This window comes from Roseomonas sp. E05 (assembly GCF_030063475.1).
GTDB lineage: Bacteria > Pseudomonadota > Alphaproteobacteria > Acetobacterales > Acetobacteraceae > Pseudoroseomonas.
Map to the genome: position 1 here is coordinate 110,905 of NZ_JASIRT010000003.1, position 111,946 is coordinate 222,850.

Annotated in this window: 103 protein-coding genes, 1 other RNA gene and 1 pseudogene (2 of these 105 running past the window's edge); 37 read left to right on the top strand and 68 right to left on the bottom strand. The window is 70.4% G+C overall.

Going from position 1 to position 111,946, the window contains the following annotated elements; translation table 11 throughout:
- The 7 genes from QMO56_RS04785 to ssrA all read right to left on the bottom strand — a co-directional run.
- A protein-coding gene (locus QMO56_RS04785; protein WP_283523896.1) for a lyase family protein crosses the window boundary here: on the bottom strand, positions 1-361 show its 5' end (the start). 1,052 nt of this gene lie to the left of the window's left edge; 361 of the gene's 1,413 nt are visible here — the first part of the coding sequence; the start codon lies at positions 359-361; the stop codon falls past the left edge of the window.
- 103 nt (positions 362-464) lie between these two features.
- On the bottom strand, positions 465-791 hold the full coding sequence (locus tag QMO56_RS04790; protein ID WP_408906505.1) for a hypothetical protein: 327 nt from the start codon (positions 789-791) through the stop codon (positions 465-467).
- An 84-nt stretch (positions 792-875) separates the two neighbouring features.
- Complete coding sequence (locus tag QMO56_RS04795) at positions 876-1,280, bottom strand: VOC family protein (RefSeq protein ID WP_283523897.1); 405 nt, start codon at positions 1,278-1,280, stop codon at positions 876-878.
- 3 nt (positions 1,281-1,283) lie between these two features.
- Positions 1,284-1,676, bottom strand: coding sequence for a RidA family protein (locus QMO56_RS04800; RefSeq protein WP_283523898.1), 393 nt, complete (start codon positions 1,674-1,676; stop codon positions 1,284-1,286).
- Positions 1,677-1,791: 115 nt separating this feature from the next.
- The gene (locus QMO56_RS04805; protein WP_283524106.1) at positions 1,792-3,435 is read right to left on the bottom strand and encodes a fumarate hydratase; all 1,644 of its coding nucleotides are present in this window, start codon (positions 3,433-3,435) and stop codon (positions 1,792-1,794) included.
- A gap of 202 nt (positions 3,436-3,637) precedes the next feature.
- The gene (locus tag QMO56_RS04810; protein ID WP_283523899.1) at positions 3,638-4,180 is read right to left on the bottom strand and encodes an SspB family protein; all 543 of its coding nucleotides are present in this window, start codon (positions 4,178-4,180) and stop codon (positions 3,638-3,640) included.
- A gap of 86 nt (positions 4,181-4,266) precedes the next feature.
- Positions 4,267-4,608, bottom strand: a transfer-messenger RNA (tmRNA) gene (gene ssrA / locus QMO56_RS04815).
- Between the two features lie 148 nt (positions 4,609-4,756).
- On the opposite strand from ssrA, the gene thyX reads away from it, so the two are divergent.
- From thyX to QMO56_RS04830, 3 genes are read left to right on the top strand one after another with little or no spacing between them, the layout of a single operon-like run.
- Entirely contained in the window at positions 4,757-5,695 is a 939-nt protein-coding gene (gene thyX / locus QMO56_RS04820; protein WP_283523900.1) for an FAD-dependent thymidylate synthase, read from the top strand.
- Positions 5,696-5,706: 11 nt separating this feature from the next.
- Positions 5,707-6,021: a hypothetical protein gene (locus tag QMO56_RS04825; protein WP_283523901.1), complete on the top strand. Its 315-nt coding sequence runs from the start codon at positions 5,707-5,709 to the stop codon at positions 6,019-6,021.
- A 22-nt stretch (positions 6,022-6,043) separates the two neighbouring features.
- The gene (locus tag QMO56_RS04830) at positions 6,044-6,280 is read left to right on the top strand and encodes a hypothetical protein (RefSeq protein WP_283523902.1); all 237 of its coding nucleotides are present in this window, start codon (positions 6,044-6,046) and stop codon (positions 6,278-6,280) included.
- 59 nt (positions 6,281-6,339) lie between these two features.
- On the opposite strand, the gene QMO56_RS04835 is transcribed toward QMO56_RS04830, so the two are convergent.
- Positions 6,340-7,518 carry an Mrp/NBP35 family ATP-binding protein gene (locus tag QMO56_RS04835; protein ID WP_283523903.1) on the bottom strand — a complete coding sequence of 393 codons (1,179 nt, stop codon included), beginning with the start codon at positions 7,516-7,518 and terminating at the stop codon, positions 6,340-6,342.
- A 189-nt stretch (positions 7,519-7,707) separates the two neighbouring features.
- On the opposite strand from QMO56_RS04835, the gene hflK reads away from it, so the two are divergent.
- From hflK to QMO56_RS04855, 4 genes are all read left to right on the top strand, one after another.
- Complete coding sequence (gene hflK, locus QMO56_RS04840) at positions 7,708-8,931, top strand: FtsH protease activity modulator HflK (RefSeq protein WP_283523904.1); 1,224 nt, start codon at positions 7,708-7,710, stop codon at positions 8,929-8,931.
- Positions 8,928-9,914 (top strand): protease modulator HflC, encoded by a 987-nt coding sequence (gene hflC, locus QMO56_RS04845; protein ID WP_283523905.1) that lies wholly within the window; start codon positions 8,928-8,930, stop codon positions 9,912-9,914. The genes hflK and hflC overlap by 4 nt, the downstream gene beginning before the upstream one ends.
- Before the next feature lie 7 nt (positions 9,915-9,921).
- Positions 9,922-10,116 (top strand): DUF2065 domain-containing protein, encoded by a 195-nt coding sequence (locus QMO56_RS04850; RefSeq protein ID WP_283523906.1) that lies wholly within the window; start codon positions 9,922-9,924, stop codon positions 10,114-10,116.
- A gap of 112 nt (positions 10,117-10,228) precedes the next feature.
- A complete protein-coding gene (locus QMO56_RS04855; protein ID WP_283523907.1) occupies positions 10,229-11,758 on the top strand; it encodes a DegQ family serine endoprotease in 1,530 nt (509 codons plus the stop codon).
- Between the two features lie 197 nt (positions 11,759-11,955).
- Here QMO56_RS04855 and serB read toward each other — a convergent pair whose 3' ends face one another.
- Positions 11,956-12,846: a phosphoserine phosphatase SerB gene (serB, locus tag QMO56_RS04860; RefSeq protein ID WP_283523908.1), complete on the bottom strand. Its 891-nt coding sequence runs from the start codon at positions 12,844-12,846 to the stop codon at positions 11,956-11,958.
- 26 nt (positions 12,847-12,872) lie between these two features.
- On the opposite strand from serB, the gene miaA reads away from it, so the two are divergent.
- The 11 genes from miaA (at position 12,873) to QMO56_RS04915 (ending at position 26,373) form a co-directional block, all read left to right on the top strand.
- A complete protein-coding gene (gene miaA, locus QMO56_RS04865; RefSeq protein ID WP_283523909.1) occupies positions 12,873-13,871 on the top strand; it encodes a tRNA (adenosine(37)-N6)-dimethylallyltransferase MiaA in 999 nt (332 codons plus the stop codon).
- 60 nt (positions 13,872-13,931) lie between these two features.
- The gene (locus tag QMO56_RS04870; RefSeq protein WP_283523910.1) at positions 13,932-15,728 is read left to right on the top strand and encodes an acetolactate synthase 3 large subunit; all 1,797 of its coding nucleotides are present in this window, start codon (positions 13,932-13,934) and stop codon (positions 15,726-15,728) included.
- 40 nt (positions 15,729-15,768) lie between these two features.
- Complete coding sequence (ilvN, locus tag QMO56_RS04875) at positions 15,769-16,293, top strand: acetolactate synthase small subunit (protein ID WP_283523911.1); 525 nt, start codon at positions 15,769-15,771, stop codon at positions 16,291-16,293.
- Between the two features lie 188 nt (positions 16,294-16,481).
- The gene (ilvC, locus tag QMO56_RS04880) at positions 16,482-17,498 is read left to right on the top strand and encodes a ketol-acid reductoisomerase (RefSeq protein ID WP_283523912.1); all 1,017 of its coding nucleotides are present in this window, start codon (positions 16,482-16,484) and stop codon (positions 17,496-17,498) included.
- Between the two features lie 128 nt (positions 17,499-17,626).
- Entirely contained in the window at positions 17,627-18,850 is a 1,224-nt protein-coding gene (locus tag QMO56_RS04885; RefSeq protein ID WP_283523913.1) for a putative zinc-binding metallopeptidase, read from the top strand.
- Between the two features lie 36 nt (positions 18,851-18,886).
- Positions 18,887-19,813 (top strand): allantoinase PuuE, encoded by a 927-nt coding sequence (gene puuE, locus QMO56_RS04890; RefSeq protein WP_283523914.1) that lies wholly within the window; start codon positions 18,887-18,889, stop codon positions 19,811-19,813.
- A gap of 63 nt (positions 19,814-19,876) precedes the next feature.
- Positions 19,877-22,192, top strand: a complete 2,316-nt coding sequence (locus QMO56_RS04895) for a methyl-accepting chemotaxis protein (protein WP_283523915.1) — start codon at positions 19,877-19,879, stop codon at positions 22,190-22,192.
- Positions 22,193-22,446: 254 nt separating this feature from the next.
- Positions 22,447-24,030 carry a 2-isopropylmalate synthase gene (locus QMO56_RS04900; protein WP_283523916.1) on the top strand — a complete coding sequence of 528 codons (1,584 nt, stop codon included), beginning with the start codon at positions 22,447-22,449 and terminating at the stop codon, positions 24,028-24,030.
- Positions 24,031-24,505: 475 nt separating this feature from the next.
- Positions 24,506-25,378, top strand: coding sequence for a manganese catalase family protein (locus QMO56_RS04905; RefSeq protein WP_283523917.1), 873 nt, complete (start codon positions 24,506-24,508; stop codon positions 25,376-25,378).
- 101 nt (positions 25,379-25,479) lie between these two features.
- Positions 25,480-25,929 (top strand): ferritin-like domain-containing protein, encoded by a 450-nt coding sequence (locus tag QMO56_RS04910; RefSeq protein WP_283523918.1) that lies wholly within the window; start codon positions 25,480-25,482, stop codon positions 25,927-25,929.
- A 225-nt stretch (positions 25,930-26,154) separates the two neighbouring features.
- Complete coding sequence (locus QMO56_RS04915) at positions 26,155-26,373, top strand: hypothetical protein (RefSeq protein WP_283523919.1); 219 nt, start codon at positions 26,155-26,157, stop codon at positions 26,371-26,373.
- Between the two features lie 15 nt (positions 26,374-26,388).
- Here the strand turns inward: QMO56_RS04915 and QMO56_RS04920 are convergent, their stop codons facing one another.
- From QMO56_RS04920 to QMO56_RS04955, 8 genes are all read right to left on the bottom strand, one after another.
- The gene (locus QMO56_RS04920) at positions 26,389-28,572 is read right to left on the bottom strand and encodes a response regulator (protein ID WP_283523920.1); all 2,184 of its coding nucleotides are present in this window, start codon (positions 28,570-28,572) and stop codon (positions 26,389-26,391) included.
- Between the two features lie 165 nt (positions 28,573-28,737).
- Complete coding sequence (locus QMO56_RS04925; RefSeq protein WP_283523921.1) at positions 28,738-29,181, bottom strand: DUF4112 domain-containing protein; 444 nt, start codon at positions 29,179-29,181, stop codon at positions 28,738-28,740.
- Positions 29,182-29,256: 75 nt separating this feature from the next.
- Entirely contained in the window at positions 29,257-30,237 is a 981-nt protein-coding gene (locus tag QMO56_RS04930) for an ABC transporter substrate-binding protein (protein WP_283523922.1), read from the bottom strand.
- Positions 30,238-30,242: 5 nt separating this feature from the next.
- Entirely contained in the window at positions 30,243-32,384 is a 2,142-nt protein-coding gene (locus QMO56_RS04935; protein ID WP_283523923.1) for a molybdopterin cofactor-binding domain-containing protein, read from the bottom strand.
- Positions 32,381-32,854 (bottom strand): (2Fe-2S)-binding protein, encoded by a 474-nt coding sequence (locus tag QMO56_RS04940; protein ID WP_283523924.1) that lies wholly within the window; start codon positions 32,852-32,854, stop codon positions 32,381-32,383. Before QMO56_RS04940 ends, QMO56_RS04935 begins: the two co-directional genes overlap by 4 nt.
- On the bottom strand, positions 32,851-33,831 hold the full coding sequence (locus QMO56_RS04945) for a tripartite tricarboxylate transporter substrate binding protein (protein WP_283523925.1): 981 nt from the start codon (positions 33,829-33,831) through the stop codon (positions 32,851-32,853). The genes QMO56_RS04940 and QMO56_RS04945 overlap by 4 nt, the downstream gene beginning before the upstream one ends.
- Before the next feature lie 63 nt (positions 33,832-33,894).
- Positions 33,895-34,875 (bottom strand): tripartite tricarboxylate transporter substrate binding protein, encoded by a 981-nt coding sequence (locus QMO56_RS04950; protein ID WP_283523926.1) that lies wholly within the window; start codon positions 34,873-34,875, stop codon positions 33,895-33,897.
- A 90-nt stretch (positions 34,876-34,965) separates the two neighbouring features.
- Complete coding sequence (locus QMO56_RS04955) at positions 34,966-35,889, bottom strand: fumarylacetoacetate hydrolase family protein (RefSeq protein ID WP_283523927.1); 924 nt, start codon at positions 35,887-35,889, stop codon at positions 34,966-34,968.
- A 105-nt stretch (positions 35,890-35,994) separates the two neighbouring features.
- On the opposite strand from QMO56_RS04955, the gene QMO56_RS04960 reads away from it, so the two are divergent.
- From QMO56_RS04960 to QMO56_RS04970, 3 genes are all read left to right on the top strand, one after another.
- Positions 35,995-36,729 (top strand): FadR/GntR family transcriptional regulator, encoded by a 735-nt coding sequence (locus QMO56_RS04960; RefSeq protein ID WP_283523928.1) that lies wholly within the window; start codon positions 35,995-35,997, stop codon positions 36,727-36,729.
- A 255-nt stretch (positions 36,730-36,984) separates the two neighbouring features.
- Positions 36,985-37,563: a hypothetical protein gene (locus QMO56_RS04965; RefSeq protein ID WP_283523929.1), complete on the top strand. Its 579-nt coding sequence runs from the start codon at positions 36,985-36,987 to the stop codon at positions 37,561-37,563.
- Positions 37,564-37,637: 74 nt separating this feature from the next.
- Complete coding sequence (locus QMO56_RS04970) at positions 37,638-37,832, top strand: CsbD family protein (RefSeq protein ID WP_283523930.1); 195 nt, start codon at positions 37,638-37,640, stop codon at positions 37,830-37,832.
- Positions 37,833-37,893: 61 nt separating this feature from the next.
- Here QMO56_RS04970 and QMO56_RS04975 read toward each other — a convergent pair whose 3' ends face one another.
- On the bottom strand, positions 37,894-39,369 hold the full coding sequence (locus tag QMO56_RS04975; RefSeq protein ID WP_283523931.1) for an MDR family MFS transporter: 1,476 nt from the start codon (positions 39,367-39,369) through the stop codon (positions 37,894-37,896).
- Between the two features lie 172 nt (positions 39,370-39,541).
- Positions 39,542-40,039 (bottom strand): annotated as a pseudogene (locus QMO56_RS26975) (AraC family transcriptional regulator); the annotation flags it as partial.
- On the opposite strand from QMO56_RS26975, the gene QMO56_RS04980 reads away from it, so the two are divergent.
- Positions 40,038-40,292 (top strand): hypothetical protein, encoded by a 255-nt coding sequence (locus QMO56_RS04980; protein ID WP_283523932.1) that lies wholly within the window; start codon positions 40,038-40,040, stop codon positions 40,290-40,292. The pseudogene QMO56_RS26975 and the gene QMO56_RS04980 overlap by 2 nt on opposite strands.
- 83 nt (positions 40,293-40,375) lie before the next feature.
- Here QMO56_RS04980 and QMO56_RS04985 read toward each other — a convergent pair whose 3' ends face one another.
- The 4 genes from QMO56_RS04985 to QMO56_RS05000 are packed head-to-tail and all read right to left on the bottom strand — an operon-like array spanning position 40,376 to position 44,522.
- Positions 40,376-41,185: a carbohydrate ABC transporter permease gene (locus QMO56_RS04985; RefSeq protein WP_283524107.1), complete on the bottom strand. Its 810-nt coding sequence runs from the start codon at positions 41,183-41,185 to the stop codon at positions 40,376-40,378.
- A 41-nt stretch (positions 41,186-41,226) separates the two neighbouring features.
- Positions 41,227-42,102 carry a carbohydrate ABC transporter permease gene (locus tag QMO56_RS04990; protein WP_283523933.1) on the bottom strand — a complete coding sequence of 292 codons (876 nt, stop codon included), beginning with the start codon at positions 42,100-42,102 and terminating at the stop codon, positions 41,227-41,229.
- Positions 42,103-42,121: 19 nt separating this feature from the next.
- A complete protein-coding gene (locus QMO56_RS04995) occupies positions 42,122-43,408 on the bottom strand; it encodes an ABC transporter substrate-binding protein (protein ID WP_283523934.1) in 1,287 nt (428 codons plus the stop codon).
- 16 nt (positions 43,409-43,424) lie between these two features.
- On the bottom strand, positions 43,425-44,522 hold the full coding sequence (locus tag QMO56_RS05000; protein WP_283523936.1) for an ABC transporter ATP-binding protein: 1,098 nt from the start codon (positions 44,520-44,522) through the stop codon (positions 43,425-43,427).
- A gap of 176 nt (positions 44,523-44,698) precedes the next feature.
- Here QMO56_RS05000 and QMO56_RS05005 point away from each other — a divergent pair, with 176 nt between their 5' ends.
- Positions 44,699-45,700, top strand: coding sequence for an endonuclease/exonuclease/phosphatase family protein (locus QMO56_RS05005; protein ID WP_283523937.1), 1,002 nt, complete (start codon positions 44,699-44,701; stop codon positions 45,698-45,700).
- A gap of 21 nt (positions 45,701-45,721) precedes the next feature.
- On the opposite strand, the gene QMO56_RS05010 is transcribed toward QMO56_RS05005, so the two are convergent.
- From QMO56_RS05010 to QMO56_RS05050, 9 genes are all read right to left on the bottom strand, one after another.
- Positions 45,722-46,621: an MBL fold metallo-hydrolase gene (locus QMO56_RS05010; protein WP_283523938.1), complete on the bottom strand. Its 900-nt coding sequence runs from the start codon at positions 46,619-46,621 to the stop codon at positions 45,722-45,724.
- Positions 46,622-46,735: 114 nt separating this feature from the next.
- Positions 46,736-47,671 carry an SMP-30/gluconolactonase/LRE family protein gene (locus tag QMO56_RS05015; protein ID WP_283523939.1) on the bottom strand — a complete coding sequence of 312 codons (936 nt, stop codon included), beginning with the start codon at positions 47,669-47,671 and terminating at the stop codon, positions 46,736-46,738.
- Between the two features lie 23 nt (positions 47,672-47,694).
- On the bottom strand, positions 47,695-47,970 hold the full coding sequence (catC, locus tag QMO56_RS05020; protein ID WP_283523940.1) for a muconolactone Delta-isomerase: 276 nt from the start codon (positions 47,968-47,970) through the stop codon (positions 47,695-47,697).
- Positions 47,971-47,986: 16 nt separating this feature from the next.
- Positions 47,987-48,451 carry a nuclear transport factor 2 family protein gene (locus QMO56_RS05025; RefSeq protein ID WP_283523941.1) on the bottom strand — a complete coding sequence of 155 codons (465 nt, stop codon included), beginning with the start codon at positions 48,449-48,451 and terminating at the stop codon, positions 47,987-47,989.
- Positions 48,451-49,203 (bottom strand): ABC transporter ATP-binding protein, encoded by a 753-nt coding sequence (locus tag QMO56_RS05030; RefSeq protein WP_283523942.1) that lies wholly within the window; start codon positions 49,201-49,203, stop codon positions 48,451-48,453. Before QMO56_RS05030 ends, QMO56_RS05025 begins: the two co-directional genes overlap by 1 nt.
- A complete protein-coding gene (locus tag QMO56_RS05035; RefSeq protein WP_283523943.1) occupies positions 49,203-49,949 on the bottom strand; it encodes an ABC transporter ATP-binding protein in 747 nt (248 codons plus the stop codon). The genes QMO56_RS05030 and QMO56_RS05035 overlap by 1 nt, the downstream gene beginning before the upstream one ends.
- The gene (locus tag QMO56_RS05040; protein WP_283523944.1) at positions 49,949-50,827 is read right to left on the bottom strand and encodes a branched-chain amino acid ABC transporter permease; all 879 of its coding nucleotides are present in this window, start codon (positions 50,825-50,827) and stop codon (positions 49,949-49,951) included. The genes QMO56_RS05035 and QMO56_RS05040 overlap by 1 nt, the downstream gene beginning before the upstream one ends.
- Entirely contained in the window at positions 50,824-51,693 is an 870-nt protein-coding gene (locus QMO56_RS05045; RefSeq protein ID WP_283523945.1) for a branched-chain amino acid ABC transporter permease, read from the bottom strand. The genes QMO56_RS05040 and QMO56_RS05045 overlap by 4 nt, the downstream gene beginning before the upstream one ends.
- Before the next feature lie 4 nt (positions 51,694-51,697).
- Complete coding sequence (locus tag QMO56_RS05050) at positions 51,698-52,816, bottom strand: ABC transporter substrate-binding protein (RefSeq protein WP_283523946.1); 1,119 nt, start codon at positions 52,814-52,816, stop codon at positions 51,698-51,700.
- 512 nt (positions 52,817-53,328) lie between these two features.
- Between QMO56_RS05050 and QMO56_RS05055 the strand changes: the two genes are divergently transcribed.
- Positions 53,329-54,126, top strand: a complete 798-nt coding sequence (locus QMO56_RS05055) for an IclR family transcriptional regulator C-terminal domain-containing protein (protein WP_283523947.1) — start codon at positions 53,329-53,331, stop codon at positions 54,124-54,126.
- Positions 54,127-54,430: 304 nt separating this feature from the next.
- On the opposite strand, the gene QMO56_RS05060 is transcribed toward QMO56_RS05055, so the two are convergent.
- From QMO56_RS05060 to QMO56_RS05070, 3 genes are all read right to left on the bottom strand, one after another.
- On the bottom strand, positions 54,431-55,585 hold the full coding sequence (locus tag QMO56_RS05060) for a PQQ-dependent sugar dehydrogenase (protein WP_283523948.1): 1,155 nt from the start codon (positions 55,583-55,585) through the stop codon (positions 54,431-54,433).
- A 184-nt stretch (positions 55,586-55,769) separates the two neighbouring features.
- Positions 55,770-56,570 (bottom strand): enoyl-CoA hydratase, encoded by an 801-nt coding sequence (locus QMO56_RS05065; protein WP_283523949.1) that lies wholly within the window; start codon positions 56,568-56,570, stop codon positions 55,770-55,772.
- An 86-nt stretch (positions 56,571-56,656) separates the two neighbouring features.
- Positions 56,657-57,883, bottom strand: coding sequence for a CaiB/BaiF CoA-transferase family protein (locus tag QMO56_RS05070; RefSeq protein WP_283523950.1), 1,227 nt, complete (start codon positions 57,881-57,883; stop codon positions 56,657-56,659).
- Positions 57,884-57,968: 85 nt separating this feature from the next.
- On the opposite strand from QMO56_RS05070, the gene QMO56_RS05075 reads away from it, so the two are divergent.
- The 4 genes from QMO56_RS05075 to QMO56_RS05090 are packed head-to-tail and all read left to right on the top strand — an operon-like array spanning position 57,969 to position 61,632.
- Positions 57,969-58,745, top strand: coding sequence for a GntR family transcriptional regulator (locus QMO56_RS05075; protein WP_283523951.1), 777 nt, complete (start codon positions 57,969-57,971; stop codon positions 58,743-58,745).
- Positions 58,684-59,676, top strand: coding sequence for a tripartite tricarboxylate transporter substrate binding protein (locus QMO56_RS05080; RefSeq protein ID WP_283523952.1), 993 nt, complete (start codon positions 58,684-58,686; stop codon positions 59,674-59,676). Before QMO56_RS05075 ends, QMO56_RS05080 begins: the two co-directional genes overlap by 62 nt.
- Positions 59,673-60,128, top strand: a complete 456-nt coding sequence (locus QMO56_RS05085; RefSeq protein WP_283523953.1) for a tripartite tricarboxylate transporter TctB family protein — start codon at positions 59,673-59,675, stop codon at positions 60,126-60,128. The genes QMO56_RS05080 and QMO56_RS05085 overlap by 4 nt, the downstream gene beginning before the upstream one ends.
- Before the next feature lie 10 nt (positions 60,129-60,138).
- Positions 60,139-61,632 (top strand): tripartite tricarboxylate transporter permease, encoded by a 1,494-nt coding sequence (locus tag QMO56_RS05090; protein ID WP_283523954.1) that lies wholly within the window; start codon positions 60,139-60,141, stop codon positions 61,630-61,632.
- 55 nt (positions 61,633-61,687) lie between these two features.
- On the opposite strand, the gene mntR is transcribed toward QMO56_RS05090, so the two are convergent.
- On the bottom strand, positions 61,688-62,185 hold the full coding sequence (gene mntR, locus QMO56_RS05095; protein ID WP_283523955.1) for a manganese-binding transcriptional regulator MntR: 498 nt from the start codon (positions 62,183-62,185) through the stop codon (positions 61,688-61,690).
- A gap of 135 nt (positions 62,186-62,320) precedes the next feature.
- Between mntR and QMO56_RS05100 the strand changes: the two genes are divergently transcribed.
- Genes QMO56_RS05100 through QMO56_RS05115 form a run of 4 tightly spaced genes read left to right on the top strand, consistent with a single transcriptional unit; the run spans position 62,321 to position 65,940 of the window.
- Positions 62,321-63,238 (top strand): metal ABC transporter substrate-binding protein, encoded by a 918-nt coding sequence (locus QMO56_RS05100; protein WP_283523956.1) that lies wholly within the window; start codon positions 62,321-62,323, stop codon positions 63,236-63,238.
- A gap of 7 nt (positions 63,239-63,245) precedes the next feature.
- A complete protein-coding gene (locus tag QMO56_RS05105; protein WP_283523957.1) occupies positions 63,246-64,205 on the top strand; it encodes a metal ABC transporter ATP-binding protein in 960 nt (319 codons plus the stop codon).
- An 11-nt stretch (positions 64,206-64,216) separates the two neighbouring features.
- Positions 64,217-65,086: a metal ABC transporter permease gene (locus tag QMO56_RS05110; protein WP_283523958.1), complete on the top strand. Its 870-nt coding sequence runs from the start codon at positions 64,217-64,219 to the stop codon at positions 65,084-65,086.
- Entirely contained in the window at positions 65,083-65,940 is an 858-nt protein-coding gene (locus QMO56_RS05115; protein WP_283523959.1) for a metal ABC transporter permease, read from the top strand. The genes QMO56_RS05110 and QMO56_RS05115 overlap by 4 nt, the downstream gene beginning before the upstream one ends.
- Positions 65,941-65,987: 47 nt before the next feature.
- Here QMO56_RS05115 and QMO56_RS05120 read toward each other — a convergent pair whose 3' ends face one another.
- From QMO56_RS05120 to QMO56_RS05185, 14 genes are all read right to left on the bottom strand, one after another.
- Positions 65,988-67,235 (bottom strand): cytochrome c, encoded by a 1,248-nt coding sequence (locus tag QMO56_RS05120; protein WP_283523960.1) that lies wholly within the window; start codon positions 67,233-67,235, stop codon positions 65,988-65,990.
- A complete protein-coding gene (locus tag QMO56_RS05125; RefSeq protein ID WP_283523961.1) occupies positions 67,232-69,001 on the bottom strand; it encodes a GMC family oxidoreductase in 1,770 nt (589 codons plus the stop codon). The genes QMO56_RS05120 and QMO56_RS05125 overlap by 4 nt, the downstream gene beginning before the upstream one ends.
- Positions 68,998-69,747: a gluconate 2-dehydrogenase subunit 3 family protein gene (locus QMO56_RS05130; RefSeq protein ID WP_283523962.1), complete on the bottom strand. Its 750-nt coding sequence runs from the start codon at positions 69,745-69,747 to the stop codon at positions 68,998-69,000. Before QMO56_RS05130 ends, QMO56_RS05125 begins: the two co-directional genes overlap by 4 nt.
- Before the next feature lie 496 nt (positions 69,748-70,243).
- The gene (locus QMO56_RS05135) at positions 70,244-71,485 is read right to left on the bottom strand and encodes an aminotransferase class III-fold pyridoxal phosphate-dependent enzyme (RefSeq protein ID WP_283523963.1); all 1,242 of its coding nucleotides are present in this window, start codon (positions 71,483-71,485) and stop codon (positions 70,244-70,246) included.
- 72 nt (positions 71,486-71,557) lie between these two features.
- Positions 71,558-73,726, bottom strand: a complete 2,169-nt coding sequence (locus QMO56_RS05140) for a thiamine pyrophosphate-dependent enzyme (RefSeq protein ID WP_283523964.1) — start codon at positions 73,724-73,726, stop codon at positions 71,558-71,560.
- A gap of 105 nt (positions 73,727-73,831) precedes the next feature.
- Positions 73,832-76,084, bottom strand: coding sequence for a N,N-dimethylformamidase beta subunit family domain-containing protein (locus QMO56_RS05145; protein ID WP_283523965.1), 2,253 nt, complete (start codon positions 76,082-76,084; stop codon positions 73,832-73,834).
- Positions 76,081-76,425, bottom strand: a complete 345-nt coding sequence (locus QMO56_RS05150) for a hypothetical protein (protein ID WP_283523966.1) — start codon at positions 76,423-76,425, stop codon at positions 76,081-76,083. The genes QMO56_RS05145 and QMO56_RS05150 overlap by 4 nt, the downstream gene beginning before the upstream one ends.
- 7 nt (positions 76,426-76,432) lie before the next feature.
- Positions 76,433-77,488: an extracellular solute-binding protein gene (locus QMO56_RS05155; RefSeq protein ID WP_283523967.1), complete on the bottom strand. Its 1,056-nt coding sequence runs from the start codon at positions 77,486-77,488 to the stop codon at positions 76,433-76,435.
- Positions 77,489-77,588: 100 nt separating this feature from the next.
- A complete protein-coding gene (locus tag QMO56_RS05160; RefSeq protein ID WP_283523968.1) occupies positions 77,589-78,281 on the bottom strand; it encodes a GntR family transcriptional regulator in 693 nt (230 codons plus the stop codon).
- 4 nt (positions 78,282-78,285) lie between these two features.
- Positions 78,286-79,110, bottom strand: a complete 825-nt coding sequence (locus QMO56_RS05165) for an ABC transporter permease (protein WP_283523969.1) — start codon at positions 79,108-79,110, stop codon at positions 78,286-78,288.
- Complete coding sequence (locus QMO56_RS05170) at positions 79,110-79,979, bottom strand: ABC transporter permease (RefSeq protein WP_283523970.1); 870 nt, start codon at positions 79,977-79,979, stop codon at positions 79,110-79,112. Before QMO56_RS05170 ends, QMO56_RS05165 begins: the two co-directional genes overlap by 1 nt.
- Entirely contained in the window at positions 79,976-81,079 is a 1,104-nt protein-coding gene (locus QMO56_RS05175) for an ABC transporter ATP-binding protein (RefSeq protein WP_283523971.1), read from the bottom strand. Before QMO56_RS05175 ends, QMO56_RS05170 begins: the two co-directional genes overlap by 4 nt.
- Positions 81,080-81,189: 110 nt before the next feature.
- Positions 81,190-83,529 carry a penicillin acylase family protein gene (locus QMO56_RS05180; protein ID WP_283523972.1) on the bottom strand — a complete coding sequence of 780 codons (2,340 nt, stop codon included), beginning with the start codon at positions 83,527-83,529 and terminating at the stop codon, positions 81,190-81,192.
- A gap of 165 nt (positions 83,530-83,694) precedes the next feature.
- On the bottom strand, positions 83,695-85,272 hold the full coding sequence (locus QMO56_RS05185) for an ABC transporter substrate-binding protein (protein ID WP_283523973.1): 1,578 nt from the start codon (positions 85,270-85,272) through the stop codon (positions 83,695-83,697).
- 211 nt (positions 85,273-85,483) lie between these two features.
- On the opposite strand from QMO56_RS05185, the gene QMO56_RS05190 reads away from it, so the two are divergent.
- Positions 85,484-86,926 (top strand): amidase, encoded by a 1,443-nt coding sequence (locus QMO56_RS05190; RefSeq protein ID WP_283523974.1) that lies wholly within the window; start codon positions 85,484-85,486, stop codon positions 86,924-86,926.
- Between the two features lie 27 nt (positions 86,927-86,953).
- Here QMO56_RS05190 and QMO56_RS05195 read toward each other — a convergent pair whose 3' ends face one another.
- From QMO56_RS05195 to QMO56_RS05235, 9 genes are all read right to left on the bottom strand, one after another.
- Entirely contained in the window at positions 86,954-87,760 is an 807-nt protein-coding gene (locus QMO56_RS05195) for an ABC transporter permease (RefSeq protein ID WP_283523975.1), read from the bottom strand.
- Positions 87,757-88,599 (bottom strand): ABC transporter permease, encoded by an 843-nt coding sequence (locus QMO56_RS05200; RefSeq protein WP_283523976.1) that lies wholly within the window; start codon positions 88,597-88,599, stop codon positions 87,757-87,759. Before QMO56_RS05200 ends, QMO56_RS05195 begins: the two co-directional genes overlap by 4 nt.
- Positions 88,600-88,603: 4 nt before the next feature.
- Entirely contained in the window at positions 88,604-89,674 is a 1,071-nt protein-coding gene (locus tag QMO56_RS05205; protein WP_283523977.1) for an ABC transporter ATP-binding protein, read from the bottom strand.
- Entirely contained in the window at positions 89,671-90,747 is a 1,077-nt protein-coding gene (locus tag QMO56_RS05210; RefSeq protein WP_283523978.1) for an ABC transporter substrate-binding protein, read from the bottom strand. Before QMO56_RS05210 ends, QMO56_RS05205 begins: the two co-directional genes overlap by 4 nt.
- 70 nt (positions 90,748-90,817) lie before the next feature.
- The gene (locus QMO56_RS05215) at positions 90,818-92,080 is read right to left on the bottom strand and encodes an FAD-binding oxidoreductase (protein WP_283523979.1); all 1,263 of its coding nucleotides are present in this window, start codon (positions 92,078-92,080) and stop codon (positions 90,818-90,820) included.
- 1 nt (position 92,081) lies between these two features.
- Positions 92,082-92,465: a RidA family protein gene (locus QMO56_RS05220; RefSeq protein WP_283523980.1), complete on the bottom strand. Its 384-nt coding sequence runs from the start codon at positions 92,463-92,465 to the stop codon at positions 92,082-92,084.
- A 2-nt stretch (positions 92,466-92,467) separates the two neighbouring features.
- The gene (locus tag QMO56_RS05225; RefSeq protein WP_283523981.1) at positions 92,468-93,613 is read right to left on the bottom strand and encodes a Xaa-Pro peptidase family protein; all 1,146 of its coding nucleotides are present in this window, start codon (positions 93,611-93,613) and stop codon (positions 92,468-92,470) included.
- Positions 93,610-94,953, bottom strand: a complete 1,344-nt coding sequence (locus QMO56_RS05230; RefSeq protein ID WP_283523982.1) for an FAD-binding oxidoreductase — start codon at positions 94,951-94,953, stop codon at positions 93,610-93,612. Before QMO56_RS05230 ends, QMO56_RS05225 begins: the two co-directional genes overlap by 4 nt.
- Before the next feature lie 67 nt (positions 94,954-95,020).
- Positions 95,021-95,959: a LysR substrate-binding domain-containing protein gene (locus QMO56_RS05235; RefSeq protein ID WP_283523983.1), complete on the bottom strand. Its 939-nt coding sequence runs from the start codon at positions 95,957-95,959 to the stop codon at positions 95,021-95,023.
- Positions 95,960-96,096: 137 nt separating this feature from the next.
- On the opposite strand from QMO56_RS05235, the gene QMO56_RS05240 reads away from it, so the two are divergent.
- Positions 96,097-98,040 (top strand): elongation factor G, encoded by a 1,944-nt coding sequence (locus QMO56_RS05240; RefSeq protein WP_283523984.1) that lies wholly within the window; start codon positions 96,097-96,099, stop codon positions 98,038-98,040.
- Positions 98,041-98,059: 19 nt separating this feature from the next.
- Here the strand turns inward: QMO56_RS05240 and QMO56_RS05245 are convergent, their stop codons facing one another.
- The 4 genes from QMO56_RS05245 to trxB all read right to left on the bottom strand — a co-directional run bounded on the left by QMO56_RS05245 (position 98,060) and on the right by trxB (position 102,824).
- Positions 98,060-99,310: an MFS transporter gene (locus tag QMO56_RS05245; RefSeq protein WP_283523985.1), complete on the bottom strand. Its 1,251-nt coding sequence runs from the start codon at positions 99,308-99,310 to the stop codon at positions 98,060-98,062.
- Positions 99,311-99,447: 137 nt separating this feature from the next.
- A complete protein-coding gene (locus tag QMO56_RS05250) occupies positions 99,448-99,954 on the bottom strand; it encodes a CinA family protein (protein WP_283523986.1) in 507 nt (168 codons plus the stop codon).
- A 996-nt stretch (positions 99,955-100,950) separates the two neighbouring features.
- The gene (locus tag QMO56_RS05255; protein ID WP_283523987.1) at positions 100,951-101,844 is read right to left on the bottom strand and encodes a LysR family transcriptional regulator; all 894 of its coding nucleotides are present in this window, start codon (positions 101,842-101,844) and stop codon (positions 100,951-100,953) included.
- Positions 101,845-101,849: 5 nt separating this feature from the next.
- Complete coding sequence (gene trxB / locus QMO56_RS05260) at positions 101,850-102,824, bottom strand: thioredoxin-disulfide reductase (protein WP_283523988.1); 975 nt, start codon at positions 102,822-102,824, stop codon at positions 101,850-101,852.
- A 116-nt stretch (positions 102,825-102,940) separates the two neighbouring features.
- Between trxB and QMO56_RS05265 the strand changes: the two genes are divergently transcribed.
- A complete protein-coding gene (locus QMO56_RS05265; RefSeq protein WP_235913591.1) occupies positions 102,941-103,435 on the top strand; it encodes an Lrp/AsnC family transcriptional regulator in 495 nt (164 codons plus the stop codon).
- A gap of 80 nt (positions 103,436-103,515) precedes the next feature.
- On the opposite strand, the gene QMO56_RS05270 is transcribed toward QMO56_RS05265, so the two are convergent.
- The 5 genes from QMO56_RS05270 to carA all read right to left on the bottom strand — a co-directional run bounded on the left by QMO56_RS05270 (position 103,516) and on the right by carA (position 110,873).
- Positions 103,516-104,766, bottom strand: coding sequence for a threonine ammonia-lyase (locus QMO56_RS05270; RefSeq protein ID WP_283523989.1), 1,251 nt, complete (start codon positions 104,764-104,766; stop codon positions 103,516-103,518).
- A gap of 2 nt (positions 104,767-104,768) precedes the next feature.
- Entirely contained in the window at positions 104,769-105,242 is a 474-nt protein-coding gene (gene greA / locus QMO56_RS05275; RefSeq protein ID WP_283523990.1) for a transcription elongation factor GreA, read from the bottom strand.
- A 134-nt stretch (positions 105,243-105,376) separates the two neighbouring features.
- The gene (gene carB / locus QMO56_RS05280; protein ID WP_283523991.1) at positions 105,377-108,622 is read right to left on the bottom strand and encodes a carbamoyl-phosphate synthase large subunit; all 3,246 of its coding nucleotides are present in this window, start codon (positions 108,620-108,622) and stop codon (positions 105,377-105,379) included.
- 48 nt (positions 108,623-108,670) lie between these two features.
- Positions 108,671-109,429, bottom strand: a complete 759-nt coding sequence (locus QMO56_RS05285; protein ID WP_283523992.1) for an SDR family NAD(P)-dependent oxidoreductase — start codon at positions 109,427-109,429, stop codon at positions 108,671-108,673.
- A gap of 34 nt (positions 109,430-109,463) precedes the next feature.
- Positions 109,464-110,873: a glutamine-hydrolyzing carbamoyl-phosphate synthase small subunit gene (gene carA, locus QMO56_RS05290; protein ID WP_408906506.1), complete on the bottom strand. Its 1,410-nt coding sequence runs from the start codon at positions 110,871-110,873 to the stop codon at positions 109,464-109,466.
- 168 nt (positions 110,874-111,041) lie between these two features.
- Here carA and QMO56_RS05295 point away from each other — a divergent pair, with 168 nt between their 5' ends.
- Positions 111,042-111,500 (top strand): GatB/YqeY domain-containing protein, encoded by a 459-nt coding sequence (locus tag QMO56_RS05295; protein WP_283523993.1) that lies wholly within the window; start codon positions 111,042-111,044, stop codon positions 111,498-111,500.
- 186 nt (positions 111,501-111,686) lie between these two features.
- Positions 111,687-111,946, top strand: partial view of a DNA primase gene (gene dnaG / locus QMO56_RS05300; protein WP_283523994.1) — the start only. It continues 1,588 nt past the right edge of the window; 260 of the gene's 1,848 nt are visible here — the first part of the coding sequence; the start codon lies at positions 111,687-111,689; its stop codon lies beyond the right edge, outside the window.

Here is a 111,946-nt window from a genome sequence, read left to right on the forward strand (position 1 = left end):
GGGAGCCGAGCATCTCGTTGGCGCGGTTCGAGATGACCTCGTTGGCGTTCATGTTGGTCTGGGTGCCGGAGCCGGTCTGCCAGACGGGCAGCGGGAAGTCGGCATCCCGCTTGCCCTCGGCGATCTCGGCGGCGGCGGCGATGATGGGGTCCGCCAATTCGGCCGGCAACTCGCCGAGCTGCTTGTTGGCCTCGGCGGCCGCCTGCTTCTGCAGCCCGACGGCGCGGATCAGGCCGCGCGGGAAATGCTCCGAGCCGATGCGGAAGAGACGCCGGGCGCGCTCGGTCTGCGGGCCCCAGTAGCGGCCGCCCTCGATCTCGATCGTGCCGAGGCTGTCGGTTTCAGTGCGGGTTTCGGGCATATCCGGACCTCCTGCCTGTGGTATTGCTCAGGTAAGAAGCCGGATGGCCCGGGAATAGGTTGCGTGCGCAGCCCTGGCCTGCCCGGAAGGCAGGCCAGGGCTCTCACCAGTGCCGGTAGCGCGGCGCCGGCTCGTAGTAGACGACCGGCGGAGGCGCGTAATAGGCCACCGGCGGCGGCGCGTAATAATAGGCCACGGGCGGCGGCGGGGGTGGGGGCGGCGCATAGTAGGCCACCGGTGGCGGCGCGGCCTGGGCCGCCGCGCTGCCGAGCAGCGCCCCGACGGCGAGGCCCCCGATGACGCCGGCGGCAACGGCGCCGCCGCCACCGCCATGGTGGCGCCAGCCCCCGGCCTGGGCGGCGGGGCTGGCCAGCATCAGCGCGGCGCCGGCCGCACTGGCGAGGAACAGCGAACGGATCGGTTTCATCATAGCGCCCTCCGGGCTTGATCCTGCCATCATACCACCGATCGGCGCGAGATTATGGCGAAGCCAGGGTATGATGATGGCCGCTGCTCAGGCGGCCGCACCATAAGTGGCGATTTCGATGAGGTTTTCATCGGGGTCGCGGCAATAGACCGAAGTGATCGGGCCGAGCGCCCCGGCCTTCGGCACCGGTCCCTTCTCGACGGTCACGCCGCATTCGTGCAGGTGGGCGATGACATCCTCGGCGGTGACCGCGACAACGAAGCAGAGGTCCTGCGTGCCGGGCGCGGCGGCGGCGCCGGTGAACCATTCCTCCTGCGTCGCCGTCTGCGGGCGCAGGTTGATCTTCTGGCCGCCGAAGCGCAGCGCGTTGCGCCGCTGCTCGCCGAAGGCCTCCCGCTCCATGCCCAGCACCCGCTGGTACCAGGAGGCACTGACCTCCACGTCCCGGCAGGTGATCACCAGGTGGTCGAGCCGGTCTACCGCGAAGCGCATGCCTTACCTCTCCCTGGCGCCGATGCGCGCCGTGACCTCGATTTCGATCCGCATCGCCTCGGCCTGCAGCCCGGCATGCAGCAGCGTGGCCGCCGGGCGTGCCTGGCCGAGCCACTTGCGCGTCACCGGCCAGCAGGGCTCCCAATCCTCCCGCTGCGGCACGATGAAGGTGACGCGCACCACATCCTCCATGCTGGCGCCTGCTTCGGCCAGGGCGGCGGCGATGTTGCGGAAGGCCTGCTCGCACTGCTCCACCACCCCTTCGGCGATGGTCATGCGGGCATAGTCGTAGCCGGTGGTGCCGGAGACATGGACGGTGTCGCCCGCCACCACGGCGCGGGAATAGCCGATCTGCTCCTCGAAAGGGCTGCCGGAGGAGATCAGGCGGCGGGTCATGCCGCCGCTCCGCCGGCGCGGCGGCGGGCGCCACCTGTGCAGTTGGACCTCAGCGCCGGCATGGCTGCCCTCCTGGAAAGGGCGCGACCCGGCCAGCACCGAGTCGCGCCGCGATTCACTCCAGGCCGTCGTAGAAGTCGTTGCCCTTGTCGTCCACGACGATGAAGGCCGGGAAGTCCTCGACCTCGACCTTCCAGACCGCCTCCATGCCGAGTTCGGGGTATTCCAGCACCTCGACCTTCTTGATGCAGTCCTGCGCCAGCCGGGCGGCGGGACCGCCGACCGAGCCCAGATAGAAGCCGCCATAGGTCCTGCAGGCGTCCCGCACCGCCTTGGAGCGGTTGCCCTTGGCCAGCATGACCAGCGAGCCGCCGGCGGCCTGGAAGCCGGCCACGTAGCTGTCCATGCGCCCGGCGGTGGTGGGGCCGAAGGAGCCGGTCGGCAGGCCTTCCGGCGTCTTGGCCGGGCCGGCGTAATAGACCGGGTGGTCCTTGATGTACTGCGGCAGGCCCTCGCCGCGGTCCAGCCGCTCCTGCAGCTTGGCATGGGCGATGTCGCGCGCCACCACGATGGTGCCGGTCAGCGAGACGCGGGTCTTCACCGGGTGCTTCGACAGCTCGGCGCGGATCGCGTCCATCGGGCGGTTGAGGTCGATCTTCACCACCTCGCCGCCCAGGATCTCGTCGGTCGTCTCGGGCAGGAAGCGGGCCGGATCGTGCTCCAGCGCCTCGATGAAGACGCCGTCCCTGGTGATCTTGGCCTTGATCTGCCGGTCGGCCGAGCAGGAGACGCCGATGCCGATCGGCAGCGAGGCGCCGTGGCGGGGCAGGCGGATCACCCGCACGTCATGGCAGAAATACTTGCCGCCGAACTGCGCGCCGATGCCCAGGTTCTGCGTCAGCTTGTGGATCTCGCGCTCCAGCTCGGGGTCGCGCAGGCCGTGGCCCGACTTGTCGCCCTCGGTCGGCAGTTCGTCGAGATAGCGGGTGGAGGCGAGCTTCACCGTCTTGAGCGTGGTCTCGGCCGAGGTGCCGCCGATGACGATGGCCAGGTGGTAGGGCGGGCAGGCGCTGGTGCCCAGCGTCTTGATCTTCTCCTCCAGGAACTTCAGCAGCTTGTCCTTGTTCAGGACGGCGCGCGTCTGCTGATAGAGGAAGGTCTTGTTGGCCGAGCCGCCGCCCTTCAGCACGAACATCAGGTGGAACTCGTCCGCGTGGTGGTCGCCGGGCGCGGCATAGATGTCGAACTGTACCGGCAGGTTGTTGCCGGTGTTGACCTCCTCGAAGGTCGAGAGCGGCGCCATCTGCGAGTAGCGCAGGTTGGTCTCGGTATAGGTGCGGTGGACGCCGTAGGAGAGCGCCTCCTCCTCATCCCCCTCGACCCAGACGCGCTGGCCCTTCTTGCCGAAGACGATGGCGGTGCCGGTGTCCTGGCACATCGGCAGCACGCCGCCGGCGGCGATCGAGGCGTTCTTCAGCAGGTCGAGCGCCACGAAGCGGTCGTTGGCGCTGGCCTCCGGGTCCTTCAGGATGTTCGCAAGCTGCTGCAGGTGGCCGGGGCGCAGGAAGTGGGAGACCTCCCTGCAGGCGGCGAAGGCCAGCTCCTCCAGCGCGCGCGGCGGCACCTTCAGCACGGTGCGGCCCTCCACCTCGATCGCCCTCACGCCCTCGATGGGCAGGCGGCGATAGGGCGTCTTGTCCGCGCCGAGCGGCAGCATCGGGCTGTAGCGGAAGTTCTCCGGCCGCTGCGAGACCGGCATCCCGGCGTCGGTCTCGTTGACCGGGGTGTCGGCGAGGGGGGCGGCGGGGGGGATGTTGTCGTCAGGGGACATCGAACGCTCCGGCATGACGGGCAGGGCAGGCGTCGCCTGGGCGGCGGCGTCGGGCGGGGCAGTGGTAGCGCAGCCGCCGCGGCAAACCAACCGGGCGCGGGGCCAGGCCGGGGAATGGCAGGACCGCGGTTCAGTCGCGCGTGGGGCGGCGGCGGAAGGCGTCCAGGCTGACCACCTGGGCGGGGCCTTCCTCGGCTGCCGGCTTGGGCTCGCCGTCCTCGCCCTGTTCGGCCATCGGCGCCGGCGCCGCGTCCTCGGCCGGCAGGGCCTCCTCGGCCGGCTTGGCAGCCGCCTCGGCGGAGGGGAAGCGCAGCCCGACCCGGACATGAGGGTCCCAGAAGGCGGTCAGGGCACTGATGGGAATGGTCAGGGTGGCCGGCATGCCGCCGAAGGACAGCCCGGCGGTGACGAAGCCCGCGTCGCGATCCACCTTCAGATCCCAGAACTGGTGCTGAAGGACGATGGTCATTTCCTCGGGGTAACGTGCCTTCAGGTGGTTCGGCATCGCCACGCCGGGATGATCGGTGCGGAAGGTGAGATAGAAATGATGTTCGCCCGGCAGACCATGGACGCCGACATGTTCCAGAGCCTTCAGCGCCACCTCGCGCATCGCTTCCTCAGTCCAGCGATCGTAGGGGAGCAGGCTCTCCGCCTGTTTGTTGTCTTCGGTCATGCACTCCACCCCAGCGGCAGCCAGAACAATGGAAGACCCATAGCGGTGCCGGCAACCAGCGGAAAGTAGGCGCAGCCGGAAAACGAAGTGGGGGGATTCTGTTGCCCGGTTCCCCCCGGACCGCGCTTACCTATTTAGGCAGCGAGCGCCACAGCCTCGCGGCTGTTATCGTTGGCACTTGTGATATAGCCCGATAACGGCGGTACAATGCCGGGCAAAAGACGGGTCTTTACCGCGCGCGTCGAGCCTGTTTCGTCCCCATGCTGGCAACAGGCCCCGAACCGGTCGGGACGCCTGCGCCGGAAGTGGTGGAGACGCCGGGCACTGCCCCCGGGTCCGCAACGCTTATTCCACACGCCGTTTATCGCCATAGCCGCCCGAAGGCGAGCAAGGCCGATATAATCCTCCCCCCGGCCGATTGCGAGGGGGGCGCGAAACTTTCTGCGCCCCGCCCGGCGGCCCCGCAGACCGGCCAAGGTCCCGGTTGCCGGCGGCCGTCCCCCCCGGCTACACCGCCCCCTCGGCGGCGGCGCTGGCCGCCCTGGACTGCGACGAATCCCGGGGGGACTTTTCGGCATGGCACTCACCGCAGCGCAGCTTCAGGAGCTCGCGGAGGCGAAGGCGGCGCGGGCGGAAACCCGGCGCCCGACCGTGCCGGCGCTGGAGGCCATGCTGTTCGAGCCGGTTCCGGTGCTCGATCACGGCTTCGTCCGGGTGGTGGACTACATGGGCGACGACGCCGCCGTGGTGCAGGCCGCCCGCGTCTCCTACGGGCGCGGCACCAAGGCGGTGATGGAGGACCGGGGGCTGATCCGCTACCTAATGCGGCACCGGCACTCGACCCCCTTCGAGATGTGCGAGATCAAGTACCACGTGAAGCTGCCGATCTTCGTGGCGCGGCAGTGGATCCGTCACCGCACGGCGAACGTGAACGAATATTCCGCGCGCTATTCGATCATGGACCGCGAGTTCTACCTGCCTGCTCCGGAGCATCTCGCGGCGCAGTCGGCCAGCAACCGGCAGGGGCGGGGCGAGGTGCTGCAGGGCGCCGAGGCCGCGCATGTGCTGCAGTTGCTGCGCGAGGACTCCCTCCGCAACTACGACCACTACCAGGAGATGCTGAACGCGGACGAGGAGGGCAAGGTCCTCGACCCTTCCCGCCAGGGCCTCGCGCGTGAGCTGGCGCGGATGAACCTGACGCTGAACGCCTATACGCAGTGGTACTGGAAGACCGACCTGCACAACCTGCTGCACTTCCTCAGCCTGCGCGCCGACGCCCACGCGCAGTACGAGATCCGCGCCTATGCCGAGGTGATGATGGCTTCCCTGGAAGCCTGGGTGCCGGCGGTGGCCGAGGCCTTCCGCGATTACCGTCTGGGTGCCGTGACGCTCTCGGCGCAGATGCTGGACGTGGTGAAGCGCCTGCTGGCCGGCGAGGCGGTGGCGCAGCCCGCGAGTGGCCTTTCCAAGCGCGAATGGCGGGAGCTGATGGACCAGCTCGGCCGCCCGGCCTGAGCTCCGCCGCCATGGCCGCCCCTCCGCGCTCCGCCCGCGGTGCCGGCGGGTCCGCGCCGGCCCGGCGGAAGCCCGCAGCCGGGCGCGCCGGGGCGAGCGGCGGCCTGCGGCGCTGGCTGAAGGATTTCCCCTGGCGCCGGTGGCTTGCCGTCATCATCTGTGTGGCGGTGCTGCTGATCGGCGTGCCGCTGGCGCATGCGATGCTGGGCGACCTCGGTGCCCTGCTGCTGCTGACCGGCACCGGGGGCTTTGCCCTTGGCCGCGCCACCGCGCCGCGGCCGGTGGCCGGGCCGGCACCGCGCAAGGGCCGCGCGCGCCAGGGTTGAGCGGCCGGGAAGGGGAATTTCAATGGTCTGGCTGCTGCTTGCTGCGTTGCTGCTCCTGGGCTTCCCGGCGATGCTGGTCATCGCCTCGCTGTCCTTCGGCCTCTGGCTGGTCTGGCTGGTTCTGGCACTGGTCTGGGGTGTGATCGCCTTCGTGCTGCATGATGTGCCGCTGGCGCTGCTGGTGGTCGGGGCCCTGTATGTCGGCTACCGCTATGGCCGGAAGCGGCAGCAGGAGGACGAAGCCCTGCGCCTGCGCTGAATGCCCGCAGAAAAAAGAAGGGGGTCCGGGGGAATTCATTCCCCCGGCCTTTTTTTGTCTTACTCGACCACGATCTTCGGCGCTGCCGGCCGTGCGGCCAGCTTCTCGCGCAGCCGCCGGGCCATGCCGCGGTAGCGCCCGGCTTCCTCGCTTTCCGGCTTCGCCATCACGATCGGCGTGCCGGCATCGGCCAGTTCGCGGATCTCCAGCTTCAGCGGCAGCTCGCCGAGGAACTCCACGCCCATCCGCTCGGCCTCGGCGCGGGCGCCGCCATGGCCGAAGATATTGGCCGTGTGGCCGCAGTTCGGACAGCAGTAATAGGACATGTTCTCGATCAGCCCGAGCACGGGGACGTTCACCTTCTCGAACATCCTGACCCCGCGCCGGGCGTCGATCAGCGCCACGTCCTGCGGCGTGGAGACGATGACGGCACCGGCCAGCGGCACGCGCTGGCTCATGGTGAGCTGCGCGTCGCCGGTGCCGGGCGGCATGTCCACCACCATCACGTCCAGCGCGCCCCATTCCACCTGGCCCAGCATCTGCTCCAGCGCGCCCATCACCATCGGCCCGCGCCAGATCATCGGCGTCTCCTCCTCGACCAGGAAGCCGATCGACATCGCCTTCAGCCCCCAGCGGGAGAGCGGGATGATGCGCCCGCCGGTGGCGCGCGGCTTCTCCCGCGTGCCGAGCATCTGGGGCAGGGAGGGGCCGTAGATGTCGGCATCCAGCAGCCCGACCTGCAGCCCCTCGGCGGCCAGCGCCACCGCCAGGTTCACCGCCGTGGTGGATTTGCCGACCCCGCCCTTGCCGGAGGCGATGGCGATGATGGCGCCCACATCCGGCAGCAGCATCGGCCCCTGCCCCGGGGCGGGGCGGGTGGCGCGCGCGGCACCGGGCGGCGGCCCGCCGGCGGGCGGCATGCCCGGCGCGGCGGCGGGGCGGTGGGCATGTCCGTGGGCGTGCCCCTGCGCCGGCGGCGCCTGCACATCGCGATGCGCCGTCAGCACGCAGGTGGCGGAAAGCACGCCGGGCACCGCCGCCGCCGCGCGCTCCGCCGCTGCGCGCAGCGGCTCCAGGGCGCGGGCCTGCTCGCGCGGCACGGCCAGCGCGAACTGCACCAGCCCGTCCCGCGCGGAGAGTCCCTGCAGCATGCCGGCGGTCACCACGTCCTGCCCCGTCTGCGGATCGCGCACCGCGCGCAACGCGGTGCGCACCGCCTCGGTCAGTGTCTCCGACATCGCTTGAAAACCCCTCGCTCACGGACAATATCGGCCAAGCCCCCGTCGGAGCGCGATGCGTCGTAATGTGTCGCGCATTGCGTCCGGCCCGGACAGGGCGACATATGGTTCGACCCTGTCGCGCATGCACCGCCTTCGCGCAAGCGTCCGCGGCCGGGAACGAGTGAAAGAGGGGAGACCAGCCAGCCTATGCCCTGGAACAATCAAGGCGGATCCGGCCCGGGAGGCAGCCCGTGGGGCAATCCGCGCCCCGGCGGACCCTGGGGGCAACCGCCTCAGGGCGGCGGCGGCGGGCGCGGCCCGGGCGGCGGCCCTGACCTCGACGAGGCGATCCGCCAGGCGCAGGAAGCGCTGCGCCGCTTCCTGCCGGGTGGCGGCGGCGGCATGGGCAAGTGGATCGGCCTCGGCGCCGTCGTGGTGCTGGGCCTCTGGGCGGCCAGCGGCATCTACCGCGTGCAGCCGGACGAGCAGGGCGTGGTGATGCGCTTCGGCGCCTTCGACCGCACCACATCGCCGGGTCTGAACTACCACATTCCCTGGCCCGTCGAGACCGTCACCACGCCGCGGGTGACGCGCATCAACCGCATCGACATCGGCTTCCGCGCGCCTGCCGACGTGCCGCTGACCCGCCCCGTGCCGGCGCGGGACGTGGTCGAGGAAAGCCTGATGCTGACCGGCGACGAGAACATCATCGACATCGACTTCGCGGTGTTCTGGCGCATCCGGGATGCCGGCGAGTACCTGTTCAACACCCGCAACCCCGACGAAACGGTGAAGTCCGCGGCCGAAAGCGTGATGCGCGAGGTGGTGGGCCAGACGCCGATCCAGCCGGCGCTGACCGAGGCGCGCGCCGAGATCGAGCAGCGCGTCCTCACCGGCGTGCAGTTCATCCTCGACCAGTACAAGTCGGGCGTCGAGATCACCCAGGTGCAGCTGCTGAAGGTCGACCCGCCGGCCGAGGTGATCGACACCTTCCGCGACGTGCAGCGCGCCAATGCGGACCGCGAGCGGCTGCGCAACGAGGCCGAGACCTACCGCAACGACATCATCCCGCGCGCCCGCGGCGAAGGGCAGCGGCTGATCCAGGAGGCGGAGGGCTACAAGGAAAGCCAGGTCGCGCGTGCCCGTGGTGAGGCGGCGCGCTTCCTGAGCATCCTCTCGGCCTACCAGAACGCGAAGGACGTGACGGTCCGCCGCCTCTACATGGAGACGATGGAGGAGATCCTGCGCCGCAACCCGAAACTGCTGGTGGATGACCGCCTGCAGGGCATCGTGCCTTACCTGCCGCTGGACGGCGCGAGCCGCCCCGCCGGCGCGACCGGACAGCAGCAGCAGCAGCGCCCGCCCGTGCCGCCCGCGGCGCTGGAGCGCACGCCGGCGCCACCGCAGGCCGCGCAGGGAGGCAGCCGATGAACCGCATGCTGCTGCTGGCGGGTGTCGCCATCCTGGTGCTGGTGACGGCCCTTTCGGCGCTGTTCACCGTGCGCGAGACCGAGCAGGTGCTGGTGACGCAGCTCGGCCAGCCGATCCGGGTGATCAAGGAGCCCGGCCTGCACGTGAAGATCCCCTTCATCCAGACGGTGAGCAGCTTCGACAGCCGCCTGCTGGACTATGACACGCCGGGCGAGGAGGTCATCCTCGGCGACCAGCGCCGGCTGATCGTGGACACCTTCACCCGCTTCCGCATCACCGACCCGCTGCTCTACTTCCAGACGGCCGGCACGCAGGAGAGCGGCATCCGTGCGCGCCTTTCCTCCATCGTGGCCTCCTCGATGCGCCGGGTGCTGGGCAGCGAGACACTGATGGCCGTGCTCTCCAACGAGCGCGCGCGGATCATGAACCAGATCCAGCAGCAGGTGAACGCGGAGGCGCGCAGCTTCGGCGTCGCCATCGAGGACGTGCGCATCCGCCGCACCGACCTGCCGGACGAGAACACCCAGGCGATCCTGAACCGCATGCAGTCCGAGCGCGAGCGCGTGGCGCGCGAGGCGCGGGCGGAGGGCGCGGAGGTGGCGGCGCGCGTCCGTGCCCAGGCCGACCGCGAACGCACCGTGCTGCTGGCCGAGAGCCAGGCCCAGGCCGACACGCTGCGCGGCCAGGGCGACGAGGAGGCGATCCGGCTGATGGCGGAGGTGGCCCAGCGCGATGCTCCCTTCTGGAGTTTCTACCGCTCCATGCAGGCCTACCGGGATGCACTGTCGGAGGGCGACACCCGGCTGGTGCTGACGCCGGATTCGGAGTTCTTCCGCTACTTCCGGCAGAGCCGGCCGGAGGGATCCGGCCTGGGGGCGGAGAGCACGGCGAGCGCGTCTGCCCCGCAGCCGCAGCCGCAGCCGCAGCCGCAGCCGCAGCCGCAGCCGCAGCCGCAGGGCGCCGCGCCGGCCCCGGCCCCGTGAGCGCAGATTGACCGTCCTGCAACTCGTCGCCGGCGGGGCGGTTGTGCTGGCGCTGGAAGGGCTGCTCTACGCGGCCTTTCCGGCAGCCATGCAGCGTGCCCTCGCCGGCATCACCGGCCTGTCGCCGGAGCGGCTCCGCCTGGCCGGGCTGGCCATGGCGGTGGCCGGTGTGGCGCTGGCCACGCTGCTGGTGCGCGGCTGAGGCCGCTTTTCCGCCCGGCCGGGGCGCGGCGCCCTTCCGCTTCCGCCCGGGCTGCCCCATCTTCACGTCTGTCGGGCTGCGGCCCGGATCGTCTCCCAAGCGAGGTTTGCCGATGCGTGTCGCCACCCTGATCCTGAGTGCCACGGTCGCCGCGGCGCCGCTCGCCCTGTCGCTGCCCACCCTGGCCCAGCCGGCGCAGGTGCCGCAGGCGCTGACGGAACGGCTGCCGGACAGCTTCGCGCCGCTGGCGCGCCACCTGCTGCCCTCGGTGGTCAACATCCAGACCAGCCAGACCCTGCAGACGAGCGGCAGCCGCCCGGATGCGCCGGAGATGCCGCAGTTCCCGCCCGGCAGCCCCTTCGAGGAGCTGTTCCGCGACTTCATGGAGCGCATGCGCCCGCCCGGCAGCCGCCCCGGCCAGCCGCCGCGCCGCCAGCAGAGCCAGGGCTCCGGCTTCATCATCGACGCCTCCGGCATCATCGTCACCAACAACCACGTCATCGACGGTGCCGACGAGATCAACGTCGTGCTGCACGACAACTCCACGCTCAAGGCCGAGCTGGTCGGCGTGGACCAGCGCACCGACCTCGCCGTGCTGCGGGTGAAGACCGACAAGCCGCTGCCCGTGGTCGCCTTCGGCGACTCCGACAGCGCCGAGGTGGGCGACTGGGTGCTGGCCATCGGCAATCCGCTGGGCTTCGGCGGCAGCGTCACCTCGGGCATCGTCTCGGCGCGCGGGCGCAACATCAATGCCGGCCCCTATGACGACTTCATCCAGACCGACGCCGCCATCAACCGCGGCAACTCGGGCGGGCCGCTGTTTAACACCAAGGGCGAGGTGATCGGCATCAACACCGCCATCGTCTCGCCTTCCGGCGGCTCGATCGGCATCGGCTTCGCCATTCCTTCCAATCTGGCCAAGAACATCGTCGCGCAGCTGCGCGATGACGGCCGGGTGCGGCGCGGCTGGCTGGGCGTGAACATCCAGCAGGTGACGGACGAGATCGCCGAGAGCCTCGGCCTGCAGGGCCAGGCGCGCGGTGCCCTGGTGGCGCGGGCGCAGGAGGGCGGCCCCGCCGCCCAGGCCGGCATCCAGAACGGCGACGTGATCCTGAGCTTCAACGGCCACGAGGTGCAGGAGATGCGCAGCCTGCCCCGCATCGTCGCCGAGACGAAGGTGGGCAGCACGGTGCCGGTGACGGTCTGGCGCAATGGCAAGCAGGAGACGGTGCAGGTCACCGTCGCCGAGCTGCCGGCCGAGCAGCAGCAGGCCGCCGCCCAGGCGGCGCCGCAGCAGCCCCGCCCGGGTGCGGCGATGGACCTTTCCGGCCTCGGCATGAAGGTGGCGCCGCTCTCGCCCGAGACGCGGGACCGGTTCAGCCTGAAGGAGGATGCGCGGGGCGTCGTCGTCACCGAGGTCGAGCCGGGCAGCAGCGCGGCCGAGCGTGGCCTCAGTGCCGGCGACCTGATCGTCGAGGTGCAGCAGAACCGCGTTACCACCCCCCAGGAGGTGCAGGAGCAGCTCGCCCGGCTGCGCCGGCAGAACCGCCCGACGGCGCTGCTGCTGATCGAGAACGGCCAGGGCCAGCGCTTCGTGCCGCTGCGCCTGGCGCCGGAAGGCAAGAACGGCAGCCCGGGTTGACCCCCGGGGGAGAATGAATTCTCCCCCGGACCCCCTCTTCTTCCTTCTGTCAGTTTGGCCGCGCGGGTGATGGGCGTGGCCCAGAACGGACAGAAAAAGGAGGGGGCTTGGGGGAGTTCGCTCCCCCAAGCTTTTCACCACTCCGTCGGAAAGCAGGCCCGGATTTTCCGCCGGGCCTTTTTCATGGGCTTACGGGCTTACGTGACGAACTCGGCTGCGCGATATCCTTGCGCGAACAGCAGGGCCCGCAGATCCGTATGATCCACCCGCACGCGCGCCGCGGCAGCGACCACCGGCTTGGCATGGTAGGCCACGCCCAGCCCTGCGGCCGCCAGCATCTCCAGGTCGTTCGCGCCGTCGCCCACGGCCAGCGTATCGGCGAGGGGCAGGCCCAGCTCGGCCGCGAGCCGCTTCAGCGTGGTGAGCTTGGCGTGGCGGTCGAATATCGGCTCCGCCACGGTGCCGGTCAGGGTGGCGCCGTCATCCTCCAGGAGGTTGGCATGGTGGCTGGTGAAGCCGACCTTCTCGGCCACGCGGCCGGTGAAGAAGGTGAAGCCCCCCGAGGCGAGGGCGCAGTGTGCGCCATTCGCCGCCATGGTGCGGACCAGCGCCTTGGCGCCCGGCATCACACGGGTCTCCGCCCAGGTGGCCTCCAGCGCCGAGAGGGCGAGGCCCTTCAGCATGGCCACGCGCTCGCGCAGGGCGGTGGCGAAATCGATCTCGCCGTTCATGCTGCGGCGGGTGATCTCGGCCACGCGCTCCTTCAGCCCGGCATAGGCGGCCAGTTCATCCAGCGTCTCGCTGGTGACGATGGTGCTGTCCATGTCGGCGATCAGCAGCCGCTTGCGGCGGCCCTCGGCCGGCTGGGCGACGCTGTCCACCGGCGCCCCCTCGAAGGCGGCGGCGGCGGCGGCCTGGGCCTGCTCGGCCGCCAGCCCATCGAAGGGCAGGTCCACGGCCTCCGCCTCGGCCAGCCAATCCGGGCTGCCGGCATTGGCGCCGAGGGTGACCAGCGCGGAGCGGACCCGCGCGATGAGAGGCGCCGGCAGTTGGCCTGCGGGCGCGATCAGGGTGAGCACATGCTGCATGGGGGGCGGACCATGCCCGCGCGCGCATGAGCAGGCAACCATTTGCGCTGCTGGTGGCCGGCCCGACCGCCAGCGGCAAGTCGGCGCTCGCGCTCGGTCTGGCCGAGCGGCTGGGCGGGACGGTCATCAACACCGACAGCATGCAGATCTATGCCGGGCTGGAAGTGCTGACGGCGCAGCCCTCGCCAGGGGAGCGGGCGCGGGCGCCGCACCGCCTCTACGGGCTGCGCGACCCGGCCGAGGCCGCCAGCGTGGCCTGGTGGCGCGAGCAGGCCCTGGCCGAGCTGGCAACGGCCCATGCGGCGGGGCGGCTGCCGGTCCTCTGCGGCGGGACCGGCCTTTATTTCCGCTCCCTCACCGAAGGCATTGCCCCCGTGCCGGAGATCCCGCCGGCCGCGCGGGAGGAAGCCCGCACCCTGCTGGCGGAGGAGGGGCCGGCGGCGCTGCATGCCCGCCTCGCCGCCGCTGACCCGGAGACGGCCGCCCGCCTGCGCCCCAGCGACAGCCAACGCCTTGCCCGCGCCTACGAGGTCTGGCGCGGCACCGGGCAGGGGCTGGCCTCCTGGCAGCGGGAGACGGGCACCGGCCCGGCGCGGCTCGACGGCGTCCCCTGGCGCTTCGCCGTGCTGCGGCTGGACCCGCCGCGCGAGGCGCTGAGGGTGGCGATCCGGCGCCGCTGGGAGGCGATGCTGCAGGCCGGGGCGGTGGAGGAGGTGCGGGCGCTGGTGGCACGCGGCCTCGACCCCGCCCTGCCGGCCATGCGCGCGCATGGCGTGCCGGAGCTTTCCGCCATGCTGGCCGGGCGGCTCACGCCGGAAGAGGCGGGGGAGCGGGCCTGCCTCGCCATCGGCCAGTACACCAAGCGGCAGGCCACCTGGTTCCGCCACCAGCAACTGGCTGCTCCCAGCGAAACGCATACGATCCATGCGCGGGTGGCAGGCATGGAGCAATTTTCAGAAAGAGAAAAGGGAGAAATTTTCTCGTTTGTTTGTTCCCGCGTTGACGCGGGCAGGGAGGGGGCGTAGATCGAGGGCCCGGACAGCAATGCCCGGCAACACCGCATCGCAGGAAAGCCAGAAGCCATCATGTCTGCTGCCAACCTTCCCGCCGCATCCGACACCCAGAGCATGACGGGTGCCGAGATTGTCCTGCGCGCGCTGAAGGAGCAGGGCGTAGAGGTTATCTTCGGCTATCCCGGCGGCGCGGTATTGCCGATCTACGACGCCATCTTTCAGCAGAACGCCATCCGCCACATCCTGGTGCGGCACGAGCAGGCGGCGGTGCACGCCGCCGAGGGCTATGCCCGCTCCACCGGCAAGGTGGGCTGCGTGCTGGTCACCTCCGGCCCCGGCGCCACCAATGCCGTGACCGGGCTGGTGGACGCGCTGATGGACAGCATCCCCATCGTCTGCCTGACCGGCCAGGTGCCGACGCATCTGATCGGCAATGACGCCTTCCAGGAGGCCGACACCACCGGCATCACCCGCCCCGCCACCAAGCACAACTACCTGGTGAAGCGGATGGGCGACCTCGCCCAGACGGTGCACGACGCCTTCTACGTGGCGCGCTCCGGCCGCCCCGGCCCGGTGGTGATCGACCTGCCGAAGGACATCCTGATCGGCAAGGGCCAGTACACCCCGCCACCGACGCAGGAGCACCGCTCCTACCGCCCGCAGACCGAGCCGGACATGGCGCAGATCCGCAAGGCGGTGCGGCTGCTGAAGGAGGCCAAGCGCCCGGTGGTCTATTCCGGCGGCGGCGTGATCAATGCCGGCCCCGAGGCTGCCGAACTGCTGACGAAGTTCGTCCGCATGGCAGGCCTGCCCTGCACCAACACGCTGATGAGCCTCGGCGCCTTCCCGGCCAGCGACCCGCAGTTCCTGGGCATGCTGGGCATGCACGGCACCTACGAGGCGAACCTCGCCATGCACGGGTGCGATGTGATGTTCAACATCGGCGCCCGCTTCGATGACCGCGTGACCGGCCGCCTCAACGCCTTCGCCCCGGATTCGGTGAAGATCCACGCCGACATCGACCCCTCCTCGATCAACAAGAACGTCAAGGTCGAGGTCCCCATCGTCGGGGATGCGGCCTCGGTGCTGCGCGCGCTGATCGCCGCCTGGGAGGCGGACGAGGCCCGGCAGGACCGCGAGGCGATGGCCGCCTGGTGGCGCCAGATCGATGCGTGGCGCGGCACGAACTGCCTGCGCTACGTGCAGGAAGGCACGCTGATCAAGCCGCAGCACGCGGTGAAGCGGCTCTACGAGCTGACACGGGAAACGGGCCGGGACACCTTCATCACCACCGAGGTCGGCCAGCACCAGATGTGGGCGGCGCAGTATTTCGGCTTCGAGAAGCCGAACCGCTGGATGACCTCGGGCGGCCTCGGCACCATGGGCTACGGCCTGCCGGCGGCGATGGGCGTGCAGGTCGCGCACCCCGATGCGCTGGTGATCGACATCGCCGGCGAGGCCTCGATCCTGATGAACATCCAGGAGATGGCGACCCTGGCGCAGTATCGCCTGCCGGTGAAGGTGTTCATCCTGAACAACCAGTACATGGGCATGGTGCGCCAGTGGCAGGAGCTGCTGCATGGCGGCCGCTACTCCGAGAGCTACAGCGCCGCGCTGCCCGACTTCGTGAAGCTGGCCGAGAGCTTCCACGGCGTCGGCATGCGGGCGGAGAGCGCGGACGACCTCGACCGCGTCATCCGCGAGATGATCGCCATCGACCGGCCGGTGATCGTGGACGTCGCCGTGGACCCGAAGGAGAACGTCTTCCCGATGATCCCCTCGGGCGCGGCGCATAACGAGATGCTGCTGGCCTCCGGGCAGATCTCCGGCGGCGCGGGCGTGACGGATGAGGGGACGGCGCTGGTCTGAGCCGGCGCCGACCTGACCCCGCGATCGAACGGACAGAAGAATGCCCGACCCCAACGACATGTCCCAGCGCGCCGCGACCATCGCGGTGCTGGTGGAGAACGAGGCCGGCGTGCTGGCCCGCGTCATCGGCCTGTTCTCCGGCCGTGGCTACAACATCGACAGCCTGACCGTGGCACCGGTGGACGCGGAGGGTCGCCTCTCGCGCATCACCGTCGTCACCTCGGGCACCGAGATGGTCATCGAGCAGATCAAGGCACAGCTCGACCGCCTCGTGCCCGTCCACAAGGTGGCCGACCTGACGCTGGAAGGTCCGCACCTCAACCGCGAACTGGCGCTGATCAAGGTGGTGGGCTCCGGCTCGGCGCGGCAGGAGGCGCTGCGCCTGGCTGATGCCTTCCGCGCCCGCGTGGTGGATGCCACCATCGAGAGCTTCGTCTTCGAGATGACCGGCAGCAGCGAGAAGCTCGATGCCTTCATCAACCTGATGCGGCCGATCGGCCTCGTGGAGGTCTCGCGCACCGGCGCGGTGGCCATCGCACGCGGCACGGCCAGCCTTTCGGTCTGATCTTCGCCAGGGGGGCGCTGCCCCCCATTGGTTTCTTTGGGACCCCCGCCGGGGGGATCGTATCCCCCCCGGACCCCGCCATCAGAGGGGAAGTCCAGAAACCTCAGGTTTCTGGCGGGGAGAGCGCGAGAGGGGCGGCGCCCCTCTCGCAAGGGTTTTGGTTCTTCAATCGGGGGAGTGCGCCAGAGATGCGCGTCTACTACGACCGTGATGCCGATGTGGGTCTGATCAAGGGCAAGAAGGTCGCCGTCATCGGCTTCGGCAGCCAGGGCCATGCGCATGCGATGAACATGCGCGATTCCGGCGTTGCCGAGGTGGTGATCGGCCTGCGTCCGGGCGGTTCCGCCAAGAAGGCCGAGGCCGCCGGCTTCAAGGTCATGAGCCCCGCCGAGGCCGCCAAGTGGGCCGATGTGGTGATGGTGCTGACCCCGGACGAGGGCCAGGGCGACCTCTATCGCGAGCAACTGCACGAGAACATGCGCGAGGGCGCCGCGCTGGCCTTCGCGCACGGCCTGAACGTGCACTTCAACCTGATCGAGCCGCGCCCGGACATCGACGTGTTCATGATCGCGCCGAAGGGCCCCGGCCATACGGTGCGCGGCGAGTACCAGAAGGGCGGTGGCGTGCCCTGCCTCGTGGCCGTTCACCAGAACCCCTCCGGCAATGCGCTGGAGATCGCGCTCTCCTATGCCTGCGCCGTCGGCGGTGGCCGCTCGGGCATCATCGAGACGACCTTCAAGGAGGAGTGCGAGACCGACCTGTTCGGCGAGCAGGTCGTGCTCTGCGGCGGCCTCGTGGAGCTGATCAAGGCGGGCTTCGAGACCCTGGTCGAGGCCGGCTATGCGCCGGAGATGGCCTATTTCGAGTGCCTGCACGAGGTGAAGCTGATCGTCGACCTCATCTATGAGGGCGGCATCGCCAACATGAACTACTCCATCTCCAACACCGCGGAGTATGGCGAGTACGTCACCGGCCCGCGCATCATCACCGCCGAGACCAAGGCCGAGATGAAGCGCGTGCTGAACGATATCCAGAGCGGCAAGTTCACCCGCGACTGGATGCTGGAGAACAAGGTCAACCAGGCCAGCTTCAAGGCCACCCGCCGCCGCATGGCCGAGCACCCAATCGAGGAGGTCGGCGCCAAGCTGCGTGGCATGATGCCCTGGATCACCAAGGGCGCCCTGGTGGACAAGAGCCGGAACTGAAGCCGGCGAAAAGGGGCGCTTCGGCGCCCCTTTTTGCGTTTCCGCAGCCGTGCGCGCAGAATGCGCCGGGGCAACCGATCGGGCCACGGGCCGTTGCAGCCTCGCCCTCTCGGGAAGGACGGCGTGGCATGCGGTTATTCGAGTGCGAAGTCTGCGGACAGCTTCTCTACTTCGAGAACACGCGCTGCATGCGCTGCGGCGCGACCCTCGGCTACCTGCCCGAGGCGAACCGGCTCTCGGCGCTCGATCCGGCCGAGGGCGAGCGCGGCGTGCCGCAGGGCAGCGAAGACCAGCCGCAGGTCGGCCGTCCCGCCGAGGACCAGCAGATGGTCGGCCAGGAGGGGGCGGGCCAGCCGGAGGTCGGGCGGCGCGCCGTCGGCCAGCTCTGGCGCCCGCGCGCCGACCACGACCGGCTCTACCGCTTCTGCAGCAATGCCCATCACGAGGCCTGCAACTGGCTGGTGCCGGAGGACGCGCCCGGCGTGTTCTGCCTGGCCTGCCGCCACAACCGCACCATCCCCGACCTGTCCGACCCGACGAACCTGCTGCACTGGCGCAAGATCGAGGAAGCCAAGCGGCGCGCCTTCTACAGCTTCATCCGGCTCGGTCTGCCGCTGACCAACCGGGTGGAGGACCCCGAGAACGGCCTTGCCTTCGATTTCCTGGCCGATCCGCCGGCGGAGGGGGCGCCGAAGGTAATGACGGGCCATGACAACGGCCTGATCACCCTTTCGCTCGCCGAGGCCGACGATGCCGAGCGCAACCGCCGCCGCACCGAGATGGGCGAGCCCTACCGCACGCTGCTCGGCCACTTCCGTCATGAGTCCGGCCATTATTTCTGGGACCGGCTGGTGCGCGACGGCGGCCAGCTCGAAGCCTGCCGCGCCGTCTTTGGCGACGACAGCCAGGATTACGGCGCCGCCCTGCAGCGCCACTACCAGGAGGGTCCTCCCGCCGACTGGCAGGAGAACTTCGTCAGCACCTATGCCACCGCCCATCCCTGGGAAGACTTTGCGGAGACCTGGGCGCACTACCTGCATATCGTGGACACGCTGGAAATGGCGCGCGCCTTCGGCCTCGGCATCGCACCGCGGGTGCGGCATGGTGAGGAGCTGGCGGCGGAGGTGGACTTCAGGCCCTATGAAGCCACTGAGATCGCGCCGGTCATGGAGGCCTGGGTGCCGCTGATGGCGGCGGTGAACAGCCTGAACCGCTGCATGGGCACGCCGGATCTTTACCCCTTCGTGCTCTCGCCTTCCGTGGTGAGGAAGCTCGCCTTCATCCAGGCGCTGGTGCACGGCACCCTGCCCAGGACGGCGCCGGCTCCCGCGGACAGCAGTCGAGGGAGTTGACGCCGGCCGCCGCGCCGCCGCACCCTCGCCGGCGCCATGACAAAGCTCGCCCCCGACAGCTGCTACCCGCGCGACTTCCTGGGCTATGGCCCCAACCCGCCGGACCCGCAATGGCCCGGCGGCGCCCGGCTCGCCCTTTCCTTCGTGCTGAACTACGAGGAAGGCGGCGAGAACACCGTGCTGAACGGCGATCCGGGCGGCGAGATCTACCTGAACGAGACGCCGGGCGGCAGCCCGGTGCTGGGCGCGCGGGACATCGGCAAGGAGAGCCAGTTCGACTATGGCGCCCGCGCCGGCGTCTGGCGCGTGCTGCGGCTCTTCGCGGAGCGCAACCTGAAGCTCACGGTCTATGGCGTCGGCCGCGCGCTGGAACTGAACCCCAAGGTGGGCCGCGCCTTCGCCGAGGCGGGGCACGAGGTGGCCAGCCACGGCTGGCGCTGGATCAACTACCAGGAGGTGGACGAGGCCACCGAGCGCCAGCACATCGCGCAGAGCGTCGAGACCATCGAGCGGGTGGTCGGGCGCCGGCCGGTCGGCTGGTACACCGGGCGCATCAGTCCGCAGACCCGGCGGCTGGTCGCCGAGCATGGCGGCTTCCTCTACGACAGCGATGCCTATGACGACGACCTGCCCTACTACGTCACCGTTGCCGGCAAGCCGCTGCTGGTCATCCCCTATACGCTCGACAACAACGACATGAAGTTCGCCGTGCCGCCCGGCTTCACGGCGAATGACGGCTTCACCCAGCACCTGCGCGACGCCTTCGACTTCCTGCGGGAGGAAGGCCGCGCCACGCCGAAGATGATGAGCGTCGGGCTGCATTGCCGGCTGGTCGGACGTCCCGCGCGGGCGGCGGCGCTGGCGCGCTTCCTCGACCATGTCGTGGCCTGCCCGGATGTCTGGGTGGCCACGCGGGAGGAGATCGCGCGGCACTGGCTGAAAGTCCATCCGCCCACCGGTTGAGGCCGCGCCTTTACCGCTTCTTCATGTCCCCTTTGCAAAAACAGGGCAGGACATGGAGGCAAAATGCGCGCCCTTCCCTTCGCCCTGACCGTCGGCCGCAAGCTCGTCCTTGGGGCATTGGTGCCGCTTCTGCTGCTCGGTCTCATGATCGCCGGTGTCTGGCACAACCTCGACCTGATCCACCATGAAAGCGCGGCGGAGCGGGCGGCCGGAAAGGTGGAGCTCCAGCTGGAGCAATCCGATAACGCCATTCAGGCCGCCCGGGTGCAATTGCGCGACGTGATCACGGCGCAGAACCTGAAGGCTCTGGAAGAGGCGCAGCGCCTGGGTGCCCTGGACCTGGCGCGGGCGCGGCGCCATGCCCTTGAGGCAGCATCGAGCGCCGGAAGCGCGGCCGCACGGGAGACGCTGCGCGAGGCGCTGGCGCAGTTCGACGAATACGGCGGGGTGCGCGACGCGCTGACCGCCCTGCGGCGCCGGATGCTGGAGACGCGCGACCGCCTCGGCACGGCCGGCCGCGACTATGACCGCATGTTCGAGATGGTGATGGGCGGCATCGACTCCTCCCTGTCAGCAGGCAGGCAGGAGGAAATCCGCCAGAACCTGCTCACGCTCCACAGGGCCGTCATGGAGGCCCGCATCGGCCTGCAGGACTACATGTTGACCGGCGAGCCCATGCCGGCGCGCCGCGCGCGCAGCGCCATCCAGCAGTCGCGCGTCTATCTGCGGAGCCTGACGGAGGGCGAGGGTGCCGTCTCCAGTCTCCCGGCCTGGGCCGCCCTGGCCATGCAGATCGGGAAGGACGCCGCCGCCGTGCTGGAGGCGTCGGACGAGATCGGCCGCCTCCGGCGCGACGCGCTGGTGCCCAACCGCGAGCGGATCGAGGCGACCCTGCAGGATGCGAACGCCCTGCTGACGGCGGAAAGCGAGCAGGGGCGCCTGCGGCTGGAGGGCGCCATCGGCGGGGCGCGCCAGAGCATGCTGGTGCTGGGCCTCGCGGTGGCGCTGCTGCTCGGGGCGCTGGGTGTGCTGAATGCCCGCTCCATCAGCCGGCCCCTTCACAGGGTGGCCCGGGCGGTGGCGGAACTGGCGGCCGGCCGGGTGCCCGAGCGGATTCCCGGCCTGGGCCGCCGGGACGAGATCGGCACCATCGCGCAGGCCATGCAGGACCTGCAGGCCACCGTCAGCCGTGCCTTCGCGCAGAGCCAGATGCTGGAGCAGCTACCGGTCGGCGTCATGACGGCCGATCCGCGGGGCGAGTTCCGCATCGCCTACATGAACGAGGCCAGCCGCCAGGGGCTGCGCCCGCTGGAGCGCCTCCTGCCCTGTCCGGTGGATGAGTTGCTCGGCCAGAGCATCGACATCTTCCACCCGCCGGCGCAGCGCCAGCGCATCCGCGACCTTCTCGCCAGCCCCGACAGGCTCCCGCATGCCGCGAAGATCCGGCTGGGGAACGAGGTGCTGTCCCTTCGCGTCACGGCCATCCGCGACGCCCGCGGGAACTATGTGGGGCCGATGCTGAACTGGTCGCGGGTCACTGCGCAGTCCCGCCTGGCGGAGGGCTTCGAGGCGGAGGTGGGGGCGGTGGTGAATGCAGTGACGCGCTCGGCCGATGCGCTGCAGGAGGCCGCCCGGGACATGAGCGCCAGTGCCGCACGCTCGGGCGAGGAAGCCGGCCTGGTGGCGGAGGAGAGCCAGCGCGCCGGCGCCAGCGTGCAGGCGGTGGCGGCCAGTGCCGAGCAGCTCGCCGCCAGTGTGGCCGAGGTGACGCGGCAGGTGCAGAGCGGGGCGGGGGTCGCCCAGGAGGCGGCGGGCGAGACCCGCCGCGCCGACGCCACCATCCGCGCCCTTGCCGACGCCGCCGCCCGGATCGGTGATGTGGTGCAGCTGATCCAGGACATCGCCGGACAGACCAACCTGCTGGCGCTGAATGCCACGATCGAGGCGGCGCGCGCCGGCGAGGCGGGCAAGGGCTTCGCCGTGGTGGCTTCGGAGGTCAAGAACCTGGCCGGACAGACCGCCAGGGCCACGGACGAGATCGGCCAGCAGATCCAGGCCATCCAGGGCAGCACCGCCCAGGCGGTGGCGGTGCTGCGCGGCATTGGCACCACGGTGGAGCGGATGAACGAGGTCACCGCCGCCATCGCCGCGGCGGTGGAACAGCAGGCCGCGGCCACGAAGGACATCGCCCGGAGTGCCGCGCAGGTCTCGGACAGCACGGGCGCCGTCAGCCGCCGCATCCGTGATGTCAGCGGCGCGGCGGCGGCAACGCGGCAGGCGGCGGGCAGCGTGCTCGACGCCGCGGCGGAGCTGAGCGGGCAGGCGGTGGCGCTGCGCCGCAAGTCCGATGCCTTCCTCCAGGCCGTGCAGACGGCATGACCGCGCCAGAAAGGGCTTGCGGCAGGGCGCAGCCCTGCCTATCGTCCGGCTCATGAACGCCCGCGCGCGCACTCCTGGCCTGACGAACGGCTCCGCCGTCGCTGCCACGCGCGCGCTTTCCGGCCTCCTTCTCCTTCGACTTAGCCGCCCCTGGGCGTGACGCCCGGCTGACCTGCCGGCATCGCTCAGGGGGACCCTGAGGCGCAGCGCGCGCCTCCGACGACCCGGCTTACGGCAGAACGAAGGAACGCCCCATGACCATCAGTCATCCCAGCTTCGGCACCCTGGACGACACGCGCGTCATCGTCTTCGACACCACCCTGCGCGATGGCGAGCAGTCGCCCGGCTTCTCCATGAATCTCGAGGAGAAGCTGCGCATGGCCGAGGCCCTGGCCGAACTGGGCGTGGACGTCATGGAGGCCGGCTTCCCGATCGCCAGCCAGGGCGATTTCGAGAGCGTGCTCTCCATCGCCCAGCGCTTCGCCAAGGACGGGCCGGTGGTCTGCGGCCTGTCGCGCTCCGCGCCCGGCGATATCCTGCGCGCCGTCGAGGCGGTGAAGCCCGCTGCCCGCCAGCGCATCCACACCTTCCTCTCCACCTCCGACCTGCACATGCGCGTCAAGCTGCGCATGAGCCGCGAGGAGGTGCTGGAGGCGATCACCAAGTCCGTCTCCCTGGCACGCAACCATGTGGCCGATGTCGAGTGGTCGGCCGAGGACGGTTCGCGCACCGACCCGGACTTCCTGTGCCGCTGCGTCGAGGCCGCCATCAAGGCCGGCGCCACCACCATCAACATCCCGGACACCGTGGGCTACGCGGTTCCCGATGACCTGAAGCGCATCTTCACCATGCTGCGCGAGCGGGTGCCGGGCGCCGAAGGCGTCATCTTCTCCACCCACAACCATGACGACCTGGGCCTGGCGGTGGCCAATACCCTGGCCGCCATCGAGGCCGGCGCGCGGCAGGTGGAGGCGACGATCAACGGCATCGGCGAGCGCGCCGGCAATGCCAGCCTGGAGGAAGTGGCGATGGCGCTGCGCACCCGCGCGGACGTCATGCCCTACAGCACCGGCATCGTCACCCAGAACATCCTGAAGACCAGCCGCCTGCTGGCCACCATCACCAGCTTCGACGTGCAGCCGAACAAGGCCATCGTCGGCCGCAACGCCTTCGCGCATGAGAGCGGCATCCACCAGGATGGCGTGCTGAAGGACAAGACGACCTACGAGATCATGACGCCGGAGAGCGTCGGCTGGTCGACCAACTCGCTGGTGATGGGCAAGCATTCCGGCCGCGCCGCCTTCCGCGACAAGCTGGCGACCCTGGGCTACACGCTGGGCGACAACCAGCTGAACGATGCCTTCCGCCGCTTCAAGGATCTCGCCGACCGCAAGAAGGTCGTCTACGACGAGGATATCGTCGCGCTCGTCGATGACGAGGTGATGCGCGCGCATGACCGCGTGAAGCTGCAGGCGCTGACGGTCGCAACGGGCATGGGCACGCGCCCCACGGCCTCGCTGGCGCTGGATGTGGATGGCGAGAAGGTCGAGGCCGTGGCCGGCGGCGACGGCGCGGTGGACGCCACCTTCAACGCGCTGCGCCAGGCCGTGCCGCACGAGGCCAACCTGAAGCTCTATGCCGTGCAGTCCGTCACCGGCGGCACCGACGCGCAAGCGCGCGTCACCGTGCGGCTTGAGGAGGAGGGCAAGCTGGTGGACGGGCAGGGCGCCGATACCGACACCATCATCGCCTCCGCCCGCGCCTATGTGCATGCGCTGAACAAGCTGCTTGCCAAGCGCGCCCGCACCGCGCCGCCGGAGATGATGCGCTCCGCCTGAGGCGCCGGCTTTCCAGGGGAAGCACAGCTCTCCCTGGGCCCCTCAGTCTCTGCCAGGAAAAGATGGGAGCCCGGGCGAATTCCTTCCGGGCTCTTCCCATCAGGCCAATGGTGTCACTTCGCGGCGTGGATGTTTTCCTGCGGCGTGACCTTCAATGCGTCGCGGATGATGCAGGGCAGATCGGCTGGCCGCCGATATTCGCTGCATGCGGGCCATCGGGCGCGTTCCTGCAAATCCCTCGCGGATTCGGTCTGCGCGCCTCAGCAGGGGGGAGGGCCAGCCGGCACGGCTTTGCTCCGGCCGGCCATAACGGTTTGAGAACATGGCCGGCTGCCCCGGGCGGAGGACTCATCCTGGCCAAAGCTGCGAACAATTCTTACCGCCACCTGGAACCTCCTGTCCGACCGCGTGGTTTGCTGCTGTGAAGGTGCGGAACGCATTCCTGCGGCGCACCCCGGACAGACAGGAGAAGCCCATGTATTATCATGACAAGCGGCTGCAGTATCCCGTTCGTGTCGAGACGCCGGACCCGCTGTTCGCCCGCCAGTTGCAGCAGGCAATCGGCGGCATCGAAGGCGAGATCCGCGTCTGCCTGCAGTATTTCTTCCAGGCCTGGGGCGCGCGCGGCCCGAACACCAAGTATCGCGACATGCTGCTGCACACCGCCACGGAGGAGATCGGCCATATCGAGATGCTGGCCACCGCAGTGGCGCTGAATCTCGAGAACGCGCCGCTCAGCCTGCAGGAGAGCTCGGCGGCCGCGAGCCCGGTGGTCAATGCGGTGATGGGCGGCGAGCGGCCCCGCCACATGGTGGAAGGCATGCTGCAGCGGCACATCCTCTCCACCGGCATGGCGGCCTTCCCCGCCAATGCCGACGGCGTGCCCTTCGACTGCTCGCATGTCTATGCCAGCGGCAATCTCGCCGCCGACATGTTCGCCAATGTCACCGCCGAGGCAACCGGCCGCACCCTGGCCGTGCGGCTCTACAATGCCGCGCATGACCCGGGCATGAAGGACATGCTGAGCTTCCTGATCGCGCGCGACACCATGCACCAGCAGCAATGGCTGGCGGCGATCGAGGAGATGGGCGGTGCCAAGGTTCTGCCGATCCCGAACAGCTTCGACCAGTCCAAGGAGAAGCAGGAGTTCAGCTACGTCTTCCTCGGCACCGACCGCGATGGCGTGGCGCCGCCGGAAGGCCGCTTCACCAATGGGCCGTCGCTGGATGGCAAGGGCCAGTTCAGCGTGATGCAGAACACGCCGCTCGGCGACGAGCCGGTGCTCGGCCCGGCACGTGACGGCTCCGGCGCACAGGCGGAGCAGATCGGCAAGCCGGCCTCCGGCTGAGGCGCGGAGGGGCACGGACGAAACCGTGCGGCGCCCCGGTGGTTGATCCGAGGAGACAACCGCCGGGGCCCTGGCCCCGGCCAAAGGAGAGAAGCTCCATCATGGTCACCACGGTCGGCACCGAAAGCACTTTTCCGAAGCTGGTCCGCAACCTGCTCCTGCTGGAGCACGACGCGATCGCGGCCTATGAGCAGACCATCGAGCGGCTGGAGAACCCGGCCTACAAGCAGCAGATCGCCGCGTTCAAGAGCGATCATGACCGCCATGTGACGGAGTTGACGCGCCTGGCCGACAGCCTCGGCACGGACGCGCCGACAGAAGGCGATGCCAAGCAGATGCTGACCACCGGCAAGGTTGCGCTCGCCAGCATCATGGGCGATGCCGCCATCCTCCGCGCCATGAAGTCGAACGAGGAAGACACCGTCTCGGCCTATGAACGCGCCTGCGAGCATACCGAGGTGCCGGCGGAAGCGCGCCGCATCTTTGAGCAGGCGGCGCAGGACGAGCGCCGCCACCGCAGCTGGATGCAGGAAACCTCCGGCATGGCCTGAGGCCCGCCGCGGGGCGCCTTACCGGCGCATCCCGGTCTATGGCTGCCGTCTCCGTGCTGCCGGCGCGGCGCGGAGCAGGGATCTGGCCGGAGCCGGCCGACAGGCTTCCGCTCCGGCGGAAGGATGGGTTCACGCAGACGCGTATTGCGATCCAGGTGGGGAAAATGGTCTGCTGGGGTCGGCACATCTTCGGCCGCCCCGGCCGTCTGTCCCTGGAGGGAGCCGATGCCCCTTGCCTGGATTGCGAAACCGGCCGACCTGACCCTTTGCCTCAGTGGTTATCCTGTCCGGATCCGGCTGCACACCGGGCGGGAACATCCCTATACGCTGGAAGTGGATGGGAAGCCGCCGCGCGTCTATTCGTCGCTTACCCGTGCGAAAGCGGATGCGGTCCGCAGTGCCCGGGAATGGGAGGCGGAGATGGCGCGCATCCTCGCCGACTGAGCTTCGCGTGCCGCCTCACGCGCCAGAGGAGCCGCGCGAGACCGCCGGGGGTGCCGTGTGCCCGGCATGCAGCAGGGTGGCGATCCGGTCGGTGAGTTCCTCAGGCGTGACCGGCTTGCGCAGGAGCAGCAACGGCCCTTGTCCGGCGGCCTCGGCGAACCGTCCGGCGTTCACGTCGCCTGCATAGCCGGTGACCAGCAGCGCCGGCAGGCCCGGCCGGCTTCGCCGCGCCCGCCGCAGCAGTTCCAGCCCGTCCATGCCCGGCATCGCCAGGTCGCTCACCAGGACATCGAAGGCGGCTGGGCCGGCAAGCAGCGCCAGCGCGGCGTGGCCGTTCTCCGCCTCTTCGACCGCATGCCCACGGTCACGCAGATTCGCCGCCAGGACCGAGCGCACCTGCGGTGCGTCGTCCACGAGGAGGATGCGCCCGGCGCGATGGGGCGCGGCGGCGCTGGGGGCGGGCTGCGGCCCGGTGGCGTTGTCCTCGGCCCGGGGCAGCCAGAGCAGCACGGTGGTGCCACGGCCGGGTTGGCTGCGGATGCGCAGGGCGCCGCCCGACTGCTCGGCGAAGCCCTTGGCCATGGCGAGACCCAGCCCGGTGCCCTTGCCCTTCGGCTTGGTGGTGAAGAACGGCTCGGCGGCACGCGCCAGCACCGCCGGGTCCATGCCGGTGCCGGTATCCGTGACGCCCAGGCGGAGATAGGTGCCAGCTGCCAGGCCACGGTTGCTTTCGTCACCGGCCGGAACCTCCTCGACGGCCGCTGACAGCGTCAACATGCCACCGCCGCGGAGCGCCATCGCGTCGCGGCCGTTGATGGCAAGGTTCACCAGCACGGTTTCGAGCTGGCCGCGATCGGCCAGCAGTCGGGGCAGCGCCGGGGGCGCCTCGATCCGAACCTGGGTGTTGGCGCCGAGCGTATAGGTGAGCACCTCGCGCAGGCTGGCGAACAGTGCGCCTACATCCACCGCCTCGGCCCGCAGCTCGCCGCGTCGGGCAAAGGCGAGCAGCCGGCGGGTGACCGAGGCGCCGCGCTCGGCGGCCTCCACCACGATGCCGGCCATGCGCTGCACCGCCTTGGCGTCCTCCGCGCGGCGCTGGATGGCCTTGGCGCCCCCGAGGACCGCCTGCAGCACGTTGTTGAAGTCATGCGCCACGCCGCCGGCCAGCCGCCCGAGGGCCTCCATGCGCTGGGACTGCGCCAGGCGCTCCAGCATGGCCTCCCGCTCGCGCCGTGCCAGTTCCAGATCCGCCTGCGTGCGCTGCCGCTCCAGCCACAGCAGGACCAGCGCCGCCAGCGCCAGCCCCAGCAGGGAGATGGCCGCAGCCGCGGCGCGGAGCGCCGGCCGCGCGAAGGCGGTCGGCGCCAGCTCCCTCTGGGCGTCCAGCGCGACGGCGACAAGGAGCGGCGCCTCCGCCAGCAGGCGGTAGCCGGCCAGCTTGGGGCGCCCGTCAAAGGCGCCTTGCTCCACCCGCAGCCGGCCGCTGTGGGAGGTGCCGAGCTGGTTGATCAGCGGCATCTCCAGCTTGATCACCTGACCCAGCGTGTGCCGCATGTCGCTGCTGCGCGCGAGAATGATGCCATCCTTGCGCAGGACGGTGGCGCTGCTGCCGGCGCCGAACTGAAGGTTGGCCAGGTCCCGCCCCAGCTCCAGCGGGTTGATGGAGACGACCGCCACGCCCGCGAAGGCCCCGCTGCTGTCGCGGAGCGGGCGGGTGAGCTGCACGCTCCACAGGTCGGAGGCGCGGCCGATCAGCGGCGCGCTGACGAACAGGCCCTCATAGCCTTCCCGATGGATGCGGAAATGCTCACGGTCGCTGAGATCGAGCGGCCGCCACTGTGGCAGGGAGGACCAGGTGAGCAGACCGTCCCGCCCGATGATGCCAACCTGAAGCACCCCGAAGCGGCCACGCCGGGCGACCAGGGCAAGCTGTGCCTCGATGGCCTCCGCGCCGCCGGTGTCGCTGCTCTCCAGGAGCCGTTGACGGGACTGCGCCAGGTCGTGCAGGCTTTCCACAGCCTCCAGCGTGCGCAGGAGGTTCTGCTCGATGGCCTCCGCGGCCACATCGGCACGGGCCAGCGCGGCCATCTCCGCCTGGTACTCCAGGCGCGCCGCCTGCCGCTCGGCGACGAACCAGGCGCCGCCCGAGCAGGCCACCCAAGCCGATAGCACTGCAATGGCGCGCATGCGGTGGGACAAGGCGACGGGGACCTTCCAGCCCTTTCTCTGTGGGAGCAGCACGGTCAGCCGATGCGTCGCCTGGGTGATGGTGGGCGGCAGTATAGGCCCGCGATGGCAGCCGGGTGTATCTGCCGGCTGGATAAAGGTGCGTAAATAGATAGAGCCGGCGGCGGGAAGCGCAAGCTATGGCGTCCGGGAGGCCTGCCGTTCCAGATGGGCGCGCAGCAGCGCCATGTTCCGCAGGTTGGCGCGGTAGAAGATGTCCCCCGCCCATCCCAGCACCGGCACGGCACTGATCAGGGCGTCCAGCCCCAGATGGCCGAGCATGCGCAGCAGGGTGCGGCCGGGCACGCCGATGCGCCACGCCTCCCAGAGCAGGTAGGCGGAGACGCCCTTCGAGGCCAGCAGGCCGATGCCGGGCAGCAGGTTCAGCACCGGGTCGGCCCCGAAGCGGATGCCCGTGCCGGGGATGCGCCAGCGGCTGTCGAGCAGGCGGGCGATGGCATCGAGGCGCCAGTACAGGCCGCCATCGCGGCCGCCGGGTGCGTCCGGCCGGGAGTTCGCCTGGAGGCTCCGGCCGCCGGCCTGCCGTCGGCCGCCGAATCTCGTTGCGGTTCCGTTTGTCATGGCGGGAGAACGCATGGCGGGGCGGAAAGTATGGCGGCTTCCCGCGGTTCCGCCGCCTGCGGGGGCAGCGGGCCGTTACAGGGTGCTGCCATGGAACAGCGCCTCGGGCGGGATGGCTTCGGCCGCCAGCCCGTCCTGCACGGCGTAGCGGATCATGGCGGCGATCTCGTCCCGGTTGCGGCGGAAGCCATAGGGCCAGGGGTCGCCCCCCATCGTCGCCGCCTGGGCCTCGTATTCCGCCGCGATCCAGGGCAGCGAGACGCGCAGTACATTCACCCGCGACAGCTCCTCCAGCGACATCTCCTTCGCCCGGCTGAAGGCGCGGAACAGTTCCAGCGGCAGCCAGGGATGCTCGGCGGCGACGTCCTTGCGCACCGCAAGGCAGTGCATGATCGGGAAGAAGCCGGTGGCGCGGTGATAGGCCTCCTCCTCGCGCCGGTAGTCCGGATAGAGCCGGTCCACCGGGGCGCTGCGCCCGGCAAAGCAGGAGGGCGGGCGCGGCGCGACGATGGCGTCCAGCTCGCCGGCGGCCAGCAGGCCGTTCAGCGTCTCCTGCGGCCCGATCGGGCGAACGTCCAGCTCGGCCGGCAGCTTGAGCGCCACGCGCTCGCTGCCGCCGGCCTCTTCCAGGCCGCCGGTGCGCCAGGCGATGCCGCTGGTGTCCACGCCGTAGTGCTCGCGCAACATGCCGCGCACCCAGAGGGCGGCGGTCTGCTGGTATTCCGGCAGGCCGATGCGCCGCCCGGCGAGGTCGGCGGCGCTGCGGATGCCGCGGTCCGTTCGCACATAGATCGCCGAGTGCCGGAAGGCGCGGGAGAGAAAGACCGGCACCCCGACATAAGGTGAATCGCCCCGCGCCGTGGTGACGATGTGGCTGCCCATCGAGAGTTCCGTGACCTGGAAGGCCTTGTCGCGCAGGGCGCGGCGGAAGATGTCCTCCGGCTCGCCGGGCAGGGCGAGGAACGTCACGCCGGGCACCGGCACGCGCCCGTCCAGCACCGGGCGGGTGCGGTCGGAGAGGGTGCAGGCCAGCGACAGGGTCAGCGTTTCGGTCACGGCGTTCAAAGCTCCATCGCGGCGGCGAGGTTCTCGGGGGTGAAGGGCAGGGCGCGCGGACGGACGCCCAGCGCAGCATGGATGGCGGCGGCGATGGCGGCGATGGTCGGCCCCATGCTGCATTCGCCGGCGCCGAGCGGCGGCTCCTCGGGCCGGGAGAGCAGCCGCGCCTCGACCTGGGGCACCTCGGAGAAGCGCAGCACGGGATAGCGTTCCCAGGCATCGCTGGTGACGGTGCGGCGGTCGAAGGCCACCGCCTCCTTCAGCGCGATGGAGGTGGCCTGGATGGCGCCGCCCTCGATCTGGTTGAGCGCCCCGTCGGGGTTGATGACCTGCCCGACATCGGCGGCGATCCAGAGGCGGCGGACGCGCACCACCTCGGCCGCCTCGACCTCGGCGGCGACGGCGCACCAGGCGCCGCTGCCCTTGTAGCGGGCGGCGGCGAGGCCATGGCCGATGCCCTCGGCCTCCCCGAGGCGCGGCCAGCCGCACATGCCGGCCACCTCGCGCAGCACGGCGGCGGTGCGCGGGTCCTCCAGGTGGCGCAGGCGGAAGGCCAGCGGATCCTCCCCGAGATGCTCCGCCAGCTCGTCCATGACGGACTCGTTGGCCCAGACATTGACCAGCGCGCCCAGCCCGCGCAGGGCCGAGCTGCGCAGCGGCATCTCGGTCAGGCGGCGCAGGGTGATGTGCAGCGCCGGGATGGCATAGCCCGGCTCCGCATTGCGCTGCGCCCCGCCGCCCGCCTTCATCGGGGCATTGACCGCGACGGGGTGCGGGAAGGGCTCCTCCAGATACTGCGCCGCCAGCAGGGTGGGCGAGGCGGCGCGGCCGGGGCGGGAGGAATGCCCGTTGCCGATGATCTCCGAGCGCCAGTGCCGCAGCCGGCCTTCGCCATCCAGGCTGGCCTCGACGCGCACCAGCGTGGCCGGGGAATGCGGCGACCAGGCCAGCTCCTGCGCCCGGCTCCAGCGCAGCCGCACCGGGCGGCCCGGAGAGGTGCGGGCGGCGAGGGCGGCATCCAGCGCGACGTCGTCGGCGCCGTTGTGGCCGTAGCAGCCGGCGCCCTCCACATGGCGGACGGTGATGCGCTCCGGCAGCAGGCGCAGGGCCAGCGCGAGGTCGGCGCGCAGGTTGTAGACGCCCTGGCTATGGGTCCAGACCTCCAGCGCCGCCTCCGTCCAGAGCGCGACGGCGCAGGAAGGGCCGATCGAGGCATGCGCCAGGAAGGGGCGGAAGAACTGCGTGCTCACCCGATGCGCCGCCGGCGGCAGCTCCGCCTCCCGCAGGGTGACGGTGCTTTCCTCGGCGGGCGCGCCGGCCAGCCAGTCGGACAGGGCGGCCATGTCCGGCAGGCTGTCCTCCGCCTGCCACTCGGCGCGGCTCGCGAGACGGGCGGCGGCGGCATCGGCCCCGGTCTCGCTTTCCGCCAGCACGGCCAGGAAGCTGCCATCCCGCACCACCTGCACGCCGGGCGGCAAGGCACCTTCGCGGAGGCCCAGCAGCCGGGCGCGGCGCGCCGGCGGGCGGATGACGCGCGCATGCAGCATCCCCGGCAGGCGCAGGTCGTGCAGGAAGCGCGGCGCGCCGGTCAGCTTGTCCATCAGGTCGAGGCGCGGCACCGGGCGGCCGACGACGCGGTGCGCGGCAGGCGGCTTGGGCGCGGCCTGCCCGGTGGCCTCCGCCTCCAGCAGGTCCTGCCCGGCCAGTTCCCAATAGGAGCCGAGCCGGCCCTCCGGCCCGAGGAAGTCGCCATCCTCGACGCGGATGGCCTCCAGCGGCACACCGCTTTTCTGCGCGATGACGGAGAGAAAGATGGCGCGCGCCTCGGCGCAGGCCTGGCGCAGCGCCATGCCGCATTCCTGCACGGAGAGACTGCCTGACGTGACGCCCTCATCCGGGCTGTCCGGCGTCGCGGCCGCGCGCAGGCGGATGCGCTCCAGCGCCACGTCCAGCTCCTCGGCGGCGATCTGGGCGAGCGCGGTCAGGATGCCCTGGCCCAGCTCCACCTTGCCGGGGGTGAGCGTCACCGTGCCCTGCTCCCCGATGCGCAGCCAGCGCGAGAGCCGCGGCTGCACCGCGAGGCTGCCGGGCAGGGGGCGGCCGGCGGCGGCGCCGCCGGTGGCGAGCGAATAGGCGAGGTTCATGCGGCGCGCTCCTCCGCCGCGCGCAGCACGGCACGGATGATGCGGTTCTGCGCGCCGCAGCGGCAGAAATGCGGCTCCAGCGCCGCGCGCACCGCGGCTTCGTCGGGGGTGGGGTCCGCCTCCAGCAGGGCGGCGGCGCTCACCAGGATGCCGGAGAGGCAGTAGCCGCATTGCCCCGCCTGCTCCGCGGCGAAGGCGCGCTGCAGCGGATGGGGATGTGTGGCATCCCCCAGCCCCTCGACGCTCTGCACCGCCCGGCCGGCGACGGCCTCGGCGGGCAGCGCGCAGCAGGGGCGGGACTCCCCGTCGATCCGCACATGGCAGGCGCCGCAGGCCTCCTCGCCGCAGCCGAAGCGGGGGCCGGAGAGGCCGAGCGGCCCGCGCAGCGCCTCCAGCAGGGTCATGCCCGGCAGCGCCTCCACCTGCACGGGCTGCCCGTTGAGGATGAAGCCGATCCGGGCATCGTTCATTGCGGCTGGATCTTCGCCAGGGTGATGTATTCGCGCTGCGTGGCGATGTCCTTCTCCAGAAAGGCGCCGAACTCCCCGACGCCCATCGGCATGGGCTGCGAGCCCTGCTGCGCCATGGCCTTCACGGTGTCGGGCGACCGCAGGACCTGGTTCACCGCCGCGTGCAGCTTCTCGACCACCGGGCGCGGCGTACCCTTAGGCGCCATCAGCCCGAGCCAGATCGAGGCCTCGTAGCCGGGCAGGCCGCTCTCGGCCACGGTCGGGACGTCCGGCAGCAGCGGGTCGCGCTGCGGGCCCGTGGTGGCCAGCGCGCGCACGCCGCCGGACTCGATCAGCGGCCGCATGGTCGGGATGGCGTCGAACATCATCGGCACCTGGTTGCCCAGCACGGCGTTGCGCGCCTCGCCGCTGCCGCGGAAGGGGACGTGCTGCACCTCGATGCCGGCCATCGCGCAGAACACCGCGCCAGCGATGTGGTAGGGCGTGCCGGGGCCGGAGGAGGCGAAATCCAGGCCACCCGGCTTCGCCTTGGCGAGCGCGATCAGCTCCCGCACGTTCTTCGCCGGCAGCGCGGCGCTCACCACCAGCACGTGATGGGCGATGTTGATCGCCGCCACTGGCTCCAGGTCCCGCATCAACCGGTAGGGACGGTTGGGCAGCAGCGTCTCGTTGGCCGTGTGGGTGTTGGACATCACCAGCAGCGTGTAGCCATCGGGCTCTGCCTTGGCGACGGCGTCGGTGCCGATCACCGCGCCGGCGCCCGGCCGGTTCTCGATGACGAAGGCCTGGCCCATCGCCTCGCTGAGCCGCTCGGCCAGCAGGCGGCCATAGATGTCGGCCGAGCCGCCGGCGCCGAACGGCACCACGATCCGCACCGTGCGCGAGGGCCAGCCGCCCTGCGCCCGCGCGACCGGCGGCAGCCCGGCGGCCATCAGCCCGAGGCCGGCGCCGGCGAGACCCCTTCGTGTCAGCTTCATCGTGTTGATCCTCCCCCTGGGTTATTCATTCTTGCCGGTCTGACGCGATCGGCCGGCGATGGCTCAGTCCAGCCGCCCGATGCGGCGCACGGCGCGGATCAGCCGCGCGCTGTCCTCGGCGAAGAAGCGGTCGAAGGCCTCGCCATCCTGGTAGGCCACGGGGCTGCCGGCAGTCGCCAGCGTCTGGCGCAGCGCGTCCGAATGGCAGGCCTCGCGCAGCGCCGCGCGCAGCCGCGCCTGGATCGGCGCCGGCGTGCCGGCGGGCAGGAAAAGGCCGGTCCAGATGTAGAACTCGACCTCGGGATAGCCGAGCTCGATGAAGGTGGGCACACCGTCGAAGTCGGCGATGCGCTCCGAGCCCCAGCCGGCCAGCGCCCGCAGCCGCCCCTCGCGCAGATGCGGCAGCACCGGGCCGGGTCCCGAGGCCATCGCATTGACGGTGCCGGAGAGCAGCGCCGTCAGCGCCGGGCCACCGCCCTGGAAGGGCACGTGCAGCAGGTCGATGTCGGCGGCGTTGGTGAACATCGCCATGGCGACATGCAGGGTGGAGTAGTTGCCCGCCGAGCCGTAGCTGATGGCGCCGGGCCGCTGCTTCGCGTCCGCCACCAGCTCGGCCACGTTCGTCCAGGGCGCCGAGGCCGGCACCACCAGCAGGGTCGGGTCCGCCGTGATGCGGGCGATTGGCGCAAATTGGTCCACCGTATAGGCCGGCGTGCGGCCCTGGATGCGCTCGGCCTCCGGCAGCACCGCGAGCGAGGAGAGGGCGAGCAGCGCCGTATAGCCGTCCGGCTCGGCGCGGGCGACGCTGGCGCTGCCGACGATGCCGCCGGCGCCCGCGCGGTTCACCACCGGCACGGGCTGGTGCAGCAGCTTCTCCAGCGCGGCGGCGGTGGGGCGCGCCGTCACATCGGCCTGCCCGCCGGGCGGAAAGGCCACCACCATCTGGATGGCGCGGCTGGGATAGGTCTCCTGTGCCCGTGCGGCGCCGGCCGGCGGCATGGCCGCCAGGGCGCCGCCAGCCATGAGAAGCTGTCGTCGCAACATGCCTTGGTTCCTCCCGGTCTCTTGCCGGTTCGCTTGCCTTGGACGTCAGGGGTGCGGCGGGCGCGGCGCTGGGGCGCCCGCCGCGATCGGTCAGGCGGCAGCCTGACGGGCGGGCGCCAGGCGGCGCACCGTGTTGCGGATGCTGCCGATGCCGCTGATGGCGCATTCCACCACGTCGCCGTCGCGCAGGAAGCGGGGCGGCTTGGAGCCGATGCCCACGCCCTCCGGCGTGCCGGTGGCGATGACGTCGCCCGGCAGCAGCGCGGTGCTGAGGGAGATGGTCTCGATCAGCGTCGGGATGTCGAAGATCAGGTCGGCCGTGCTGGCATCCTGCCGCGCCTCGCCATTGACCGTGCAGGTGACGCGCATGGCGGCGGCGTCCACCTCGTCGGCCGTGACGATCCAGGGGCCCATCGGGCAGAAGCCGTCGATGCCTTTCCCCAGCAGCCACTGCTTGTGCTTCTGCTGCAGGTCGCGCGCGGTGACGTCGTTCACCACGGTGTAGCCGAAGACATGCGCCATGGCGTCCGCCTTGGCGATGGCGCGGCCACCCTTGCCGATCACCACGGCCAGTTCCGCCTCGTAGTCCACGCCGGCATCCAGGCCGGGCACCAGCGGGATGTCGGCCGCCGGGCCGGAGATGCTGGTGAAGGGCTTGGAGAAGATGATCGGGCTGGAGGGGATGGCGTCCGCCGCGCCGGCGGCGCTGGAATCATAGCCGCTGCCGGCGAATTCCCGCGCATGGGCGTGATAGTTCTTGCCGACGCAGAAGATGTTGCGCGGTGGCTTCGGCAGCGGCGCGAGCAGCATGGCGGGATCAAGCGGGCGGCCTTCGCCGGGCATCGCGGGCAGCGTGCCGGCACCCGCCAGATGCGCGATGGCCGCCGTCATGTCGCTCGCGGCGGCCTCCGGCAGGCCCGGCAGCAGCTCCGCCAGCGGATGGAAGCGGTCGCCCTGCGCCGTGACCAGCGCGACAGTGGGACGACCCTCGACTAGGATGGTGGCGAGCCGCATCGGGAACCCTTCTCTGGAAATGGACCAACTTTACCGCTATTCTGATCCAATTATGAGCCATGATGATTGGACCAATCCGGCGCGTCAAGCAGCGAGGCTGCCGGCATGACCGCGCTCCCGCCCACCCCGCCGCGCGAGCGGGGAGATGCGGAGCGGCTGCGGCAGCGCCTGGCGCAGGATCTGCAGTCCGGCCGCTGGCAGCCCGGGGAGAAGCTGCCCACCGAGCGCAGCCTCGGCGAGCGCTACGGCATGGCGCGCAACACCGTCCGCCGCGCGCTCGACGCCCTGGCGGCGGAGGGGCTGATCGAGCGGCATGTCGGGCGCGGCACCTTCCGCACCGGCGCCATGGGGCAGGGCGCGGCCGGCGCGGCGGCACCGGCTGAGCTGGACGCCCTGCCGGATGCGGAAGCCTTCGGTCCCGCCGAGGTGGTGGAGTGCCGGCTGGCCTTCGAGCCGGAGCTGGTGGCCCTGGCGGTCTCGCGCGCCAGCCCGGCCGACCTCGCCCGCATGGAGGAGTGCCTGCGCCATGCCGACGCGGCGGCGGACCTGCCGGAATTCGAGCGCTGGGACGGCGCGCTGCATGACGCCATCGCGGTGGCGACCCACAACAGCGCCGCCATCGCACTCTCCCGCTCGCTCGCGCGGGTGCGGCTGCAGGCGGAGTGGGGCGCCCTGAAGGCGCGGGGGGCGACGCCGGTGCGGCGCGCGGCCCTGCAGCGGCAACACCGCGCCATCATCGCGGCGCTGCGCCAGCGTGACCGAAGCGCCGCCCGGCGCGCCATGCGCGAGCATATCCTCTACGTGCAGGCCTATATGTTCGGCGAGGAAGACGGCGGCTGAACCGGAGGCCGCCGCAGCAGCGGAGGAGGTCAGCCGCCCGGGCTCCCGAGACTGTTTGTGACGAAAGTCGGGCGGGCCGCATGGAACCATACGGCCCGTGATGCACTTTTTCCATGCGCCGTCCATCGCACGGCGCGCCCCGGGCCCCGGCGACACGCCGTGCGGGCAAAGGGGCGGCGCCAGCATGCGGCTGGCCATCCGGGACAGGCGGCAACCGCGGCCCGGACTCCAGAGAAGCTTCGAAGGAGACACGGCATGACTGTGAACAGGATTGTTGCGACCACCGCGCTGGCGACGACGCTGGCTCTTGGTGGCTTTGGACTCGCCCATGCGCAGGCCGTGAACCCGGACCAGCCCGGCAGCGCCAGCGGTGGGCTGCGGGCGAGTGCCAACCCGAGCGGCACCGGCACTGGCGCCGCGCTTCCGGGCAATGCCAAGAACACCGGCGCGCCGGCGGCTGGCGGCAAGGCGCAGCACGCCAACGCGGCAATGAGCAAGGATCAGGTCCGCAACGCGCTGCACGCCCGTGGCTATTCCGACATCAGCGGCCTGGAGCGCGAGGGTGACAGCTTCAAGCTTGACGAGGCCAGGCGCTTCGGTGCCGAGGTCGAGGATCTGCGCGTCGATGCGAGCACCGGGAAGGTGCGCGACGAGAAGCGGCTGAGCGAGGACCAGGCCCGCAACCTGCTCAAGCAGCGCGGCTACTCGGATGTGAGCGAGGTGAAGCGCGAGGGTGACACCATCAGCGCCAAGGCCAGGCGCAATGACCGTCAGGTGCAGCTGCGGATCGATGCGCGCTCCGGCGATGTCACGCAGCAGCAGGCGAGCAACTGACCGGCGCCGGCAAGGCGTCCGGCGGGAGGGAATTCCCCTCCCGCGTGAAGCAACCGCAGGACAGGGAGATCATCATGGTCGACAAGGATCGCGTCGAGGGTTCCGCCGAGCAGGCGAAGGGCAGCATGAAGGAAGGCGCCGGCAAGCTGACCGGCGACGAGAAGATGCAAGCCGAGGGAAAGGCCGAGAAGGCCGGCGGCAAGGTGCAGAACGCTGCCGGCAGCGCCAAGGACAGCGCCCGCGACGCCCTCGGCAAGGGGCAGGGCTGACCCGCGCTCCCTTTGAAGCCCGGCACCAGCGCACCCCGGGTCCCGGACCCGGGGTGCGGCCTCATTCTCCCGGCACCTTCCGCGGCGCCGGACCCTGGGTATCCTTCGGCACCAGCGTGGCGGCCAGCAACGTCAGCGCCGCGATCGCGAACACCGCCCAGAAGGTGAGATGAAGCGCATGGCTGAGCGCCGCGCGCACCGCCGCCTCGCCGGCGACGGTGCCGGAATGCTCAAGCAGTTGGCGGATCTGCTCGGAGTTCGCGGGCGAGAGGCCGTCGCCGCCGCGCGCCAGGCTGAAGTTCAGCACCGCACCCAGCACCGTGGCCCCCAGCGTGCTGCCCAGGTTCCGCGAGAAGATGTTCGAGGCGGTTGCCGCTCCGCGCTCGGCCCATTCGACGCAGGTCTGGATGAGGACGATGGAGGCGTTGCTGAGAAAGCCCATCCCGAAGCCCATGACGAGCGAGCCGAGCCCCGCCACGACAGGGGAGCTGCCCGGCCCGAGCGTCAGGAAGGCCAGCGCGCCGAGGGGCAGCAGCGCCGCGCCGAACAGCAGGATGTTGCGCAGGCCGAAGCGGGTGAAGTTCTTGGCGGCGATGGTGGCGCCGACCGGCCAGCCCAGCACCATCATGGTCAGCGCGAAGCCGGCCACCAGGGCGGACTGGCCGAGCACGCCCTGGACATACATCGGCAGGAAGGTCGTCAGCCCGATGACGGTCATGCCGCTCAGCAGCGTGGCGGCGTTGGCCGTCGCGATCGGGCGGCGGGACCAGAGGCTGAAGGCCATCATCGGCTCGCGCGCGCGCCGCTCCTGAAGCACGAACAGGACCGCGCTGACAGCACAGATCGCCGCCGCCGTCAGCGCGGTTCCGCCGCCATCGGCGCCGGCTTCGGTGAGCGCCACCATGAGGGAGGCCACCGCCACCGTGAACAGCGCCGCGCCGGAGACGTCCAGGCTGCGCTGTTTCTGCTCGACCCGCTCCCGCAGGAAGACGAGGAAGCCGGCCGCGGCCAGGACCCCGATCGGCAGGTTGATCCAGAAGATCCAGGCCCAGCTCAGATGCTGGATGATCAGCCCGCCGGCGAGCGGTCCCATGACCGAGGAAATGCCCCAGACGCTGGCCAGATAGCCCTGGATCTTGGCGCGCTCCTGCACGGAGTAGAGGTCGCCGATGACGGTGATCCCGACGGGCTGGATGGCCCCCGCGCCAACGCCCTGCAGCAGCCGGAAGGCGATCAGCGAGGGCATGGACCAGGCCGCGCCGCAAAGGAAGGACCCCACCAGGAAGACCGCGATGCCGGCGAGCAGCACCGGCTTGCGGCCATAGAGGTCGGCCAGCTTGCCGAACACCACGGTGGTGGCGGTCTGGCTGAGCAGGAAGGAGGAGAACACCCAGGAATAGAGGTGCAGGTCGCCGAGCTGGCTCGCGATCTGCGGCATCGCGGTCGAGACGATGGTGGCCTCGATGGCGATCATGAACATGGCGGCCATGACGGAGGCCAGCACCAGCGGACGCCGGAGAATCGGAGGCTTTGACATGCAACCCTGGTAAGGCCTTTGGCCAGGGCCGAGAACCTGGAGCGCGCCGGAAGCTGCCGTGCCTTTCCGGCAGGGCAATCTCGTCCGGGCAGCCGGCTCCGCGCGGGCCGCGATGCGGAAGCCGCCCCGCGGCCGGGGACATGCCCGCGGAAGCGTGGATGCGGCGCCAGGCGGCCGGCGACACGCCGACGACTTTGTGAAAGGCGCGGCTGAAGGCCGCCTCGGAATCGTAGTCCACCTGCCCGGCGATCCGTGCGACGGGCTGGCCGCTGTCGGCCAGCATTCCGGCCTTCAGCTGCAGCCGCCATCGGGCGAGGCATCGCATCGTTGGCTGCCCGACCAGCCGGGTGAACCGCTCAGCGAGGGAGGGGCGCGACAGCCCTGCTTCGCGCGCCAGGCGCTCCAGCGTCCAGCAGGCCGCCGCTTCGCCGTGCAGCAGGTTCAGCGCGCGGCCGACATGGGGGGGCGCGCAGGCCGGCGAGCAGCCGGTCTCCTCGGCCGGTGCGGCCTGCAGGTGGCGGCGCACCAGCTCGATGAACATCAGCCCGCTCAGCCGCGCCAGGATGCACGCCCCGCCGATGCGCTGGCGTGCGCTCTCCCCGACCGCCGCATCGACCAGATGCCTGAACCAGCTGCCCCCGGCCTCCGCCCGGCTGCGCAGATGCAGCATGCGCCGCAGGGCGTTCAGCAGCGGGTTGAAGGGCCGGGCGGAGGCGATGGTCGCCCTGCTGGAAGGCGTGCTGGGCGATCGGCCCGGCGCGCCGGTGCGGCCGATGCCGGAGCATTTCGGCGCCATCCACCTCTACGTCCATGCCGTCGAGATCTCCGGCGGCCGCAGCGGGCGGCGCCCCATGCGGCGCGGCTGCTGCGCGCCGCCGCGGCGCAGGGCAATGCGGCCCTCGCCAGGGAAGCGCGCGCGATGATGGAGCGGAACTGGTTCGGCGGCGAGGCGCCGGCGCCGGAGCAGCTTTAGAAAGATCCGGGGGAATTCTTCCCCCGGCCTTTTTCAGCGGATGCCCGCGCGCATGAAGGACTGCACGAACTGCCGCTGGAACAGCAGGAAGGCGAGCAGCAGCGGTGCCGCGCTCAGCAGCGTGGCGGCGCTGATGATGGCCCAGTCGATGCCCTGGTCGGTGGAGGCGAAGACGGCGAGCCCGACCGTCACCGGCCGCACCTCCACCGTGTTGGTGATGACCAGCGGCCAGAGGAAGTTGTTCCAGTGGTAGGAGACGGAGGTCAGGCCGTAGGCCAGGTAGGTCGGCCGGGCCAGCGGCACGTAGACGCGCAGCAGGATGGCCAGCGTGCCGCAGCCCTCGACGCGCGCGGCCTCCTCCAGCTCACGCGGCACCTGCCGGAAGGCTTGGCGCAGCAGGAAGATGCCGAAGCCCGAGGCGACATAGGGCAGGCCGATTCCGAGGATGCTGTCCACCAGCCCCAGGGCGCGCATGGTGCGGTAGTTCTCGACGATCAGCATGTCCGGCATGATCATGAGCTGCACCAGCACCAGCGCGAAGAGCAGGCCCATCAGCCGCGAGGCGCTGCGGGCGAAGACGAAGGCCGCCAGCGTGCAGAGCACGAACTGCCCGGCCAGCACGAAGCTGACCAGCAGCACCGTGTTGAGGAAGTACTGCGCGAAGGGCGCTGCATTCCAGGCGGCGACGAAATTGGCGAGCGTCAGCGGCGCCGTGAGATCGAAGCGCGTGGCATAGCCGGTCGGGTGGAAGGCGGCCCAGACGGCATAGAGCAGCGGCGCCACCCAGACCAGGCCGAGCAGCCAGGCGGCCGCCGTTTCCAGTACGGTGCCGAGGCGGGGCATCGCGCGGGTCTCGGCGGGGAGGGCGGGGGCGATGGCGGCGCTCACCGGTAGTGCGTCCGGCGGCCGAGCAGCAGGAACTGGACGGCGGCGAGCAGGCCCAGCAGCAGCAGCAGGACCACCGTGGCGGCGGAGGCGAGCGCCGTATCCCAGAAGCGGAAGCCCGCGTCGTAGATGTAGGTCAGCAGCAGGGCGGTGGCGTTGTCCGGCCCGCCATGCGTCATGACGATGATGTGGTCCACCAGCCGGAAGCTGTTGATGACGGCATTGACCACGATGAACAGCGTGGTCGGCCCGAGCAGCGGCAACGTCACGCGCCAGAACACGCGGGCGCGGGAGGCGCCCTCGACCGCCGCCGCCTCGTGCAGCACTGGCGGGATGGCCTGCAGCGCGGCGAGATAGAAGATCATGAAGAAGCCGGCCTCCTTCCAGACCGCGATCGCCATCATCGCGCCAAGCGCGGTCTCGCGCGAGCCGATCCAGTTGGTCGGGCCCCAGCCGAGCAGCGCGCCGGTGATGCGGTCGAGAAGGCCGTAATCGGGCGTGTAGAAGAACAGCCAGAGATTGGCGACCGCGATCATCGGCAGCACGGTGGGGGTGAAATAGGCCATGCGCAGCGCCGCGCGGCCGCGCAGCTTGCCGTTCACCCAGAGCGCCATGGCCAGCGCCAGCCCGACGGAGAGCGGCACGGTGCCGAGCGCATAGATCAGGTTGTTCCACATGGCCTGCCAGAAGACCGGGTCCTCGGCCAGGGCGGCGTAGTTGGCGGCGCCGACGAAGCGCGACGGCCGCGCGCCCCGCGGCGTCGAGAAGAAGGAGTGCCAGAGGGTCGCCACCGCCGGATAGTGGGTGAAGGCGACCAACAGCAGCATGGCCGGGGCCAGCATCAGCCAGGCGTGCAGTCTCGCGCGTCCCTGCATCGCTGCGCCCCGCGCCGGATCAGCCGCGATAGCTGCGCAGGATGCGCTCGGCCTCGGCCTGGGCGTCGGCCATGGCCGGGCCGGCCTGCTTGCGGCCGGTCAGCGCCGCCTGCAGCCCGTCGTTCAGCGCCTTGGTGACGCGCTGGTTCTCATGCGTGGAAAGCTCGGCCACGGCATGGGGAAGCTGGTCGCGCGCCACGGCGGCGGCGGGGAAGCCGGCGACGTAGTCCTTCATCTTCGGCGTCTCCCAGGCGGCAGGGCTGACGGCGACATAGCCGGTGTCGATGCCCCACTGCGCCGCGCGCTCCGGCGCGGTCAGGAAGCGGGCGAACTTCAGCGCGGCCTCGCGCTGCGCCGGAGAGGCCGACTTGAAGACGTAGAGGTTGCCGCCGCCGGTCGGGCTGCCCGGGCGCTTGTGCGCCGGCAGCATGGCCACGCCGAAGGGGAAGGGCGCGTTGGCCTTGACGTTGGTCAGGTTGCCGGTGGTGGTCCACATCATCGCCACCTTGCGCTCGAAGAAGTCGCGCGGCGTGGTGCCCCATTCGACGATGCCCGGCGGGTGCACCTTGTGCTTGGTGGCGAGGTCCATCCAGTACTGCAGCGCCTCGGCCACCTTCGGGTCGGCGAAGTAGGTCGTGTCGCCCGCCTCGTTCATCAGGCGCACGTCATTCTGCGTGGTCAGCGCCTGGAACAGCCAATAGGGGAAGCCGGAGGAGGGGATCTGGATGCCCCATTGCGTCACCTGGTCGCCCTGGCGCTTCGTCAGCTTCTGCGCGAAGGCGAGCTGCTCCTCCCAGGTCTTCGGCGGCGTTTCCGGGTCAAGCCCGGCCGCCTTGAAGGCTTCCTTGTTGTAGTACATGACGATGGTGGAGCGCTGGAACGGGATGCCCCAGGTCTTGCCGCCGGTGCGGCTGTTCTCCAGGAAGGCGGGATAGAAGCCGTCCAGCCAGGCGCGGTCCACGCCCTCGACCTCGTCCCAGGGGGCGACCACGCCCTCGTCGATCAGGGTGAACATGTCGGTGGAAAGCAGGCAGGCGACCTGCGGCGCATCGCCGCCCTTCGCGGCCGTCAGCGCCTTGGTGATCGAGTCCTGGTAAGAGCCGGTATAGACCGGGCGCACGCGGATGCCGGGATTGGCCGTCTCGAAATCGGCGCAGTAGCCGTCGATAATCCTGGTGATCGGACCGCCGACGGCGACCGGATAGTTGAAGGAGATCTCGACCGGCGTCTGCGCGCGCAGCGCGGGGGCGGCGAGCATCGGGGAGGCGGCGAGCGCGCCGAGCGCGGCGCGGCGGGTGATCGGCATGGCGTCCTTCCTGCGGTCAGGCATGCGCCGGCTGGCGCACGGCTTGGGGGATGCGGCGGCCGGTGGCCGCGTCGAACAGGTGGCGGCAGGGCGGCAGGCGCAGCCGCAGCGGCGTGCCCGCGGCCAGCGCGTGATGCCCGGGGATGCGCGCCTGCAGCACCTCGCCCGCCGTGCCGACGGCGCAGGCGAGCACCGTCTCGGCGCCGAGGAACTCGGCGGCGGTCACTGTCACCGGCAGGCCGGCGCCATCGGTCGGCACCACCTCCTCCGGGCGGATGCCGAGCAGCGCCCCCGCCGTGCCGGGCGGCGCCACGACATGGCCGGGCGTGCCGGCCACCGCCGCGCCGCCCTCGCCGGGCACCAGCCGCAGCAGCGACATCGGCGGCGTGCCGATGAAGCCGGCGACGAAGGTGCTGGCAGGGCGGGCATAGATCTCGGCGGGGCTGGCGTCCTGCTCGACGCAGCCCTCGCGCATCAGCACGACCTGGTCGGCCATGCTCATCGCCTCGGCCTGGTCGTGCGTCACATAGACCATGGTGAGGCCGAGCCGCTGCTGCAGGGCGCGGATCTCGCGCCGCATCTCGGCGCGCAGCTTGGCGTCGAGGTTGGAGAGCGGCTCGTCCATCAGGCAGATCGGCGCCTCGGCGACGATGGCTCGGGCCAGCGCCACGCGCTGCTGCTGGCCGCCCGAGAGCTGGCTGGGACGGCGGGCGAGCAGCGCCTCCAGCCCCAGCATCGCCGCCGCGCGGGCCAGCCGCGCCGCCCGCTCGGCGCGCGGCGTGCCCCGGGCGCGCAGGCCGAAGACGATGTTCTCCGCCACGCTGAGGTGCGGGAACAGCGCGTAGGACTGGAACACCATGGAGATGCCACGCGCCGCCGGCGGCAGCCCGGCGACGTCCCGCCCGGAGAGGCGCACCGTGCCCGCGGTGGCGCCTTCCAGCCCGGCGATCACGCGCAGCAGGGTGGACTTGCCGCAGCCGGAAGGCCCGAGCAGAACCAGGAAGGTGCCGGGTGCCGCCGAGAGCGTCACGCCAGAGAGCGCCCGCGCCGTGCCGAATTCCTTGCTGACGCCTTCGAGGCGGATGGCGTGCGGTTGCGCTGGGGCCGAGGTCATGGCGGCGCGTGCTAACGCTTCCGTGTGGAGGTCGGATGACGGTTGCGTTTCAGAACCGTGAAGCTGCGCCGTATCCGCCCATCCCGTGACATGAAAGCATTATGCAAACGCCATCCGGCTGTCAGACGGAGGGCCTAGAGCATCGCGCCTTTACGGCCGCCGACAGGGTCATCGCCATGCCTCTCCCCATCTTCCGCGACACGGTTCCCGCCATGACGCCGGTGCCGGCCTCCCGCCGCGCCGAATACGCAGCCTCGACGGGCGGCCAGGAGGTGCATGCCGAGGCGCTGGCCTCCATGCCGGCTTTCCGCGAGATCGAAACCGGCGGCACGGCGAGCGCGGCGCCGCCGTCCAGCCCGCTGCGCATCGCCGCCTGGAACCTGGAGCGCTGCCTCTTCCCGGCGGAGAGCGCCGCGCTGCTGCGGCAGGAGGGCGCCGGCCTCGTGCTGTTGAGCGAGGTGGACAATGGCTGCCACCGCACGGGCCAGCGCCACACCACGCGCGCGGTGGCGGAGGCGCTGGGCCATCGCTACGCCTTCGGCCTGGAGTTCCTGGAACTGGCCACCATGCCGGCGCCGGTGGACTTCCCCGGCAACCCGCCGGAGAACACGCTCGGCTTCCACGGCAACGCCTTCACCACCGCGCTGCCCTTCCGTGACCCCGTGCTGATCCGGCTGGACGAGGTGGCCGACTGGTTCGTGGAGCCGAAGGGCGGCCAGAAGCGCATCGGCACCCGCATGGCGCTGGCCGCCATCTTCCGGCATGAGGGGCAGGAGTTCGTCGGCTGCAGCGTGCATCTGGAGAGCCGCTCCGACTTCGAAGGGCGCAACCGCCAGATGGCGACCCTGCTGGCCGCGCTGGACGAACTCGCGGGTTCGCTGCCGGTGGTGATCGGCGGCGACCTCAACACGCATGTCGGTGCCGGGGGCTATGACGACCCGCGCGAGCTGCTTTTCGAGACGGCGCGCCGGCAGGGCTATGACTGGCGCGCGGCCAACCTCGCCTCGCCCAGCACGCGGCCGAGCCGCTGGAGCCCGGGCGCGGAGCAGCGGCAGCTCGACTGGTTCTGCACCCGCGGCTGCCATGTGAGCGACCCGCACATGGTGTCCGCCCTGGCGCCGGACGGCACCGTGCTGACCGACCATGACCTGATCAGCCTCGCCGTCCGCTTCGGCTGAAGCGGGCGCGGGCGGGCCGCGTTACAGCGCGGTCCGCCAGACCTCGGGGTAGAGGTGATAGCCGTCCACCCGGCGGGCCATGTGCGCGAAGGCGGGGAAGTGGGTGTGCATGCCGGCGATCAGCTGGCGGTCGGTGGCCACCATGTCGAAGACCCGCCGCCGCGTTTCGGCCGCCAGCGCCGGGTCCACGTCGAACTGCATGGTGACCTCGGGATGCGGCACCTGCACCTCCGGCACATGCACGATGTCGCCCCAGATCAGCAGGGATTCGTCGCCGGAGGCGATGCGGTAGCCGGTGTGCCCGGGGGTATGGCCGGGCAGGGGTACGGCGGTGACGCCGGGGAAGACCTCGCCGCCGAGGAAGGGCCGCAGCCGGTCCTGATAGGGCGCCATCTGCGCCTGTGCCACGGCGAAGTAGGGCACGCCCTGGCCACGTGCCTTGACCTGCTCAGGGGCGGCCGGGTCCTGCCAGTAGGCCAGCTCGGCCTCGTGCAGGGCCAGCTCGGCATTCGGGAAGACTGCCGCGCCGGCGGCGTCCGTCAAGGCGTTCGAGTGGTCGGGGTGCAGGTGCGTCAGCATCACCGTGTCCACCGCCGCCGGCGCCAGGCCGAGCGCGGCGAGGTTGCCGAGCAGCTTGCCGGCCGAGGCCTGCAGGTTCGGTCCGCAGCCGGTGTCGATCAGCGCCACGCGGCCGCCGGCATGGATCAGGAAGGTGTTCACCGAGGTCCGTCGCGGCGAGGGACGGAAGGCACCGATGAGCAGTTCGGCGATCTCCTCTTGCGGCAGGTTCTGCAGGATGGCGTTGGAGCCGTCGAGATGACCGTCGCTGACGGCGGTGACGACGATGTCGCCGATCCGGCGGTGATAGAGCGAGGGAACCTGGGCCTGCGGCGGCTGATGCATCGGGGATTCCTGGGACATGGAGCGCATCCTAGGGCAGAACTTCGCCCGGCGGGACCATGCCGGGCGGAGCTGCCGCGCGGGCGAAGCGACGGAGCCATCCGCGCGGCGGTGGAGGATGGCTCCGGGGGGGCGTCAGCTGTGGGCGAGGCGCAGGCCGGGCTCATCCCAGGGCAGCTCCACCAGCTTTCCGGTGGTGGACAGCGTCACATAGGCGGTGCGCAGGTCCGGGCCGCCGAAGCAGATGTTGGTCGGCATCAGATCGGGCATCGGCACCACGCGCAGGATCTCGCCCGAAGGGGCGACGGTGGTGATCTCGCCGCTCACCAGCGTGGCGACGCAGATATTGCCGGCCGCCGTCACGGCGAGGCTGTCCAGCCGGCGGAAGCCGGGGAACTGGCAGACCAGCCGTCCGCCATGCGGGCTCGGCCAGGGATGCTTGCGCAGCCTGCCCGGTCCCTCGATGTCCCAGGCCCAGAGGCGGCCGGTCTCGGTCTCGGCGGCGTAGAGCACCTTGCCGTCCGGCGAGAGGCCGATGCCGTTGGCGCCGCCGGGGACGGGCAGGGCGGCCTCGACGATGCGCGAGCCATCGGCGGCGGCCCAGAAGACCGCGCCATGGTCACGGTCGCGCGGGCGCACCTTGCCGAGGTCGGAGAACCAGAAGCCGCCCTCGTTGTCGAAGACGATGTCGTTCGGGCCGCGCAGCTTCACCCCGTCGCATTCGGTGTAGAGCGTCTCGACCGTGCCGGTCGCGAGGTCCACGCGCTGGATGCTGCCGCCGGCATAGTCCTGCGCCTGGCCATGCGGGCGCAGCAGGCCGCCGGCCTCGGTCCAGTCGAAGCCGCCGTTGTTGCAGACATAAAGCTTGCCGCGCGGCCCCATGGCCAGGCCGTTCGGCCCGCCCCCGGGGCGCGCGGCGAGGCTGCGCTGCCCGTCCGGCCCGATGCGGCTGATGACGCCGGCCGCGATCTCGACCAGCAGCACCGAGCCATCCGGCATGGCCACGGGGCCTTCCGGGAAGCGCAGCCCCTCCGCCAGAATGCGCAGCGGCGGATCGTTTGTTTCCGACATGACGTTTCCTCCTGATCCCGGCGTCAGATCGCGGAGGGATGCCGGGCCAGCGGCGTCACATGGATGTCCATGTAGGGAAAGAGCGGCAGGGAGGAGAGCAGCGCGTGCAGCTCGTCCGCGTCGGCCACGTCGATGATGGAGATGTTGGCGTACCGGCCGGCGACGCGCCAGAGATGCGGCCACTTGCCCTGGCGCTGCAACTCCTGCGCGTGCGCCTTCTCGCGTGCCTTGATATCATTGGCCTGCTCGGCCGGCATGTCGGGCGGCAGGCGGACTTCCATGCGGACGTGAAACAGCATTGCGTGGTCTTTCCTGTCAGGAAGCGGCGCGGCGACCGGGGAAGGGCCGACCGGCCCAGCCCTCGCTCAGCGGCGTCAGGAAGTAGAAGGTGATGTGGCGGGAGCGGAAGCGCCAGCGCCCGTCCACCCGCACCATCACGTCGTCGTAGTGGCCCGCGGAGACGTAGGAGACGCCGCCGGTGGCGGAGAGATATTCGAGCGAGATGCGGCCGCGTGCCGTGTCGCCCTCGATCTCCACCGTGCCATTGGTGCAGAAGTGCCAGAAGTCCTCCGTCGTCTGCGAGAACGCCTGGAAGAAGCGCAGCAGCTCGGCGCGGCCCTGCACCTCCTTCAGGCCGGAGAACAGGCCGTCCCCGGTGAAGAGGTCCACGAACTCCGGCCATTTGCGGTCGTCGAGCAGATGGCAGTAGCGTGCACGAAGCTGGCCGATCTCCAGCTCGTCCTCGATGCGGCGGAGGCGCCGCGCCAGGGCCTCATCCATCAGAACATCTCCATCAGCTTCGCATGGTCGGCCAGGTCGGCCGGCACCCCGCGGAAGATGACCTGGCCGGACTTCATCACCACCACCCGGTCGGAGACCGCGAAGGCCTCGCCGACATTCTGCTCGACCAGCAGGATCGACATGCCGAGCTGCTGCTGCAGCGCGCGGATCGGCGTCATCAGGTCCTGGAAGGTCTTGGGCGCGAGGCCGATGGAGGGCTCGTCCAGCAGCAGGATGGAGGGGCGCGAAAGCAGCGCGCGCCCGACCGAAACCATCTGCTGCTGGCCGCCGGAAAGCTGCCCGGCGCGGCGTGTCCAGAACTCGCGGATGCGCGGCAGCACCTGCAGCACCTCCTCGGTGCGCGCCTCGCCCTCCGCCTTCTCCAGCCCGGCGGACCAGAGGGCGAGGGCGAAGTTCTCCCGCACGCTGAGGCCCGGGAAGACGCCGCGTCCCTCCGGCACATAGGCCACGCCCTCGCGCGCCATGGCGTCGGGGCGCGGCTGGATCGCCTTGCCGCGCAGGTGGATGCTGCCGCCATCCGGCTGGTGCAGGCCGAAGAGCAGCTTCATCAGCGTGGACTTGCCGGCGCCGTTATGGCCGACGAGGCAGAGCACCTCGCCCTGCGGCAGGGCGAGGTCGAGGCCACTCAGCACTTCGCGCCCGCCATAGCCGGCGGTGAGGCCGCGCACCTCCAGGGCGGGCGGGGCGGCGGCGCCGGAGGCTGCCGTGCTCGCGGCGGTCAGGACAGTCATCACCGCGGCTCCCCGAAATAGATGCTGATGAGCTGCGGATTGCTCAGGATTTCCTGCGGCTCGCCCTCCGCCAGCTTGGCGCCACGGTCGAGAAAGGCGATGCGGTCCGCCAGCTCGGTGACGATGTCGAGGTTGTGCTCGATCAGGCAGATCGTCACGCCTTCCGAGACCGCCTGCCGCACCAGATTGACGAAGCGCGCGCGCGAGTTGGGGTCGAGGCCGGAGGCCGGCTCGTCGAGCAGCCAGATTCGCGCGCCGGTCGCCAGGATGCGGGCAAGGGAGAGGAATTTCCGCTCGGCATAGGCGAGGTCCATGGCGCGGGCATCGGCCTGGGCAGTGAGGCCGGTGCGCTCCAGCGCCGCCTCCACCGCCTTCTCCCGTGCCCGCCGCGCGCCGCCGCCGCCGGGCTGCCAGAGCCAGGAGGCGGGTTCCAGTGCCGCAAGCACATTGTCCCGCACGGACATGCGGCCGAACAGCCGCAGGTCCTGGAAGCTGCGGGCCACGCCGCGCCGGGCGATCTCATAGGGCCGCAGCCCGCGCACCGAGGCGCCGTCCAGCAGCACATCGCCGGAATCCGCCACGATGTTGCCGGTGATCAGGTTGAACAGTGTGGTCTTGCCGGCGCCGTTCGGCCCGACCAGGGCGGTGGTGACGCCAGGCCGCAGGTCGAGGTCCACGCGCTGCACCGCGGCGAGGCCGCCGAAATGCTTGTCCAGCCCACGGACGGAGAGAGGGATCGCGCTCATCAGCGCTGCCCCGTAGACTGCCCGGCCAGCCCGGCGGGCCGGAAAATCATCAGGAGCGCCATGGCCAGGCCGTAGATGAGCTGCTGCACGGAACCGATCTCCGTCGGCGGGATGAAGGGCAGGAAGGAGAGGCCGGCCGGCAGCAGCAGCAGCAGGAGCACGCCGACCAGCGGGCCGATCAGCGTTGCGGTGCCGCCGATGATGACCATCGCCATCACCAGGATGGACTGCTCCAAGGTGAAGCTCTCGACGTTCACGAAGGCCATGTAGAAGGCGAAGAGCACGCCGGCGACGCCGGCCATGGCGCAGCCCAGCACCACCGCGAGGGTCTTCAGCCGGGCCACGTTCTTGCCGAAGGCCTCGGCGGCGGATTCACTGTCGCGGATCGCCATCAGGCCGCGGCCGAAGCTGCCGCGCATCAGCAGGCGGATGACGAGCAGCATCAGCGCCAGCACGACGAGGCAGACCATCAGGAAGGTGGCGGGCGCCGAGATGTCGAAGCCCAGCAGCGAGGCCAGCGGGATGCCGACCAGCCCGCCATGGCCGCCGGTGACGGCATGCGCCTCGGAAAAGACCGTCACGGCCATCATCTGCAATCCTAGGCTGGCGGCGACGAAATACTCGCCGCGCACGCGCAGCGCCGGCAGCGCGAGGCAGAGCGACAGCGCCCCCGCCACCAGCCCGCCGGCGAGGCAGGCGAGCAGCAGGTCCGGCACCAGCAGCATGGCGAGCTGTGCCCCGGCATAGGCGCCGAGCCCGAAGAACACGGCATGGGCGATGCTGAAGATGCCGGCATAGCCGATCAGCAGGTTCAGGCTCGCCGCCAGGATACCGAAGATGGTCGCCAGCGTCGCGAGGTTGGTCAGATAGGCGATCATCGGGTCACCGCCTGGCCGAACAGGCCGCTGGGACGGAACAGGATGAAGGCGAAGAGGACGACGAAGCCCGCCGCGCTGCTCCATTGCGTGTCCACGGCGGAAATGACGAGGTTTTCCACCACGCCGAGCAGCAGCCCGGCCAGGGCGGCGCCGCGCAGGCTGCCGATGCCGCCCACCACCGCGGCGGCGAGGCTGATCAGCATGACCTGGGCGGAGATCGCCGGCTGAAGGCCGGAGGTGGCGGCCGTCAGCACCGCGCCGGGCACCGCCAGCGCCGAGCCGAGGCCGAAGGCGAGGGCGGAAAGCCGGCGCGAGGACAGGCCATAGGCGCGCAGCAGCTCCGGATTCTCGGAGAGGGCGCGCAGGCCGATGCCGGCCCGCGTGCGTTCCAGGAACAGCGTGACGAGGATGAAGAGCACCAACGCGACGCCGGTCGCCACCCAGAAGATGTCGGCGAGATAGAGGCCGGGCACCACGGCGCGCGCCATGGTCAGGGGGGTGTCCACCACCGCGAAGCCGCGGCCGAAGCCGATCTCGATCAGGCTCTGCACCGCGATCGTCATGCCGAAGGCGGCGACGAAGACGGTGAAGAAGGAGCCCTCATGCCGCTGGATCGGGCGGTAGATGAAGGCGTCCATCGCCAGGCCGAAACCGACGGCGATCAGCAACGCGGCAAGGCAACCCACGAACCAGGGCAGGCCCGCCTGGCTGCAGGCCAGGAAGGCGTAGCCCGCCAGAGCGAAGGTGGCGCCATGGGCGACATGGAAGATGCGGGTCGCGCCGAAGATCAGCGCGAAACCCGCCGCCGTCAGCGCGTAGATCGCCCCCGTCTGGATGCCGCTGAGCAGAAGCTGCAGGAACAGCATGACGTCATGCGATCTTCTGCGCGCGGCCGTCGTGGATCTGGTTGATCTGCATGGGCAACTCCAGCGTGCCATTATCCTGGAAGGTGCCCTCGCCGCCCACGAAGGTGAACTGGCGCACCTTCAGCAGGGTCTGAAGCAGGTTTTCGCCATTCACCGGCGTGCCCGCCTTCTCCAGCTCCTGCGCGAGCAGACCGAACAGGCGCATCGCGTTGTAGTAGTTCTGGTGATAGATCGACGGATCGGAATTGTACTTGGCGCGCCAGTCCTTCACGAAGCGCTGGGTCACCGGGTCCTGCGCCGAGGACCAGTCGGCCGCCTGGCTGGTATAGACCAGCCCCTCACTCTCCGGCAGGCTCAGGACCGAGGGAATGCTCCCGGCGGAATAGGTCAGAAGCTGCTGCCTGATGCCGTTGTCGCGCAGTTGCTTGATGATCTGCGATTGCTGCGCGCCGTAGCTGGCGAAGTACACGGCGTCCGGATTGGCGCTCCGCACCTTGGCGGCGACGGCGGCGAACTGCTGCGCGGCAGGCGGCACGCTGTAGGTGTCAACGAGTTCGCCGCCGACCCCGGGGAGGCCCTTGCGAAGCTGCTCCAGGACTGAGTTGCCCAGCGGATCGTCGACATAGATCAGCGCGACCCGCTTCAGGCTCTTCTGCTGCAGCCATGGCAGCAGTGCCTTCACTTCCTGGTTCACCAGCGGGATGACGTTCCAGAAATAGGGCGACAGTCCCGCGAGATCCGGGCCGACGCCACCGCCATTGACCATCATCACCTTGCTGCGCGTGCCGATCGGCGCAGCGGCCTTGGAGACGCCGGTGAAGCCGAGCATCACATAGGGCGCGCCATCAACGCTGGCGAGCTTCTGCATGCCCACCGCGCCGCCCTGCGGCGTGGCGAGGCTGTCCTGCGCGCGCAGGTCGATCGGCCGCTTCAGCATGCCGTCGGCCTTGATGTGCTCGAAGGCAAGCTGCACGGCGTTGGTGAAGAGCATGCCGTATTCGGCGTTGGGGCCCGACATCGGGAACAGCGTGCCGACGACATAGGGGCTGCCCTGCGCACGGAGGATGCCAGGCGCGGCGAGGCCGGCGGCGGTCGCCAGCAGGAATATGCGGCGTTGCAGCATAGTGTCTCTCTCCCAGTGGTTCGTTGTTCTTCGCTGAAGGGATAGTTGGCCCGCAGGCCCTGCGGCTTCAACGTGCGGCGGCGCTCTGGCGGCCCCGGATCAGGCCAGGGGCGGGTGCAGGCGAAGGCGCGGGAGGAATGCGGCCATCGGAGGGCCGGTTCGAACGGCGATGAGTGCCGCGAATCTCCAGAACCATCTCGTCCCTTCCCCTCGGCATTCCTTCCTCCCCGGGGGAGGCGGGCCGTTCCATTGCTTTCCGGGCGGCTTGCGCCCCGCGCGGGCTTGTCCGTCTGGCGGACAAGTGTCCGTTTCCGTGCGGCAGGGTCGAGCCGAGGTCGCTGCTCTGTCAAGCGGAAAATCCATCGCCCGCTTCCGGTGATTGCGTCTTGCCGCTGCCGATCGAGAGGCGGTAATGCCGCAACGAAGCCGTGTCCGGATGCCGGGGGAGGGAGAGTTTGCAGCCAGGACCGAAGCAGGCTTCGGCGGCGCAGGGGCGCGTTGTGGCTGCGGAGGTGTCGCAGCCGCGCGCAACGCAGGCGGATGCGGGGCGGCAGGGCCGCGAGTTCGTCAACGCGCTGGAGCGCGGCCTGGCCGTGCTCGCAACCTTCGGGCGTGGCCGCGAACGCATGACGCTGTCGCATGTGGCGCAGATGACCGGCCTCAGCCGCGGAACGGCGCGCCGGCTGCTGCTGACACTTTCCGAGCTGAACTACGTCGCCAGCGACGGCAAGCTGTTCTGGCTGACGCCGAAGGTGCTGCACCTCGGTCAGGGCTATCTCGCCTCCTTCGGCCGCGGCGAGGTGGCGACGGCAATCATCAAAGGCGTCAGCGAAAAGCTCGGCGAATCCTGCTCGATGGCGGTGCTCGACGGGCCGGACATCGTCTATGTCGCCCGCGTGGAGACGCAGCGCGTCTTCTCCTCGCGCATCGACATCGGCACGCGGTTGCCGGCGCATTGCTCATCGCTCGGGCGGGTCCTGCTCGCCGGTCTCGGTGAGGCGGATCTCGAAACCTGGATGGCCCGCCACCCGCTTCACGCCTGGACGGAAAAAACCCTGGTGGATCCGGAGAAGTTCCGCGCCCGCATCCACGAGGTGCGGCGCCTGCGCTACGCCATCATCGATGGCGAACTGGAGGTCGGCAGCCGCTCCATTGCCGTTCCGGTCCTTGACCGCAGCGACAGGACCTGCGCCGCGTTGAACATCGGCACATCGAGCGCGCGCGCCTCGCTGGAGCTGATGCGGCGCCGCTTTCTCCCTGTCCTGCGCGAGGCGGCACAGCAGATCGGCAGTGCCATCGAGGGGTGGTAGCAGTCCGCGCAACGACGTGGCAGAGGGAAATGCGGCACAACTGTGTCAGTTGGTGACGCATTTATGCTCCAATTCCTCAACCCCTTCTGCCGGGCAGCGTTAGAGCAGATCCCGTTCCGATGGCATCATCGGAACGGGTAAAGATGCTCGTCAAAACAAACGGCCAGCGCGTTTTCCGTGAGCCAGAGCGAACGGAAAACGCGCTGGCCTCCGAGCTCACGGCGATTTCCGAACGGTGAGCCTTTGGGCGGAGGAGAAGCCATGAAGTTACTGCTCACAGGCACTGGCGGCAGCGCGCCGGCCCTCAGCGCCCTGCGCCAGCCGCGGGCGTGAGGCGCAGGATCTCTCCCTGATCCTTGTCGGTGAGGGCATAGACCGCCCCGTCCGGCCCCTGCTCGACATCCCGGATGCGCTGGCCCAGGGCGATGCGGTGCTCCTGCGTGACCTTGTCGCCGTCCAGCTCCAGCCGGACGATCCCCTGCGCGGTGAGGCCGCCGATCAACAGGTTGCCCCGCCAGCCCGGAAAGGCGCCTCCGGTGTAGAAGGTCATGCCGGAAGGTGAGATCACCGGTGTCCAGTGGCGCACCGAGCCAGCGAGGTCCGGCCGCGTCGAGGGATCGGGGATGGGCTCGCCATTGTAGTGCCGGCCCCAGCTCACCACCGGCCAGCCGTAGTTGCGCCCGGCCTGCGGGATGTTCAGCTCGTCGCCACCACGCGGGCCCATCTCATGCGTCCAGAGCACGCCGGTCGCCGGGTTGATGGCCGCGCCCTGCACGTTGCGGTGCCCATAGGACCAGATCTCCGGTCGGGCATCCGAGCGGCCCACGAAGGGGTTGTCCCGGGGAATGCTGCCGTCCGGGTTGAGGCGCGCGATCTTGCCGAGGCCGCTGGAGAGATCCTGCGCCGGCTGGAACTTGAAGCGCTCGCCCATGGTGACGAAGAGCTGCCCCTGCGGCGAGAAGGCGAGCCGCGAGCCGAAATGGTTGCCGCCGCTCACCTTGGGCTCCTGCCGGAAGATGACCTCCAGCCCCTGCAACTGCGTGGCCGCCGCGTCCAGCCGCCCGCGCGCCACGGCGGTGGAGGCGGTGCCGCTCGGTCCGGGCTCGGCAAAGGAGAGGTAGATCTGGCGATTGCTGGCGAAGTCCGGGGCCAGCGCCACGTCGAGCAGTCCGCCCTGGCCCTGGGCGAAGACCTCAGGCACCCCTTGGACGGGCTCCGAGACCTGCCCTTCGCGGGTGACGACGCGCAGCCGGCCCGGCCGTTCCGTGACCAGCATGCGCCCGTCCGGCAGGAAGGCGAGACCCCAGGGATGGTCCAGGCCGCCGGCCACCACCGCCACCTGCACCGGCCCGGCCTGGGTCTGTCCCTGGCGCGGCGCCTGCGCTGCCGCGCCGCCCTGCGGCTGCGCCAAGGCCGGCGCCGACGCGGCCAGGGCTGCGAAGACGAGGGTCCATTTCATGGGCTGTCCCTTTCATGCCGCGGGGCCTGCGCGGCTCGCTGCCCCAAGCAACACGGCCGGGCGCCCTCTGGTTCCCGGCGGGTGAGAAAGGATTCGCGCCGCAACCCCGGTGGGCGGCATGGCGGAAGGGCCGGGAAAGCGGCTCCCCGGCCCCGTGGCCTTTCCCCGGCCCGTTGCGGAAGGCTCAGCGGCCCTGGAAAGCCGGCTTGCGCTTCTCGAGGAAGGCGCGGCGGCCCTCGATATAGTCCTGGCTGCCGAAGCATTCCGCCACCAGCTGGTCGCAGAGGGCGGTGTCGCGCGTTGCCTCGTCCTTCAGCGCCTCGCCGACGATGCGCTTGATCGAGGTGACGGTGAGCGGCGCATTGGCCGCGATTTCCTGCGCCATGGTGGCGACGAAGTCCTGCACCTCGCCCCGGGGCAGCACGCGGTTGACCAGCCCCATCCGCTCCGCCTCGGCGGCGGTGAAGCGGCGGGCGGTGAAGAACAGCTCCTTGGTGTAGGAGGGGCCGATCAGGCTCATCAGGCGCGAGACGCCCTTCAGCCCATAGCCCAGGCCGAGCCTGGCGGCGGGAATGCCGAAGCTCGAGTTCTCGCTGCAGATGCGGATGTCGCAGCAGGTGGCCAGCGCCACGCCGCCGCCGATGCAGTGGCCCTCGATCATGGCGATGACCGGCTTGGCCAGCCGGTAGAGTCCGCCATAGACGCGCTCGGTCTGCGCGTTGTAGGCGGCGACCGCCTCCGCCGAGGAGCGCTCGCTCTCGAATTTCGAGATGTCGGCGCCGGAGACGAAGGCCTTGCCGCCCGCGCCGGAGAGCACGATGACGCGCACCTCGGGGTCCTCGGCGAAGTCGGCCAGGATGCTTTCGGCCGCCTGCCACATCTCCATGCTGACGGCGTTGTGGCGCTCGGGGTTGTTGAAGGTCATCCAGCCGATGCCGGCGTCCTTGCGCGCCTGCATCTTGGGGGTGGTGGTGGCCAGTTCCATCGCGGTCTCCTTGACGCCGCCCGGCCCGCCCGGGGCCTGGCGAAGGGGAGGGGGCGGTCGGGTCCTTCCCGCCGCCCCCGGAAGCCTCAGACCACGCGGCGGCTGCGCAACTCGGCGATGGTCGTCGCATCGAGGCCGAGCTGGTGCAGCACCGCCTCCGTATGCTCGCCGATGGCGGGCGGATGCGCCACCACCTCGCTCGGCGTGCGCGAGAGGCGGACGGGCTGGCCGACATAGCGGACCGGCTCGCCGTCGCGCGGCAACTCGCGCGCGACGCCGAGATGCCGCACCTGCGGGTCGGCGAAGGCCTGGTCGATGGAGTAGATCGGGCCGCAGGGCACGCCGGCCTGGTTCAATGCCTCCACCCACTCCGCGCTGGTACGCGTCGCCGTCACCTTGGCGATCTCGGCGTTCAGCGTGTCGCGGTTCTGGCTGCGCGCCTGGCCGGTGGCGTAGTCCGGGTTCTCCAGCCAGTCCTTGCGGCCGAGCGCCTCGGCGGCGCGCTCCCAGATGCGCTGGCCGGAGGCGGCGATGTTGATATGGCCGTCGCTGGTCGGAAAGACGCCGGTGGGGATGCTGGTCGGGTGGTTGTTGCCGGCCTGCTTCGGCACCTCGCCGGCCATCAGCCAGCGGGCGGCCTGGAAGTCCAGCATGAAGAGCTGCGCCTCCAGCAGGCTGGTGGAGACCCACTGGCCGCGGCCGCTCTTCTCGCGCTCCAGCAGCGCCACCAGGATGCCCTGGGCGGCGAAGATGCCGGCGCAGAGGTCGGCGATGGGGATGCCGACGCGCACCGGCCCCTGGCCGGGCAGGCCGGTGATGGACATCAGCCCGCCCATGCCCTGGGCGATCTGGTCGAAGCCCGGCCGCCCGGCATAGGGCCCGTCCTGCCCGAAGCCGGAGATCGAGGCGAGGATGATGCGCGGATTGACCTTCTCCAGCTCGGCATAGCTGATGCCGAGCCGGTCCTTCACGTCGGGCCGGAAGTTCTCGACCACGACATCCGCCTTCTCGACCAGCCGCTTGAACAGCGCCAGGCCGTCCTTGTCCTTCAGGTTCAGCGTCATGCCCCGCTTGTTGCGGTGCAGGTTCTGGAAGTCCGGCCCGTTGCGCGGGCCGCCCATCGGATCGCCGGCGTCGATGCCCTCGGGCATCTCGATCTTGATGACCTCGGCGCCCCAGTCCGCCAGCTGGCGCACACAGGTCGGGCCGGAGCGCACGCGGGTGAGGTCCAGCACCACGGTGCCGGCGAGGGCCGAGGATGCCGCGGTGCCTGGCGCCGCAGCAGTGGTGGGAGCGGTGACGATGTCGTTCATGCTGTTCCTCCGTGCCGAGGCGTAGCATGTTCCGGAGGCGGTGCAAACTGTTGACGATTTGCACTTCACGGGATTTGATACGGCCATGACAGGCGAAGCGCCCAGCGAGATCACCCTGCTGCGAACCCGCTCCCTCACCTCCGTGGTGCGGCAGGAGATCGAACGGCTGATCCTCACGGGCGCCATCGAGGCGGGCAGCCGGCTCAACGAGCAGGCCCTCGCGCTGCGCCTCGGCGTCAGCCGCGGGCCGGTGCGCGAGGCGATCCGCGGGCTGGAGCGCCAGGGCCTGGTGGTCACCGTGGTCAACCAGGGCAGCTATGTCCGCAAGGTCAGCATCGAGGAGGCGCTGGAACTCTACGACCTGCGCGCGCTGCTGACCGCCCGCGCCTGCGAGGTCATCGCCGCCGCCCCGCCGCCGGGCGCCGAGGACCGCCTCGCCGCGCTGGTCGCGGAGATGGAGCGCGCCGCCGATGCCGATGACGCGCCGCGCTACTACGCCCTCAACCTCGAGTTCCACGAGGCCGTGATGGAGCTCGGCAGCGGTCCGCGCGCGCAGCGCATCTACGCCGACCTGGGCAACGAGCTGCATCTGTTCCGCCGCCGCGCCCTCGTGCAGCCGGAGAAGATGCGCGAGAGCAACGCCGAGCACGCCACGCTGCTGGCGGCCATCCGCGCGCGCGACCCGGCGGCCGCCCACGCGGCCGGCGAGGCGCATATCCGGGGCGGCAAGCGGCGCTTCGCCGCCAGCAGCCCCGGCGCAAGTTCCACCAAGCCGCGACAGACGGCGCGAGGAGGACACGATGACCAAGAGCCACCCACCCAGCACGACCCGCCGGAGCCTGCTCGGCGCCGGCGCCGCTAGCCTCGGCCTGCTCGCCGCGCCCGGCCTGCTGTGCGCCGAGGAGGAGAAGTTCCCCTCCAAGATCATCGAGGTGGTGACGCATGCCGGCGTCGGCGGCGGCACCGACATCACCGCGCGCATGATGATGGTGCAGGCGCCGGCCGTCCTCGGCACCGAGTTCACCGTGGTCAACCGTACCGCCGGCAGTGGTGCCGCGGCGCTGCAATACGCCGCCTCCCGCCCGCGCGACGGGCACACCATCCTGCTGATCACGCAGACCCATCTGCTGACCATGCTGCGCAACAAGAGCCTGCCGCAGTTCGACGAGCTGGTGGGCGTCGCGCGGGCCACCGAGGACCCGCAGATGATCATGGTGAAGGCCGGCAGCCCACTGGCCGATCCGCGCGCCTTCATCGAGGCCTCGAAGGAGCGCGGGCTGAAATACGGCGGCACGCATGTCGGCAGCGTGGACCATGTGGCGATCTTCTCCTTCGCCCGCGCCGGCGGCTTCAAGGCGCCGACGCTGGTGCCCTTCCGCGGCGGCGGCGACATCGTCATCAACCTGGTCGGCGGCAATATCGACGTCGCGCTGCTCAACCCGGCGGAGGCCGAGGCGCAGATCGGCGCGGGCGAGGTGAAGCCCGTGCTGGTGCTCTCCCGCCAGCGACTGGCGACCATGCCCGATGTGCCGACCGCTCAGGAGCTCGGCATCCGCGCCACGGCGGCCACCACGCGCGGCTTCGTGGTGCTGAAGGGCACGCCGGAGGACCGCGTGGCGAAGCTCGAATCCGGGCTGGTCAAGGCGATGTCCGGCCAGGTCTTCCAGTCCTACCTGAAGTCCTCCGGCCAGGCCTCGGACAGCGTCACCGGGCAGAAGGAGTGGCAGGAGCAGCTCGTCGAGTTCAACGGGCAGGCGCGCGAGGCCCTGACCTCGCTGGGCCTGCTGCGATGAGGGCGCAGCCCGACCGGCTCTGCGCGGCGGCGGTGGCGGCGGTGGCCATCGCCGCCTTCGCCGCCACCTACGGCTTCGACGAGGTGCCCCCGGGCCTCGCCCAGGGCCTCGGCGCGGCCGAGTTCCCGCGCCTCGTCTGCCTCGTCCTGCTTGGCCTTGCCGTGCTGCTCGCCCTCAATCCGGCGTCGCGCAAGCCGCCGCCGCGCGTTCCGGCGGCCGGCTGGGGCACCATGGGGCTCGCTATCGGTTTCCTGCCGCTGATGATGGTGGTCGGCATGCTGCCGGCGATGCTGGTCTTCCTCATCGCGCTGGGCTGGCTCTGGGGCGAGCGGCGGCGCGGGCTGCTGCTGGGCTCGGCGGTCGGGCTGGTGGCCGGCATCTGGCTGGTCTTCGTGCGGCTGTTCGCGCTGAGCCTGCCGGGTGGCTGGCTGGGCGACCGGTTCTTCTCCTGAGGAGCGGGGCATGGACGCTTTCCTGGCCGGCATGGCCACGCTGACCGATCCGCTCATCCTCGGCATGATCCTGGCGGGCACGGTGCTCGGCATTGTCGTCGGCGCCCTGCCGGGGATTTCCGGCAGCACCACCATCGCGCTGCTGCTGCCGCTGACCATCGGGGTCAGCCCGATCGCCGCGCTCGCCTTCATGGGCTCGGTCTATTGCGCCGCCAATTTCGGCGGCTCGATCACCGCCATCCTGGTCAATGCCCCCGGCGACCCTTCCTCCTCGGCCACCGCCATCGAGGGCTACAGGCTCGCCGAGCGCGGCCAGGCCGGGCTGGCGCTGGGCATGTCGGCCGTGGCCTCGGCGATCGGCGGCATCTTCAGCGTGGTGATGCTGATCTTTGCCGCCCCCCTGCTGGCCCGCGCCGCCTACAGCTTCGGGCCGCCGGAATATTTCGCGCTGGCGGTCTTCGGCCTCTCCATGTGCGCCGCCATCGGTGGCGACGGCCGGGTCAAGAACCTGATCACCGCCGCGCTCGGCGTGCTGCTGGCCACCGTCGGCATCGACCTGACCAGCGGCGTGGAGCGCTACAGCTTCGGCATCATGGAGCTTTCCGACGGCATCAACTTCGTGCCCGTGCTGATCGGCCTTTTCGCCGTGTCGGAGATGCTCGACCAGTCCACCCGCCGCGCCGAGGAGCCGAAGCTGATCTCCATGGACGCGGCCAAGCTGCCGACCGGCGCCGATTTCCGCAAATGCGGCCGCGCCATCGGCATCGGCAGCGTCATCGGCGCCTTCATCGGCGCGCTGCCGGCGCTCGGCGCCACCACGGCGGCGCTGGTGGGCTATAACGAGACGCAGCGCTGGTCGAAGCACAAGCACGAGTTCGGCCATGGCGCGCTGGAGGGCGTGGCGGGGCCGGAGGCGGCGAACAACGCGGCGGTTGGCGGCTCGATGGTGCCGACCCTCGCTCTCGGCATCCCCGGCAGCGCCACCACGGCGATCATCCTGGCCGGGCTGATCGTGCAGGGCGTGCGGCCCGGCCCGCATCTCTTCAACGAGCAGCCGGTGCTGCTCTACGCGGTCTTCGCCTCGATGCTGGCGGCCAACCTTCTCTATCTCGTGCTCGGCCTGGGCATGGCGAAGCTGTTCGCGCGCATCAGCCTGATCCCGCCCACCCTCCTCTGGCCGGCGGTCTTCGTGCTCTCGGTCATCGGCGCCTACGGGCCGAACCAGTCCATGGGCGATGTGGTGATCATGCTGGTGGCGGGCGGCGTCGGCTTCCTGTTCCGCCGCCACGGCTTCTCGCCGGCACCGCTGATCATGGGGCTGGTGCTCGGCGGCATGCTGGAAGAGGCGCTGAAGCAGTCGATGATCATCTTCGACCAGAACCCGCTGGGTTTCGCCCACCGCCCGATCGCGCTGCTGCTGCTGGCGGTGACGCTCTCCGGGCTGCTGGGGCCGCTCCTGCTGCGGATGCTGCGGGTGGTGCGGCCGCAGAAGGAAGCAGTGTAGCCGGGGCCGCGCCAGGCCTGGGGGAAGGAATTTCCCCAGGCCCCTGTCCTTTTCTTCAGGTTTTCCCGCCGGTGCGGCGCAGGAAGGCCGCAAAGGCCTCCAGCGTCACCTCGCTGACATGGTGCTCCAGCCCCTCGGCGTCGCTCTCCGCCACGTCGTCGGGCACCCCCACTGCCTTCAGCAGGTCCACCACCACGCGATGCCGGGCGCGCACCTTGCGGGCCAGCGCATGCCCCTCCTCGGTCAGGAAGATGCTGCGATAGGGCCTGGAATAGGCCAGCCCCAGCGCCTTCAACCGCGCGATGCTCTTGATGGCGGTGGCATGCGAGACGCCCAGGCGCCGGGCCAGGTCGGTCGGCCGCGCCTCGCCCTCCTCGGTCAGCAGGTCATCGATCAGCTCGACATAGTCTTCCAGCACGGCCGAGGCGCGGCCGGCCCGCGCTGAGGCGTGGCGCGCCGCCTGCGTGCCTTCCGCGGGCATCTCGGCCGGCTCCGGCACGGCGGCCGCCTTCCGCGCGGGAGGGGCACTAGGCTTGGGGTCTTGGGTGGTCATGGCGGCGGCAAAATGCCGCAGGGAGCAAGGTGTGGCAACTTCACTCAAGATGCAGCATGTGCCCTTGATTGTAGCCTGTGCTACATGCTCCATATTGGACATGAGATGAACGACGCATGCACAGGAGGAGCAAGAATGAACCCCCGTCTCCGGCGAAGCCTCGCCGCGCTGGCCCTGCTGGCCGCCGCCCTGCCCGGCGCCCCGGCGGCGGCGCAGGAGCCGCGTGAGCGGCCGCTCCGCGCCGTGACCACCTTCACCATCCTGCAGGACATGGCGCAGAACGTGGCCGGCGAGGCGGCGATCGTGGAGTCGATCACCCGCCCCGGAGCCGAGATCCATGACTACGAGCCGACGCCCCTGGACATCGTGAAGACCCAGGCCGCCGACCTGGTGCTGTGGAACGGCCTGGGGCTGGAGCGCTGGTTCGAGCGCTTCTTCCAGCGGGTGAAGGACGTGCCCTCCGCCGTGCTGACCGAGGGCATCCGGCCGATGGCGATTGCCGAGGGGCCCTATGCCGGGCGGCCCAACCCGCATGCCTGGATGTCGCCGGCCAATGCGGTGATCTATGTCGAGAACATCCGCAAGGCGCTGGCTGCCGCCGACCCGCGCAACGCCGCAACCTACAACGCCAATGCGGCGCGCTACACGGCGCAGCTCCGGGCGCTGGACGCGCCGATCCGCGAGCGGCTCGCCCGCATTCCCGAGGGGCGCCGCTGGCTGGTGAGCTGCGAGGGCGCCTTCTCCTACCTGACCGACAACTACGGCCTGAAGGAACTCTACCTCTGGCCGGTCAACGCGGAGGAGCAGGGAACGCCGCGGCAGGTCAGGCAGGTGGTCGATACCGTCCGCGAGCACCGCATTCCCGCGCTGTTCTGCGAGAGCACGGTGAGCGACCGGGCGATGCGGCAGGTGGCGCGCGAGGCCGGCTCCCGCTTCGCCGGCGTGCTCTACGTGGACAGCCTGACCGAGGAAGGTGGTGCGGCGCCGACTTTCGCCAGCCTCCTGGAATACAATGCCAAGGCCATCGTCAGCGCCTTCCAGGAGGCGAAGTGAGATGTGGATGGGCGGCGCAGGCCTGACTGCGGAGCGGCGCATCCCGCACCGCTCCACCCTCCGGCGGCTTGGCGGCTGGCTGCTGGGCGGCGCGATGCGTGATACCGTGCCGCCGTCGCCCGGCTGCCCCGGCCTGGCCGTCGAAGGCGCCACCGTCGCCTATGCCAATGGGCATGTGGCGCTGCGCGACGCCTCGCTGCGGCTGGAGCGGCCCACCATCTGCGGCCTGCTCGGGGTGAATGGCGCCGGCAAGTCCACGCTGTTCAAGGCGATCATGGGGATGGTGGTGCCGGCCTCCGGCAGCGTGCGCATTGGCGGCCAGCCGGTGCGGGTGGCGCAGCGGCGCAACTGGGTGGCCTATGTGCCGCAGAACGAGGAGGTGGACTGGGCCTTCCCGGTCAGCGTCCGCGATGTGGTGATGATGGGCCGCTACGGCTACATGAACGGGCTTCGCATCCCCGGCGCCGCCGATCGCCGCGCGGTGGCGGAGGCGCTGCGCCGCGTCGGCATGGCGGAGTTCGCGGAGCGGCAGATCGGCCAGCTCTCGGGCGGGCAGAAGAAGCGGGTCTTCCTGGCGCGCGCCCTGGCGCAGGACGGCCGCATCATCCTGCTGGACGAGCCCTTCGGCGGCGTGGACGTCACCACCCAGGAGCAGATCACCGCGCTGCTGCGCGAGCTGCGGGACGAGGGGCGGATCATCCTGGTCTCGACGCATGACCTCGCCAGCGTGCCCGCCTTCTGCGACCAGGTGGCGCTGGTCAAGGGCACGGTGCTGGCCGCCGGGCCGACGGCCGAGGTCTTCAGGCCGGAGCTGCTCGCCCGCGCCTTCGGCGGCAGCGCGCGGCGGCATGGCATGGCCTTCCCGGCGGCGGGCGGGGCGGTGACGCTTCTGCCGGGGCCGGATGGACGGCAACTGGTGATCGGCGCCGACGGCCAGGTGCTCGGCCGGCTGCAGCCGGCGGGCTGAAGGGGGGAGCCATGGCCGAGACCCTGCTGATCCCCTTCGCCTATGAGTACATGCGCAATGCCATGCTGGTCAGCGCGGCGATCGGCGCCATCTGCGGCATGCTCTCCTGCTTCGTGGCGCTGAAGGGCTGGTCGCTGCTGGGCGACGCGCTCTCGCATGCCGTGGTACCGGGGGTGGCGCTGGCCTGGATCCTGGGCCTGCCCTTCGCCCTCGGCGCCTTCGCCTCCGGCCTGCTGGCGGCCTGGCTCATGGGCTTCATCCGCCGCAACAGCCGCATCCGCGAGGATGCCGCGATCGGCGTGGTGTTCACCGCCTTCTTCGGTGCCGGGCTGGTGCTGCTGACCCTCTTCCCCAGCAATCTCCGCCTGCAGACCATCGTCTTCGGCAATGTGCTGGGCATCGCCCCGGCCGATGCGGCGCAGATGCTGATCGTCGCCGGCGGCGTGCTCGTGGTCATGGCGCTGCGGGGGCGGGACCTGATGCTCTGGGCCTTCGACGCCACCCATGCCCGCGCCATCGGGCTCAATACGCGGTTGCTGCAGACGCTGCTGCTCGGCTGTGTCGCGGCCGTGGCGGTGGCGGCGATGGTGGCGGTCGGCGCGGTGCTCGTCATCGCCATGCTGGTGGCGCCCGGCGCCGCCGCCCATCTGCTGACCGACCGCTTCGGACGGATGATGGCCGGCGCCACCGCCATGGGCGCCGCCACGGCCTTTGCCGGCGCCTATCTCAGCTACTTCCTGGATGGCTCGACGGGAGGCGTCATCGTCAGCCTGCAGGCGCTGGTCTTCCTGCTCGTGCTGCTCCTGGCGCCGCGCCATGGCCTGCTGGCCGGCCGCCGCGCCCGGCGACGCATGACCCTGGCTGCGGGAGGCGCGGCATGAGCGGCGGTTTCCTGGCGCCCTTCACCTATCCCTTCATGCTGGAGGCGATGGGTATCGGCACGCTGGTCGCGGCGGTCTGCGCCATGCTCTCCTGCTATATCGTGCTGAAGGGCTGGTCGCTGCTCGGCGATGCGATTTCCCATGCGGTGCTCCCCGGCGTGGTGATCGCCTCCGCCGCCGGGCTGCCGCTGGCGCTGGGTGCCTTCGCGGCCGGCATGGCCTGCGCGCTGGGGGCGGGATTCATCCAGGCGCATAGCCGGGTGAAGGAGGATGCGGCGCTGGGCGTCGTCTTCACCGGCATGTTCGCCGCCGGGCTGGTGCTGCTCGCCTTCCTGACCACCGAGGCGCATGTCACGCATATCCTGTTCGGCAATATCCTCGGCATCGAGCCGCAGGACCTCTGGCAGACGCTGGCGGTCGGCACGGTGGCGCTGGCGGTGCTGGCGGTGAAGGGGCGGGATCTGGCGCTGTTCTGCTTCGACGCCGCGCATGCCCAGGGCATCGGGCTGAACACCACCGCGCTGCGCTACCTCTTTCTGGCGCTGCTCTCGGCGGCCGTGGTGGCGGGGGTGCAGGCGGTGGGCGTCATCCTGGTGGTGGCGCTGCTGATCACGCCGGGCTGCATCGGCTACCTGCTCAGCGACCGGCTCAGCCATATGACGGCCATCGCGGTGGCAGCGGCCGTGGGGGCCAATCTGCTCGGCCTCCTGCTGAGCTTCCATCTCGATGTCTCGCCGGCCGGCAGCATCGTGCTGGCGCTCTCGCTCGGCTTCGGCCTGGCGCTGGTGCTGGCGCCGCGCCACGGGCTGCTGGCCGCCGCGCGGTCCAGGCGCGCCGCCCGGCTGCGCGGCTGAACGGCCGGTTCCCCGCGCCCGGGCTCCGGGCGCGGGGAAGGCCAGGGTCAATTGCCCTGCGACATGGCGATACCCGCCGTGGCGTCACGCATCGTCTTCACCTGGTCGGTCGTGACGGCCGCCGCGGCATTGCCCCAGCTGTTGCGGATGAAGGTCGCGACATCCGCCACCTGCTGGTCGGACAGCCGCCAGCGCAGCGATGGCATGGCGGGGGCGGTGACCGCCTGCGGCGCCGCAACGGAGCGCGAGCCCTGCAGCACCACATGCAGGATGCCCGATGGGTCGGTCTGCTGCACCAGCTGGTTGTCGGCCAGCCGCGGGAACATGCCGGCCACGCCCTGGCCATCGCGGGCATGGCAGGCCGCGCAGCTGTCCTCATAGATCGCGGCACCGGCCTGCATGTGCGGATCGGTGGAGGCGACCGGCTGCGGCGCCGGCGCCCCCACCGCGCTGCGCTCGCGCAGATAGGTGGCGATGGCCTTCAGGTCGGCATCGGTCATCTGGCTGGTCGAATAGGCGACGACCTCGCTCATCGGTCCGCTGGCGGCGGTGCGGGCGGTATGGCCGGTGCGGAGATAGTCCACGATCTCCGCCTCCGACCAGGCGCCGATGCCGAGATGCTTGTCGGCGGTGATATTGGGTGCGAACCAGCCCTGCAGCGCCCCGCCCTTCAGCTCATCGCTGGCCGCGTCGCCGCCCATGAAGTTGCGCGGCGTGTGGCACAGGCCGCAATGGCCCGGACCCTCCACCAGATAGGCGCCCCGGTTGTAGGCCTCGGACCTCTGCGGGTCCGGCTTGAACTCGCCAGGCGTGAAGTTCAGCCGGTTCCAGGCCCACATCGCCAGGCGGATGTTGAAGGGGAAGGGCAGCGTGTTGCGGTCGACCTCGTTCGCCACCGGCTCCTGCGCGCGCAGATAGGCGTAGACCGCATCCGTGTCGGCGCGCGACATCTTGGTGAAGGAGGTATAGGGGAAGGCGGGGTAGAGATGCGTCCCGTCCGGCCGCTTGCCCACATGCATCGCCTCGTAGAAGTCCTGCGCGGACCAGGTGCCGATGCCGGTCTTGTTGTCCGGCGTGATGTTCGGCACGGCGATATTGCCGAAGGGCGTCTCCAGCAGGTTGCCGCCCGCCATCGACTGGCCGTCCGGGCCGATATGGCAGCCCATGCAGTCGCCGGCGGTGGTGAGATACCGGCCGCGCTGCAGCTCGGTGAAGTTGTCCGAGTCGGCCCTGGCGGCGGTGGCCAGGGTCGTGGCGGCGAGCAGCGTCGCCGCGAGGATCGTGCCGCGCATCATGCCTGCACCAGCGCCTGGCCGGGGTTCTTGAGGTACTTGTTCTTGATCGCGTCCAGCGCCCAGTAGGTCAGCGCGCCGACGGTGCCGGTCGGGTTGTAGCCGGCATTCTGCGGAAAGAGACTGGCCCCGGAGACGAACAGGTTCGGCACGTCCCAGTGCTGGGTGTAGCGGTTGACCACGCCATCCTGCGGCGTGCTGCTCATCACCGTGCCGCCGGTGTTGTGCGTCGTCTGGTAGGGGACGACGTTCCATGGCCCCTTCTTGTAGCTGGTGGTGACCTTGCTCGCCCCCATGGCCCGCGCGATCTCCGCCGTCTTGTCCACGACGAAGCGCGACATCTTCAGGTCGTTCTCCTTGAAGTCGAAGGTCATGCGCATCAGCGGCCGGCCGAGCCGGTCGGTGTAGGTCGGGTCGAGGTCCAGATAGACGTCGCGATAGGGCATCGAACTGCCCTGCGTGCCGACCGACTGGTAGTGGTTGACGGTCTCCACCATGCTCCGCTTCCAGGCGGAGCCCCATTTCGGCGCGCCGGGCTGGGTCGGATGGGTGCGGATCGGCCGTGCATTCGTGGTGGTGCAGTTGATGTTGGCGCCACCGACGAAGCCGAGGCCGGTATGGTCGAAATTGTCGCCGTTGTAGTCATCGGCCATCATGCCGAGGGAGCCGGCGCCGGCGAAGGAGTTGAAGTTCACGTCCTTGCTGAAGTAGCCGACCGAGCCGGCATTGGTCTGGTAGGCGTAGTTGCGCCCCAGCGTGCCGGTGTTGCTGACCGGATCGTACTGCGCGCCGATCTTCGAGATCATCAGCAGCCGCACGTTGAACAGGGCGTAGGCGCAGAGCAGCACGAGGTCGGCCGGCTGCTCCCACTCGCGCCCGGCGGCATCGACATAGGTGACGCCGGTCGCCATCTTGCCGTCGGGCGTGGTGTTGACCTTGGTCACCTCGCAGAGCGTGCGGGCCTCGAAGTTCGGCTGACGGACCAGCGCCGGCATGACGCAGGCCAGCGGGCTGGCCTTTGAGTAGTTGGCGCAGCCGAACCACTCGCAGAAGCCGCAATAGGTGCAGGGCGCCATGCGGACGCCGTAGGGGTTGGTATAGGCTTCCGAGATATTGCCGGAGGGCAGCGGGAAGGGGTGCATGCCCAGTTCCGTCGCCGCCTTCTGGAACATGATCTGCGCCAGGTTGGGCGAGAGCGGCTTGGTCGGATATTCGTCGGAGCGCCAGCCCTCGAAGGGATTGCCGCCCGGCTGGATGGCGCCCTTCAGGTTGCCCGCCCTGCCCGAGGTGCCGTTGACCTTCTCGAAGAAGTCATAATGCGGCTCCAGCTCGTCATAGGTGACGGGCCAGTCCTGCGCGGTGCAGTTCTCCGGAAAGATGCCGGCGCCGTAGCGCTCGGTGTAGTGCGAGCGCAGGTTGAAGTCGCTCGGGAAGAAGCGCCAGGTATGGCCGTTCCAGTGCACCCCGGCGCCGCCGACGCCGTTGCCGGGCAGGTAGGAGCCGTATTTGCGGATCGGCAGCGCCGCCTGGTCCATGCTGTTGCGCGCGGTCTGCGTGTCCTGTGCCGGGCGCAGGAAGATGTCCTGGCGGACGGCGTAGCGCAACTCGTCCGGCGCGGTGCCGATATTGTAGTCGGAGGCGGTGTCGCGCCATGGGCCGCGCTCGATGGCGACCACGTCGAGGCCCGCCATCGCAAGCTCGTGCGCCATGATCGAGCCGGTCCAGCCCAGCCCGACGATGACGACATCCTTCTTGGGCAGACGGCTCATGCGGGCTTTCCGTTCCATTCGGGCCGGCCCATGATCGCCACGGGCGGCTTGGTGTAGGGCTTGCCGGGATTGGCGATGACGTCGCGGTAGTCGTAGCGGGTGCCGGGAAAGCCGATCATCTTCCAGCCGGCCATGTCCTTGTTGCCGCCATAGATCGGGTCGGCGAAGAAGCCCTCGATGGTGTTGTCGAGCACCTGGGCGAAGAACATGGTGGTGGTGAGCTGCGGCGCCGTCAGGCCGGGCAGGTGAACCTCGCCCTTCTCCATCCCGCTCAGGAGCTTGTCCTGGTCCTCGGTGGAGAGCTGCTCGAAGGTCTTGCCGCCGAAGGTGTCGCGGCAATAGGCGGTGAGCGCCGCCAGACCCTTGCGGTACTGCTGCTGCGGCACCAGCGGCGACTGGATACCCTGCGTCGGCAGCGGCTTATCCGCGAAGGGCGGCTGCATGTAGTACCAGTCGTAGGTGCCCCAGGGGCCAGCGAGCTGGCGGTCGATGAAGATGGTGCAGCCAACATCCTTGCCGCTCGGGCTGAGATCATCCGCCGGGATCAGGCGGCTGACAACGGCGTCCAGCGTGGCGGCTTCCTCTGGCCGCAGGAAGAGCCAGCCACCGGGCTGCACGATGTCGGGCGGATAGGCTTCGTTCGGCGACCATGGCAGGCGCCCGGTGACGCTGTGGGCAACGGCGGGGGATGAGAAGGCGACCAGCGCTGTTGCGCAGAGCAACCGGCGGCGTGTCGTAAGTGGCATGACCGTCCCTTGCTTGAAGATGCAGGACCGGTCCGGAGAAGTGTCACGAAGCGCACCCCCGGCAGGAGGGAGGGCGGAGGCGGACAGGCGACAGGATCGCCGGGCAGGCTGGTCGGCAAAGCAGCAGGAGCTTGTTGCTCCGACAAATGCTTTTTCATGAAAAAGCCGACATTATTCGCGAATTGCCTGATGCATCAATGCGCGGCGCGGCGTGCTCACCGGAACGCGAGCGCGTCCGCCGATTTGCGGATGCCACGCGGGCCATGCGCAGCGCGAGTCTGCGGAGGGGTGATTCGCGGGGGGCACGAGGTCTGCTGCCTGCGCGTTTCTGATGCGCGAGTCTGCGGGCGGGGAACAGGAAGGTTCCGAAGCCGCAACCAGAATGCCCGCCTTGCCGTCCTGCCCGCGCTGTGATCCTGCACGGGCAGCCGAAGGATTGCCTGCCTCACGCGCGCTGGGAACACATCCGCCGGCTTTCTCTCCTCGGCCAGCGCCTTCAGGTCATCTGCCGCACCGCGCGGAAGCCCGCATCCGCGGCTTCCAGTGCGCGGTCGATATCGGCTTCCCGATGTGCGCAGGAGAGGAACATGTTGTGCCGTGGGTGAAAATAGGCGCCGTGGCGCAAGGCCTCGGCGCAGAAGGTGTCGCCCTTCCGCCAGTCGGGATCATGCGCGAAGGTCATCAGCGGCATCTGCGCGGGGCCGGTCTGCCGCACCGCGAGGCCGTGCCGGCGCGCCAGATGATCCAGCCCCGCGCGCAGCCGCTCGCCCATCTCCCGCATCCATGCCGGGCCGTCGATGCGCTGCAATTCGCGCAGCGTGGCGGCGGCGGCGGCCATCGGCACGGCGCCGCACCAGAAGGAGCCTGTGGAATAGACCTGCGTGGCGGCCTCGCGGAAGCGCTCGCGCCCGGTGATGGCGGCGAGCGGATGGCCGTTGGCGATCGCCTTGCTGTAGGCGGCGAGGTCCGGCCGCACGCCCAGCGTCTCCCAGGAGCCGCCGAGATGCAGGCGGAAGCCGGCGCGCACGTCGTCCAGGATCAGCGCCGCGCCGCTGCCGTCGCAGACCTCCCGCAGATGCTGCGCGAAGGCCGGCGTGGCCAGTTCCTGCTCGCGCCCGAAATCGTGCCGGAAGGGCGTGACGATCATCGCCGCGAGGTCGCCCGCCGCCTCGGCGATGGCGGCATCAAGGCTGGCGCGGTCGTTGTACTCGAAGGTGAGCAGGTGGGCCCGGTCCTCCGCGGTGACGCCGGCCACGGAGGGCGAGCACCAGGGCACGGCGCCGTGGTAGCTGCCGCGCGCCACCAGCACCTTGCGCCGCCCGGTGGCGGCACGGGCGATGGTGACGCAGGCGGTGGTGGCGTCGGTGCCGTTCTTGGAGAGCTGACACCAGTCGGCGTGCGGGATCATGCCGACCAGAAGCTCCGCCAGTTCCACGAGCACGGGGGCAGGGCCGTTCATGCAGTCGCCCCGCGCCGCCTGCTCCTGCGCAGCGGCCTCCACAGCGGGGTGATGATGGCCAAGCACCACCGGACCCCAGGAGCACATGAAGTCGATGAACTCGCGCCCGTCCACGTCCCGCAGGCGGCAGCCCTCGGCCGAGGCGAAGTATTGCGGATAGCCCTCCGGCAGACGATCGGCGTTCAGATGGCCCCAGAGCCCGCCGGGGATGACCTGCCGCGCGCGCTGGCGCAACTCGGCATCGAGGGAGTGGTTCGCGAGGGGGAGGGGCTCGGGCATCGATCTGTCCTGCGGGATGACGAACTATGATATATCATATTTCATCAAGGTGATCCATGGCCGCGGCCCCCCTCAGGCCGCCAGCCGGCGCAACGCCGCCTCCACCTTTGCCGCGTTGCCCAGGGCCGCCATGTTGAGCGGGCGCGAGACCACCGGCGCCGCCTCCCCGCCGGAAACGCGCAGGATCTCGGCATCCAGCCAGTCGAAGCAGCGCTCCTGGACCTCCTGCGCGAGGCGCGCACCGTGGCTGGTGCCGCGCGCCGTCTGCTCGGCGATCAGCACGCGGTTGGTGCGGCGGATGCTGGCGGTGACGGTCTCCCAGTCCAGGCCGGTGGGGTCGAGGCTGCGCAGGTCCACCACCTCGGCGTCCACGCCGGCGGCCTCGGCGGCGCCGATGGAGGGCTGCACCATGGCGCCATAGGTCAGCACCGTGCAGGCGCGGCCAGGGCGGGCGATGCGGGCGCGGCCGAGCGGCAGGCAGAAGTCGAGGTCGTCGCGCGGCAGCGGGCCGGTGGTCTGGAACAGGTCCTGATGCTCGATGACCAGCACCGGGTCGTCGCAGCGCAGCGCCGCGTTCATCAGCCCGACATAGTCGTGCGGCGTGGCGGGCGCGACGATGCGCCAGCCCGGATAGAGCGCGAAGAGCGCCGAGGGGTCCATCGAATGCTGCGAGCCATAGCCCGTTTGCGGTGAGACGCGCGCACGCACCACCACGGGCACGCCGAAGCCGCCACCGAACATATGCGCGAACTTGCCGATGCCGTTGAACATCTGGTCGGCCGCGACGATGCAGAAGTCGCCGAACATGATGTCCACCACCGGCCGCAGCCCGCAGAGCGAGGCGCCGAGCGCCATGCCGGTGAAGCCGTTCTCGCAGATCGGCGTGGCGAAGACGCGCTCGGGGAAGCGCTCCATCACCCCGCGCGAGGAGCCGGAGACACCGCCACGCAGCCGGTGCACGTCCTCGCCGATCAGCACGATGCGCGGGTCGCGCTCCATGTTCCGCAGCAGCACGGCGGCCACGGCCTCGATGTATTTCTGGTCGGTGCGTGCCTCGGCCGGCACCTGCTCGGCTTCCAGGAAGCGCTCGCCGGACAACTCGGAGAGGTCGCCGCGGATCCCTTCGTCCACCCGCGCCGGCTCGGGATAGGCGCCGCTGCGCACCTGCAGGCTGTTGGAATCGCGCGGCACCTCGGTGAGGGCGGAGGCGGCGGCCTCGACCATGGCGCGGGCGCGCGCATCCAGCGCGGCGAGGCCGGCATCGTCCAGCACGCCCATGGCCTTCAGCTTCGCCGGCATGGTGGCCAGCGGGTCGCGCGCGCGCCAGGCCTCCTCCTCGGCCTTGTCGCGATAGCCGAACTGGCTGCCGAGCAACGGCCCGCTCTGGTGCAGGAAGCGGTAACACAGCGCCTCGACAAAGACCGGGCCGCCGCCCTCGCGGATGGTCTCCACTGCCCAGCGCATGGCCTGCCGCACGGCGAGGAGGTCCATGCCGTCGCACTCGACGCTGGGCACGCCGAACATGGCGCCGCGCGAGGTCAGCCGCGTCTCGCGCGTCTGCTCGCGGACATGGGTGGATACGGCGTAGAAGTTGTTCTCCAGGAAGAAGACGACGGGCAGGCGGTAAAGGGCGGCGAGGTTGATGGCCTCCAGCGACTGGCCGGCCATCAGCGTGCCGTCGCCGAAGAAGGCGACGGAGATGTTGTCGCGCCCCAGCACCTTGTCGGCGAGGCCGTAGCCCACGGCATGCGGCAGGTTGGCGCCGATGATGGCGCTGGTGCCGACGATGCCGGCCGGCGCCCAGCGCATGTGCATGGAGCCGCCGCGCCCGGCGCAGAAGCCCTCATCCAGGCCCATGATCTCCGCCATGGCCCGGCGGACCAGCGTGCCGGCCTCCTCCGGCGGCGCGTCCTGCCGGGGGTCGTAGCCCTCGGGCAGGGCGCTGTTCAGCAGCTTGGCGAGGATCTGGTGATGCGCGCGGTGGGTGCCGTTGATCTTGTCCTGCGTGCCGAGCACGGACATGGCGCCGACCGCGCCGGCCTCCTGCCCGATCGAGGCATGGGCCGGCCCGTGGATCAGCCCCTGGCCGTGCAGGTCGAGGATCTTTTCCTCGAAGCGGCGGATCAGCAGGAGCTGCTCCATCCAGCGTGCCAGGTCGGCCGGGTTTTCGGCGGCCCAGTCGCTTTCGTCGGATTCGAGGCGGAACCAGGGTGTTTCGGTGCTGATGGGGGTCCGTTGCATGGTCCGTTCCTCGGTTCTTGGTGCTTGGCGCATATCGGCGGGGTCCGGGGGGGACACTGTCCCCCCGGCGGGTGGGTCCAGGGAGGGCGGCGCCCTCCCTGGCCTTCAGTCGAAGCCCTCGAAGGGCCGGGGGTCGAGGAAGCGCCGCAACACGTTCCCGGTCAGGCGGCTGACGCTGTTGTCGTAGCTGTTGCAGGAGAGGGCGCAAGCCCAGGCGATGGACCCGGTGGAGAACACAGCGCCCCCCTTGGCAGTGGGAAAGAAGGCGACATCGGCGCGGACGCGCGCGTTCTGGTCGCCCATGGCGCCGCGATGCAGAGTGCGGAGTTCTTCAAGGGTCGGCACGCCGCCGTAGTCGAGCTGGTCGGCGGTCGCGATCCAGAGCAGGTGCGGGGGCGAGCCAAGGGTGGGGTCCACGCGGTCCACTTCCAGCCCCGCCGCGCCGCCGCCGCGCAGGCCGGCATCGCCGAGCGGCTTCTCCAGGTCGATCCCCTCCACCAGCCAGCGGATGCGCGGGTCGCGCGCCTCCTCCCGCCAGCGATAGGGGTAGGAGCGGGTGAAGACCTGGGCGTCGAATCCGACGCCGACCAACCGCTGCGGCGGCCGTCCGTTGCTGCGCCAGAGGCCGGAGGGCTCGCCGGTGAAGGAGAGGGCGTTCTCGCCCGCCTCGCCCTCCCAGGTGCGCAGCCCGTTCATGCCGCGGCGGATTTCCATGGTGTGCGGCTGGGCCGGGTGCCAGCCGATGCGCCAGTAGAAGCCGTTGCCGCCGAGATAGATGTGCCGCCCGCCGCCGCGCTGATAGGCGTCGAAGGCGTCGAGCATGGCGCGGCTGAAGTATTCGGGATGCGAGCCGGTGATGACGCAGTCATAACCGGCGAGGAGCTGCGCGCCGTGCCGGTCGATATCGTCATCGGCGATGACGTCGTAGTCCTGGCCGATCTGCTCCAGCCAGTCGATGATGTGGGTGTCGTTGCCGTAGTTGAAGGTGGCGCCGCGCGGCCGCATGTTCAGGATCGGCCGCTTCGCGCTGGAATAGCACCAGCCGCTGCCGTCGCTGTGCGTGTCGTAGGTGGAGAGGCCGAGCTCGCGGTGCTCCTGCAGATAGACGTCGTCGCGGGAGAGGGTCAGCAGGCCCTCCAGCATCGCCTCGGCATGCACCTGGTCGAGCCGCAGCGCACTGTTGGCATAGGCGAGGAAGGTGGCGGTGCTGGCCACCAGCGCCAGCCGCGCGCGCGGCTTGCCGAGCGGCGCGCGGACGAAGAAGGCAACGGAGCTTTCCACCGGATCGTCCGTACCCTGCCGCGCGCGCAGGCGCAGGGCATAGAAGCCGCTGCGCCAGTCCCCGGGGATGGTGAGGCGCAGGTCCGGCGACCAGCCGGCATCGTGCATGTCGTCGCTGTGGAAATGGATGGCGCCGTAGAGATGCGGCGCCTCGGTCCACTGCACCGTGCTGCCGTCCCAGTTGGCACCGGTCATGCCGCGCATGGGCAAATGGCGCAGCCTGCCATCAAGGCGGTTGGCGGAGAGGTCACGCACCCGGTCGGTCGGGATCTCCCGCGAGAAGTCCCAGGCGGCGAGCAGGTCCGGGTCGCCCGGCGGCGGCGCGAGGCTTTCGCAAAGGGCGCGCAGGGCGGCGGCATCGAGCGCGGTGGCGTGCAGGCGCGGGCGGTCGAGCTTGCCATCAAAATGGACGGCGGTCAGCGGCGCATCGCCGCCCTCCCGCGCCTGGGCGGCGATGACAAGCGCCGTCGCTTCAGGCCATGCGAGGGTCTTCGGCCCGACCGCGGTGGCTTCGCCGCTGCGATCGCGCCCCGCCTGCGGGTCGAGGCTCTGCTGCACCACGCGGATCTCACCGGCCTCGGCATCCAGCACGCCGCCGACGAAGACCCACTCCCGCTCCAGCAGGGGCCGCGGCGCCGTGACGCGCCAGGATTGGCCATTGCCGCCAATCTCGAACTCCAGCCGCCCCTCGGCGTCGAGACCGAGGCGCCAGCCTTCCCGCCGGTCCTCCCGCCAGCGGGAGAGAATGGTCTGCGGCCCGGCGAGCGGCGCCGTCGGCCAGAGGAAGCAGCCGACGGAGAGGGAGCCCGCCCGCCGCAGCGCCGGCGCATCGGGCACGATGGCGCAGGAGCCGGGATGCAGCGGCTGGTGGCGCAGCGCCACGCGCCCGTCGATGGGCGTGCCGGGCGTGGTGAAGCGCAGCCCCGGCCCGTCCGGGTCGGGGTCGCCGCAGCGCACGCGCAGCAGCGTGGCTTCCGCTTCCCCCAGGCTGGCGCTGGAGAGATGGAAGGCGACCTCCTCGCCCGGCGAGACGACCAGCGGCCAGGCATAGCCGAGGACAGCGGTGGTGTCGGTCATGCGGCGGAGCTTCCATCCTCCAGCTTCTGCCCCGTCAGCGCCTCCCAGCGCAGGACGAAGACCGCCCATTCGGCGGCGGCGAGATCGGTGAAGATGCGGTTGGGAAAGGTCTCGACCGGCGCGCCGCGGCGCCCGGGCAGGCGCCCGAGCATCCAGCGGCGGTTCGGCTCCAGCACGATCAGCACGTGGCGCCGGCCAAGGCCCGACCAGCGCATCCGGTGCAGCAGCTTCTGCAGCGCGTCGCTGTGCGGCCCGCGCGGCTTACGGCGGAACTCCTCCACCAGGTCGAGCCGCGACGGGTCCACCGGCCAGTGCGCCGCCTCGGGGTCGTTGACCAGCATCGGTGCGTCAGGCCGTCAGCCAGGTCACCCAGCGCTCGCGCAGCGCCGGGCGGTTCTGGGCGATCCAGTCATAGTCGGCGATCACCAGCTTCTCCCAGTTCTCCGGCCAGGAGGGGCGGAAGCGCCGCTCGGCCTCCGGCACCAGCGCGGGCGCCTCGCGGTTGTTGGAATCGAAGCTGACCTTCTCGCTGAAGGCCAGGTGCTCCTTCGCGTTCTGCACGAAGAAGTCGAGGAACTTGAGGGCATTCTCGGTGTTCGGCCCGCCCTTCAGCACCGCCCAGTTGCCGACATCGCGGATCGCCTGGTTCCAGGTGAAGTCGAACTCGCCGCTCTTCGCCAGCGGCACGGAGCGGCTGGAATAGGCCATGGTCATCACCGCGTCGCCGCCGCGCATGATCTGCATGCAGTTGTCGCCGCTCTTCCACCACGCCGCGACATGCGGCTTGATGCTGTCGAGCTTGCGGTAGGCGCGATCGAGATCCATCGGGAAGAGCTTGTCGCGCGGCACGCCATCCGCCATCAGCGCGGCCAGGGGCACCCACCATTCGCGGTCGCCGGTGTCCGGCAGGGAGCGCGGGCCGGGGAACTTCTGCACGTCGAAGAAATCCGCCCAGGAGGTCAGGCCCTTGTCGGGGAAGGCCTTCTTGCTCCAGACCATCGTCATGCCGCCGGCGGTGCGGATGATGCCCTTGTCGAAGCAGGCATTCGGCAGCGCATGCGCCACGATGCCCGGCATGCCCTTGCAGTCGATGGTCTGCAGCATCTCGACGTGCTGGATCAGGTCCGGCGGCGTCGCCGTGACGATGTCGAAGGGAATGTTGCCGCTGCGTGCGCCGGCCTGCGCCCTGGCCCATTGGTCCGGCAGCTCGATCGGAATCGAGCGGACGCGGATGCCGGTCTCCTGCTCGAAGCGCCTGTAGAAATGCTCCTGCAGGCTGCGCTCCATCAGCCCGCCCGTCGCGGCGATGATGACCTCGCCCTTGCCCTGCGCCCGCGCCAGGCGCGGCGCGCCGAGCGCCGTCAGCGCTGAAGCGGCGAGAAGTCCTCTGCGGTTGATTTCCATTGCCCAGCTTCCCTGTCTGCGAAAGGCCGGGGGAATGAATTCCCCCGGACCCCCTTCTTTTTTCTGTCAGTTCGGCCATTGCGAGAGCAGCGCAGCATGGTCATGCGCCCTCCATCCGGCCCAGCAGCGCCACGAGGTTCGCGCCACCCTCCGTCAGGTCGGCGCAGAGCGCCGCCCGCGTCGCCAGCGGGTCATGCGCCCGCAGGCCCTCGATGATGTCCAGGTGCCGGTGCCGGCCCGGATAGGTCGGCCGCGCATCGGGATAGAGAAAGGCATGCATCGGGCCGTTGCGCAGCCAGATGCTCTCGATGATGGTCAGCAGCTCCGGCATCGCCGCCGCGCGATAGAGGCCGTGATGAAAGGCCCAGTTGGCGCGGTTGGCGGCCACCGCGTCGGCAGCCTCCTCGGCGGCGGTCAGCGCGGCATGCGCCGCGTCCAGTGCCGCGATGCCGGCCTCGTCGATGCGCAATGCCGCCGCCTCGGCCGCCAGGCCCTCAAGCTCAAGCCGGATGGTGCGAAGCTCAAGGTACTGGTCCAGGGTCAGCCCGGCCACGGTGATCGAGCGCGCCGCCTCCAGCCGCAGCGCCCGCTCGCGCGCGAGCTGCACCACCGCCTCCCGCACCGGCGTCTCCGAGACCTGCATCGCCGCCGCAAGATCGCGGATCTTCAGCCGCTGGCCCGGGCGCATCCGCCCCTCGAACAGCGCCGTGCGCAGCTCCTCATAAACCCGCCCGGCGAGGTTCTCCCGCCCCACCGGCGCCACGAAATCGATGATCTGCGCTGCTTCCGCCATATCCTTAGCCACTCCTTGCCGCGGCACGCCGCTCCGCGGCGCGCTTCAGCACGAAGCCCAGCAAGAGGGCAAGCACTGTCAGCGCCGTCAGCATGGTGGCGACGGCCGCGAGGGTGGGGGAGATGTTGTAGTCGATGTCCTCGAACATCTTGCGGGGCAGGGATTTCCGGTCCAGCGCCGAGATGAAGAAGGAGACCACCGGCTCGTCGAAGGAGATGATGAAGGCGAAGAGCGCCGCCGAGACCACGCCCGGCGCGATCAGCGGCAGGGTGACATGGCGGAAGGTGGCGAACCGCCCCGCTCCGCAGGAGAGCGCCGCCCGCTCCAGCTGGGCATCGAAGCGGTAGAGCGCCGCCAGCACGGTGAAGACGACGAAGGGCAGCGCCAGCACCGTATGCGCCATGGTGAAGCCCAGCAGCGTGCCGGTCAGCCGCAGCCGCTCGAAGACCAGGAACATGGCCACCGCCAGCGCCACATGCGGCACGATCACCGGCCCGACCACCAGCAGCTCCACCAGCCCCCGCCCGGGTAGCCGCCCCCGCACCAGCGCCAGCGCCAGCATGGTGCCGATGGCGGTGGCGCAGAGCGCGGTGAGCAGCGCCACCTCCAGGCTGAACAGCGTGGCGGCCAGCCAGTCCGGGTCGCGGAAGTATTCGGCGTACCAGCGCAGCGAGAAGCCGGCGGGAGGGAAGCGCAGGAACCGCTCCGGCCCGACCGACATCGGGATGATGATCAGCGTGGGCAGCAGCAGGAAGACGGTGACGGCATAGGCCGCCGCGTTCACCACCATGCGCCCGGCCCGGTTCGGCGTGCTGCGCGGGGCCGCCATCAGGCCTGCCCCACGAAACGGTCCAGCCGCACGGCGCGGCGGAACAGCAGCACCAGCACCAGCACGAAGGCGAGCAGGATGCCGACCAGCGCCCCGGCGAAGGGCCAGTCCAGCAACTCCCGCACCTGCTGCGAGACGAGCGTGGCGATCATCATCTGCTGCGGCCCGCCGATCAGCGCCGGCGTGACGAAGAAGCCCAGCGCCAGCAGGAAGACCATCAGGCAGCCGGAGGTGACGCCCGGCAGGCAGAGCGGCCAGATCACCTCGCGGAAGGTGGCCCAGGGCGAGGCGCCGAGCATCTGCGCCGCGCGCGGGTAGTCCTCGGGGATTCCCTTCAGTGCGGAGTAGAGCGGCAGCACCATGAAGGGCAGCAGCACATGCGCCATAGCCAGCACCACCGCGCCTTCCGTGTAGAGCAGGCGCACCGGCTGCCCGACCAGGCCGAGCTGCCCCAGGATCTGGTTGATGATGCCGTTGCGTTGCAGCAGCACCATCCAGGCATAGGTGCGCACCAGCACGGAGGTCCAGAGCGGCAGCAGCACCGCCGCGCCCAGCAGCGCAAGCCCCACCCCGCGGCTGCGCGACATCACCCAGGCCAGCGGCCAGGCCAGCAGCAGCGCCAGCAGCGTGACGAGGAAGGCAATGCGCAGCGTGCGCAGCATCACCCGCAGATAGACGGGCTCTTCCAGCGCGTGGGCATAGTTCCCAAGGCTCGGCGCCGGCACGAAAAGACTTTCGTGCAGCAGCATCACCAGCGGCAGGATGAAGACAACGAGCAGCAGCAGCAGGAAGGGCGCCGCCAGGGCCAGGCTGGCGGCTGGGCTGAAGCGCCGTCCGCCCAGCAGGAAGCGTGGCGGCCGGCGGCTCATGACCTCACCGCGAAGGCGCGCGCGTCGGCGGCCTGCCAGCTCAGCGTCACGGCTTCGCCCGCGGCCGCTTCGGGCAGGCCGGTCCCGGCGGGGATGCGCAGGCGCAGCGTTTGTCCTCCCGCCGTCTCCAGCATCAGCGTGGTCGCGTTGCCGGCGTAGATCGCCTCGGTGACGCGGGCCGGAACGCCCTCGCCGCCACCGGCCACGATGCGCAGCCGCTCGGGCCGCAGCGCCAGCCGCACGCGGCCGCCGGCCGGCACCGGCGAGGCCGCCAGCGCCGGCATGACAACGCCGCCATCGAGCTGCACGCCCAGCGCCTCGCCAGGCGCTGCTGCTGCTGCGGCGGCGCCGGCCCAGAAATTGGTTTCGCCGATGAAGCCGGCGACGAACTCGGTCTGCGGCGCCTCGTACAGCTCGCGCGGCGCGCCGAGCTGCTGCAGCCGCCCCTGGTCGAGCACCGCGATGCGGTCGGCCATGGTCAGCGCCTCGGTCTGGTCGTGCGTGACGAAGACGACGGTGATGCCGATCTCGCGCTGGAGATGCTTGATCTCGATCTGCATCTCCTCGCGCAGGTTCTTGTCCAGCGCGGAGAGCGGCTCGTCCATCAGCAATACGCGCGGGCGATAGACGATGGCGCGGGCGATCGCCACGCGCTGCTGCTGCCCGCCGGAAAGCTGCGCCGGGCTCCGTTCGCCCATCTGCTCCAGCCGGACGGTGCGCAGCGCGCCACGCGCCCGCTCCTCCCGCTCCGCGCGGCCGACGCCGCGCATCTTCAGCGGGAAGGCGATGTTCTCCAGCACGCTCATATGCGGGAAGAGCGTGTAGCGCTGGAAGACCATGCCGAGGTTGCGGCGGTTCGGCGGCAGCCAGGTGATGTCCTCGCCGCCGAGCAGGACGCGTCCTTCGTCGGGATACTCGAAGCCGGCGATCGCCATCAGGATGGTCGTCTTGCCGGAGCCGGAGGGACCCAGCAGCGCCAGGAACTCGCCGGCGCGGATGTCGAGCGAGACGCCATCGACGGCATGAACCCTGCCGAAGCGCTTCACCAGCCCTTCGATGGCGATGCTGCCGGCGCTCCGGTCCGCTTCGAGCTTCCGCACCCTGCCTCCTCTGCGGCTTGGTTCAAAATCAGACTATTTGATATATCAAGCGGGCTGCAAGTGGTCCCGCCCGCCTCTGAAAGGGCAGAAAGAAGGGCGTTCGGGGGAATTCATTTCCTTGAGCTTTCGTCCCCGCCGGGCGCCAGTTGCTGCCGGTGCCGTGCGGCCTGCTCAATGCTTTCCCAGCCATAGCGCATCGGCACCATCCGCGTGGCCGACCAGGGTGCGTTCTGGTCGGCATAGTGGGGGCTGCCCGGCTGGCCTGAGGCGCCGTGGAACACCACCCAGCGGCAGCCCTCCCAATCGCCGACGTCGAAGACATAGCGGGCCAGGGCGCCGTAGGTGGCGGCCGGCCCGCTGGCGCAGAGCAGGCCATTGGCCAGCACCGTGTCGTTGTCGCCGCCCACCGGGCGGGAGGGCGGGTCGAGCAGGGGCGCCGCCTCCGGGAACAGGGCCGAGAGCGGGTGGGCGAAGCGCGGCTGGTGCGCCTCGCCCCAGGGAGCGTCGGCCGGCGTCGCGGCGGCGCGGGCGAGGGCGGCCTGCAGCGCCTGCTCCCAGTTCCAGCCCTTGAGGAGACTGGCATCGTTGCGGCGCAGCAGTTCGGGCAGCGTCCACCAGAGCTGGTTCAGCGGCGCGATGCCGGGTGGCACCTGCGCCAGCGGGCTGGCCCCGGCTTCGGCGAGACCACTGCGCTCGGCGAGAATGGCGGTCAGTGCCCGGCGCAGCGCGATATAGGCGCCCGGTGCGCTGGCGCCCGCCTCCATGCGGCCGTCCCACGCCAGCAGGCGCTCGCGCAGCGCGGCGGCGGCGGGTTCGGCGGGGGCAGGCAGGGCAGCCAGCCGGTCGCGCAGCAGCAGCGCGTTGGGCGAGAGCGTGTCGGCATGGATGCCCGCCGCATCCTCCGGCGCGAAGGCGCCCCCTTCCGCCAGCCGCGCGGCGATGCGGCGGGCGCGATAGGGCGGATGGCAGTCGGTGCAGAGATAGTCGGCATGCGCGTCATCGGCGACGACGCGGTTGTTGGCGGTGACGATGATGCCGCCCTCGGGATCGAGGCTGCGTGGCATGTCCTCATGCGCGATCCAGCCCTGCCAGTCATGCCCGGCCACCCAGCCCGGCACGGGAAGCCAGCCATTCTCGCGCGGCCGGCGTGGCAGACGCGCACGCACGAGGTGGCCGATATGCCCTTCCGTGTCGCCGGCCACCAGGTTGTGGTCGATCAGCCCCCAGCCGCGCGTTGCCTCGTACAGCGCCTCCACGCCGGTGGCGGTGGTCATGCGCGGCAGGCAGTCGAAGGAGAGATCGGTCTCGGCGAACTGCACCGAGCGCAGCGCGATGGCGGTGCCCCGGGCCGGGTCGCCGGCGATCACCGGCCCATGGCGGGTCTCAACGACCTCGAAATCGCGGACTGCTCCGCCGCGGATGCGGATGCTGTCGCGCCGGCGCGTGACGGGTGCCGGGCCATCGGGCGCCTGGGTATGGGTGGCGTCGGCGTCGAAGCGCTCCAGGAACAGGTCATGGATGTCCATGAAGGCATGCGTGACGCAGTAGGCGACGCGGCCATTATGCGCAAAATGCGGGAAGCCCGGCACGCCCGGCACGGTCAGGCCGATCATGTCGAACTCGCCGCAGGCGACATGGTGCTGCGCGTACATGTTCGGGATTTCGAAGACACGGTGCGGATCGCCTGCCAGCACGGGCCGGCCGGTGGTGCTGCGTGACGGCCCCACCGCCCAGTTGTTGCTGCCGCCGCCGGTCTCGTCGCCGCCGGACTCCTTCCCCATGCTTTCCAGCAGCGCCCGGATGGCGGGCGCCAGCGCCGCCAGATCCGCCTGCAGGCGGTCTGCCTCCACGCCGGGCGGGATGCAGAGCAGGTCGGTGCCGCCATCGTCGTAGCGCAGCTTCGCCGCGCCTTCAGGCCCCACCACGGGCAGGGCGGCCGCGCGCCACAGCTTGAACCATACCGAGCCCATCAGCAGTCCGAGCCGGCGCATCACCGCGATGCTGTGCCAGGTCTCCCAGGGCTCCGGCCCGTCTTTCAGCAGCGTGTATTCGACCGGCTTCGGCTGGTCGCTCTCGATCCAGGCGTTCACGCCGGCGCTGTAGGCCTCCAGCATCTCGCGCGCGGCTCCGCCCAGCGCGGCGAAATCCCGCCGGCAAACGGCTTCCATGCCGAGGCGGCGGGCCAGGATGTCGCTCTCCGCCGCCGGGGCGCCGAGCCACTCCGCCGCACGGCCGATGGCGCGGCGCCGCGTCAGGTCCATCTGGAAAAGCCGGTCCTGCGCATGGACAAAGCCCAAAGCCATCCAGGCGTCGCGGCTCGTGGCCGCGCGGATATGCGGGATGCCCCACTCGTCGCGCAGGACGGTGGCGGGAGCGGAGAGGCCGGGAAGGGGGAGCGTGCCGTCGAGATCGGGCAGCGCGGCTTCGAGCGTGGCGCGGTCGAGGGGCATCGGTGGTCCTTGGCGGAGGGGAAGGGCGGGGGAGAAGGAATTCTCCCCCGCACCCCCTCATCTTTTTCTGTTCGTTTGTCCGGCGGGCTGGCGGCGCCGTCGCGCGCAACGCCAACTGACAAAAAGAAGATGGGGGTCCGGGGGAATTCCTTCCCCCGGCCTTTCTCAGACTTCCACCTGCCAGAACATCGGGAAGCTGGATTCGATCATGTTCTTCAGCCGCGCGCGGTAGCCGGCGGGGCGCGAGAACTGGCCCCACATCACGCTCGGCACCGTCTCGTAGGCGACCTCCTGGATCCTGGTCGCGATCTCCTTGCGCGCGGCGGCGTCGGGCGCCTTCACAAAGTCCTCCAGCAGCCGCGTGGTGCGGGCGTCGCAGCTCCAGCCGGCATAGTCGACGCAGTTGTTGCCGATGTAGAAGTGGTTCAGCGGCGACATCATGTCCACGCCGTTGGAGTAGACGGGATAGAGGCTCCAGCCTTCCTTCTTGCTGCGGCGGGCGAGCACGGTGCCCCAGTCCATCGTCTGCTCGTCCACGGTGAAGCCGGCGGCTTTCAGGTTCTCGGCCAGCACATGCCCCGCCGTCTGCGAGATGGAGCCGGCCACCTCCAGCATCACCACCGGCTCGCCCTTGTAGCCCGTCTTCTTCAGCTCGGCGCGGGCGCCCTCGATGTCCAGCCCGACGGCGCCCGCCCCCGCCTCGGTCTCCAGCGGTGTGCCGCACATGAAGAAGGAGTGGCAGGCATCCACGCGGAACTTCCCGGGAATGCCGATGGCGGTGAGGATCGCCTTCTGGTCCACCAGCTTCCACAGCACGCGCCGCACCGCGGGGTCGGCGAAGGGGCCGCTGGCATGGTTCAGCCGGAAATTGCCCTGGAACATGTGGATGCCGCCGAGGCCGATCAGCTTCACGTCCCGGTTGCGCTCCAGCAGGCCCAGGAAGTCGAAGGGCAGGTACTGCATGTAGTCGATCTCGCCGACGCCGAGCGCATTGGCCCCGGTGGTGTCGTCCGGCATGACCTTCAGCACGAGCTGCTCGATCTTCACCCGCTTGCCGCCCGAGAGGAAATCCGGCGCCTCGTCGCGCGGCACGTATTTGTCGTGGCGCTCCAGCACCATGCTGTCGCCGGTGCGCCAGAGGTCGGAGCGGAAGCGGAAGGGGCCGGAGCCGGTGATCTCCTTGATGCGCTGGTCGCCCGCCGCCTTGATGATGCGCTCCGGCATCATGACCGGCACCGGCGCGTTCGGCTTGCCCAGCACGTCGAGCATCAGCGGGAAGGGCTCCTTGAGCGTGATGGCGATGGTCTTCGCGTCCTTCGCCGCGAAGCTGGCGCCGGCGGCCATGATCATCCGCCCGAGCCCGTCGCGCGGCGCCCAGCGTGCCAGCGAGGCGGCACAGTCGGCGGCGGTGACGGGCGCGCCGTCATGCCAGAGCAGCCCGTCGCGCAGCGGGATGGTCCAGGCCAGTCCGTCCTCCGAGACCTCGTGCCCGGCGGCCATCTGCGGGCGGATGTTGCCCGCCGAGTCCATCGAGAACAGCGTGTCGAAGACATGGTAGGCGAAGGTGCGGGTGATCGCCGCCGTGGTCATGTGCGGGTCGAGGATGACGACCTCGGATTCCAGCACGGCGGTGACCTGTCCGCCGGCCGCGCGGGCGGGTCGCGGCATGCCGATCAGCGGCAAGGCCATGGCGGCGGCGCTGCCCGCGAGCAGACTGCGCCTGTTGAAGCCTTCTCGGATCATGCTCAGCTCTCCCTTTTCGCGGCGGCTTCACCCGGTTGACCGGGTGCCGTTGGTCCGGCGTGTTTCCCTGGAAGGGCGTCCGCCCCTCCTCTCCGGCGGCCTTCTGACGAGGCCCTGACCGGAAGCGACTTGAAAGATGATATATCGGATATCAGGCTGCTCCCCGCGTCAAGCGCTGCCGACCCGGACGGCGCAGATTCAAGGAGGCTTCATGTCCGAGACCGAACTGCTGCGCATGACGGCGCAGCGCGCCGCCGGCCTGATCCGTGCCCGCCGGCTCTCCCCTGTCGAGTACATGCAGGCCGTGCTTTCCGCCGCCCGCGCCGCGCAGCCGCACCTGAACGCCTTCGCCGCGCTGGCGGAGGAGGCGGCGCTGGAAGGCGCCCGCCAGGCCGAGGCGGCGGTGATGCAGGGCGCCCCGCTCGGCCCGCTGCACGGCGTGCCCGTCAGCATCAAGGACCAGGTGGACGTCGCCGGCCTGACCACCGGGCATGGCTCGGCCATCTTTGCCGGGCAGCCGCCGGCGGCGGCGGACGACGTGCTGGTGCAGCGGCTGCGCGCGGCGGGCGCCATCGTCTTCGCCAAGACCCACATGCCGGAATTCGGGCACAAGGGCCTCACCGACGGCCCGGCCTTCGGCATCACGCCCAACCCCTGGAACCTCTCGCGCACCTCCGGCGGCTCCAGCGGCGGCGCGGCGGCGGCGGTGGCGGCGGGCGTCGGGCCGATCGCGCTCGGTACGGATGGCGCGGGATCGGTGCGCATTCCGGCGGCCTGCTGCGGCATCGTCGGGCTGAAGCCGACGCTGGGCACCGTGCCCTGGCAGTCGGCGGCGGATGCCTTCGCCAACTACACCTATGCCGGGCCGATGGCGCGCAGCATCGGCGACGCGGCGGTGATGTTCGCCGCCATGGCCGGCCCGAGCGAGCGCGACCCCTGGACCATGGCGGCCCCGCAGGCGCCCCGGCTGAACCCGGCGCTGGTCGGCAACGACCTCTCCGGCCTGCGCATCGGCTTCATCGAGCGCGCCGCCAACCCGCGCCTCGCCGCCGACATGGCGGAGAACACGCGGGCCATGCTCGCCGTGCTGGAGGCGCAGGGTGCCAGGGTCGAGCCGGTGACGGAGGCGATCGACTGGATCGAGTTCCCCGGCCGCATCATGTACCAGGCCAATTTCGCCGTCGCGATGGCGAAGCACCTGCCGGACTGGCGGGAGAAGATGGACCCCACGCTGCTCGCCTTCATGGAGCGCGGGGACGGCTTCTCGCTGCACGCCTTCCGCCAGGCGCAGTTCGCCCGCACGCGGCTGTTCCGCGCCATCCAGGCGCTGTTCGACCGCTACGACCTGCTGGTGACGCCGACCCTCAGCCGCACCGCCCTGCCGGCCGATTTCGACGCCGCCAATGACGAGGTGGAGGTCGAGGGCGAGCGCTGCGGCATCACCCGCCAGGGCTGGAGCAGCTACGTCTATCCCTTCAACCTGACCGGCCATCCGGCGCTGACGGTGCCCTCCGGCTTTGACGCGGACGGGCTGCCGACCGCGGTGCAGCTGGTCGGCCGCTGGGGCGCGGATCTCGACCTGCTGCGCCTCGGCGGCGTGCTGGAGGCGGCGCGGCCCTGGGCGGCCGCCTGGCCGCAGGCCGCCGTCGCCTGAGGCCCTTGTCGTTTGAGGGTGGGGGCGTCACCGCGTGGCGGTGGCGCTCCGCTCGCGCGCCTGGCGCACCGCCCATTCGATGACCAGCGCCAGGCAGGTGACGCCGATCAGCAGGCTGCTGACCGCGGCGATGGTCGGCTCCACCTCCAGCATCAGGCTGTTCCAGATCCGCACCGGCAGCGTCTCGGCGCGGATGCCGGCGAGGAAGAGCGAGATCACCAGCTCGTCGAAGGAGGTGAGGAAGGAGAACAGCATCGCCGAGATCAGGCCGGGCAGCGCCAGCGGCAGCACCACGCGGCGGAACACCCCCATGCGCGAGCAGCCGAAGATCATCGCCGCGCGCTCCAGGTTGGGGTCCACCGTCTTCAGCGCCGATTGCAGGATGACCAGCACCACGGGCAGCGCGACGACGCTGTGCGCCACCGCGATCCAGGGGCGGACGCCGATCAGCCCGAAGCGCGCGGAGAGGAAGTACATGGCGATGGCCGTCACCACATGCGGCACGATCAGCGGCATCAGCAGCAGCGCGGTGATGACGCGGCGGAAGCTGAAATGGCCGCGCGCCATGGCATAGGCGGCGAGGAAGCCGAGCGCGGTGGCGAGCAGGCATGTCATCGCCGCCACCAGGAAGGAGTTCCACAGCGCCGACAGCCAGCGCGGGTCGCCGAGGAAGCGGGCGTACCAGCGCAGCGAGAGGCTGTCGGGCGGGAATTTCAGGTAGCCGTCGCCGCTGAAGGAGGCGATGACGACAATGGCGATCGGCGCCAGCATCGCCGCGCAGAGCAGCACGACGAGCAGGCGGATGGCGGCGAGGCGCAGGATGGAGCCGGTCATCGCGCGAAGCCCTCCTCGGTGCGGTCGGCGAAGCGGGCATAGACGGCGTAGAGCAGCAGGGTGATGGCCAGCAGCACGATGGTCATCAGCGCCGCCACCGGCCAGTTCTGCGACAGCTCGATCTCGCGCTCGATCAGCATGGCCATCATGATGTCGCCCGGGCCGCCCATCAGCGCCGGCGTGATGAAGAAGCCGAGCGCCAGGATGAAGACGATCAGCGCGCCCGCCGTGACGCCATGCAGGGTGAGCGGCAGGAAGACCTTGGCGAAGACCGTGAACGGCCCGGCGCCCATGCCCTCGGCCGCCTGCAGCAGCCGCGGGTCCACCGCCTTCATCGCGGCGTAGAGGGTCAGCACCATGTAGGGCAGCAGCACATAGGTCATGCCGATGATGACGCCGGTGCGGTTGTAGAGCAGGTCCACCGGCTCGGCGGCGAGACCAAGGCCGAGCAGCACCTGGTTGATCAGCCCGTTGCGCCCGAGGATCACCATCCAGGCATAGGTGCGGACGATGACGCTGGTGAAATAGGGAATGACGATGCAGATCAGCACCAGCGAGAAGGCGAAGCCCCGCGCGCGGGAGAGCGCGTAGGAGAGCGGATAGCCGATCACCAGCACCATCAGCGTCACCGTCAGCGCGATGCCGTTGGTGTTGAGGATGGCGCCGAGGATGGCGCGCGAGCCCAGCACCGCCTTCGCCTCCAGCCAGACCTCGCCGGCGCTGCCCAGCTCGGCCAGCGATTCGCTGATGAACCAGCCGATCGGCGTGATGAAGAGCAGCAGCAGCAGCGCCAGGGCGGGCGCGATCAGCGCCCATTTCGCGAAATGGCGGAGCGGCATGGGCTCACGCCTCCAGCAGGATGGCGTCGGCGGAATGCCAGCCCAGCCGCACCGGCTCGCCGGGCTGCCGCAGCACGGTGCCGGAGGCGTTGGTCGCGTCGCAGAGCACCACCGCGCCCTCCGCCAGCGTCACCTCGTAGCGCACCACATTGCCGAGGAAGGCGGTGTGCCGCACGGTGCCGGAAACCTGGTTGGCGGCGGGCGCGGCGCCCTCCGGCAGCAGGCTCACCTTCTCCGGCCGTACGAAGACCTGCCCTTCGGCCAGCTCCGGCCGGGCGACGGCGACCTCGAAGCGCGCATCGCCGGCGCCGCGCAGGGCGCCATCCCGTCGCCGCGCCGGGATCAGGTTCGCCTCGCCCAGGAACTTCGCCACGAAGGCGCTCTCCGGGCGCTCATAGACCTCGCGCGGCGGCCCCATCTGCGCGATGCGGCCGCGGTCCATGATGGCGATGCGGTCCGACATGGTCAGCGCCTCCTCCTGATCATGGGTGACGTAGACCACGGTCATGCCGAGGCGGCGCGAGATCTCCTTGATCTCCACCTGCATGTGGTAGCGCAGGTTCTTGTCCAGCGCGCCGAGCGGCTCGTCCATCAGCACCACGCGCGGCTGGCCGACGATGGCGCGCGCCAGCGCCACGCGTTGCTGCTGCCCGCCGGAGAGCTGGCGGGCGAAGCGCTTCTCAAAGCCGGTCAGCTTCACCATGGCGAGCGCCTCGGCCACCCGCTGCGCGATCTCGGGCTTCGGCAGCTTCCGCACGGTCAGCGGGAAGGCGACGTTCCCGAACACGTCGAGATGCGGGAAGATGGCATAGTTCTGGAACACCATGCCGAGGCCGCGGGCGCGTGGCGGTGCCCGCGTCGCGTCCTTGCCGTCGATATGGATGCTGCCCTGGCTCGGCAGGGTGAAGCCGGCGATCATGGAGAGGGTGGTGGTCTTGCCGCTGCCCGAGGGGCCGAGCAGCGTGAAGAACTCGCCCTGCGGGATGGCCAGGGAAATCTCCCTGACCACCGTCTCCGCTCCGTAGGTCTTGCTCACCCGCTCCAGGCGGACGCCCGTGAAACCCTCCGCCCTCATCCGAGGATCCAGCGGGACCAGGCGCGGTTCACCTTGTCGCGGTTCGATTCCCACCACTCGACGTTGCGCATGAAGCCGATTTCCTTCGAGCGCGGGCTGCCGGGCATGCGCTCCACCTGATCGGCCGGCAGCATGCCGAAGGCCTTCTGGTTGGTCGGGCCGTATTGCAGGTCCTTGGCGTACTTGGCCTGCACCGCGGGCTGCATCATGAAGTCGATCAGCTTCTGCGCATTGGCCTTGTTGGGCGAGCCCTTGAACACGCCGAGCGCCTGCACCTGGATCATGTTGCCGGTCCAGTCGAAGCCGAGCGGGGCGCCCTTGTCGATCAACGTCTGCAGGCGGCCGTTCCAGATCGAGCCCAGCACCACCTCCTTGTCGGAGAGCATCTGCGCCGAGAGCGCGCCGGTGTCCCAGAACTTGCGGATCTGCGGCCGGATGCGGGAGAGCGACTTGAAGGCGCGGTCCACGTCCAGCGGGTAGATCTGGTCGCGCGGCACGCCGTCGGCAATCAGCGCGAATTCGAGGTCAGGCGCGCTGGTGGCCATGTCCGCCAGCATGCGCGGGCCGGGGAACTTCTCCGCGTCCCAGAACTCGGCCCAGCCCTTCGGGTGCTTGCCGTCGGGGAAGCTCTCCTTGTTGTAGGCGAGCACGGTGGCATAGACGAAGTTCGCCACCCGGGTCTCGCTGCGGTACTCGGCGCCGACATCCTCGGGCTTGGTCCATTTCCAGCTGCCATAGTCCACCGGATCGAGCGCGCCCATGCGGCCGAGTGTCACCAGCGGGCCGTCGCCGGTGTCGATCAGGTCCAGCTCGACGTTGTTCGCCTTGAACATGGCAAGCAGCTTGGCGACCGTCGCGGCCACCGGCATCACGGTGATGCCGGTTTCCTGGGTGAAGGGGTCATAGACGTGGCGGCGCATGATGTCGTCATAGGCGCCGCCCGGCGTGCGCACGATCACCTGGCCGGCCGCGCGGGCGGGGCCGGTGATGACGAAGGGGGCGGCGAGGGCGGCGCCGCTGAGCGTCAGGAAACGGCGCCGGGAGGGCACCCATAGGCGGTGTTCGGTTCGCATGTCGAAGCTCCCTGGTATTGCTGTGCTGCAAGGCGAAGTCGCGCGTGGCGCCCGCGCCCGGTCTCGTTGGTCAGAACCGGGTTGCGGAATAGGGGGCCGGGTCGATCGCAGCGGGCCGGCCGGCGGCAAGCTGCGCCACCAGCTTGCCGCTGGGCGGCCCGCCCGTCATGCCGAAATGGCTGTGGCCGAAGCAGAGGAACAGGCCGGGATGCCCCGGCGCCGGGCCGAGCACGGGCAGGCTGTCCGGCGTCGAGGGGCGATGGCCCATCCAGAGCACCGGCTCGCCGGTCTGCAGCTCGGGGAAGAGCCGCTTCGCGTGCTCGTGCAGGATCTTCGCGCGCCGCTCGTCCGGTGCGGCGTCGAGCCCCGCGATCTCCACCGTGCCGGCGACGCGGATGCCGTGCTCCATCGGCGTCATGCCGAAGCTGCGGCTCTTGTGCAGGATCGGGAAGCGCAGGCTGATGGAGGGCGAGGGCAGCATGGCGTGGTAGCCGCGCTCGGTCTCCAGCGGCACCGTCACGCCCAGCGGCTCCAGCAACTGCCCGGACCAGGCGCCGCCGGCCAGGATCACCTTGTCTGCCCGGTGGTTGCCGGTGTTGGTGAAGACCATCCAGCGCCCGCCTTCCTCGGGGATCAGCTTCAGGGCGCGCTCGGCCAGCACCGTGCCGCCCTCGGCACGGAACATGTCCGCGAGTGTGCGGATCAGGCGGGGCGGGCTGACGGTGTGCCCGTTGCCGGGGATCAGCACGCCGCGCACCACGTCCCGCGCGAGGCCGGGAAACATCTGCCGCAGGTCGTCCGCGCCCAGCTCCTCGCTGCGGATGCCATGCGCCTCACGCAGGCTCCGCTCGATCCGGCCGGTGACGGTTTCCGTCGCGGAATCCCACATCTGCACCTGGCCGCCCTGGCGGATCAGGTCGCGGAAGGCGGCCTCGCCCAGCAGGTCCTTCCAGTCCTGGAAGGCATTGGCGTGCAGGGCCCGCATGGCCTGCGCGATCTCTCGCACCCGGTCCATGCGGCCGGCGCGGACCCACTTCATCAGCCAGGGCATGGCCTTCGGCATGTAGGCCGGGCGCACCGAGAGTGGGCCGAGCGGGTCGTTCAGCCAGCGCGGCACCTGCCGCAGCATGCCGGGCAGGGCGATCGGCACCACCGTGTCGGCCGAGATCAGCCCGGCATTGCCGAAGGAGGCGCCGCCGGGCGAGGGCAGCGGGTCGATCAGCGTGACCGCATGGCCCAGGCGCAACAGGTTCAGCGCGGCGGAAAGCCCCGCCACGCCGCCGCCCACCACAATGCCTGTGGGGGGGCCGCTCGGACCCGCCGCGGCACTCACCTCACGCGGCTCCCAGATGCGCGGTGGCGACCATCTCGATGCGCATGCCCGGCGCCAGCAGCTCCTTCACCACCACCGTGGCGCGGCAGGGGAAGGGCTCGGTGAAGACCTCGCGCCAGACGGCGTTCATCGCCGCCGCGTCGGCGCCGTCCACCAGATACACCTGCAGCATCATGACGTCGGCCAGCGAGCCGCCGCAGCCCTCCATGGTGATGCGCAGGTTGTCCAGCGTGCGGCGCGTCTGCACGGTGATGTCGCCCTGGACGATCTCGCCGGTGGCGGGGTCCTTCGGGATCTGCGCGGTGATCACCAGCGGCCCCTTGCGGACCACGCCGGAAATCGGCCCCTTGGAGGCGACCAGGCCGGTCTTGACGGCTTCGAACATGTTCAGTTCCCGATCTCGTTGACAATGAGGCCGCGCGGGAAGCGGGTCAGCAGCTCCGGCCCGTCCTCGCGCACCAAGACGGTCTCGCTGATCGAGGCGCCACCGGCCGAGGCGTAGATGTGGAAGACCATGCCGGCCTCGACGGTCCAGTCGGCGCCGGGATGCAGGATGCGGGTGAAGTCGCTGGTGCGCGGCGTCTGCGGCGCGTAGAGGCCGAGCGTGTAGCCGGTGATGTTGTCGTATCCCGGGCGCAGGCCGGAGCGGATGACGCCCTCGCGCAGGATGGCGTCCACGTCATGCGCGCGGGCGCCGGGGCGCAGCGCGGCGATCTGCTCGTCCTGCAACGCGATCAGCGTCTCGGCGGCGGCGGCCAGCGCGGGGGTGGGCGGGCCGAGCGTGACGCAGCGCATGATGCGCGCGCTGTAGCCGGCGATGCGCGGCGTCAGCTCGATATGCACCACGTCGCCCCGGGAGAGCGGCGCGTCGCTGAGATGGCCGTGCAGGAAGTCCCAGCCCGAGCCGGCGCTGATCGGCCCGGCCGGGCTGGGGTCGGCGCCCAGCTCGACATAGGTGGAGACCGCGATGCGCGCGGCGTCGCGCTGCGTGCCGCCGGGCACGCAGGCCGCCGCCGCCCGGCGCAGCGCCTCATCGGCCACCGCGGCGCTGCGGCGCAGGATGGCGATCTCGGCGGGCGACTTGATCAGCCGCAACTCGTTCACCACCGGGCCGATATCGACCAGCTCGGCCTCCGGCAGTGCCGCCTTCAGCTGCGCGAAGCGGCGGACGGACATGGCATAGGAGTTGAAGTCGAGGCCGATCCGCGCGCCCGACAGGCCGCGGCCGGCGAGGGCGGATGCCAGGGCCGGCATCGGGTCCTCCCAGTCGCGGTAGGTCGGGATGTCCTTGATCCAGGTGCGCTGGCGGCAGGGCGCGGCGTCGAGCGCGCGGATCAGGAAGAAGGGCTCGGCATCCAGCGGCACCACCACGCAGCGCCAGCGGTTGAGGGAGCTGCCATAGCCGGAGATCCAGGTCATCGCCTCGATCTCGTCGAGCAGCGCCACCTCGACGCCGGCAGCCTCCATGCGGTGGCGCAGCGCGGCAAGGCGGTCGGCGTATTCCTTCGCCGGGAACAGCACGTCTTCCGTCATGGATGGCCTTTCGCGGGGGTGGAGCGCCAGCCGTCCAGCCGGTCGCGCAGCTGGTAGGAGGCGCCCACCAGGGGCAGGAACCAGGGGCGGCCGTGGTATCCGGGCATGGTGGGGAAGGGCAGGCGCGCGAAGGCCGAGGGCCGGTTGGCGCTGCCCAGGATCTGCCGCGCGGCGCAGCGGCCGAGATGCGTCATGGTGACGACGCCGCTGCCGTTGCAGCCGAGCGCATAATGGATGCCCTCCTGCCGGCCGACATGCGGCAGGTAGTCGAGCGCGAAGGCGACATTGCCCTTCCAGCCATGGCTGATGCGCACCCCGGCGAGATCCGGCAGCAAGCCGGTCAGGAAGCCGTGCAGGCGGGCCGCGGAGCGCGTCGCGTCGGCGTCGACGAAGCTGGCGCGGCCGCCGAAGAGGATGCGGGTGAAGTCCGGCGAGGGGCGGAAGTAGTAGAGCACCTTCTTGGTGTCGCCATAGACGCGCAGCTTCGGCAGCAGGGTGCGGACGCGCGCCTCGCCCAGCGGCTCGGTGGCGATCATGTAGCTCGCCACGGGCACCAGGCGGCGGCGGTGCCAGGGCGTGGCGGCGCCGGTATAGCCGTTGGTGGCGACCATCACCTGCCGGGCCAGCACCTCCCCCTGGCTGGTCCGCACCCGGTAGCCGGCGCCCTCCTTCTCCAGCCCCGTCACCGTGACGCCGCCGCGCAGCGTGGCGCCGAGGCGTTCGGCGGCCTTGGCCAGCCCCTGGACATAAAGGCCGGGATGCAGCGATCCCGCGCGCTCGATCAGCAACCCGCCGTGGTAGAGGTCGGTCGCCACCTCCTCGCGTACGCGGCCGCGCTCCAGGATGGCGGCGGTGTCGCGTCCCGTGCGGTTCAGCATCTCCGCGCGGCGCTTCAGCGTGTCGAGCGCCTTCGGGGCATGGGCGCCCACGAAGCGGCCGGTGCGGCGGAAGAAGCACTCCACGCCTTCCTCGCGCAGGAAGGCCTCCATCTCGTCGAAGGAGGCCTCGGCCTCCTCGACCATTTCGTCGAGCAGCTTCTGGTCGAGCGCCTTGTGCAGGTCGGAACGGGCGCGGCCGAGGCTGCCCGCCCCGGAGAGCGCCCCGCCATTGCGCGAGGAGGCGCCCCAGCCGATCGCCTCACGGTCCAGCACCAGGGCCTTCACCCCGCTGCGGCCCAGCTCGATGGCGGTGGAGAGGCCGGCGATGCCGCCGCCGATGACGGCGACCTCCGCCGCATCCGGCAGCGGCGCTGGCGGGCCGGGCGGCGGGGGCGGCGCGAGCTCCCACCAATAGGGGCGCTCGACGAAGCCGGGGGCGAAGGGAGATTGCTGCTTGTCCACCCCGCAAGGCTGGCATGCGGCGGGCGCGGCCCGGCAGCCCAACTTTGGTTATGGTGCCCAGCGCTGGTTATGCCAGCCGGGTGACGCCCTCGGGCGGCGGCTCCGCCAGGATGGCCTCGGCGCATTCGCCGAGCAGCCGCAGGAACGCGGTGCGGTCAAAGGGGTTGCTCATTCCCTCAGACCAGATCGCGCGGTACTCGAAGGTCACCGCCGGCGCGAAATCCCGCAGGATCAGGCCGCGCCCGATGAAGGGGCGGGCGGCGAAGGCGTCGGTGAAGGTGATGCCGACCCCGGCCAGCGCCATCCCCGCCGCGCCGGCGATGAGCGGGCATTCCGCCATTTCCAGCGGACGCACGCCTTCATCCTCCAGCACGCGGTCGATCAGCGTCTGCTGGCCCTCATGGCGGGAGATGCCGATGAAGGGCTGCCCGTGCAGGTCGGCGGGGCGGATGGTGGCCCGCGCCGCCAGCGGATGGCCGGGCGGCAGCGCGCAGAGCACCCGGGTGCGCGCCACCAGGAAGGAGCGCAGGCTGGGGAGCCGCTGCATCGTTCCCATGAGGCCGATCTCCGCGCGCCGCGAGGCCGCCATCGCCATCACCCCGCCGGCATCCCGCGTGGTGAGGGCGAGGCGCTCGGCACCGGGAATGTCCAGCCAGCGCCGCGCCACCAGCGGCATCAGCTCCTGCGCCAGCACCGGGACGGAGGCGATGACGGCGCGGCGCGGCTCCTCCGCCCGCAGCCGCTCCATCAGGTGCTCGATCTGCTCCATGCCGACGAAAAGGCGCTCCGTCTCGTCGAACAGGCTGAGCGCGCGCTGCGTCGGCACCAGCCGGCCGTGCAGGCGCTCGAACAGGCAGAAGCCGCAGAGATCCTCGGTCTGGGTCAGGATCTTGCTGACGCCGGGCTGGCTGATGCCGAGGATCCGGCTGGCGCCCGTGACGCTGCCGCTCCGGACCACGGCCCGGAAGATCTCCAACTGCCGGTGCTGTAGGCGGGACTTGTTCATCTTGGCATTGGAGCAGCCGCGGGCTTGGCGGTGAAGGGTGGATCCGGGGTCTGCCGCCGGCAGAATTGAAACGAAATCGAAACTGAAGCGGCGCCTATACGCTAAGGGGATGGGGGAACTCCAGGAGGCGTGCTGTCATGACGCAACTCCACGGCAACGAACCCGGCCAGGCGCCGCCCCGCTCCGTGGCGCTGGTCGGCCCGCAGGGGAGCGGCAAGTCCACCCTGTTCGAGGCGCTGCTGGCCGCCGCCGGCACGCCGCCCCGGCGCTCCGCCGCGCGCGGCCTGGGCGCCGAGATGCGGCTCGGCCACGCCACCTGGCAGGACGAGCCCTGGGCGCTGCTTGACTGCCCGGGCTCGGTCGAGTTCGCCCATGACACGGATTGCGCCCTGGCAGTGGCCGACCTCGCCCTGGTGGTCTGTGACCCCGCGCCAGAGCGGGCGATGGCCCTGGGCCCGCTGTTCCGGCGGCTGGAGCAGGCGGAAATGCCGGCGCTGCTCTTCATCAACAAGCTCGACACGCTGACCGGGACGGTGCGCGACACCCTCGCCGCCCTGCAGGCGCAGAGCCGACGGCGCCTGGTGCTGCGGCAGGTGCCGATCCGCGAGGGGGAGAGCGTCGTCGGCTATGTCGATGTGGTCAGCGGCCGCGCCTACCGCTACCGGCGGGGCGAGCCCTCCGAGCGCATCGCCCTGCCGGAGGGCATGCGGCTGCGCGAGGCGGAGGCGCGCGGCGCGCTGCTCGAAGTGCTGGCCGACCATGACGACACGCTGCTGGAGAAGGTGCTGGAGGACGCAGCGGTCGAGCCGGCCGAGATCTACAGGCCGCTGCACAGCGGCGAGGCGAGCGGCGCCGTGGTCGGCGTGCTGATCGGCGCGGCGGAGCGCAACAACGGCATCCAGCGGCTCTGGAAGGCGCTGCGCCACGACGTTCCCGCCGCCGCGGAGACCGCCGCGCGCCGCGGCATCGCGGCGGAGGGCGATCCGCTGGTCCAGGTCTTCCGCACCCAGCAGGCCGGCCATGCCGGGCGGCTTTCCTCGGTGCGGCTCTGGCGCGGCACCTTGCGGGAGGCCGCGATGCTGGACGGCCTGCGCTGCGGCGCCATCCACCGCTTCCCCGGCGGCGAGGCGCAGAAGACGCCCCAGGCCGGTGCGGGCGACCTGGTGGCCATCGGGCGGCTGGAGGGGGTCCGCACCGGCGCGACGCTGGGCGGGCCGGAACTGCCCTTTCCCGCACCGCCGCCGCCGGTCCATGCGCTCGCCATCACGCCGGAGGACCGCAAGGACGAGGTGCGGCTCTCCACCGCGCTGCAGCGCCTGAGCGAGGAGGACCCGGCGCTGACGGTCAGCCAGGACGCGGAAAGCGGCGTGACGCTGCTGTCGGGCCAGGGCGAGATCCACCTGCGGACGGCGCTGGAGCGGCTGACGGCGGCCGCCGGGGTGAAGCTGCGCACCGCCCGCGCGCCGGTGCCCTTCCGCGAGACCATCCGGCACGCCGTGGTGCAGAGCGCGCGGCTGAAGCGGCAGACCGGCGGGCATGGGCAGTTCGCGGATGTGAAGCTGCAGATCGTGCCGCGCCCGCGCGGGGCGGGTTTCCATTTCGACGAGAAGGTGGTGGGCGGCGCGGTGCCGAGGCGCTTCATCCCCGCCGTGGCCGAGGCGGCGCAGGAGGCGACCCGCAAGGGGCCGCTCGGCCATGCGGTGGTGGATATCGCCGTGACGCTGCTCGATGGCGGCTTCCACAGCGTGGACAGCAGCGACATGGCCTTCGCCACCGCCACCCGCATGGCGATGCAGGAGGGGCTGGCCAAGGCCGAGCCGGTGCTGCTGGAGCCGTTGCATGAGGTGACGGTCAGCGTGCCGGCCGAGTTCACGGCGGCCGCCCAGCGCCTGCTGACAGGGCGGCGAGGGCAGATCCTGGGCTTCGCCGCCAAGCCGGGATGGGAGGGGTGGGACGAGGTGCAGGCCCTGATGCCGGAGGCGGAGCTGTCGGAGCTCATCATCGAGCTGCGGTCGCAGACCCAGGGCCTGGGCAGCTACGTCCACCGCTTCGACCACCTGGCCGAGGTGCGGGGCCGCTGAGGCCCCGCGGCGGCGCGCCTCAGCGGGTGGCGCGCTCGATGTTCGGCAGGAAGGCGGTCAGCACGCCGAGCAGCGGCAGGAAGGAGCAGATGCGGTAGACGGTGTCGATGCCCGCCCAGTCCGCCATCTGGCCCAGCGCCGCCGCGCCGAGCCCGCCCAGGCCGAAGGAAAGGCCGAAGAACAGCCCGGCCACCAGCCCGACCTTCCCCGGCATGAGCTGCTGCGCATAGACCAGGATGGCGGGAAAGGCGGAGGAGATGATCAGCCCGATCACGATGGTCAGGATCACCGTCGTGGTCAGGCCGACATAGGGCAGGGCCAGGGTGAAGGGCAGCACGCCCAGGATGGAGAACCAGATCACCGGCAGGCGCCCCACGCGGTCGCTCACCAGCCCGCCCAGCACCAGACCCACCACCAGCGAGGCCAGGAAGACGAAGAGATAGATCTGCGCCGCCTGCACCGACACGCCGAAGCGCTGGATGAGGTAGAAGGTGTAGTAGGAGCTGAGGCTGGCCGTGTAGACGTTCTTGGAGAAGAGCAGCGCCACCAGCACGGCGACGGCGAACAGCACCCGCCCGCGCGGCAGCGTGACGGCGCCCGCCCCGGCGGCGCGGCCGCGGGAGGCGCCGGCGATGCGGTTGCGGGCATACCAGCCGCCGACGCGGACCAGCAGGACCATGCCGAGCAGCGCGGCGGCCGAGAACCACACCAGGCTGCCCTGGCCGCGCGGCGCGACAATGAAGGCCGCCAGCAGCGGCCCGATCGCCTGGCCGAAATTGCCGCCCACCTGGAAGAGCGACTGCGCCAGCCCGTAGCGCCCGCCCGAGGCCAGCCGCGCGACGCGCGAGGATTCCGGGTGGAAGACCGAGGAGCCGACGCCGATCAGCGCCGCCGCCAGCAGGATCACGCCATAGCTCCCGGCCTGGGAGAGCACCAGCAGGCCGACCAGCGTCGAGGCCATGCCGACCGGCAGCGAGTAGGGCATCGGGCGGCGATCGGTATAGAGGCCGACCAGCGGCTGCAGCAGCGAGGCCGTGCACTGGAAGGCGAGGGTGATCAGCCCGATCTGCCCGAAATCCAGCGCGTAGTTCTGCTTCAGGATCGGATACAGCGCCGGCACCAGCGACTGGATCATGTCGTTCAGCAGGTGGCAGAAGCTGAGCGAGAGCAGCACGGCGAAGGCCGTCTCCCCTGCGCCGCTCTGGGCCGTCGCCTCGGGCGGCGTGGTGGCCTTTGGGCCACGATCGGGAGTCAGCGCCGCCTGGCTCATGGCTGTGTCATCTCTGCCGTGTAACGGGCGGCGAGTATTGCTCCCGCCTCATGAGGGGCGCAACCGCACCTCCCGGTGCGCATGGGTGGCATGCGCCCTGTACAGAAAGCCCCGCGGTACAGAAAGCCCTGCACTGATCAGGCGCGCGGCGGGACGGCGGGCGCGGCGGCAATGGCCTCGGCGAGCAGGTCCAGCGCCGCATGGGCGAAGGCCCGCATATTGGCGGCGCGCCCGGCGCGGCCGGTCTCAAGCGTGCGGACCTGGCTCACCGGACCGCTGACGGCGAGGCAGCTATGGCCGGCGGCATCGCCATAGCGGTTGCCGGTCGGGCCCGCGGCGCCCGTCTCGGCCAGGCCCCAGGTGGTGGCGAGCCGGGAGCGCACCGTCTCGGCCAGCAGGCTGGCATAGGGTTCGGAGGCGGAGCGCAGGCCGCGCATCTGCGGGTCACCGATACCCAGCAGGGCGGCGCGCGCCTGCGGCGTGTAGACCACGGCGCCGCCGCGGAAATAGGCGCTGGCACCCGGCACGGCCAGGAGGGCCGCCGACAGCAGCCCGCCGGAGGAGGACTCGGAGACCGCGATGGTCTCGCCCCGCGCCTTGAGCAGGGCGCCAAGCTGTTCGGCCTTTGGCAGCAGATCCTCCATCGGGCATTCTCCGGCGGGTAGGGGAAGAGAGGTTGAAGCCTAGCACCGCCAGTGGAAGCGGGCTCCCCCACCTCCGGGAAGGGCAAAAAAAGCTCCGAAGCCTCAAGCCGCAGCCACCGGCCTGGTACGTATTCCGGCGATTCCACTGGGGTTCTCACCCCGGGAGCCTCAAAGCCCTTCCTTCTTCGTCCAGCCCTGATCCCGCATGCACGTGTCGATAACCGAGTCTCTCAAAGGAGCGGCCGCGTCGCGGGTTCGATACACCGGCTGCTGAAAGCCTCCGCCATAGGTCCGGCACCGCCGCCCATCACGATCGCACTCGGTGCGCGTAGGCTCCCAATGGCCCGGGCGCTCTATGTAGCTCTGCCAGTCCGGAGGAATCTGGCGGCCGACTGCCTCACACTGCCTGAGAGCCGCAGCCCGGTCATCCGCGCTGGCCCCCGGCTTCTCCCATGTGGTGCATGCGGCAAGGGCGAGAGCCATAGCGCTGAAAGCCGCCAGGGATGTTCGGCTGTTCATGGAGGCTGTCCTCACTGAGAAGCCCCGCGGCCTATGGGTATCTTCCCGCAGGCACAGGGCTGACCAAGCTTCCGGCCCCTCGGAGCAGTTCCGTGTGCTCTGGAGCAGCGTTCTCCCGCGCCAGAAACCCCATGAACCATCCGGGCCGCCGGCAAGATGACAGGCATCTCCGCCAATGAGGGGACAACGCTCAGGGCGTATTCCGGTATCCGGGAGTCAAACAGCCTCGGCGGAAAGGGTTCTGGGCAAAAAGAAAGCCGCCGACCCGTGAGGGTGGCGGCCAAGTGATACAGGGAGGCTTCACGTCTGGGAGACGAAGGGTCAGAGACCCTTTCCGACCAAATCGTCGGATGAACACATCTTAACCGCCGCTGGGTTATGCGCCTTCCATCAATATCGACCAGCGGCCATGCATTTCTCGCATGGTGAAACTTCAGTGTCGGCGGAGGGTGGCGTTCCGGTCCCGCCGCCTGCCTCCTAGCTGTTCAGCGCGGCCAGTTCCGAAACCAGGAAGTCGCGGAACACGCCCACCCGCTTCGAATGCCGCATCTCCTCGGGATAGACGAAGTAGGCATCGATCCGTGGCGCCTTCAGGTCGGTCAGGACGGGGATCAGGTCGCGCAGGTCATCGCCCATGTAGTCGGGCAGGGCGGCGAGGCCGAGGCCGGAGCGTACGGCCTGCAGCATGGCGGGCAGGCTGTTCACCTCCACCGCCGCCCGGCGCGGGCTGCCCGGCCGGCGGCCGGCCTCGACCAGCCAGTTGATGCTCTCCACCGGCGGCCGGTAGTCGCCGTAGATGATCAGCCGGTGGGCATCGAGGTCCTCGGCGCGCTGCGGCATGCCGGCCTTCTTCAGGTATTCCGGCGAGCCGACGATCTTCCAGCCGAAGGTCGCCACATGGCGCTGGATCAGGTCCGGCTGCTTCGGCGCGTGCATGCGGATGGCGACGTCCGCCTCGCGCATGGCGAGGTCCAGTTCGGCGTCATCCAGCAGCAGCGTGACCGTCACTTCGGGGTGCAGCGACATGAAGCGGTTCAGCCGCGGCGCCAGCCAGGTGGCGCCGAAGCCGGTGGTGGTGGTGACCTTCAGGCGGCCGGCGGCGCGCTCGCGGCTCTCGGTCAGCAGCGCCTCGGTCATCGCCAGCTTGGCGAAGACCTCCCGCACCGTCCGGTTCAGCGTCTCGCCCTGCTCGGTCAGGATCAGCCCGCGGGCATGGCGGTGGAAGAGCGGCACCTGCAGGGCCTCCTCCAGCGCCTGGATCTGCCGGGAGACGGCCGACTGGCTGAGGTTGAGCGACTCGCCGGCATGGGTGAAGCTTCCCGCCTCGGCGACGGCATGGAAGACCCGCAGCTTGTCCCAATCGAGCGGCATGGCGATCAGGCGGCCTGCGCCTGGGCGTCATCCTCGCGGAGCGCCAGGAACTTCTCCGCCTCCAGCGCCGCCATGCAGCCGGTGCCGGCGGCGGTCACCGCCTGACGATAGATCCGGTCCTGCACATCGCCGGCGGCGAAGACGCCCTCCAGGCTGGTCCGTGTCGAATCCGGTGCCGTCACCAGGTAGCCCTCCCCATCCATCTCCAGCTGTCCCTTGAACAGCGCCGTGGCCGGTGCGTGGCCGATGGCGACGAAGACGCCATCCACCGCCATCTCGCGCGACTCGCCCGTCCTGGCGTTGCGCAGCCGCAGGCCGCGGGCGACCGGGGCGTGGCCGCCGGTCTCGGCCAGCACTTCCTCTGTCACCGTATCCCACAAAACGGTAACGTTCGGCTTGGCGAAAAGGCGCTGCTGCAGGATGCGCTCGGCGCGCAGCGTGTCGCGCCGGTGGATCAGCGTCACGGACTTCGCGAGGTTGGCGAGATAGAGCGCCTCCTCCACCGCCGAATTGCCGCCGCCGATCACCGCGACGTCCCTGCCGCGGAAGAAGAAGCCGTCGCAGGTGGCACAGGCGGAGACGCCGAAACCGGACAGCTCCTTCTCGCCCGGGATGCCCAGCCACTTGGCCTGGGCGCCGGTGGCGATGACCAGCGCCTCGGCCTCGTAGGTGTCGCCCGAGTCGCCGGTGCAGCGGAAGGGCCGCTGGGAGAGGTCCACCGCCGTGATCAGGTCATGCTGGATGCGGACGCCGACATGCTCCGCCTGCTCGCGCATCTGCTCCATCAGCCAGGGGCCCTGGACGGGCTGGGCGAAGCCGGGAAAATTCTCGACCTCGGTGGTGATGGTGAGCTGCCCGCCCGGCTGCATGCCGGCGACCACGAGAGGGGAAAGGCCGGCGCGGGCGGCATAGATCGCCGCCGTGTACCCGGCGGGGCCGGCACCGAGGATCAGAAGGCGGGTGCGGTGCAGTTCGGGCAAGGTTCTGGTCCTGAAAACGCTCTGGATGCGGAGGATATCGGAAAGATGGGCTATCCCCGCAAGCCGATGCCTTGAACATGGGCGCTCGTGCAAGGATATTGCGCCTGAAGCGCCGCATGAGCAACGAAACGGTTCCGATGAAGCCTGAAACTGTTGACCATCTCGATACGGTAGACCGCCAGATCCTCGCGGAGTTGCAGGCCGACGGGCGCATGACGAATGTGGAGCTCGCCCGCCGTGTCGATCTCTCGGCGCCACCCTGCCTGCGCCGGGTGCGGCGGCTGGAGGAGGGCGGCATCATCCGCGGCTACCATGCCGATATCGATCCGGTGGCGCTGGGCTGGGAGATCACCTTCTTCGCCCTGGTCGGGCTGGAGAGCCAGAAGCATGCGGTGCTCTCCGCCTTCGAGCAGGACGTGACGACCTGGCCGGAGGTCCGCGAGTGCCACATGATCCGCGGCGGCGGCGACTTCCTGCTGCGGCTGGTGGCGCGCGACACCGCGCATGAGAATGCGCTGACCAACCGCCTGACCGCCGCGCCCAATGTCGGGCGGGTCACCACATTGCAAACCATCCATACCGCCAAGGATGTGCCGGGAGTGCCGCTCTAGGGAACGGAAAAAGCGGCGCCGCGGCGGCGGCCCCCGGCCACGCCTCGGTGAGGGTGGCCCAGGGATGGCCTGGCGGCGGCTCAGCCGCGCCGGACGGCGTAGCTGGCGGCCTCCAGCGCGGCGATGATGGCATTGCCCTGGGCGGCATCCCGCACCTCGATCATCAGCTCCAGCTCGGTGGACTGCACCGTGGGCGCCCCGAAGAGCTGCTGGTGCTTCACCTCGATGACATTGCCGCCCGCATCCGAGATGCGCTTCGAAATGTCGGCCAGCACGCCGGGCCGGTCGGGGATGTCGAAATGCAGCCGCAGGATGCGCCCGTCCCTGAGGAGCTGGCGCAGCAGCACGTTGGAGAGGGCGCGTGCGTCGATATTGCCGCCGCAGACCGGGGTGCCGACCTTCCTGCCGGCGAAGCGGGCGGGATGCGCCAGCAGCGCCGCCACGCCGGCGGCGCCGGCGCCCTCGGCCACCACCTTCGCCCCCTCGGCCAGCAGGGCGACGCCCTGCTCCACCGCGCGCTCCGGCACCACCAGCACCTCGATGCCCAGGCGCTTCAACAGGGCATAGGGCGCCTCGCCGACGTCGCGCACGGCGATGCCCTCGGCGATGGTCGGCCCGCCGACCGCCACGGGGCGCCCGGCGAGGCGCTGCGCCATCGCCGGGTAGCCCTCCACCTCGACGCCATAGACGGTGAGGGAGGGGTTCAGCTCCAGCGCGGCCGCGGCACAGCCGGCCAGCAGCCCGCCACCGCCGACGGGGAAGATCAGCGTGTCCAGCCCCGGGGCGTCCTCGATCATCTCGATCGCCATGGTGCCCTGGCCGGCCATCACGCCGGGGTCGTCATAGGGGTGGATGAAGGTCAGCCCCTCGCGCAGGGCCAGGGCATGGGCATGGGCGGCCGCCTCGGCCAGCGTCTCGCCGTGCAGCACCACATTGGCGCCCCAGCTCTCGGTGCGGACCACCTTCGTGGCCGGCGTGAAGCGCGGCATGACGATGGTGGCCCTGATGCCGAGCAGGCTGGCATGGCGGGCGACCGCCTGGGCGTGATTCCCGGCCGACATGGCGATGACGCCGGTGGCCTTCTCGCGCGGGGTCAGCATCGCCAGGCGGTTGGCGGCGCCGCGCTCCTTGAAGGCGCCGGTCGCCTGGAGGTTGTCCAGCTTCAGCCAGACCTCGCAGCCGGCGGCGCGGCCGATGACGGGCGCCGGCACGGTCGGCGTGCGCAGCACCGCGCCCCGGATGCGCGCGGCCGCCTCCCGCACGTCGGCCAGGGTGATGGCCGGCAACACCGGCAACTCGGTCACCAGGCCCGAGAGGCTGGGGCTGGCCATGGTCAGACGAAGCGGACCTTGGCGATCTCGTAGGCGCGGGCGCCGCCCGGCGCCGGCACCTCGACGGAGTCGCCAAGCTTCTTGCCGAGCAGCGCCTTGGCCAGCGGGGAGGAGATGGAGATCGAGCCGTTCTTGGTGTCCGCCTCATGCGCGCCGACGATGCGGTAGGTCTTCTCCTCCTCCGTCTCCTCGTCGATCACGGTGACGGTGGCGCCGAAGCGCACCTGGTCGCCCGACAGCTTCGAGACGTCGATCACCTCGACGGAGGGAATGATGCCCTCCAGCTCGGCGATCCGGCCCTCGATGAAGGACTGGCGTTCGCGGGCCGCGTGGTACTCGGCGTTCTCGGACAGGTCCCCATGTGCCCGGGCCTCGGCGATCGCGCGGATCACGGCCGGGCGCTCCTCCGACTTCAGTTGCCGCAATTCCTCTTCGAGCCGGGCCAGGCCTTCGGCGGTCATCGGGAACTTCTGCACGGCAGTTCCTTCCTTCATACGCGGCATCAACCGCCGGGCGGAAAACCCGGCGGTTGCTTGGCACCCTTTCACGGGGCCTTTGGCGGGGACAAGGAGCGGGCGTGGCCACGGTCCATGACCGGACCCGCCCGCCCTCAGAATGAAGGGGAAAAATAAGCCTGCAGCGGCGCCACATCAAGGGTTCCGGCCTTCAGCGCCGCAATCGCATGGGCCGCGGCGCGGGCGCCGGCCATGGTCGTGTAGTGCGGCACGCCATGGGTGAGCGCCCCGCGGCGGATGTCGAAACTGTCCGCCACCGCCTGGCCGGTGCCCGTGGTGTTGATGACGAGCTGGATCTCGCCGTTGCGGATTGCATCCACGCAATGTGGGCGCCCCTCCATCACCTTGTTCACCACCGAGACGTTGAGCCCGGCCTCGCGCAGCACGGCTGCCGTGCCGCGCGTCGCCAGCACCTGGAAGCCGAGATCCGTGAGGCGGCGCGCCACCGAGACGGCGGCCTTCTTGTCGCTGTCCTTGACCGAGACGAAGGCCGTTCCCGTGGAGGGCAGCTTCACGCCGGCGCCGAGCTGGCTCTTGGCGAAGGCGCGCTCGAAGCTGGCATCGAGCCCCATCACCTCGCCGGTGGACTTCATCTCCGGGCCGAGCAGCACGTCCACGCCGGGGAAGCGGTTGAAGGGGAAGACCGCCTCCTTCACCGCGACGTGGCGGCTGATCGCCGCGTCATCGAGGTCGAACTCGGCGAGCTTCGCGCCGGCCATGACGCGGGCGCCGATCTTGGCCACCGGCACGCCGGTCGCCTTGGCGACGAAGGGCACCGTGCGCGAGGCGCGCGGATTGACTTCGAGGACGAAGATCTCGCCGTCCTTCACCGCGTACTGCACGTTCATCAGGCCCTTCACCTTGAGGGCTCTGGCCATCGCCTCCGTCTCGCCCTTCAGCTCGGTGATGATGGCGGGCGAGAGCGAGTAGGGCGGCAGGGAGCAGGCGCTGTCGCCGGAATGGATGCCGGCCTCCTCGATATGCTCCATGACGCCGGCGACATAGACCTCGCCCGCCTCGTCGGCGATGCAGTCCACGTCCACCTCGATGGCGTCCTGCAGGTACTGGTCGATCAGGATCGGGTTCTCGCCCGAGACCTTCACCGCCTCCTGGCCGAAGCGCAGGAGCTGCTCGCGGTTCCAGGCGATCTCCATGGCGCGGCCGCCGAGCACGTAGGAGGGGCGCACCACCACGGGGTAGCCGATGCGCTCGGCCTCGGCCACCGCCTCATCCAGGTCGCGCGCCGTGCCGTTCTGCGGCTGCTTCAGGCCGAGGCCCTTCAGCAGCTGCTGGAAGCGCTCGCGGTCCTCGGCGATGTCGATCGCCTCGGCGCTGGTGCCGAGAATGGGGATGCCGGCCTTGTCCAGCGCCTGGGAGAGCTTCAGCGGCGTCTGCCCGCCATACTGCACGATGCAGCCCAGCACCTCGCCCTTCTCCTGCTCCTTGCGGATCAGGTTCACCACGTCCTCGGCGGTCAGCGGCTCGAAGTAGAGCCGGTCGGAGGTGTCGTAGTCGGTGGAGACGGTTTCCGGGTTGCAGTTGACCATGATGGTCTCGAACCCGGCCTCCTTCAGCGCATAGGCCGCGTGGACGCAGCAATAGTCGAACTCGATGCCCTGGCCGATGCGGTTCGGCCCGCCGCCGAGGATGACGATCTTCTTCGCGTCGGTCGGCCGGGACTCGCAGACCGGGGTGCCGAAGCCGCCCTCATAGGTCGAGTACATGTAGGGCGTGTCGGAGGCGAATTCGGCGGCGCAGGTGTCGATGCGCTTGAAGACCGGCATCACGCCCAGCGCCAGGCGGTGCTTCAGCACCTCCGCCTCGCTCTGCCCGACCAGCGCGCCGAGGCGCTTGTCGGAGAAGCCCATCGCCTTCAGGCGGCGGAAGGCGGTGGCGTCCTGCGGCAGGCCGGCCTCGCGCACCGCGTTCTCGGCGCGCACGAGCTTCTCGATCTCGCGCAGGAACCAGGGCTCGAAGCGGCAGGCCTCGTGGATCTCCTCCACGCTGAGGCCGGCGCGCAGCGCCTGCGCCACCACCAGCACGCGGTCCGGCTTCGGGGTGGCCAGGGAGGCGATATGCGCCTCGCGCGAGCCATCGCCTGGCGGAGTGATGTCGTCCAGGCCGGAAAGCCCGGTCTCCAGCGAGCGCAGGCCCTTCTGCAGCGCCTCGTTGAAGGAGCGACCGATGGCCATCGCCTCGCCGACCGACTTCATGGAGGTGGTCAGCGTCGCGGGCGTGCCCGGGAATTTCTCGAAGGTGAAGCGCGGGATCTTCACCACGACATAGTCGATCGTCGGCTCGAAGCTGGCCGGCGTGACCATGGTGATGTCGTTCTTCAGCTCGTCGAGCGTGTAGCCGACGGCGAGCTTGGCGGCGATCTTGGCGATCGGGAAGCCGGTCGCCTTGGAGGCCAGCGCGGAGGAGCGGGAGACGCGCGGGTTCATCTCGATGACCACCATGCGGCCATCGGCGGGGTTGACGCCGAACTGCACGTTGGAGCCACCGGTATCGACGCCGATCTCGCGCAGGCAGGCGATCGAGGCGTCGCGCATGCGCTGGTATTCCTTGTCGGTCAGCGTCAGCGCCGGCGCGACGGTCACGGAATCCCCGGTATGCACGCCCATCGGGTCGAGGTTCTCGATGGAGCAGACGATGATGCAGTTGTCCGCCTTGTCGCGGACCACCTCCATCTCGAACTCCTTCCAGCCCAGCACGGATTCCTCGATCAGCACCTCGTTGGTCATCGAGGCGCTGAGCCCGGCGGAGACGATCTGCTCGAACTCCTCGCGGTTGTAGGCGATGCCGCCGCCGGTGCCGCCGAGCGTGAAGGAGGGGCGGATGACGCAGGGCAGCTTCACCAGCTCCAGCCCGGCGCGCGCCTCCTCCATGGTGTGGGCGATGGCGCTCTTCGGGCTCTCGATGCCGATCTTGGTCATGGCATCGCGGAACTTCAGCCGGTCCTCGGCCTTGTCGATGACCTCGGCCTTGGCGCCGATCAGCTCGCAGCCGTACTTCGCCAGCACGCCGGCCTCGGCGAGCTTGAGGGCGGTGTTCAGCGCGGTCTGGCCGCCCATGGTGGGCAGCAGCGCGTCCGGCCGCTCCTTGGCGATGATCTTCTCGACCATCTCGACCGTGATCGGCTCGATATAGGTGGCGTCCGCCAGGCCGGGGTCGGTCATGATGGTGGCGGGGTTGGAGTTCACCAGGATGACCCGGTAGCCCTCCGCCCGCAGCGCCTTGCAGGCCTGCGCGCCGGAATAGTCGAACTCGCAGGCCTGCCCGATGACGATGGGGCCGGCCCCGATGATGAGGATGGACTTGATGTCAGTACGCTTCGGCATCGGGGGACCCTGTCTGCGTAAGGAGTAGAGCCGGCGCGGGGGCCGGGATCAGCCGTGGACCGAGAGGCCGCCATCCACGGGGATGGCGGTGCCGGTGATGAAGGCGCTGGCGTCGCTGGCCAGGAAGGCGACGAGGCCGGCGAAGTCGCCGGGTGTGCCCCAGCGCTTCTGCGGCGTGCGCGCCACGACGCGGTCATAGAGGTCGGGGATGTCGCGGCGGGCGCCGTCGGTCAGCTCGGTCTCGATCCAGCCGGGGAGGATGGCGTTCGCCGTGATGCCGTCCGGCCCCCAGGCCACCGCGAGGCTGCGCGTGTACTGCACGATGCCGCCCTTGCTGGCGCCATAGGCAGGGGAGAGCGGCAGGGCGAAGAGGGACATCATCGAGCCCGTGCAGATCACGCGCCCATGCCCGCTGGCCTTGAGGTGCGGATAGGCGGCGCGGCTCATCCGCATGGCGCTGGTGAGGTTGGCGTCCATGACGGCCATCCACTCCTCGTCCGTGACGTCCTGCGGCAGGCGACGGATGTTGGTGCCGGCATTGTTGACCAGGATGTCCATGCCGCCGGCCTGTTCGATCACCTGGGCGATCACCCGGTCGGCCGCGCCCGGTTCGGCGAGGTCGGCCTGGATGGCGAAGGCATCCTCGCCCAGCTCGGCGACCGCGGCCTTGTTCTTCGCGGCATTGCGGCCGACCACCGCCACCCAGGCGCCGGCCGCGGCGAGGCCGCGCGCCATGCCCAGGCCGATGCCGCCATTGCCGCCGGTGACCACGGCCACGCGGCCGGACAGGTCGAAGCTTCCCGCCATCGTTTCGCTCCTCTCTGCGGCGGCCCGCGAAAGGTCAGGCCGCCTTGTGCTTCTCGATCATCTCGACGAAGCGGTGGAAGAGATAGTGACTATCCGAAGGGCCGGGGCTGGCCTCCGGGTGGTACTGCACGGAGAAGGCCGGACGATCGGTGGCGGCGATGCCCTCGTTCGAGCCGTCGAACAGCGAGATATGCGTCACCTGGACATTCGCGGGCAGGGACTTGTCGTCCACCGCGAAGCCATGGTTCTGGCTGGTGATCTCGACGCGGCCGGTGGCCAGGTCCTTCACTGGCTGGTTGGCGCCGCGGTGGCCGCGGTCCAGCTTGAAGGTCCTGCCGCCGAGAGCGAGCGCCAGCAACTGGTGCCCGAGGCAGATGCCGAAGACCGGCTTGCCGGATTGCAGCACGCCCTGGATGGCGGGCACCGCGTATTCGCCGGTCGCCGCCGGGTCGCCGGGGCCGTTGGAGAGAAAGACGCCATCCGGGTCGTGGGAGAGGATGTCCTCGGCGGTGGCGGTGGCGGGCAGCACGGTCACGGCGCAGCCGGCATCGGCCAGGCAGCGCAGGATGTTGCGCTTGGCGCCGTAGTCGATGGCCACCACCTTGTGCTTGCGGGCGGGCGCCTTCTCATAGCCCTGGCCCCAGTGCCAGAGGCCCTCCTCCCACTGGTAGGCCTGCCGGCAGGAGACTTCCCTGGCGAGGTCCATGCCCTCCAGCCCCGGCCATCCGGCGGCCTGCGCCTTCAGCGTGGCCATGTCGAAGCGGCCTTCGACGGGGAAGGCCAGCACGCCGGTCGGGGCGCCGGTGTCACGGATGCGGGCGGTGAGGGCGCGGGTGTCCACGCCGGCGATGCCGGGGATGCCGTGGCTCTTCAGCCAGTCGTCGAGGTGGCGGGTGGCGCGCCAGTTGGCGGGATCGGTGAGGTCCTGCTTCACCACCAGGCCGCGGGCGGCGGGGGTGATGCTCTCCACGTCCTCCGCATTGGCGCCGACATTGCCGATATGCGGGAAGGTGAAGGTGATGATCTGCCCGGCATAGGAGGGGTCGGTCAGCGTTTCCTGGTAGCCGGTCATGCCGGTGTTGAAGCAGACCTCGCCCACCGTGGTGGTATGGGCGCCGAAGCCGACGCCCCAGAACACCGAGCCATCGGCCAGCACCAGGGCGGCGGTGGCGCCGGCGGGGGGCTGGTCGGCAGCGTGCGGGGTGTTCGCGGCGGGCATGCTCGTCTCCGGGATGGGGATGGGGGGCAGGGTGGAAGCGGAGGGCGCGCCGGGGGCCAGTTCGGCGAGGGAAAGTCCGGTGGCGGCGATGATCGCCGGCCAGTGCTTGGCGGGGATGGCGCGCGCCTGGCGCCACTTGCGCACCGCCTCGGTGCCGACGCCGCAGCGCGTCGCGACGGCTTCGGGGCCGCCCATCAGGGCGATGATGTCTTCCACGGACCGCATGATGCGGCTTATCTGGGAATTCTCTTCCCAGTTCAACAGGCATCTGCGTGTCTGGGAAATCTTTTCCCAGAGGTCGCCTCTGGCTCTCGGGGCGGGGACGCGGTTTATACCTGCCGACCTGCCTGCCCGCAGTCTTATCTGGGCGGGGTGCCGAAAAGGAGAAGGCCGATGAGCCTGCGCAGCCGCTTCACGGAGGACCTGAAGGCCTCGATGCTGGCGAGGGATGCCGCTCGCACCTCCACCATCCGCATGATCATGGCCAAGCTGAAGGACACCGATATCGCCGCCCGCCCGAGCGGGGTGGAGCAGGTGCCGGAGGAGCAGATCGTCGCCATGCTGCGCGGCATGGTGAAGAGCCGCCGCGAGAGCGCCGACCTCTATCGCCAGGGCGGCCGGGCCGAGCTGGCGGAGAAGGAGGAGGCCGAGATCGCGGTGATCGAGGGCTTCCTGCCGCAGCAGATGGATGACGCGGCGATGCAGGCCGCCGTGGCCGAGGCGGTGGCGGAGACCGGTGCCGCCTCGATGAAGGACATGGGCAAGGTGATGGCTGCGCTGCGCGCCAAATATGCCGCCACGATGGATATGGCCAAGGCCGGCCCGCTGGTGAAGGCGGCGCTGAACGGTTGAGGGAAAAGGTCGGGGGGAATGAATTCCCCCCGAGCCCCCCATCTTCTTTCTGTCAGTTCAGGCGCTGCCCTGGCTGCCCGCGGGCGCGAAAACCCGAAGAAAGAAGAAGGGGGTCTGGGGGAATTCATTCCCCCAGCCTTTCTCGCGCCGGAGCGCTAAGCTTCCGGCTGGTCCCGAAGGCCCCCGATGTCGCTGCCGCCGAATTTCCTTGAGGAGCTCCGCCTCCGCACGCCGCTGGCGCCGTTGATCGGGCGGGCCACGAAGCTGACGCGCGCCGGCCGCCAATGGCGGGGCTGCTGCCCCTTCCATGGGGAGAAGACGCCGTCCTTCTACGTCTATGATGACCACTACCACTGCTTCGGCTGCGGCGCGCATGGCGATGCCATCGCCTTCGTCATGCAGACCCAGGGCGCCAGCTTTCCCGAGGCGGTGGAGCGGCTGGCCGC

Bases quoted from the DNA above. Each gene is read 5' to 3' on its own strand.
- QMO56_RS05295 (WP_283523993.1), top strand. From the start codon at position 111,042: ATGAGCCTGCGCAGCCGCTTCACGGAGGACCTGAAGGCCTCGATGCTG.
- QMO56_RS04995 (WP_283523934.1), bottom strand. From the start codon at position 43,408: ATGCCGATCACCCGCCGCGCCGCGCTCGGCGCGCTCGCCGCCTCCCCG.
- QMO56_RS04830 (WP_283523902.1), top strand. From the start codon at position 6,044: ATGGTCTGGCTGCTGCTTGCTGCGTTGCTGCTCCTGGGCTTCCCGGCG.
- QMO56_RS04810 (WP_283523899.1), bottom strand. From the start codon at position 4,180: ATGACCGAAGACAACAAACAGGCGGAGAGCCTGCTCCCCTACGATCGC.
- catC (WP_283523940.1), bottom strand. From the start codon at position 47,970: ATGCTGTTTCACGTCCGCATGGAAGTCCGCCTGCCGCCCGACATGCCG.
- QMO56_RS04940 (WP_283523924.1), bottom strand. From the start codon at position 32,854: ATGAACGATGCCCGGATCGGCTTCATCCTCAACGGGCAGCCCGTGCAG.
- miaA (WP_283523909.1), top strand. From the start codon at position 12,873: ATGAGCAGGCAACCATTTGCGCTGCTGGTGGCCGGCCCGACCGCCAGC.
- QMO56_RS04795 (WP_283523897.1), bottom strand. From the start codon at position 1,280: ATGCGCTTCGCGGTAGACCGGCTCGACCACCTGGTGATCACCTGCCGG.
- QMO56_RS05220 (WP_283523980.1), bottom strand. From the start codon at position 92,465: ATGTTCGAAGCCGTCAAGACCGGCCTGGTCGCCTCCAAGGGGCCGATT.
- QMO56_RS04935 (WP_283523923.1), bottom strand. From the start codon at position 32,384: ATGAACCTCGCCTATTCGCTCGCCACCGGCGGCGCCGCCGCCGGCCGC.
- QMO56_RS05165 (WP_283523969.1), bottom strand. From the start codon at position 79,110: ATGGCGGCCCCGCGCAGCACGCCGAACCGGGCCGGGCGCATGGTGGTG.
- serB (WP_283523908.1), bottom strand. From the start codon at position 12,846: ATGCAGCATGTGCTCACCCTGATCGCGCCCGCAGGCCAACTGCCGGCG.
- QMO56_RS05060 (WP_283523948.1), bottom strand. From the start codon at position 55,585: ATGAAATGGACCCTCGTCTTCGCAGCCCTGGCCGCGTCGGCGCCGGCC.
- QMO56_RS05145 (WP_283523965.1), bottom strand. From the start codon at position 76,084: ATGACCGACACCACCGCTGTCCTCGGCTATGCCTGGCCGCTGGTCGTC.
- QMO56_RS04835 (WP_283523903.1), bottom strand. From the start codon at position 7,518: ATGTCGGAGACACTGACCGAGGCGGTGCGCACCGCGTTGCGCGCGGTG.
- QMO56_RS04870 (WP_283523910.1), top strand. From the start codon at position 13,932: ATGTCTGCTGCCAACCTTCCCGCCGCATCCGACACCCAGAGCATGACG.
- QMO56_RS04915 (WP_283523919.1), top strand. From the start codon at position 26,155: ATGCCCCTTGCCTGGATTGCGAAACCGGCCGACCTGACCCTTTGCCTC.
- QMO56_RS05005 (WP_283523937.1), top strand. From the start codon at position 44,699: ATGCCTCTCCCCATCTTCCGCGACACGGTTCCCGCCATGACGCCGGTG.
- QMO56_RS05140 (WP_283523964.1), bottom strand. From the start codon at position 73,726: ATGCAACGGACCCCCATCAGCACCGAAACACCCTGGTTCCGCCTCGAA.
- thyX (WP_283523900.1), top strand. From the start codon at position 4,757: ATGGCACTCACCGCAGCGCAGCTTCAGGAGCTCGCGGAGGCGAAGGCG.
- QMO56_RS05030 (WP_283523942.1), bottom strand. From the start codon at position 49,203: ATGACTGTCCTGACCGCCGCGAGCACGGCAGCCTCCGGCGCCGCCGCC.
- QMO56_RS05100 (WP_283523956.1), top strand. From the start codon at position 62,321: ATGAACCCCCGTCTCCGGCGAAGCCTCGCCGCGCTGGCCCTGCTGGCC.
- QMO56_RS05265 (WP_235913591.1), top strand. From the start codon at position 102,941: ATGAGCAACGAAACGGTTCCGATGAAGCCTGAAACTGTTGACCATCTC.
- QMO56_RS05225 (WP_283523981.1), bottom strand. From the start codon at position 93,613: ATGACGGAAGACGTGCTGTTCCCGGCGAAGGAATACGCCGACCGCCTT.
- QMO56_RS04895 (WP_283523915.1), top strand. From the start codon at position 19,877: ATGCGCGCCCTTCCCTTCGCCCTGACCGTCGGCCGCAAGCTCGTCCTT.
- ilvN (WP_283523911.1), top strand. From the start codon at position 15,769: ATGCCCGACCCCAACGACATGTCCCAGCGCGCCGCGACCATCGCGGTG.
- hflC (WP_283523905.1), top strand. From the start codon at position 8,928: ATGAACCGCATGCTGCTGCTGGCGGGTGTCGCCATCCTGGTGCTGGTG.
- QMO56_RS05045 (WP_283523945.1), bottom strand. From the start codon at position 51,693: ATGCTGTTCCTGCAGCTTCTGCTCAGCGGCATCCAGACGGGGGCGATC.
- QMO56_RS05110 (WP_283523958.1), top strand. From the start codon at position 64,217: ATGGCCGAGACCCTGCTGATCCCCTTCGCCTATGAGTACATGCGCAAT.
- QMO56_RS04985 (WP_283524107.1), bottom strand. From the start codon at position 41,185: ATGCCCCGCCTCGGCACCGTACTGGAAACGGCGGCCGCCTGGCTGCTC.
- QMO56_RS04970 (WP_283523930.1), top strand. From the start codon at position 37,638: ATGGTCGACAAGGATCGCGTCGAGGGTTCCGCCGAGCAGGCGAAGGGC.
- QMO56_RS04825 (WP_283523901.1), top strand. From the start codon at position 5,707: ATGGCCGCCCCTCCGCGCTCCGCCCGCGGTGCCGGCGGGTCCGCGCCG.
- QMO56_RS05075 (WP_283523951.1), top strand. From the start codon at position 57,969: ATGACAGGCGAAGCGCCCAGCGAGATCACCCTGCTGCGAACCCGCTCC.
- QMO56_RS05285 (WP_283523992.1), bottom strand. From the start codon at position 109,429: ATGGCGGGAAGCTTCGACCTGTCCGGCCGCGTGGCCGTGGTCACCGGC.
- QMO56_RS05025 (WP_283523941.1), bottom strand. From the start codon at position 48,451: ATGGATGAGGCCCTGGCGCGGCGCCTCCGCCGCATCGAGGACGAGCTG.
- QMO56_RS05125 (WP_283523961.1), bottom strand. From the start codon at position 69,001: ATGAGCCGTCTGCCCAAGAAGGATGTCGTCATCGTCGGGCTGGGCTGG.
- QMO56_RS05150 (WP_283523966.1), bottom strand. From the start codon at position 76,425: ATGCTGGTCAACGACCCCGAGGCGGCGCACTGGCCGGTGGACCCGTCG.
- carA (WP_408906506.1), bottom strand. From the start codon at position 110,873: ATGCGGTCCGTGGAAGACATCATCGCCCTGATGGGCGGCCCCGAAGCC.
- QMO56_RS04925 (WP_283523921.1), bottom strand. From the start codon at position 29,181: ATGACAAACGGAACCGCAACGAGATTCGGCGGCCGACGGCAGGCCGGC.
- QMO56_RS05170 (WP_283523970.1), bottom strand. From the start codon at position 79,979: ATGAGCCGCCGGCCGCCACGCTTCCTGCTGGGCGGACGGCGCTTCAGC.
- QMO56_RS04900 (WP_283523916.1), top strand. From the start codon at position 22,447: ATGACCATCAGTCATCCCAGCTTCGGCACCCTGGACGACACGCGCGTC.
- QMO56_RS05195 (WP_283523975.1), bottom strand. From the start codon at position 87,760: ATGACCGGCTCCATCCTGCGCCTCGCCGCCATCCGCCTGCTCGTCGTG.
- QMO56_RS05015 (WP_283523939.1), bottom strand. From the start codon at position 47,671: ATGTCGGAAACAAACGATCCGCCGCTGCGCATTCTGGCGGAGGGGCTG.
- QMO56_RS05065 (WP_283523949.1), bottom strand. From the start codon at position 56,570: ATGGAACTGGCCACCACCACCCCCAAGATGCAGGCGCGCAAGGACGCC.
- QMO56_RS04955 (WP_283523927.1), bottom strand. From the start codon at position 35,889: ATGCGGCTCGCCACCATCCTAGTCGAGGGTCGTCCCACTGTCGCGCTG.
- QMO56_RS05160 (WP_283523968.1), bottom strand. From the start codon at position 78,281: ATGGCGGAAGCAGCGCAGATCATCGATTTCGTGGCGCCGGTGGGGCGG.
- puuE (WP_283523914.1), top strand. From the start codon at position 18,887: ATGACAAAGCTCGCCCCCGACAGCTGCTACCCGCGCGACTTCCTGGGC.
- QMO56_RS05000 (WP_283523936.1), bottom strand. From the start codon at position 44,522: ATGACCTCGGCCCCAGCGCAACCGCACGCCATCCGCCTCGAAGGCGTC.
- QMO56_RS05200 (WP_283523976.1), bottom strand. From the start codon at position 88,599: ATGCCGCTCCGCCATTTCGCGAAATGGGCGCTGATCGCGCCCGCCCTG.
- QMO56_RS05255 (WP_283523987.1), bottom strand. From the start codon at position 101,844: ATGCCGCTCGATTGGGACAAGCTGCGGGTCTTCCATGCCGTCGCCGAG.
- QMO56_RS05240 (WP_283523984.1), top strand. From the start codon at position 96,097: ATGACGCAACTCCACGGCAACGAACCCGGCCAGGCGCCGCCCCGCTCC.
- QMO56_RS04910 (WP_283523918.1), top strand. From the start codon at position 25,480: ATGGTCACCACGGTCGGCACCGAAAGCACTTTTCCGAAGCTGGTCCGC.
- QMO56_RS05135 (WP_283523963.1), bottom strand. From the start codon at position 71,485: ATGCCCGAGCCCCTCCCCCTCGCGAACCACTCCCTCGATGCCGAGTTG.
- QMO56_RS05250 (WP_283523986.1), bottom strand. From the start codon at position 99,954: ATGGAGGATCTGCTGCCAAAGGCCGAACAGCTTGGCGCCCTGCTCAAG.
- QMO56_RS04980 (WP_283523932.1), top strand. From the start codon at position 40,038: ATGCGCCGCAGGGCGTTCAGCAGCGGGTTGAAGGGCCGGGCGGAGGCG.
- QMO56_RS05010 (WP_283523938.1), bottom strand. From the start codon at position 46,621: ATGTCCCAGGAATCCCCGATGCATCAGCCGCCGCAGGCCCAGGTTCCC.
- QMO56_RS05270 (WP_283523989.1), bottom strand. From the start codon at position 104,766: ATGGCCAGCCCCAGCCTCTCGGGCCTGGTGACCGAGTTGCCGGTGTTG.
- hflK (WP_283523904.1), top strand. From the start codon at position 7,708: ATGCCCTGGAACAATCAAGGCGGATCCGGCCCGGGAGGCAGCCCGTGG.
- QMO56_RS05040 (WP_283523944.1), bottom strand. From the start codon at position 50,827: ATGATCGCCTATCTGACCAACCTCGCGACGCTGGCGACCATCTTCGGT.
- mntR (WP_283523955.1), bottom strand. From the start codon at position 62,185: ATGACCACCCAAGACCCCAAGCCTAGTGCCCCTCCCGCGCGGAAGGCG.
- QMO56_RS04990 (WP_283523933.1), bottom strand. From the start codon at position 42,102: ATGCAGGGACGCGCGAGACTGCACGCCTGGCTGATGCTGGCCCCGGCC.
- QMO56_RS05235 (WP_283523983.1), bottom strand. From the start codon at position 95,959: ATGAACAAGTCCCGCCTACAGCACCGGCAGTTGGAGATCTTCCGGGCC.
- ilvC (WP_283523912.1), top strand. From the start codon at position 16,482: ATGCGCGTCTACTACGACCGTGATGCCGATGTGGGTCTGATCAAGGGC.
- QMO56_RS04960 (WP_283523928.1), top strand. From the start codon at position 35,995: ATGACCGCGCTCCCGCCCACCCCGCCGCGCGAGCGGGGAGATGCGGAG.
- QMO56_RS04855 (WP_283523907.1), top strand. From the start codon at position 10,229: ATGCGTGTCGCCACCCTGATCCTGAGTGCCACGGTCGCCGCGGCGCCG.
- QMO56_RS05120 (WP_283523960.1), bottom strand. From the start codon at position 67,235: ATGATGCGCGGCACGATCCTCGCGGCGACGCTGCTCGCCGCCACGACC.
- QMO56_RS05050 (WP_283523946.1), bottom strand. From the start codon at position 52,816: ATGCTGCAACGCCGCATATTCCTGCTGGCGACCGCCGCCGGCCTCGCC.
- QMO56_RS05155 (WP_283523967.1), bottom strand. From the start codon at position 77,488: ATGGAAATCAACCGCAGAGGACTTCTCGCCGCTTCAGCGCTGACGGCG.
- QMO56_RS05245 (WP_283523985.1), bottom strand. From the start codon at position 99,310: ATGAGCCAGGCGGCGCTGACTCCCGATCGTGGCCCAAAGGCCACCACG.
- QMO56_RS04965 (WP_283523929.1), top strand. From the start codon at position 36,985: ATGACTGTGAACAGGATTGTTGCGACCACCGCGCTGGCGACGACGCTG.
- QMO56_RS04790 (WP_408906505.1), bottom strand. From the start codon at position 791: ATGATGAAACCGATCCGTTCGCTGTTCCTCGCCAGTGCGGCCGGCGCC.
- QMO56_RS05090 (WP_283523954.1), top strand. From the start codon at position 60,139: ATGGACGCTTTCCTGGCCGGCATGGCCACGCTGACCGATCCGCTCATC.
- QMO56_RS05205 (WP_283523977.1), bottom strand. From the start codon at position 89,674: ATGAGGGCGGAGGGTTTCACGGGCGTCCGCCTGGAGCGGGTGAGCAAG.
- QMO56_RS05035 (WP_283523943.1), bottom strand. From the start codon at position 49,949: ATGAGCGCGATCCCTCTCTCCGTCCGTGGGCTGGACAAGCATTTCGGC.
- QMO56_RS05180 (WP_283523972.1), bottom strand. From the start codon at position 83,529: ATGCCCCTCGACCGCGCCACGCTCGAAGCCGCGCTGCCCGATCTCGAC.
- carB (WP_283523991.1), bottom strand. From the start codon at position 108,622: ATGCCGAAGCGTACTGACATCAAGTCCATCCTCATCATCGGGGCCGGC.
- QMO56_RS05130 (WP_283523962.1), bottom strand. From the start codon at position 69,747: ATGCCACTTACGACACGCCGCCGGTTGCTCTGCGCAACAGCGCTGGTC.
- QMO56_RS05080 (WP_283523952.1), top strand. From the start codon at position 58,684: ATGACCAAGAGCCACCCACCCAGCACGACCCGCCGGAGCCTGCTCGGC.
- QMO56_RS04805 (WP_283524106.1), bottom strand. From the start codon at position 3,435: ATGCCGGTCTCGCAGCGGCCGGAGAACTTCCGCTACAGCCCGATGCTG.
- QMO56_RS04945 (WP_283523925.1), bottom strand. From the start codon at position 33,831: ATGAAGCTGACACGAAGGGGTCTCGCCGGCGCCGGCCTCGGGCTGATG.
- QMO56_RS04905 (WP_283523917.1), top strand. From the start codon at position 24,506: ATGTATTATCATGACAAGCGGCTGCAGTATCCCGTTCGTGTCGAGACG.
- QMO56_RS04950 (WP_283523926.1), bottom strand. From the start codon at position 34,875: ATGTTGCGACGACAGCTTCTCATGGCTGGCGGCGCCCTGGCGGCCATG.
- QMO56_RS04975 (WP_283523931.1), bottom strand. From the start codon at position 39,369: ATGTCAAAGCCTCCGATTCTCCGGCGTCCGCTGGTGCTGGCCTCCGTC.
- QMO56_RS05115 (WP_283523959.1), top strand. From the start codon at position 65,083: ATGAGCGGCGGTTTCCTGGCGCCCTTCACCTATCCCTTCATGCTGGAG.
- QMO56_RS04885 (WP_283523913.1), top strand. From the start codon at position 17,627: ATGCGGTTATTCGAGTGCGAAGTCTGCGGACAGCTTCTCTACTTCGAG.
- QMO56_RS05190 (WP_283523974.1), top strand. From the start codon at position 85,484: ATGTCCGAGACCGAACTGCTGCGCATGACGGCGCAGCGCGCCGCCGGC.
- QMO56_RS05070 (WP_283523950.1), bottom strand. From the start codon at position 57,883: ATGAACGACATCGTCACCGCTCCCACCACTGCTGCGGCGCCAGGCACC.
- QMO56_RS05085 (WP_283523953.1), top strand. From the start codon at position 59,673: ATGAGGGCGCAGCCCGACCGGCTCTGCGCGGCGGCGGTGGCGGCGGTG.
- QMO56_RS04800 (WP_283523898.1), bottom strand. From the start codon at position 1,676: ATGACCCGCCGCCTGATCTCCTCCGGCAGCCCTTTCGAGGAGCAGATC.
- QMO56_RS05210 (WP_283523978.1), bottom strand. From the start codon at position 90,747: ATGCGAACCGAACACCGCCTATGGGTGCCCTCCCGGCGCCGTTTCCTG.
- QMO56_RS05185 (WP_283523973.1), bottom strand. From the start codon at position 85,272: ATGATCCGAGAAGGCTTCAACAGGCGCAGTCTGCTCGCGGGCAGCGCC.
- QMO56_RS05105 (WP_283523957.1), top strand. From the start codon at position 63,246: ATGGGCGGCGCAGGCCTGACTGCGGAGCGGCGCATCCCGCACCGCTCC.